Raw genomic sequence first — 114,834 nt, forward strand, 5'->3', positions numbered from 1 at the left:
CCTGTTACCGCAATTTGACGACAGCGCCGCCAGCCCGACTCAGAACAGCTCGAATCGAGCCAAGTAGCCGAAGTGGTCCGACACCGTGGGATAAAATTCGTCGTTGAAGATGGGTGTCATCTCGCGGATGCGCAACGGATGCCCGTTACGTTTGAAGATGTAATCGATACGCCGGGGCGGACTATGCCGCCAGCCGTCGATCTGCCCGCGAAAGGTCGGTTCGTGAAACCGGTGCGGATGCAACTCGTAATATTGATCGACGTATTCGCCATTGCCGACGATATGGCAATAGGCGTGGTCGCCGGCCGGCGCATTGAAATCGCCGACGATCAAATCACCTCTGACGCCGAAATGCCGGCGGGAAGCGATCAACTGTTTCAAGCGGGCGTATTCCTCGTGGAAGCCATGATGCGCCCAACTCAGATGCACGTTGGCAACGTGCAGCAAGCCAAACCGAGGCAGGTCGATGCAGCTGACGGTCACATTGCGCGACATATAGTTATCTTTGCCGCGATCGTGAGACACGTAAGCGGCATAGTTATGATGCAACGGGTAGCGGCTCAGGATGGCCGTGCCCTCCCGCCATAGCTGAAAGCCGATATGACTCCAGTCCTGGTGAATGTGAAACCACTGCCCCCATTCCCGCAAACGCCGGCATATTCGAAATGCCATATTCGACGGCGACTCGCCATAGGGATGCGTAATCGGATCGTAGCGGTATTCGCCGACTTCCTGAAAACAGACAGCGTCGATACGCTGCTGGGCGATGGCTTCGGCGATGATTTGCACTTCTCGCTCGTGCAAATGCATGGTTTCGAAGCAATTTTGCCGTGGGTGTTGCTGATAGGTATGCAGATTCAGCGTTAACAGTGCGAACGCCATGGTTCTGGTCGGCGGCCGATGCCGATGGCGTTAACCCAATTTGGCGAATTCGGCCTGCAAGGTTACGAGAAAGGTTTCCCGCGCGACCTGGGCGATGCCCAACTGTTGTTGCAGCCGTTGGATTTCGGCGTCGACGATTTGCAGATTGGACAATTGAGTCTTGGCGATGTCGCTAAGGCTGTCGATCGGGTGAGTTTTGTCGCCTATCGTCAAGGTTGGAATGCTGGTGTTTGGATCGGCCATCGAATATTTCCGGAATAGATCAAAGTGAGCGGTTCGGCCCGCACGGCCGACCGTATGCGAGTTTAATCGGCGAATATGACAAATTCGTTTCGACGGCGCCGCCATTCCGGGAGTCAAACCGCCGATCAATGCCCGCCCTCGTCTTCATTTTCCTCAGGCTTGACGATTTCCTGCAACGACAAGGTATCGGCCAGGCTGGGTTTGTCGTCGCCGGTCGCCGAACCCAGGCCTTCGCTGAGATTGATTTTGAGTTTTAGGTTGTTCGGCGAGTCGGAGTTGCGCAATGCTTCGTCCAGCGAAATCACGCCGCTTTTGTAGAGCTTGAGCAAATGGCTGTCGAAGGTTTGCATGCCGATGTTTTCCGATTTTTCCATCGCTTCCTTGATCGCGTGCACGTCGCCTTTCTGAATCAAATCGCTGACCAGTTTGCTACCCAGCAAAATCTCGATCGCCGCCACCCGCTTGCCTTCCACGGTCGGCACCAAGCGTTGCGACACGAAGGCCTGCAAGTTCAGCGACAAATCCATCAACAATTGCGGACGGCGCTCTTCCGGAAAGAAATTGATGATCCGGTCCAAGGCCTGATTAGCGTTATTGGCATGCAAGGTGGACAGACACAGGTGGCCGGTTTCGGCGAAGGCCAGCGCATGCTCCATCGTCTCCTGACTGCGTATCTCGCCGATCAAAATCACGTCGGGCGCTTGGCGCAGCGTGTTTTTCAGCGCGTCTTCATAGCTGAGCGTATCGACGCCGACCTCGCGCTGATTCACCAGCGATTTCTTGTGCGGATGGACGAACTCGATCGGATCTTCGATGGTAATGATGTGGCCGGACGCATGGCTGTTGCGGTAATCGATCAAGGCCGCCAGCGAGGTGGATTTGCCGGAGCCGGTGCCGCCGACGAACAAGATCAGGCCGCGCTTTTCCATGATTTTGTCTTTCAGCACCTGCGGCAAGCCCAGGGTGTCGGCGTTGGGAATATCGACCTTGATGTTGCGGATCACCAGCGCGTAATTGCTGCGTTGCTTGAAAATATTCACCCTAAACCGGCCCACGCCTTCCTCGGCGATGGCTAGATTCATTTCCGGTACCTGTTCGAAGGCCGCGCGCTGATCGGCATCCATGATGGCATGGGCTATCTCTTTAAGTCTTTCGTTGGTCAGTCGAATGTTTTCCAGCGGCCGCAGCGTGCCGTGAAATTTAGCGGCCGGCGGCGCGCCTGCGGTCAGATATAAATCCGAACCGTCTTGTTGAACCAAAATTTTCAGGTAATCTTTAAATTCCATTGCACAGCCTCGCGTCGGGAAATCCGCCCAAGTGTAGGCCAAGCCCTCAACAAGTTGAAGCCCCGCCGCCCCGAACCGGTATAATGCCCGGCTTTTTCTCGATTAGACGTTTGCGGTTATGAGTCAACAACGTAAGGCAGTAGCGTTGATTTCCGGCGGCCTGGATTCCATGCTGGCCACCAAGGCTATCCTCGAGCAAGGCATTCATGTCGAGGGCATCAATTTTTTCACCGGATTTTGCGTCGAAGGCCATACCCACGCCATTCGTAAACAGGACGAAGCCAAAACCAAGCGCAACAATTCGCTGTGGGTCGCCGAGCAACTGGGCATCAAGCTGCATATCATCGACATCATCGAAGAATACAAGCAAGTTCTGCTGAATCCCAAGCACGGCTACGGCGCCAATCTGAACCCCTGTCTGGACTGCAAGATTTTCATGGTCAACAAGGCCAAGCAATGGATGGCGGAAAACGGTTTCGACTTCATCATCACCGGCGAAGTCGTCGGCCAACGGCCGATGTCGCAACGCAAGCAAACCATGCCCATCGTCGCCGCCGAATCCGGCGCCGACGACTTGCTGGTAAGGCCCTTGTCCGCGCAAAACCTGCCGGCGACCTTGCCTGAGCGCGAGGGCTGGATCAGCCGAGAAGCATTGTTCGGCTTCAGCGGCCGCTCGCGCAAACCGCAGATGGCGCTAGCCAAGCAATACGGTTTCAGCGATTACGCCCAACCGGCCGGCGGCTGCTGCTTTTTGACCGACGCCGCCTATTCCCAAAAATTGGCCGACTTATGGCAGGCGCGCGGCAAGCGCGACTACGACTTGGACGACGTGATGCTGTTGAAAGTCGGCCGGCATATTCGGCCCAAGCCGCATTTCAAACTGATCGTGGCCCGCGAGGACGGCGAGGCCCGTTTCATGAGCGGCTATAAAAAAGAATTCGTCAGCATGAACTGCGCGAGCCATCGCGGCCCGTTGGTGCTGATCGACGGCACCCCGGACGAAGACGATCTGCATTTGGCTGCCCGCATCCTGGCCCGTTACGGTCAAGGCCGAGATGCCGAGAACGTGGACGTAACCATCCGCGACCGGCAGGGCAACGAACGCCAAATCAGCGTGGCCCCGTTGGCGGCCGAGCAAATCCCCGAGGCATGGTTTGTATGAACGAATTCACGCTAAACGCCCGCCGCCTGCTCTGCCCGTTGCCGGTGATTCGCACCCAGGATAAAGTCAAAACCCTGCAAAGTGGCGACGTACTGACCGTGGAATGCACCGATCCCGGCGTGATGCAGGACATCCCGGCCTGGTGCCGGATCAACGGGCATCGGGTGTTGGAGACTCGGGCGGAGAATGGCGAGTATGTTATTGTTTTACAAGTGGGCTAAGTTCCACGTCAGAGTTTTCGGACCACAGTGTTAACAGGATAGAAAATGGCAGTAGGTCACACCGAATTTCCGATCATGCACGCCATCCAGGGCGTCAAACTCGGCACCTGCAACGCGGGGATCAAGCAAACCGTGCGCGACGACATTCTGGTCGTCGAAATGGCCGACGGCGGCAGTTGCGCGGCGGTATTCACCCAAAACGCGTTTTGCGCCGCGCCGGTTCAATTAGCCAAATCCCATCTGAGCATGGCGCCGCGCTGGCTGTTGGTGAACTCCGGCAACGCCAATGCCGGCACCGGCAAGCAAGGCCTGCAAGACGCGTTCGCCTGCTGCGCCAGCCTGGCCGGCGAAGTCGAGGGAATCGCCCAGCAAGTGCTGCCGTTTTCGACCGGCGTGATCGGCGAGCCGCTGCCGGTCGCCAAGTTGACCGCCGCGTTGCCCAAGGCCGTCGCCGATCTGGCCGAGACCCACTGGGACCAAGCCGCCCGCGCGATCATGACCACGGATACCTTTCCGAAAGGCGCCTCGACCGTGATCGACATTGACGGCCATCCGATCGCTATCACCGGCATTTCCAAGGGCGCCGGCATGATCCAGCCCAATATGGCGACGATGCTGGGCTTCATCGCCACCGACGCGACCGTCGACCAAACCCTGCTGCAACAATGTCTGGCGGCGGCGGCGGAAGTCTCGTTCAACCGGATTACCGTCGATGGCGACACCTCGACCAACGATGCCTGCGTACTGCTGGCCAGCGGCACCAGCACGGCGCCGGAGATTCTGGCCGACAGCGAGCACTACGCAAAATTCGCCGACGCAGTCACCGCCGTGTGCAAGCGACTGGCCGAACTCATCATCCGGGACGGCGAAGGCGCCACCAAATTGATCCGCATCCGGGTCGAACAAGCTTCGAGCGCAGCCGAAGCGGTACAAGTCGCCAAGACCATCGCCCACTCGCCGCTGGTCAAAACCGCGTTCTTCGCCAGCGACCCCAACTGGGGCCGCATCCTGGCGGCGGTCGGCCGGGCCGGCGTCGTAAACCTGGTACTGGAAAACATCGAAATTTATCTGGGCACCGTCTGCATCGTCGAGAACGGCGGCCGCTCGCCGCTGTACACCGAACAAGACGGCCAACGCGTGATGAACCAGGAAGAGATTCTGGTCACGGTCCGATTGGGCCAGGGCGAAGCGTGCGAGGAAGTGCTGACCTGCGATTTCTCCTACGATTACGTCAAGATCAACGCCGAATACCGAACCTAATATGCTTGGCGCCAGCCGCCTCCTGCATGTCGCAGTCGGCGTGATTCGCGGCGACGACGGCCGCATCCTGATCGCCGAACGCGCCAAGACCGCTCACCAGGGCGGACTCTGGGAGTTTCCGGGCGGTAAGGTCGAAACCGGCGAAACGGTACTGGAAGCCTTGTGCCGTGAGTTGCACGAGGAAATTGGTATTCGCGTCGCGGATGCCGCGCCGCTGATCAAAATCGCTCACGATTACGGCGACCGCCAAGTGTTGCTCGATGTGTGGGATATTCGGCGATTCGAAGGTCAAGCCCACGGCCGCGAAGGCCAGGCCATGCAATGGGTCGCCGCCGAACGACTGAACGAATTCGCCTTCCCGGCCGCTAACCGCCCCATCGTTGCCGCCGCGCGATTACCCAGGGAATACGCCATTCTGGAAGCCGCCACCCAACGACAAGCCTTGGACCGCTACCGCCTGTTGATCGATCAAGGCATCCGGCTGATTCAAATCCGGCTGAAATCGCTGCCGACGGCCGAATTGGCCGCCACTCTGGAAGGCATCGCCTCGGAAAGCGCCGGCGCCGACACCACATTGCTGATCAACGCCGATCTGCCGATAACCGACGCCGGCTACGCTGGTTTGCACCTGAGCAGCCGGGCATTGCGCGCCTGCAAGACTCGGCCGGCCGGCTATCGCTGGGTCGCGGCGTCGTGCCACGATTTGGCCGAGCTGCGCTTGGCGGAAGATCTGGGCTTGGATTTCGCGGTGCTGGCACCGGTCCAACCGACCGCCTCGCATCCGGGTGCTGCTGCGTTGGGTTGGGAACGCTTCGAAGCGTTGGTCGAGCGGGCCGGTTTACCGGTTTACGCACTGGGCGGCTTGCAACGCGAAGACGGCGCCCGTGCCGCCCACGCCGGCGCGCAAGGCATCGCCGGCATCGGCGCATTTTTGAACGCCGCTCAATCGCCGGGATAAGCGTCGTCGTCGGACGGGTCGTCGACTAGCGGTTCGCCTGGAATCTTATGGGCCTCGGTGGCCCAATCGCCCAGGTCGATCAGCTTGCAACGCTCGGAACAGAAGGGCTTGAATGCTTCGGCTGCCACCCAGGCCACCGGTTTTCGACACGTGGGGCAAGCCACTGTCGTCGTGGAACGAGTGCTCATCAGAACATGCAGCGGGTCAATTGGAAATCGATATCGTCGAGAATTTGGTTGGGGCGGTTTTCGTCGGTGGACGGCTTCATGAAGCGGATGCTGAAACGGTGTTTGCCGCCACTGATTTCGGCGAAACACGGCAAGGCGGCCGCAATGCCGACCCGCAGCAATTGCACCGGATGGCTTTTATCCAACGCCAGTTGAAAGAATCCAGCCTTGGCGACTTCCTGAGTCGGCACGTGGCTTTGACGAATGAAACCCAGGATCAGGTCTATCGCTATCCGGATCGCCACGAAAGGCTGGGTCCAGCGTTCCAAGTCCTTTTGTTGCTCGGCCTCGTCCTGCTCCAACCAATAATGAAACGCCGGCAAATCGAACGAACAACTGCCGCCCGGTATCGAGTTGCGCTGGGAAATGCTTTGAAACAAATCGCTTTCCATGACACTGATGCCGATCTTGCCGTTGGCGCTGTATAGGCTGCGGCTGGCCTGACTGACCTCGGCCAAAATCTCCTGGAGCTTTTCGCCGTCGACACCCTGGCTATTAGCCAGCTGATTCAAAACCTTGGTATGCCTGTCCAGCTCCTTAAGCAATTCGGATTTCAAATCGCTACGGCTGAAGATGGTCAATATATCCAACAGGACGGAGATCGCGGCGCGTTTGTCGAACACCGAGGCGCCCAACATGAAGTGACTAAGTTGTTGAAAGAGCTGCTCCAAGCGCATAAACACACGAATTCGTTCATTCAGAGGGAATTCGTAGATGGTGAGTGTATTCAAGCCGTGGGTGTCCTAACAGAGGCTAATAAATTATAGGAATTGTGCAGGCTTTTAACCTGTTCTGCAAGCCGGTCGGGATCGCCGCCGTTGTCCAAAACGTCGTCGGCCCGCGCCAGGCGCGCCTCTCGGGAAAGCTGACTGGCGATAATCGCCCGCGCCTGATCGATCGCCAATCCGTCCCGAGCCAGCACCCGTTGCAGTTGCTTCTTCGGCGGGCAATCGACCACCAACACCCTATCCACCCGACGATCGCCATCGGTTTCCAGCAATAAGGGCACCGCGACGATGACGTAGGACCCAGTCAAACCCTCGACTTGTCTAGCGATTTCGGTATAGACCAAGGGATGCAATATGGCTTCCAAACGGCATTTTTGCTCCGGATCGGCAAACACCTTGGCCCGCAAAGCGGCTCGGTCCAGCGCGCCGTCGGCATGTAAAACCGCGCTTCCGAACGCCGCGACGATGTCTTGCAAGGCCGGCTGACCGGGTTCGACCAATTGCCGGGCAATCAGATCGGCATCGACGATGGGCACGTCCAGCGCTTCGAACAGCCGGCAAACCGTGGATTTGCCGCAGCCGATGCCGCCGGTCAAGCCGATCGTCAACATCAATTCAATCCGGCAAAATGCAGATACCAGCGGTTGATGTCGTCGCCCCACAGCATGGCGATCCAACCGGCCGCCGCCAGATAAGGCCCGAACGGAATCGGCTTGGACGCTTCGCGCCGCCCGGTCGCGATCATCGTCACGCCGACCAACGCGCCCAACAGCGACGACAGCAACACAATCTGCGGCAGATACTGCCAACCGAACCAGGCGCCAAGTAGGGCCAATAACTTGAAATCGCCGAAGCCCATACCTTCCTTGCCGGTCAGCAATTTAAAGCCCTGGTAAACGCTCCACAGCGCCAAATAGCCGGCCGCCGCGCCGATGATCGCATCGCGCGGTTCGGCATAGACACCGAACAAACTCAGCAACAAACCCAGCCACAACATCGGCAAAGTGATGCTGTCGGGCAACAATTGATGGTCGAAATCAATGAAACTCAACGCAATCAAGCTCCAGGTCAGCAGCAAGCCAAATGCCAACCCCAGCCCGAAGCCCAACTTCCAGGTCACCAGCGCGGAACACAATCCGGTTAACGCCTCGACCAGTGGATAGCGCCAAGCGATCGCGGTGCCACAGTGCGCGCACCGGCCGGCCAACAACAAATAGCTCAGCACCGGAATGTTTTGATAGGCCTTGATCGGCGCGTTACAGGCCGGACAGTGCGAAGCCGGCCACATCAGATTGAAGACCTCGGCGGACTCCGAATACGGCAGTTGCAAAAACTCGTGACAATCGCGCCGCCAATCGCGTTGCAGCATTACCGGCAACCGGTAAATCACCACATTCAAGAAGCTGCCGACCAGCAGACCTAGCAGCAGCGCCACACCCATCAGTAGCGGCGGAAATTGTTCCAACAACGTCAGCATAAAATCTCGCGGAAATCCCGCCCGGCCAAACCGATCAGCGGAGGACGCCTATATCGCGGCGCCGAGCTTGAAGATGGGCAAATACATTGCGACGATCAGGCCGCCGACCAACACGCCCAAGATGGCCATGATAATCGGCTCCATCAGGCTACTGAGATTGTCGACCAGATTGTCCACCTCTTCTTCGAAGAAATCCGCCACCTTATCCAACATCGCGTCGATAGAACCGGATTCCTCGCCGATGGCAACCATTTGCACCACCATATTCGGAAACATGCCGGTTTGTTCCAATGCCACCTTCAACTGCTGACCAGTGGAGACTTCGTCGCGGACGTTCATTACCGCATCATGAAACAGAATGTTGCCGCAAGCGCCCGCGACCGACACCAAGGCCTCTACCAGCGGCACGCCGGCCGCCGACATCGTCGACAGGGTGCGGGCGAAACGGGCGATCGCCGATTTTTCCAAAATCATGCCGACCACCGGAATCTTTAATAACGACTTATCCAGAAAATGATTGAACGCTTTCGAGCGTTTTTTAAAGTAACTGAAGGTGTAACCGCCACCGCCGACCACCAGCAATACCGCCCACCACCATTCCTGTACCCAGGCGGACAAAGCGATCACGAATTGAGTGAAGGCCGGCAGGTCGGCGCCGAAACTTTTAAACAAGTCCTCGAACACCGGCACGACAAAGATCAGCAAAATCGCGGTCACGATGAAGGCAACCACCAACACCGCGACCGGGTAGGTCAGTGCCTTTTTGACCTTTTTCTTGATCGACTCGGTTTTTTCCTTGTAGGTGGCAATCTTGTCCAGCAAGGTTTCCAACACCCCGGCATGCTCACCTGCGGCGACCAAATTGCAGAACAAATCGTCGAAATAGATAGGCCGTTTCGCCAAGGCCTGGGCCATGGTGTCGCCGCCTTCGATGTCGGCCTTGATCGCCAGCAACAGCTCGGCCATGCTGGGATTGTCGTGGCCGCGGCCGATAATGTCGAAGGACTGCACCAGCGGCACGCCGGCTTCCAACATCGTCGCCAACTGTCTGGCAAATATCGCGATATCCGCGCTGGTGATTTTCTGCACCTTGGCGCCGAATAGCGGCTTAGCCTTGCGCTTGATGCCGACGACGCGTATCCCCATCCGCCGCAGCTCGGTTCGGGCAATCACTTCGCTTTTGGCCATGATCGTGCCCCTGGTTTTTTTGTTTTGCTTATCGAAACCGTCCCAATTGAACTCGATTTGCTCGTCTTGCTTTGCCATGTTTATTCCTTGGTGACGCGGTCGATTTCTTCGAGCGACGTAATACCCTGCCGTATTTTTAATAAGCCGGAAGCCCTAAGGTCGTTGATGCCTTCGGTTTTGGACAGCGCGGCCATGTCCATGGCATTTCCGCCACGCAAAATCAACGCGCGCATCGCTTCGCTGATCGGCATCACCTGATAGATACCCACCCGCCCCTTGTAGCCATTGTTGCAATGCTCGCAACCGACCGGTTCGTAAATTTTGAAGGTGCCGATTTCTTCCTTACTAAAGCCGGCCGACAACCAGATGTTTTCCGGAAAGTCGGCCTCCTTCTTGCAATGCTCGCAAAGCCGCCGCGCCAAGCGCTGGGCCATGATCAGATTCACCGCCGACACGATATTGAACGGCTCTATCCCCATCTGCACCAAGCGATTGATGGTTTGCGGCGCGTCGTTGGTGTGCAGGGTCGACAATACCAAGTGACCGGTTTGCGCTGCCTTGACCGCGATGCTCGCGGTTTCCAGGTCGCGGATCTCGCCGACCATGATGATATCCGGGTCTTGCCGCAAAAAAGCCCGCAAGGCTTCGGCGAAGGTCAAGCCGGCTTTGGCATTGACGTTGACCTGATTGATACCTTCGACCGTGATCTCGACCGGATCTTCGGCGGTCGAAATGTTCCGCTCGACGCTGTTCAGGATGTTCAAGCCGGTGTACAGCGACACCGTCTTACCGCTACCGGTTGGCCCGGTCACCAACACCATCCCGTATGGCCGGTGAATGGCGTCCAAAAAGTTTTTTTGTTGAACAGGCTCGAAACCCAATTTTTCGATACCGATCTGGGCGCTGGTGGGATCGAGTATCCGCATCACCACTTTTTCGCCGAACAGCGTCGGACAGGTATTCACCCGGAAATCGATGGCCCGATTCTTGGAAATCTGCATTTTGATCCGGCCGTCCTGGGGCACCCGCCGCTCGGCGATGTCCATTTTCGACATGACCTTGATCCGGGATATGATCCGATTGGCAATGCCGACCGGCGGACTGGCGACTTCGGACAAAATGCCGTCGGCCCGGAACCGGATCCGGAACTTCTTCTCGAACGGCTCCATGTGTATATCCGAGACGCCGCGCTTGATCGAATCGAGCAGGATTTTGTTGACGAAACGGACGATGGGCGCATCGTCGATGTCCGAACCGCCGACTTCCTCGGCCGGCTTGGCTTCGTCGCCGGCCGAAATATCGATGTTATCCAGATCGTCGTCGAGCAAATCCTTCATGGATGTATCGGCCGCTTCCAGCGCGGTATCGATCATCTTCATCAATTTGTCTTCTTCGACCAAAATGTTCTCGGTATTGTGCCGAGTATGGAACTTGATCTCGTCCAGCGCCTGGAAATTGGTCGGATCGGCGGTGGCGACGAACAAGCGGTTACCGCGTTTGAACAGTGGCAGAGCGTGATGTTGGCGGATCAGCTTTTCGCTGACCATTTTGATAGGCAGCGACGCCACGTCTATCGCATCCAAATCGAAAAACGGCACGCCGAACTCGGCGGAAGCGATGGAGGCCACTGTCCGACTATCGAGCACTTTATGCTCGACCAGATAACTGACGAAGGCTTGCTTGCGTTTTTGGGCTTCTTGCAGATAGGCGGCGGCAGTCTCTTCAGTCAACAGGCCTTTTTGGATCAGGCACTTGGCCAAGCCGCTGAAATGAATATTGGAAGGAGCTGTCGCCATGAAATCGAGTCGGGAATGGATTTACTGGAAGTTTAGGCTGCAACTATAGATGATGTAAGGATTTAATCCAAACTCCACGTCGCGCTCAAATCGACTCCGCAGGCATCGGCACCCCCGGCCCGACTGACAGGGGGGTGCCTAAATAGCCTTAAACTTCGTGGTAAATTGCCGCGCCTTCCTTCAGGAATTGCTCGGACTTTTCTTCCATGCCTTTTTTCAGCGCCTCTTCTTCTTCCAGGCCTTTTTGCTCGGCGTAGTTGCGCACGTCCTGGGTGATTTTCATCGAGCAGAAATGCGGGCCGCACATCGAACAGAAGTGAGCAACCTTGGCCGATTCCTTGGGCAGCGTTTCGTCGTGGAAGGAGCGGGCTTTTTCCGGGTCCAGCGCCAGGTTGAACTGGTCTTCCCAGCGGAATTCGAAACGGGCCTTGGACATCGCGTTGTCGCGAATTTGCGCGCCGGGGTGGCCTTTGGCCAAGTCGGCGGCATGCGCGGCGATTTTGTAGGTGACGATGCCTTCGCGGACGTCCTGTTTGTTGGGCAGGCCCAGGTGCTCTTTCTGGGTGACGTAGCACAGCATCGCGCAGCCGTACCAGCCGATGTTGGCGGCGCCGATTGCCGAGGTGATGTGGTCGTAGCCGGGAGCGATGTCGGTGGTCAAAGGTCCTAGGGTGTAGAACGGTGCCTCGAAGCAGTCTTCCAGCTGTTTGTCCATGTTGACTTTGATCATTTGCAGCGGCACGTGACCGGGACCTTCGATCATGGTTTGCACGTCGTGTTTCCAGGCGATCTGGGTCAGTTCGCCCAGGGTTTCCAGCTCGCCGAACTGGGCAGCGTCGTTGGCGTCGTAGATCGAGCCCGGACGCAAGCCGTCGCCCAAGGAGAACGACACGTCGTAGGCCTTCATGATTTCGCAGATTTCTTCGAAATGGGTGTAAAGGAAGCTCTCGGTGTGGTGAGCCAGACACCATTTGGCCATGATCGAGCCGCCGCGCGAAACAATGCCGGTCAAACGCTTGGCGGTCAACGGTACGTGCTGCAGGCGCACACCAGCGTGTATCGTGAAGTAATCCACGCCTTGTTCGGCCTGCTCGATCAGTGTGTCGCGGAAGATTTCCCAGGTCAGTTCCTCGGCCTTGCCGTCGACTTTTTCCAGCGCCTGGTAAATCGGCACGGTGCCGATAGGCACCGGCGAGTTACGCAAGATCCATTCGCGGGTTTCGTGGATGTTCTTGCCGGTCGACAAGTCCATGATGGTATCCGCACCCCAGCGGATGCCCCACAGCATTTTCTCGACTTCTTCCTCGATCGAAGACGTGATCGCCGAGTTGCCCAAGTTACCGTTGATCTTGACCAAAAAGTTGCGGCCTATGATCATCGGCTCCAATTCCGGGTGGTTGATGTTGGCCGGAATGATGGCGCGGCCCCTGGCGACTTCGGAACGCACGAATTCGGGCGTGATGAAGGACTGAATATTGGCGCCATAGGAAAAGCCCGGATGCTGGCCTTGGTAACGGTCGCGCATCGCTTCCAGGTTCTGGTTCTCGCGGATCGCGATGTATTCCATTTCCGGCGTGATGATGCCTTTGCGGGCATAATGCATCTGTGAAACGTTGTGGCCGGCTTTGGCGCGGCGCGGATTGCGGGTTAGCTCGAAACGCAGGTGCGCGGTTTTGGGGTCGTGCAAACGTTCATAGCCGAATTTGGAGGTCGGGCCGCTCAGCAGCTCGGTATCGCCGCGTTCTGCTATCCATAGTCCGCGTACCGAGTTCAAGCCTTGGTGCAGGTTAATGTCGACGTTGGGATCGGTGTAAGGGCCGGAAGTGTCGTAGACGAAGATCGGCGGATTTTTCTCGGCGCCGAAATGCGCCGGGGTATCCGACAGGTTGATCTGGCGCATCGGTACTTGCATATCGGGTCGGCTGCCGGCGATATAGACTTTTTCCGAAGCCGGGTAGGAATCGATCCGGATGCTACTGCCGGTATCGGTCGTAATTTCGTTGCGGACAGCGCTCATGCTTATCTCCAAAAATCAGAATAAATCGCGAGCGCAGGGAAAAGATTTGGGCTTTCCTACGCCGGCATTAACCGGTTCAGGTTCGAAGGGTTTTTCTCAGCTTTCCGGATTAAAGTTTCGACGGAAAGCACCCCTAGCCTTTCAGGTGGCCGCTTACGGTATATGATTATGCTTGGAAATGCAAGTCCGCCAAGGACCAATCCCAACACAAAAAGCTTATAAAACAATGGGTTTTAGCCTTTTGCACCCAACAAGCCAGCTAAATTTAACCGCCTCGATGACTTCGCCCGAAACGCCTCACGACAAGCTGGCCAGCCACTTCGCCGACTTCCTGACCTCGCGCAGCGTTGTCTCAAGCGCCGACAACACCCGCCTTTACGCGCTGGCGAAAACGCTGGCCGAACAACAAGCCGCCGGCCATAGCTGTATCGAGCTGGACCCGGCCGACGCCGATTTGCTGCTGGCGTCCGGCCTAGCCTCGAATAACGCATTGACGCCGTTGATCGTTGAATCCCAGCGTCTCTACCTGCGCCGATATTGGCAGTACGAATCCCGACTGGCCACGCAACTGGCAACGCTCGCCGCCATTCAATTCGACATACTCGATCCGGAACCCGCGCTGGCGCGGCATTTCCCGACGGACCGACAGGAGTCCAACGCGCAGCAACAGGCGGCGCGCGCGGCGTTAACCCAAGCATTGACGGTCGTCACCGGCGGACCCGGCACCGGCAAGACCACCACGGTTTTGAAAATCCTCGCCTTATTGCTGGAACTGAACCCAAACCCGCCATTCATCGCCTTGGCGGCGCCGACCGGCAAGGCGGCGATGCGTCTGCAACAAACAATCGTTGCCAATAAAGCCCATCTGAATTGCCCGGAAACGATCAAACAAGCCGTACCGGAAAGCGCCTGCACACTACACCGCCTACTCGGCGCCCAACCGCCATCCCCGTACTTCCGTCACAATGCCGACTTCCCGCTACCCTACGACGTGGTCGTAGTCGACGAAACGTCGATGGTCGACCTCGCCTTAATGAGCAAACTGGTCGACGCGCTAAAACCGGGCGCGCGCCTGATTCTGCTCGGCGACAAGGACCAACTCGCGTCGGTCGAAGCCGGCGCGGTGTTGGCGGACATTGCTCGCGGACTACCGGAGCAAACCGTCGAGCTACGCCACTCGCACCGTTTTCAAGGGCAAATCAAGGCGCTGGCCGAGGCCGTCCATCGCGGCGACGCCGAACAAGCCTGGCAATTGCTGCTGACCGGCGACGACGCGATCCACCGACTAAAACACGACCCGATCAGCTATATCGGCGAGCGCTATCGCCGCTATTTCGAACTGATAGCGGCCGGGGCCGGGCTGAACGAAATATTCACCGAGTTCCAGCGATTCCAGGTGCTATGCGCCAATCAACAAGGTCCGTACGGGGCAGAAGACATCAACCGCCGCGTGGAACGCGCCGCCGCCCAAGCATGGCCGCAGAGCATCGGCCATACCTGGTACTCCGGCAGGCCAGTGATGATTTCCCGCAACCACGCGGCTACCCAACTATACAACGGCGATATTGGCATTTGCCTGCCGGACCCCGCCGACGGCCAACCGCGCGTCTATTTTCCGGACCGCGACGGATTTCGCGGTCTGCGCCCTGCTTGGCTGCCGGCGTGCGAAACGGTTTACGCAATGACCATTCATAAAAGCCAGGGCTCCGAGTTCGACGAGGCAATGCTGGTACTGCCGGAACGCGTCAATCCGGTGCTCAGCAGGGAATTGCTGTACACCGGCATCACCCGGGCGAAACGCCGCGTAAGCGTGTTCGCCGAGCGCGACATCTTCGAAACCTGCGTCGCCCGCCCTATCGTCAGACACAGCGGCTTGGGCGAAAAGCTAATCGCGACCGGGAGCCAAGCATGAAAACGACCAAAAAACGCGGCAAACAACTATTGAGAGACATTGAGGGACAAGCCGGCGAATTGGCGATGCTGACCGACGGGCTGAGCTTGCTGAGCGAACTCCACACTCTGGCGCAGAGGGTTTTGGAATTGGCGAACACACTGACCTTGCAAACCGAAGATCTGAAGAAGAAACACTACCTAAGCGCGCTAATCTCGTCCGAGGCCTTAGGCGAACTGGCCGAAATCGCCGACACCGACGCCGCCAGCCAACTCGAAGACCGGCTGTTTGCGGCAAACGCGGACTCGCCGGTGGCAAGCGACCGATTTTTTCAGGAGTTATTGGAGAAAATCGACGCGCGTTTCGCGCGTCTGACCGATACGATACAGGATTTACTACATCTGGCCGAGCCGGATCCAGACCGGGACGACGATTAGAAGGCTATCCCGGTCCGGAATAGCCGTACGGCCTGACTGGGACAGCCCGCCCTCAAACCCAGGCAAACAACCGAAAAACTAGCAGCCGGAAAGATTCATCGCCGCGCGACCTTAATGACTGCGCTGCACCGAGAAATGAGCCAAGGTTTCCAAGGCGCGCTTGTAAGCCGAGTCCGGCAAGCATTGCAGTGCCTCAATGGCGGCCGCGGCGGCTCGATCCGCGCAACGCTCGGTGTATTCGATCGCGTTCGTAGCCTTGACGACTTCGTAAACTTCATTGAAAGCGTCCCGAGAGCCCTGCCGAATCGCATCTACCACCACTTTGGCCTGACGCTCGTCGCCATGTTGAATTGCGTAGATCAGCGGCAAGGTCGGTTTACCCTCGGCCAAATCATCGCCCAGGTTTTTACCCAGTTCCTCACTGTTAGCCTTGTAGTCCAGTGCATCGTCGATCAATTGAAATGCCACGCCCAATTGTTGCCCATAGACCGCCAAGCCATTTTCGACGACAGCGTCGGCGGCCGAAACCACCGCCGCCAACCGAGTCGCCGTGCTGAACAGGATCGCGGTTTTGCGGGCAATCACTTCGAGATATTTAGCTTCGCTGGTTTCGGGATTGTTGCAATTCAACAGTTGCAACACTTCGCCCTCGGCGATGGCCGTGGTAGTTTTGGACATGATGTCCATCACCCGCATGTTGTTGGTGCGGACCATCATTTCGAACGCACTCGAATACAGATAATCCCCGACCAAAACGCTGGCGGCATTACCCCAGACCGCGTTGGCGGACTCCTTGCCGCGTCGCATCGCCGATTCGTCGACAACGTCGTCATGCAATAGCGTCGCGGTATGGATAAATTCGATGACCGCCGCCAGTGTCAAGTGATGATCGCCAACCTCGCCCAACGCCTTCGCGGCCAACAACAACAACATAGGCCGCAAACGCTTACCGCCGTTACCTATGATGTAATGCCCGATTTGATTGATCAGGACGACATCCGAACTTAATTCTTGCAAAATTAAGCGGTCGACAGCTTGAGACTCCTCGCTGGTCAAATTTTTGATCGAATCAAAATCTATGGCACCGCTAGTCGGCGCTGAATCTGTGGCTATCATGGAAAGAGTCTGAACGCTGATCACTACGGCAAATTTTGTCTGGTTAGCCGGTCATGCTATGAATAATACCGAATAGTGTCAATAGTACCAGTCCGAACATGGCTTTAAACCGTTAGTGCTAAAAGCATTTTTTGTTTGACGTAACTTGCCGCCAAACATATAATCCGCTGTTCACTATTAACAGTTTATGCTTGATGGAGCTTACGCCGATGTATGCGGTAATTCAAACAGGTGGCAAACAGTACCGTGTCGCAGAAGGTACTACCTTAAAAATCGAAAAACTGGAACTAGGCGCGGGCGACAGCGTGGAGTTCGACAAGGTATTGATGGTTCAATCAGGCGACTCTGTAAAAGTTGGTCAGCCTTACGTTGAAGGCGGAAAGGTCACCGCAACCGTGGTTTCTCAAGGCCGCCACAAAAAAGTCCGTATCATCAAATTCAGAAGACGCAAGCACCACATGAAAAAACAGGGGCATCGTCAATATTACACGGAAGTCCAGATCACTGGTATTTCCGCATAACATTCACAGAGGTTAGATCATGGCTCACAAGAAGGCAGGCGGTAGTACCCGCAACGGTCGCGATTCCAATGCACAACGCCTGGGCGTCAAACGTTTTGGCGGCCAAGTGGTTAAAGCGGGCAATATTCTGGTTCGCCAACGCGGCACTCAATTTCACCCTGGCACCAATGTCGGCATCGGTAAAGACCACACCTTGTTCGCGACTGCGGACGGCAAAGTGGTTTTTGAAGAAAAAGGCCCGAAAAACCGCAAATACGTTAGCATCGCAGCAGCGTAACATCGCCAGCAGTGCTGCAAGGCACCACTGAAAGGAAAAGCCTCGTTGTTTAGCGGGGCTTTTTTGTTTATACCGGTACATTATGAGATTTGTTGACGAAGCGGAAATCCGCGTGGAAGCAGGCGACGGCGGCAACGGCAAGGCGTCGTTCCGCCGAGAAAAATATATTCCGTTGGGCGGCCCCGACGGCGGCGACGGCGGCGACGGCGGCAGCGTTTATCTGGTGGCCACGGAGAACGTTAACACCCTGGTGGACTTTCGCTATCACTCGGTGCACCGCGCCCAACGCGGCCAAAACGGCGGCAGCCGCGACTGCACGGGTAAAAAAGGCGATGATTGCTTCGTCCCGGTACCGCCCGGCACGATCGTTTACGAAGCCGACACCGGCGAGAAAATCGGCGACCTAACCAAGCCCGGCCAACAACTGCTGGTCGCCAAGGGCGGCTTTCACGGCTTGGGGAACACCCGCTTCAAAAGCAGCATCAACCGCGCGCCTCAGCAAACCAGTAAGGGGACGCCGGGCGAACACCGCATGCTGCGTCTGGAATTGATGGTGATTGCCGACGTGGGCCTGCTCGGCATGCCCAATGCCGGCAAATCCAGCCTGATTCGGGCCGTCTCGTCGGCGCGCCCGAAAGTAGCCGACTATCCGTTCACGACGCTACATCCCAATTTGGGCGTCGTTCGGGTCGACGACATGCGCAGCTTCGTGATCGCCGATATTCCGGGCGTCATCGAAGGCGCGGCCGAGGGCGCCGGGCTAGGCCTGCAGTTTCTAAAGCACTTGTCGCGCACTGGCTTGCTGCTGCACATCCTCGACATCGCCCCCTACCAGAGCGACGAAACGCCGGTTTCCGCCGCCCGGAAAATCATTGCCGAAGTCGAAAAATGGAGCGACGAACTGGCCGAAAAGCCGCGCTGGCTGGTATTGAACAAAATCGACAACGTCCCGGACGACGAGCTCGACGCCCACTGTCAAGCTATCCTCGACGAACTGGACTGGGATGGCCCGGTATACAAGATTTCCGCGCTGAAAAACCAGGGCACCCAAGAACTGATGTACGCGATCATGGATTTTCTGGAAGCGCAACGCAATTCGCTGGAGCCCATCCCCGATGAGCCGGTCTGATTTCTCTAAAGCTAAACGCGTCGTCGTCAAAATCGGCAGCTCACTGCTGACCGACGGCGGCCGCGGCCTAAACAAGCCCGCGATCGCCGGCTGGGTCGAGCAAATGGCGGCGCTACGCCAGTTGGGCGTCGACGTGGTATTGGTCTCGTCGGGATCGGTGGCGGAAGGCATGAGCCGCCTGAAATTAAAAACCCGTCCGAAAACGCTGCACGAACTGCAAGCCGCTGCCTCGGTCGGCCAGATGGGCCTGGTGCGCCGCTTCGAAGACGAATTCCAGACTCACGGCCTGCTGGCGGCCCAGGTCTTGCTGACCCACGACGACCTATCCGACCGGCAACGTTACCTCAATGCCCGCAGCACCTTGCTAACCCTGTTGGATTTCGGCGTTGTTCCGGTCATCAACGAAAACGACGCGGTGGCCACCGAAGAGATCCGTTTCGGCGACAACGACACCCTGGGCGCGCTGGTCGCCAATCTGGTCGAAGCCGATTTGCTATTGCTATTGACCGACCAGCTTGGTCTGTTCGACGCCAATCCCAGCCTGAATCCCGCCGCCCAATTGATTTCCGAAATCAGCGTCAACGAAAGCCTGCTCGACGAAGTGGCCGGCGGCAGCATTAGCGGCCTAGGACGCGGCGGCATGTTCACCAAGGTTCGCGCCGCCCGGTTGGCGGCCAGATCCGGCGCCGCCACCGTCATCGTCTCCGGCAAGCTGGACCAAGTCGTCAACCGAGTGTTCGCCGGCGAAGCGCTCGGCACCTATATGATCCCGAACATCGCCCCGCTGGCGGCCCGCAAGCAATGGCTAGCCGGACAACTGCAGCTTAAAGGCAGCGTTACGCTGGACGACGGCGCCGTCAAAATCCTCAAGGCCGCCGGCAAAAGCTTGCTGGCCGTCGGCGTCAAGACGGTGAGTGGCTCATTCCAACGCGGCGACTTGGTATCTTGCCTGGACGCCCACGGCCAGGAAATCGCCCGCGGCCTGATCAACTACGGTGCCGACGATGCCGCCAAAATCGCCGGCAAACCCAGCAGCGAGTTCGAAGCCTTGCTGGGCTATGCCGATGACGACGAACTCATCCACCGGGACAATCTAGTTCTGGTCTAGCCGGCCCGAGCTCCGGATCAAGTATTCTGAATCACGATATTCGGGAATCGGCCGCTGAAATCCTTGGCTCTCATCGCCAGTTTCGCGGCCATTTTGCGGGCGATGGCCTTGTAAATTTGCGCCGGCCGCCCGTCCGGATCGGCAACCACCGTCGGTCGGCCACTGTCGGCAAACTCCCGGATTTTAATATCCAACGGTAACGCACCCAACAGATCCACCCCGTTTTTGGCGGCCATCGCCACGCCGCCGCCTTGGCCGAAAATAGCCTCTTCGTGACCGCAGTTGCTGCAAATATGCAGGCTCATGTTTTCGACCAAACCCAGAATCGGCACATTGACCTTCTCAAACATGCCCAAACCGCGCTGGGCATCGATCAGTGCAATATCCTGGGGAGTGGTGACGATAACCGCGCCGCTGACCGGAATCTGCTGAGCCAGCGTCAACTGGATGTCGCCGGTACCCGGCGGCAAATCGATGATCAAATAATCGACGTCATGCCATTGGGTTTGACCCAACAATTGTTGCAATGCACCGGTTACCATCGGGCCGCGCCAAATCATCGGTTGATCGGGATCGACCAGATAACCAATCGACATGGTCTGGACGCCGAAAGACAACTTGGGTTGCAACATCTTGCCGTCCTCACTGTCCGGCTGACCGGACAAACCCAGCATGGTAGGAATGCTGGGGCCGTATATATCAGCATCCAAAATACCGACCTGAGCGCCCTCCGCTGCCAGCGCCAGCGCCAGATTCACCGAAGTCGTCGATTTACCGACGCCCCCCTTGCCCGACGCCACCGCGATAATATTTTTCACATTCGGCAAGGGCTTCAAGGTCTTTTGCACGGCGTGCGACACAATCTTGAAGGACACTTCGACCTCCAGCTTCCCAAGCCCCGGCAACGCGCGCAAGCGTTGCTCCAACTCGGCGCGCAGCTCGCCAACGTAACTCTTGGCCGGATAGCCCACTTCGACGACGACGCTGACCGCGTCGCCGTCCACCGTAATCTTTTTGACGGCCTTAGCCGACACCAAATCGGTCTCGACATTCGGGTCAATGAAATTTTTCAATATATTTTCGACAGCCGCTTTTTCAATAGCCATTCACAACTCCTACAATAAGCCAATAACCAAGCAAAATAGTGGGGGAAGATACCATCTTCCGGGAAGCCAAGAAACCCGGACAACCAAATCCACGGGCTTTCTTGCCAGGCCGCGCCAAACGCGCTACTCTCCGGGCGGAAACAACCATCCGACGCCCCAGTCCCGTCACCGTCATGATCGCCTTAACCCGTCCGCCTATCCGCCGTTCCCCGGCCCACTCTCCGTTGCTTATACCATTCGCGCTTATACTGGCGTCGTTGCTAAGCGGCTGCCAAACCTTAGCCTTCTTTTCCGAACCGCAATCGGAAAAAGTTACCTGGACGGTCAAACCCAACGAAGTCGTCGAGACTCACCAATTCAGCCTCTCCGCCGACTTGAACATCGTCGGAGGCCTGGCCACGCTCTCCAGCCGGGAAAACGATACGCTCTCGGACATTGCTCGCCATTACGGCCTGGGATACAACGACATTACCCTCGCCAATCCCGGCCTGGATCCCTGGAGCTTACAGAACGACAGCACGGTATTGCTGCCCTTGCAATTCATAATCCCCGACGCGCCGCGCCAAGGCATCGTATTGAACCTGGCCAACATGCGCATGTTTTACTTTCCGAACACCCGATCGGTCTTGACCTATCCGGTCGGCATCGGACGAGAAGGCTGGAATACGCCGCTGGGTCAAACTGCAATCGTCGCCAAGAAAGCCAATCCGGCCTGGACCGTGCCGGAATCGATCCAACGCGAACACCAGGCGCTGGGCGACCCTCTCCCCAAAGTCATCCGCTCCGGCCCGGACAATCCTCTCGGCTATTACGCAATGCCGCTGGGCTTTAAGGGCTATTTGATACACGGAACCAACAAGCCCTACGGGATCGGCATGCAAGTCAGCCACGGCTGCGTACAGCTCTACCCGGAGGACGTGGAAAACCTGTTCAAGCAAGTCGACATAGGCACGCCGGTACGCATCGTCCACCAACCCTTCTTAGCCGCCTGGGCGGGCGACGCGCTGTATCTGGAAGCCCACCAACCATTGGATAAATGGGAAAAGCAACGCAAGCAACTGGAAAAAGACCTGCGCGGCAAATTGAAGCAGCTCGCCGCGGAACGGCAAGCTACACTGGATTGGCCCAAGGTGGAAGCCATCCTCAAGCGCGCCGACGGCGTGCCGACACCGGTACTTGTCAACAGTCCGAACCTTGCCGAACTAAGCGCAGCCGCGCCGCAGATCGAACATCCGGAACGACTGTTCGGCCAACCGGAAATCGGCGAACTGGACGCCGACGCCTGGTCGACGATCATCGCCGATGTGTTCCAGAGCGAAACCGAAGCGCAAAAGCTGGCGGCCATGCTCAATCACCAAGGCCCGCCGATCCCGGCCCGCAAGATTGCCAGCAACGGCAATTACCGAGTCTTGGCCGGGCCTTTCAAAACCAAATCCGAAGCCAGAGCGGCGGCGAAACGCATCAAACAGAATTTCGATATCGACGCGATGCCGCAAGCACCGTCGGCAAACTAAGCCGCCGTCATTCCGACAAGGCCCCCGGCTTCAGCAACGCGGTGGCTTGCTCCACCGGCACCGGCTTGCTGAAGTAATAGCCTTGGCCGTAATTGCAACGCTGTCCGGACAGGAAGACCAACTGCTCCAAGTCCTCTATGCCCTCCGCGACCAACTCCAATTTCAACTGGCCGGCCATCGCGGTAATCGCGGCCACGATCGCCCGGTCGCTGTCGTCGGTGGAAACGTCCTTTACAAAGGCCTTGTCGATTTTCAACGTGTCGAGCGGAAAACGCTTTAAATAGCTCAGCGACGAATAACCAGTGCCGAAATCGTCCACCGAAATACGCACGCCCAGGCTCTTTAAGCCTTGCAGAGTGGCTAGCGTGGTATCCACATCGCGCATCATGATGCTTTCGGTGATTTCCAACTCCAATAATTCCGCCGGCAAGCCGGTTTCGGCCAACACGGTCGCAACCACGTCCAACAAGCCGCGTTGATGTTGAAAATCCTGGAACTGCCGACCGGATAGATTGACGGCGACGCGCACCGGCGTACCTGTCTCGCGCCAGCACTGGGCCTGTTCGCAAGCGGTCCGCAACACCCATTCGCCTATCGGCACGATCAACCCGGTTTCCTCGGCCAAACCGATAAACTGATCCGGCATCACCATGCCCAAGGTCGGACTATGCCAGCGCAACAGCGCCTCCATGCCGATTACCGCCCGGCTATCGATTTGCACTTGCGGCTGGTAGTACAGCGACAGCTCGCCCTGACCGAGCGCGCAACGCAAATGATGCTCAAGCTGCAGATACCGCTGCGCGGTACTGTTCATTTCCGACGTAAAAAACTGATAGTTGTTCTTGCCGAGCTTTTTGGCGTGGTACAGCGCGGAATCGGCCTGCGCCAGCAGTTCGTCCAGATTGCCCGAGTTCTCCGGAAACACGCTGATGCCGATGCTGGCCCGCGAATAAATCTGGTGTTGGTTAATGACAAAGGGTTCATTCAGTAGCCCCAAAATCTTGACCGCCACCTTGGCGGCATCCAGGCTGTCCTTGATGCCGGGCAACATGATAATGAATTCGTCGCCCCCCATGCGTGCCGGCGTGTCGCCTTCACGCAAGCACGAGGCGATGCGCTTGGCCACCTCTCTGAGCAATTCGTCGCCAACGGTATGGCCGAACGAATCGTTGATAGTCTTGAAATTGTCCAGATCGAGAAACAAAAAAGCCACCACCTCGCGTTTGCGCTGCGCCCGCGCGATGAATTGCAAGGCGCGGTCGGTCAGCAGCGTGCGATTGGGTAGATCGGTCAGCGCATCGAAATGCGCCATGTAATCCAGGCGCTGGCGAGCCCGCTTGACCTCTTCCATCTCCCTGGCGTTGTCGATCACCAACGATAACGAATGCGCGAAACTGGCCGCCAACTCCTCGTCGTTGGCGCTAAACGCCTCGCCGCCGACTTTGTCGCACAAATAGATCCGCCCGTACACCCGACCGTGCCGGGAAATCGGCACCGCCAACAGCGATTTCATCGGCGGATGATGCGGCGGAAATCCGATGCTACGCGGATCGGTGCGCATATCGCTCAGGCGTAGCGAAATATCCTCTTCGATCACGACGCCCAACAAACCCTTGCCTTGCGGCAGCTCGCCGATTTGCTTGGCCTGAGCATCGCTGATTCCGGAATAAATGAATTCAGCCATCCCGCCGTGCTCATCGACGATACCAATCGCCCCAAAATCGGCGTCCAACAGCTTACGCAAGGCATCGAGCCCGGCTTGCAGCAATTCGGTTTCTATCGACGTCCGGGCCAACACCCCCAACAAGCTTCTGGCGGCCTCGTTGAGGGCGGCCAAGCGCTCGACCCAAATCACGGTCTGGCGATGGTTTTCCTCGGCAATGTCCCGCAAACGCACGCTTTCGAGTAACAACTGCCGATCGCGTTCCAGCAAGGCCTGCAAAATGCTTTCCCGGGTCACGACGCCGACAAATTCGTCGCGGCTCATCACGGCCAACACTTCCATGCCATGCTTCCGCATGGTTTTCAACGCGGTACGGATACCGGCACCGACCGGCACGGCCGCGAGCTTGCGATGCTCGACCAAGTCGGCAAAAATCCAGCCAGGGTGCAGGGAAATGTCATGGTGGGTAGCCACGCCGCAAAAATCGGCACTAAGTTCGCCATCGCGAAATACCGCGTACACGGTACTGCCATTCGCCCGCCCCTTTGGCCGGTCTTCTTCCCGGACCCTAACCACATCGGGCCAAAGACAGGCCTTTACCGTCAATTCCTTCATACCTTGGCGCTCAAGCGCACCGAGACGTCCAAATCGGCGTGCAAAATCTCGTCGATGCTCATCAGCGGCTTAACCTGACCTATCACAAACTCGATCAATGCCTCGCGCGAAGCCCGGTTCAACAGGCTTTTTCGGACCAAGATATCGCTGATGATTTCGTCGTCGCACTCGATATGCTCGAACGGCGCTTTCACCAATAATTCAATGGCGCGGCGCATCGCGATACAGCCGATTGGCGAATCGCGCCCCAAAATCAACATGTCTTTCAGTGGAGGAATGGTGTATTCGCCAAGCACGGCGGAGATATTGACCTGATTTTGAGTTTGCTTGAACATGCCGGTAACCTTATTTCCCTAAGTTTGACCGGTAATTTAGCAGAAATTAAGCACTCTCAGGACTGGGCCCAAGGACGGAACTCACCGGAGCGGGTTAATCATTACGGAACAACGGAAAGCCGAACCGCCGGGCAGACGGCTTGCAAGAACGAAAGACAGCAACGCCAATCCAGATCGGCGAAAGTGAAAATTGAGAGTTGGAACACAAAAAACCGGACGGTAAGGCTACCGCCCGGCTGGCAGAGAAAACGCCGGCAGAGAAATTAGTTTCCGCCCTTGAAGCTGATTTGCAAAGCGTGCAGCGAATTCACGCAATCCGCGCTGGCTTGAAGGTTAGGATTATCGTGGCAGGTTTGGTTTTGCGCCTTAGCTTCCTTGATATTGGCCACATACCAAGCAACGGATTTACCCTCGGTAGCCGCCTTGTCTTCGTTAACCTCGGAACTAGCATTGGTTACATTCAGGATCGCGGCTCCCCCGAGTACCGCAATCGCGGCGGCAGCTATAAATTTGTTGGCGTTTTTCATAAAGACTCCTTCGCTATCTGTTACCGGAAATTTGGAATCCCGTATTGGCGGGACACCGGTAATCTAACAAAAAAGTCTAGCGTTAAAAATGTGGCGGATTGACGCGCGACAATCTGTCCGAATATAGCGGCAAATAACATAATTCAATTAAAGCATCGGATCAGTCAGCATAGCAAAGACCCTAGCCGACTGTCTTAAGATTAGCCCGCGAGTAGCGGCGCACGGACTTTGCCGATCGCGCCGCGAAGCGGACTGGCTTATTTGATTTTCAACAACTCCTTGCCGTCGCTAGCGAATTTACAAATCCCGGCCGCAAAATAAGTACATTCTTCGGATTGCTCCAGCTTGGCGCCGTTTGGGGTCAAATGCACTTTTACCGAGCACGAACGCGCCTCGCCCTCGATATGCTTTTTCAAAACCAACTCGTTTTCGGCAATGACTTTAGCTTCGCCAGAAATTAGAGCAGAACATGCGTGCTTGCCGGCCTCGTCGGGATTCGGTTCGAAATCCACATCCACGGTGACATTGGTATCGTTGCCGACCGTATTAATCTTCAAATGCTGAACGTGGTTACCGTCGCGCAACAGATAGTGATCGGTCGCCGCCATTACGGAACCGGACATTAGCGCGATGGCCAAGAACAAGGTTTTTTTCATGATGTAGCCTCTTTTATTGTGATTTGAAATCGGGCAAGCCCCACGCGGAAAAATCCCGATCGGCACCCCGGCGTCGCCGAAGCGTCGAGCTTGGCGGCGATTGTACCCTACTGCCCGACGTTGCCCAAGAACCCTTGCCCGCCGCCGGCTTGTCGCGCCTTGCAATGAAAGCCCAGGCGATTTATGCCATAATCGCCGGCTCCTTTTTCCGGCCGTTTTACCGCCATGTCGAAACGAAAAATCCTTGTCACCAGCGCCTTGCCCTACGCCAACGGCCCGATCCACCTCGGCCATCTGGTCGAATACCTTCAGACCGACATTTGGGTGCGTTTTCAAAAACAACGCGGCCACGAATGCTACTACGTCTGCGCCGACGACACCCACGGCACACCGATCATGCTGCGCGCCGACAAGGAAGGCATTACGCCGGAACAACTGATCGCCGGCGTCGAGCAAGAACACCGCGCCGACTTCGACGCCTTCGGCGTGGCGTTCGACCAGTACCACAGCACCCATTCGCCCGAAAACAAGGCCTGCGCCGAACTGATTTACCTCAGGCTACGCGAGGGCGGCCATATCAGCAGCCGCAGCATCACTCAAGCTTACGACCCGGTCAAAAACATGTTTCTGCCGGACCGCTTCATCAAGGGAGAATGCCCCAAATGCGGCGCGCCCGACCAATACGGCGACAACTGCGAAGCTTGCGGCGCCACCTACTCGCCAACCGAATTGAAAAACGCGGTGTCGGTCGTGTCCGGCGAACAACCGATCGAAAAAGACTCGGAGCACTATTTCTTCGAACTCGGCCACTTCGCCGAAATGCTGAAAGACTGGACCACCGCCGGCCACTTGCAAGCGGAAGTCAGCAACAAAATGGCCGAATGGCTGCAAAACGGCTTGCAACAATGGGACATTTCCCGCGACGCACCGTATTTCGGTTTCGAAATCCCGGACGCGCCCGGCAAATATTTTTACGTCTGGCTGGATGCGCCGATCGGTTACATGGCCAGTTGCCGGCGCTTATGCGAGCGTACCGGTTTAATTTACGATGACTTTTGGAGCCCGGACAGCGACGCCGAGTTGTACCACTTCATCGGCAAGGACATCATTTATTTCCATGCGCTATTCTGGCCGGCCATGCTGCACGGCGCCGGCTTCCGCACGCCGAGCGCGATCTTCGCCCACGGCTTTTTAACGGTCAACGGTGAGAAAATGTCCAAATCGCGCGGCACCTTCATCAAGGCCCGTACCTATCTGGACCATCTGAACCCGGAATACTTGCGCTATTACTTCGCCGCCAAACTCAGCGCCGGCGTCGACGACATCGACTTGAACTTCGACGATTTCACGCTCCGGGTCAATGCCGACCTGGTCGGCAAAGTGGTCAACATCGCCAGCCGCTGCGCCGGATTTATCGCCAAACGCTTTGAAAACCGGCTATCCGCCGCCTGCGCCGAACCGGAATTGTTCGGCCAATTCGTCGCCGCCCATCAAGCCATTGCCGACCTTTACGAAAGCCGCGAATTCGGCAAGGCGATGCGCGAAATCATGGCCCTGGCCGACAAGGCCAACCAATACATCGACGAGAAAAAGCCCTGGCTGATCGCCAAGGAAGAAGGCCGCGACACCGAGTTGCACGACGTTTGCAGCATGGGCCTGAACTTGTTCCGCTTGTTGGTGGTTTATCTGCGCCCGGTAATACCGACGCTGGCCGCCAACGCCGAAGCCTTCTTGAACATCCCGCCGCAAGGCTGGCCGGCCGACGCCCAGCCGCTGACCGACCACGCCATCAACGCGTTCACGCCATTAATGACTCGAGTCGAGGCCGACAAAATCGCCGCGATCGTCGAAGCCTCCAAGGACAACCTGGAGAAGACTCCGTCGGTCAAGGCCAAGCCCGCCAAGACCGTCGGCGAAGCCGCCAAACCCGCCGAAAGCCAAAAGCTGGAGCCGATCGCCGAAGCCATCGAAATCGAGGACTTCGCCAAAATCGACTTGCGCATCGCCCGTATCGTCAAGGCCGAAGCGGTGGAAGGCGCCGAAAAACTGCTGCAGTTGACCGTCGATCTCGGCGACCACACCCGCAACATCTTTGCCGGCGTGAAGTCGGCCTACGCGCCGGACGATTTGGAAGGCAAGCTGACCGTCGTCGTCGCCAATCTGAAACCCCGCAAAATGCGCTTCGGTACCTCGGAAGGCATGATGCTGGCGGCCGGCCCAGGCGGCAAGGACATTTTCGTACTGTCGCCGGATGCCGGCGCCCAACCCGGCATGCGCGTCAAATAAAACGGAACCGAGCATGCTGGCCGACAGTATCGACGCCCTGCTGCCGCAGACTCAGTGCCGAAAATGCGGTTTTAACGGCTGTCGGCCTTACGCCGAAGCGATCGCTCGCGGCGAAGCCGACATCGACCGCTGTCCGCCCGGCGGCGATGCCGGTATCGCCAAATTGGCCGAGTTGCTGGGCATCGCGGCCAAGCCGCTGAATCCCGGCTACGGCATTGAACGGCCGCGCCTACTTGCGATCATCGACGAAGACGCGTGCATCGGCTGCACCAAATGCCTGCCGCCTTGTCCGACCGACGCCATTCTAGGCGCCTCCAAGCACATGCATACCGTCATTGCCGATCTGTGTACCGGCTGCGAATTGTGCGTCGCGCCGTGTCCGGTCGCCTGCATTGCCATGGTTCCCTCACTCAACCTCACTTGGACCGAGACCGACGCCGACCGCGCCAGGCTGCGCCATCTCGCCAAACAACAACGCCTGACCAAACTGGAAGCCGAAAAGGCCGAGCGCTTGCAACGCCAGAAGCAACTATTGTCAAAAGCCAAATCCGCGAAAAACCAAGATTAACGCGATCGGCCATGACTTTAGCCGCAATTGCTTTTATAATAAGCAGCTCTGCAATACACGCCCGTAGCTCAGATGGATAGAGCCCAGCCCTCCGGAGGAAACAGTCAGCCGGATTTAGGGTTCTAGGGAAACGGTCAAAACCGTTTGACCGAACAGACTGTATCGTAAGACCGCAAATCCCATTGCGCCCGTAGCTCAGCTGGATAGAGCGCAGCCCTCCGGAGGCTGAGGCCAGAGGTTCGAATCCTCTCGGGCGCGCCATTTTGACATCTTCCCCAAACTGCCATTTTCCCCTGGTTTGGCATAGGCGGCCATTCAGTGGCCAGCTAAAATTGATGTTATTTGTCGTCACCCAAATTTGACATTTGCCCTCAATGACCAAACATCCTTAATCTTTAGGGTTTAGAAACCTCATTTTTGAACAGTCTTGGCGGGCAATGGGGAGAAATCCGCCCTTGGGCCTAACGCTCATGCAACGGCTGCGTTGCCCCTGCAAATGAAAGCCAATGGTGTGGGAGCGGCTTTAGCCGCGATTGACAGCGCTCCGACACCGAATTGGGTAACCGCGTCCGGTGACTTTCATAGTAAAGATCTATCCGCCACGCGACGGCGGCGGCATTTTTTCCCGCAGTTTCAAGAAACGCCGGTAGCGCGCCAGCGGGATTTCGCCGGCTTCCGCGGCGGCGCGGACCGCGCAGTCCTTGTCGGTGACGTGCTTGCAATCGTTGAAGCGGCATTGGCCGATGTAGGGTTGAAATTCTCGATAGCCCCAGGCCAGTTGCGCCTCGGTCAAACCGGCCAGACCGAAGATCGCGACGCCGGGGCTGTCGATCAAATCGCCGCCGCCGGGCAAGTGGTAGAGCGTGGCGGCGGTGGTCGTGTGGCGGCCGTGTTTGCTGATCGCCGAAATGGTATTGGTGCGTAGCGTCTTGTCCGGCAGCAGCGCGTTGGTCAACGACGACTTGCCGACCCCGGATTGACCTGCAAACAGACTGGCGCGGTTTTGCAGCGTATGAGCCAGTTCGGCGATGCCGATTTGGCGGTTGGCGCTGACCGGGTGTAGCCGGTAGCCCAGCGTTGGGTAATAGTGCAACTCGGCGTCGATATCGGCCGGCAACGGCAGGTCGATCTTGTTCAGGATCAGGTCGGCGTCGATATTACTGTTCTCGCAGACCGCCAGATACTGATCCAGCAACAGAAAATCGCAGGCCGGCTCGACCGCCAACACCACGTACACGCTGTCCAGATTGGCGGCCACCGGCCGGCTTTCGTTGCCGCGCGCCGGACGAAACAGCGTGGAACGTCGCGGCAGGATCGCTTCGATGCGGCCTTGCTCCGGCGACGACAGCGTTAGTTTGACGCGGTCGCCGACGACGACGGTATCCAGTTTGCGCAGGGTTTGGCACAGGACGGGCGGCGTGGCGTCGTCCAACTCGACAGCGATGCCTTTGCCGAGATGGGCGACGACCAGGCCTTCCCGCTGAGCACTCATCAAGCGGTTTGTATCTTTTCTTCGATATGGGCGATGCGGATCGCGGCGGGCGGATGGCTATAGTGGAAGGCCGAATACAGCGGGTCGGGCGTCAGCGTGCTGGCGTTTTCTTCGTATAGCTTGACCAGGCCGCTGATCAGTTTGCCGGCCTCGGCGTTGCGGGTCGCGAAATCGTCGGCTTCGAACTCGAATTTGCGTTGAAAGAACGCGCTGATCGGTTGCATAAACGTGGTGAATACCGGCGACACCAGCATAAACAACAGTAAGGCCGCCGCATTGGAGTGAGTGCCCACGCCGAGTCCGTCGAAAAACCAGTCTTGGGTAATCAACCAGCCTAGAATCGCGAAGCTGATCAAGGTCATCAGCGACGAGGCGATCAGCATCTTGATCGTGTGTTTGCATTTGAAATGGCCGAGTTCGTGGGCCAATACGGCTTCCAGTTCCGATTCGTCGAGGGACTTGACCAGCGTGTCGAAAAACACGATGCGTTTGTTGTTGCCCAGGCCGGTGAAATAGGCATTGCCGTGGCCGGAACGGCGCGAGCCGTCCATGATGAAAATGCCGTTGCTGTTGAAGCCGCAACGTTCCAGCAAGGTTTGAATGCGTTGCTTCAACGAGCCGTCCTGCATCGGTTCGAACTTGTTGAACAAGGGTGCGATCAGGGTTGGGAACAGCCAGCTCATCAACAGCGAAAAACCCATCATGATGGCCCAGGCATACAGCCACCACAGGTCGCCGATACTGTCCATTACCCATAGAATCAACGCTAAAATCGGCAGACCGATGCCGAGCGTCAGCGCGACCGACAACAATTGATCCTTGACGAATTGCGGCAGGGTGTTTTTGTTGAAGCCGAATTTTTCTTCGATGACGAAGGTTTGATAGAGGCTGAACGGAATTTCGACGACGGTCATTAACAAAAAGACGCTGGCCATCGCCGCCAAGCTGGCTTTCAGCGGCGACAAATCGAAAGTCGCCCAGAAGTCGAATACCAGGCTGATGCCGCCACCCAAAGTCAGCGCCAGCAGAAATACAATGCCGACCACGCTGTCCAAGTCGCCCAGTTTGCTCTTTTCCACCGTATAGTCGGCGGCTTTTTGATGGGCGGCCAGCGATACCCGGTCGCGGAAGGCCGCCGGCACTTGGTCGCGATGTTGCAGCACATGGGCTTTCTGGCGCATTGCCAGCCAGAATTGGACGCCGTAAGACAGGACGAGGGCGACGAGAAATAGGACGGTAAAGGTGTTCATCAAGGCCGTGAGGTTGGGGGTTAACGATTAGCGGTACAGATTAGCTAATGCTACAATTTGCCGCAACTTTATAAATAATCTAGGGAATAGCCAATGGCTCAGGATGCAAACAATCTTATCTGGATAGACCTGGAAATGACAGGGTTGGATCCGGATAACGATTTGATCATCGAAATCGCAACCGTCGTTACCGATCCAAATTTAAACATCCTGGCCGAAGGCCCGGTGATAGCCGTCCATCAATCCGACGCGGCGTTGGCGGCGATGGACGACTGGAATCAACAGCATCACGGCCAATCCGGGCTCATTCAACGGGTCAAGGATTCCCGCATCGATGCCACCGCCGCCGAAGCCGAAACGTTGGAGTTTTTGCGGCAATGGTTGCCGGAACGGTCGTCGCCGATGTGCGGAAACAGCATTTGCCAGGATCGGCGTTTTTTGTACCGTTACATGCCCAAGCTGGAAGCCTTTTTTCATTACCGCAACCTGGACGTATCCACCGTTAAAGAACTGGCGGCGCGTTGGGCGCCCAAGGTCAAGGACGGTTACAACAAGCAAGCCTCGCATAAGGCGCTGGACGACATTCTCGAGTCCATTGAGGAATTGCGGCATTATCGCGAGCACTTTTTTAAATATTAATCCGTCCACTTGGGTTGGCTCGCTGCATTAACGACGGAGTTTGGCCCAGCGATACGGAATCAATAGATCGGCTTGCCAGATGCCTGGCTCGCCCCACGCCCTTTAATTTCAGGTACCACACAGCCATGCTAGACCCCCGTTTATTTAGAAGCGAACTGGAGACGGTTTGCCAGCAATTGCAACGCCGCGGCTTTCAATTCGATGCCGCCGCCTATCAAGCCCTGGAAGACCGCCGCAAGGACATTCAGGTCAAGACTCAGGATTTACAAAACGAACGCAACACCCGCTCGAAGGCCATCGGTCTAGCCAAGGCCAAGGGCGACGACATCCAGCCCTTGCTGGATCAAGTGGCCGATTTGGGCGACCAGCTCAAGGCCGCCGAAGCCGAATTGAACGACGTGCAAAACCAGTTAAACGCATTGATGGCCGGCATACCGAACATCCTCGACGCGGCGGTGCCGGACGGCAAAAGCGATGCCGATAACCTGGAAGTCAGCCGTTGGGGCGAGCCGCGCCAGTTCGATTTTCAACCCAAGGACCACGTCGATCTGGGCGAGCCGTTGGGCATGAACTTCGAATGGGGCGCCAAGATCGCCAGTGCCCGTTTCGTCGTGCTGGCCGGCAAACTGGCGACATTGCAACGGGCCATCATTCAACTGATGTTGAATACCCACATCAACGAGCACGGCTACCAGGAAACCTATGTGCCGTTCTTGGCCAACGCCGACAGCCTGCGCGGCACCGGCCAGTTGCCGAAGTTCGAGGCCGATTTGTTCACGGTGCAAAATGAGCCGACCTTCTACCTGATTCCGACCGCCGAAGTGCCGGTCACCAACATCGTCCGCGACGCCATTGTCGAAGCCAAGCAGATGCCGCTGAAGTTTGTCTGTCATTCGCCCTGCTTCCGCAGCGAGGCTGGCGCTTACGGCAGCGACGTGCGCGGCATGATTCGCCAGCACCAGTTCGAGAAGGTCGAGCTGGTGCAAATCGTGTCCGCCGAAACGTCCGCCCAGGCGCACGAGGAACTGACCGGCCACGCCGAGAAGATTTTGCAACTGCTGAATCTGCCTTACCGCAAAATGCTGCTGTGCGCCGGCGATACCGGCTTTTCGTCGGCCAAGACCTACGATCTGGAGGTCTGGTTGCCGGGGCAACAAAAATACCGGGAAATTTCGTCCTGTAGCAACTTCAAGGATTTCCAGGCCCGGCGCATGCAGGCGCGCTGGCGCAATCCGGACACCGGCAAGCCTGAGTTGGTGCATACCTTGAACGGCTCGGGACTGGCGGCCGGCCGCACCTTGATCGCGGTCATCGAAAACTATCAAAACGCCGACGGCTCGATCACGGTACCGGAAGCCTTGCGGCCTTATATGGGCGGGCTCGCGGAAATTCGCTAAGCAATTAGGGCCGGACACCGCAAGCCGGGGTAGCGATCCAAGCGCTACCCCGGCTTTTTTATGCCCCTACTGGGATTGGCAAAATAGTTTTGAACCAAAACTAACCTGGAGTATCATCGCCGCCGGAGTTGCGGCGGGCTCTTCGGTTCGCTCGGCTCCGACCATAATTTTAATAATTGACTGGGGTTAACATGAGCGAGAACAATCAAGTACAAGAGCCGTCGCTGTACGAACGTCTGGGCGGCGAAGCCGCCGTCAACGCGGCGGTCGATGTGTTTTACGGTAAGGTGTTGGATGATTATCGAATTAACCGCTTCTTCGAAAAAACCGATATGGCTAAACAAGTCGAGCACTTGAAAGCCTTCATGACCGTCGCTTTCGGCGGTCCCAACCAGTATACCGGTCGCTCCTTGCGCGACGGCCATGCCAGATTGGTTCAAAAGGGTTTGAGTGACAGCCACTTCGACGCCGTGATGGAACACCTGGGCGCGACGATGCAGGAACTGAACGTGCCGGCCGAGTTAATCGGCGAAGCGGCCGCCTTGGTCGAAAGCGTTCGCGGCGAAGTCCTCGGCCGTTGATGATCCGTGCCGCCATGCGCGCGGCTCGGCGCGTGGCGGCAATCCTGGGGATGGTTCATCCTCGGCGCTAGCTCGAGCCTGACAAATTTTCCGCCGCCCCCGTCCGGTTTTAGTATCCTAGCCGACCATTCCGTATTCGGTCGTCGTCATGTCGCTACATTCTCTTTACGCCACCGCGCCTAAGGCGCTGGAAGGCATCCTCGCCAACGAAATCCGCGCCCTCGGTGGCCAAAACGTCAAGGAAAAACTGGCCGGCGTGGCCTTCGACGGCGATCTGGCGCTGGCTTACCGGGTGTGCTTGTGGTCGCGAGTGGCCAACCGGGTGTTTCTGCCGCTGAGCGGTTTCGAGGTCAAATCCCAGCAGGACCTGTACGACGGCGTCAAGCGCATTAATTGGTTCGAGCATATCCAGCCCGACGCCAGTCTGGCGGTATCGTTCAACGCCAAGAACAGTCCGGCGATCAACAACACCCACTTTGGCGCGCAAAAGGTCAAGGATGCCATCGTCGACCAGATGCGGGCCAAGTTCAACAAGCGCCCCAGCGTCGATACCGAACGGCCGTCGCTTCGCGTCAATGTTTATCTACACAACGACTTGGCGCAACTCAGCCTGGACCTGTCCGGCGAGAGTTTGCACAAACGCGGCTTCCGCGACGTCAGCATCGCCGCGCCGATCAAGGAAAACCTGGCGGCGGCGATTTTGTTGCGCGCCGGCTGGCCCAAGATCGCCGAGCAAGGCGGCAGTTTGCTCGATCCGATGTGCGGTTCGGGGACGATGTTGTTGGAAGGCGCTCTGATCGCCGCCGACATCGCGCCGGGATTGCAGCGCGATTACTTTGGTTTTCTGGGCTGGAAAAAACACGATGCCGGTTTGTGGCAAAGCTTGCTCGACGAGGCCCGCCAACGCCGCGAAGCCGGAATAAACAAAATGCCGACCATCGTCGGCTTCGACCAGGACCGGCGTACCGTCGCCACTGCGGTTCAGCATGTCGAAAACGCCGGACTGTCCGGCAAGATTCATATCGAAAAACGCGACATCGGCGATGCGGCTGCGGCGGAAAGCTGGCCCAAGGGCTTGATCGCCTGCAACCCGCCCTACGGCGAACGGTTGGGCGACGAAGCAGAAACCGCCGCGCTGTACCGTCGCTTCGGCGAGGTGCTGAAACAGCGCTTCGCCGGCTGGCAGGCGGCGATGATCATTAGCGACCCCGAATTGGGTTTTAGGCTGGGCATTCGTTCGCAAAAGCCGATCACCTTGTTCAACGGCGCGCTCGAATGCAAATTGCTGCGTTTTAACATCGAGGAAAAAGCCTTCTTCGAGCCCAAGGCCAAGTCGCAACAGGAGCGGGCCGAATCGATCTGGCGCCGCGCCCAAGTCGAACAAGTCGACCCGCAAGCCGAGATGTTCGGCAACCGCTTGCGCAAGAATCTGAAGAAACTAGCCAAGTGGGCCAAGCAAAACCAGGTGCATTGCTACCGGCTGTACGACGCCGACCTGCCGGAATACGCGGTCGCGGTGGACCTTTACCACGGCGAAAAGCTTTGGGTCAATGTGCAGGAATACGAATCGCCGAAAACCATCGATCCGGCCAAGGCCAATCAACGCCTGGCCGGGGCAATGGCGGAGATTCCGAAAGTGCTGGAAATTCCGGCCAACCAGGTGTTTCTGAAAATCCGCCGCAAGCAAAAAGCCAGCGACCAATACGAAAAGCTCGGCGAACAAGGCCATTTTCACGTGGTCGAGGAAGGCGGTTGCAAGCTCTGGGTTAACTTCGAAGATTATCTGGATACCGGTCTGTTTCTGGATCACCGGCCGATGCGCTTGCGGATTCAGCGGGAGGCCAACGGAAAACGGTTTTTGAATTTGTTTGCTTACACCGGCACGGCCACTGTGCATGCGGCGGTCGGCGGCGCGGCCTCGTCGGTCACGGTCGATATGTCCAATACCTATCTGGACTGGGCCAAGCGTAATTTCGAACTCAACGGCATCCGCGGCGACCACAAGCTGGTGCGCGCCGATTGCCCAAAATGGCTGGCCGAGCAGGCGGCGTTAAAAAGCAAGCCGCAATTCGACTTGATCTTTCTCGATCCGCCGACTTTTTCCAATTCCAAGAAAATGGACGACGCCTTCGACATTCAAAGCGACCATGTGGTTTTGTTGAAAAACGCGTCCGCGTTGCTGGCGCAGGGCGGAGTGTTGTATTTTTCGACCAACTTCCGCCGCTTTAAACTCGACCTAGAGGCCTTGGCCGACCTGAACATCGAAGACATTACCGCGGCGACGATTCCCGAGGACTTCGCCCGCGACCAAAAAATTCATTATTGCTGGAGAATCACGCGATGAAGGATTGCCTGCACATCATCGTCAAGGGGCGGGTACAGGGCGTGTATTTTCGCGCCTACACCCAAAAGCAAGCGGTCAAACTGAATCTGTCCGGTTTCGTCCGAAATCTGCCAGACGGCAGCGTCGAAATCGTCGCTTCCGGACACCCGGACGATTTGCAAAAGTTGGTGGCCTGGTGTCACAAAGGGCCGCTATTGGCCAAGGTTGCCGAGCTTGTCGTCAATGCCCATCAGCCCGACGAACATTGGCAAGCATTCGAGATTCGTTGATATTGAGCTGAATCAACCTCGAACGTCTAACGTTGATGACAGCACTCAGGCTACATTTGTCGGATCAGGCGCGATTTGTCGCACAAATCCTGCGCCAATTTCAGGCGGGCTATCATCTCTCAGGGTTTTACGAATTCGGTTGGCAAGGCTTGGTCGGCTAACGATTCAGCGAGAATCTGCGCTATGCTCGATATCTGTATGTGGATGATCTGGTCGTCAAGGGTAAACGGCAAAATCCGGAATCAGGGTATAGGCAAACGTCTCATTGAATATGTCAAACAGGCAGCCCAATTTGCAAACTGCAATAATCTGGTTCTGGATACCCGCTTATACATGCCGCTAGCACAACGACGCTATTACCGACAAGGCTTGTCGGCGAAGGGTATGCATTTTGTTGAACACCTAAATGGCGGATTTGTTGCCTAACCCCGCTGCGCCATAATCTATGTGTCTGTAAACTGAGTGCCGTATCGCTTCGCGAGGTGGGCTTCAAGCTGCATCGTTCTCGGCGTACTTTGGTTTCGTTTTGTGACGGCGGTTGGGTTGGGTAAGCGTGGATGGAATTCGGACGACCGGACGAACTCCAATGAATTTAAGTACCCTTTTGTCGGGTGATCACCGCTTGCTGAACGGCCGTTGCAATTTCATTGGCGATTTTTTCGTCGGTAACCGCGCGCGCTAACGTTACGCCGCCAATCAGCATTGCAAAGTTAGCCCACGCATTATCAATAGCCGCCTGATCGGTTGTTTTGGATGTACCCTCTGCCGCAAGTTTGACTATCTTTAGCAACTCCGACTCAAATGCAGCTCGTATCGCTTCTTCGGAACGACAGACTTCCGGAGTTACACTTTGAAGTATGCAACTGTCGCCCAGATCGCAGGTGCGTTTTGGACCCATGTAAAACGTTGCAAATTCTTCCCACCAGTTTTCGCCATATTTCTGCTGAAAAGTGCCGATCCCGGATTTCAAGTCCTCCATTCCGGCAATGATCGCCGCTTTAAACGCCTCGGCTTTGGAGCTGAAGTGTCCGTAGAACGCCCCTGACGTCAGGCCGGCTTCCTTTGCCAAGCCATCGACGCCGATGCCACTGTAGCCGCCTTTTCGAAAGCAACGCCCGGCCGCCTCAATAATGCGCTGGCAGGTTTGTTGTTTTTGGTCTGCTGTATATCTCACGCGGGTATATCTAATGCTATTTGGGATTGACATTGTATCAAATGGCCAGCATCGGCATCTTTGACAAGATAACGATCGTTATATAATATTGTATAGCGATCGTTATTTAATGTTCGTCGCGTAGCTTCCGCTACGCGTAACCCCAAACAACAGGAAACCGACATGCCGCTTACTCTTACGCTAACAGAAGGTGTCTTACCCGCGGGAACCGAAAAGCTCGCTTTTCGCAGAATTTGCGATTCAATGTTGAAATGGCACGGGCTATCCGGCAATAAGGTGATGACGCCCAATGTCGTTGGCGCTATCCATCTGCTGCCCAAACATCAAACCTATTCAGGATTGCAAGAAACCGATGTCGTATTTATCGAATGGAAGGTGCCGTCATTTGCGTTTAACACACCAGAAATTCAGCAGGGACATATCGAAGAAGCCACCAACATTATTCATGAACTATCGGGCGGCAGCCTGCCTAAACACCAAATCTGGGCTAATGTCGTCCATGCTGTTGATGGCGCCTGGGGAATCGCTGGTCAGGCGTTGACCAATAAACAGTTAGGCGAGGCACTTTCCACAGGTTAAATTTAGATCCCTTCGCGGGTCGATTTCTCATCGCCCGCGAGTAGCTGTGTTTATTCACTCGGCAGGCGGCCCATGCCCAAAAGCCGCCCGCAAAGCTGCGACAACATCACGTTAGCGTCTAGTAAACGCACATTGATAAAAGGAAGAGATATGTCAAACGGTTATATCTCGAAAGCTGTCGAAGTCATGACACCTAACATCGAATGCGATATCAAACGACGGCTGTTGCTGGCTGGGATGGTCGGTGCGGTAGGCGCATTCACCGCGACGCCGTTGTTCGCACAAATCACATCGCAGGGCAATACGACAGTCTCCAGCGACGGTATCGTTCGAACTATCCTGCAAAGTCATGAAGATAATGAAGGCAACGAATTTCGTTTGGTCATGACCACCTATCCTCCAGGAGTGGGCTTGCCAGTTCACCATCATCCCTCAGTCGGTTTCAATTACATTCTTGAGGGGATAGCGGAATCGCAGTACGTTGACGAGCCAATACTAACCTTCAGAGCAGGGGATAGCTACCAAGACAAGGCCAACGCTCAACACCTGATTTTTCGCAATGCCGACAGGATTAATCCGCTGAAATATTTAATCACTTATACCACCCAAAAAGGCCAACCATTTTTGATGGTTCCTTAATGCCAAAGCGCTTATTGGGCATTTGGGACATCACGTCACCGGAAATACGCTATGAATAAACAACGAAAAGGTTTGCAGGTCATTTCGATACTTTTGTTATTGCAAGCCAATGCGCATGCTGCGGGAAATAGTTATACGCTTCCGCTTACTTTAGCGGTCGAAGCTGCCAGCGAAACGGTACGCTCCTGCGAAGCTTTGGGATATAACGTTTCGGTGGCTTTTGTCGATATGTTCGGTCAGCCCAAAGTTCAGCTAAAAAGCGACAAGAGTACGCCGCATACCTTCGAGACAGCCTATCGAAAAGCCTACACTATCGTGACGTTTGGCCCCAACTATCATTTAGAAACCAGCGGTCAAGTGGCCGAGCTAATGAGCAAAAACCTGGCATTTTATAATGCCGTACTCACTATCCCCAATGTCACGCTATTGCCCGGCGCATTAGCGATAAAAGTGCAAGGGAACCTCTGAAAAACTGCCGTTTTGAGTAACAGTCATTTCGAAAGCAGCTCAAAAAATTCAATAATCGCCCGTTTTTTCCATCAAAACAGTCGTTATTTGTCGAAAACAAGCCCTTTTCCGGGCCTATTTTCAAATTCCAGACGCAATCAGGCTGCGCCGCTCATACGCATCGCCGCGCAGTACATTGGCAATCGCGGTCAAAAAGGTCAGACGGGCGGCGTTTTTAGCCAAGCCGCGATAGCGGTTCTTGGCATAACCAAACCGAATTTTAATGTCCCGAAAGACGTGTTCGACCTTGGCGCGGCGACTGGCCAGTTCCCGCGCGGCTTGGCGAAGGCGCTGGGCCTGTTCGCTCTCGTCTTTCGCGAGCTTGGTCAGCTTGCCTGGACGCATCGCGATCACGCAGTCTGGCGGGTTGTCGCTGGACATCTCGGGGCGTTTATCCAAACCTTGATAACCGGCATCGCCGTGGACGAACTGTTCTTCGCCGTGTAGCAAAGAGGCGGCTTCTACTATGTCGCTGACGTTGCCCGAGGTGACTTTGAGGCTATGCACTAAGCCGGTTTCGCTATCGACGCCGATGTGGAATTTGCTGCCGAAAAACCATTGATTGCCTTTCTTGCTGGCATGCATCTCGGGATCGCGCGCTTTGTCTTGGTTTTTGGTCGAGGTCGGTGCGGCAATCAGGCTGGCATCGACGAGGGTGCCGGCTTTTAGAAACAGCCCTCGCTCTCCCAAGGTTTGGTTGATCGCCTGAAAGATCTGCTCGGTGAGCCCGTGTGCTTCCAACAGGTGCCGGAACTGCAAAATCGTACTTTCATCTGGCACGCCTTCCAGGCGGACACCGCAAAAACGTCGCAGCGATTCAATCTCGTAGAGCGCATCTTCCATTCCAGGATCGGAATAGTTGTAGACAATCTGTGCGACATGCACGTGTAGCATGGCATTCAAGGGAAACGGCTTGCGCCCGCGTCCTTTACCAGACGCATAATGCGGCTCGATCACCGCCACCATCAGCGACCACGGCAATAAGCCCTCGAGCTGGTCGAGAAACTTCTCGCGCCGGGTGACTTTGCCTTTGTTAGCGTATTCGGCATCGGCAAAACTGAGTTGTTGGGGCTGGTCCATGGGTGTCGTCTCTACCGCGATTTCGTTGAAATATTATACCGCTTGCTGTTTTTGGGAATTAATCAGAGGTTGCCTAACGCACAGAACATGAAAAAAGGAGATAGGATGTGAACTAGCGTGCTTAGTGCCGGCGCTACATAACTTAAAAACAATGAAAAAGTCGCGGCACACCCGGTGAGCCATCCCATCGCGACTACCTCTGCTTTTCGAAGTTCTGTGAAGTAGCTCATTGCAACAATGAATTAGATGGCTTGTATATGTCGAAACAATCTCGTCTACAAGATTATTTATTGGTCCGAATATTAAGCGCTTAACAACAAATCACCATGCATTAAAATAGCGGGATTTCAGGTGTGGTGGTAGCGACAGAATGCGGGCAAGAGCAATAGAATTGAACGAAAGCGAACGAGAGCAGCTCCAGCAAATTATCAAAAAAGGGAGCGATTGGCGAGAACGGGAGCGGGCACAGACCATTTTGATGTTAGCCAATGGCCAGACAGTCATTGCGATTGCAGAACAGCAAGGCGTGAAACCGGAAGCTATACGGGAGCGGCGGCGGAAGTGGTGGAGAAATGGGCTGAACAGTTTACCGGATCAACCCCGCAGTGGTGCACCAAGTAAATTGACTGACGCGCATCGATGCCGGCTCAAAGAATGGATCGATGCGGAACCTTTAAACTGCCGGGCATTGGTCAGTCGTCTAACGACGGAATGCGACGTGACGATTAGCGCCAGCACCTTGCGGAACGAGTTAAAACGGATGGGCTATGTATGGAAGCGCACCCGTTACAGTTTAAAAAAAAGCGTGATCCCGAGCGCTTCGAGCGGGCCCAACACGACATTGCCGCACTGATTCAGCAAGCGCAAGCCGGCGAAATCGAATTGGCCTATGTGGATGAGGCCGGATTTGCACCACAACCACCGAATCGTTCGGCTTGGACCAAAAGCGGAGAAGTTCATGCCATTACCGCTAAACGCGCGCAGCGGATGAACGTCATTGGCGCTTTGCTTTCATCGGGTCGATTAATGCTGACTAAGCTGTGGCAAAGCGTCAATGGTCTGTGGTTTTTTGGCTTTCTGATGGCATTGGTCCAACGCGTCAGCAAGCCATTGGTGGTGATTTTAGATAATGCGTCCATTCATACGGCCAAAAAACTGAAGCCGTATTGGGATTTGCTCGAAGAGAAAGGTATTCGATTTTATTTCCTGCCGCCCTATAGCCCTGAGTTGAATCGGATTGAATTGCTGTGGCATAAAATGAAATATGAATGGCTGCCATTCAAAACATTTATGCCGGATGAGCTTGAGCAGGCTATTGACGAAATTGGCCGAGGGTTTGGCTCACAATACACGCTAACTTTTTGCTAAGAGCTTATTTTACTTTCCGTATATCTTCGGTGATATACAGCAAAGGCCTAAATTGATCATATTTCTGCCATTGAATCCAATTAAGTGATAGACCGCAAAGGGTCGTTAGAGCCGTAGGGTGGATAAGCGAAGCGCCACCCACCTATTTGCGTTCCTATGGTGGATGGCGCTTCGCTTATCCACCCTACAACTTTTATTATTTGAATGGCTGATTTAAATTTTTAACCGACATTCAAGATAAATACACGAACTTCCGCCTTGGGTCGATTTCGGCAATTGGCGACTTCCAGAAAAACCTCATTCCCTACTGGCGCAATCATATCGAAATTGATGGCGGTTTTTCGACCGGAATCGGTGGTCGACCTTGTATTGGAACAGATGGCCGATTTCAATTGGAATGGCTGGCTGATTTGGGTCGGAATATCCAATAGCCGGCCTCTTGATGCTCCCTCACGCCACCTTGAATTGCGCGATCAGGTTTTGTAGGTTTTGATTGACATCGGAAATCGCCGAAGCGCTGAGTTTGTTGGTCTGGGCTTCTTGCGTGGTTTGTTTGGCCAGTTCGGCGGTATGCGAGAAATTGTTGGCGATTCGTTCGGCGACTTGCGATTGTTGCAACGAGGTCGCCGCGATCACCCGGCTTTGGCTCAATACCTCGCCTATCGACGACTTGATCCCGGCGAATACCTGATGGACATGATCGACCGCCTCGGCCGTGGTTTTCGCCGCCGCTTGTTGTTGATTCATTAGTTTGACCGTGGTTTCGGTGGCCCGATTAAGCCTCTCGATCAAGCCGCGAATCTGCTCGGCGGAGTCCGCTGTGTTCGACGCCAGTTTACGAACCTCGTCGGCGACCACCGCGAAGCCTCGCCCGTATTGTCCGGCCCTGGCGGCTTCGATCGCGGCATTCAAAGCCAGCAAATTAATCTGGTCGTTGAAGCCCTGAATCACGCCGAGCACGGTTTCGATGCCGGCGGCGTCGCGGCGCAGATGTTCCAACGACGCGGCGGTTTCGTCGGTGGCCTTGGCCAGTTCGGCGACTTGGACCTGAGTATGTCGCATATAGGCCACACCACTGTCGATCAGGCCGTGCGCCGAAGTGGTCGCATGTTGGCTGTCGGCCGCGCTGTTGGCGACATTCACGAAAGAACTGTGTAACTCGGTCATTTGTTGGGCGCCGGCTTCGGTGGCCTGGCGTTGGTCGGCGGTAATCGATTCCAGGCTTGCCGCGACCAGCAATATGTCTCGTCCGTATTGGTTCAAGGCCGAGGATTCCTGATTGATGTGGCGTATTAGCGACTCGAAATAATCATGCAATTTGTGTAGAGATTCCTTGACCAAATTGATTTCGGCGATTCGGCTGCGCAACGAAACCGAGCCGCGCAAATCGCCGCGCGCCAGCAGATCTACATGGTTGCTGATATGGGCGATGACATCGGCAAGATGGCGTTTGATATAAATCATCAGCATACAGATAGCGATCAAGATCGCGGTGCAGATCGCGACGATCGTGTACAGGATATGTTCGTAATACTGATATTCGCCGGCGATTTCGGTTTGCAGATCGGCGAACCGTTGTTGCAGCGTTTGCAGTTGCACGGCGGCTTGCGTCCGGCTGGCGGCTTTTTGGCGCGCGAACTGTTCGGCGCTACCCAGATCGATGTCGTAACGCCGAATCAGCGCGCCGATCTCGCTGATGGGTTCCTCGGCGAGGTCGCGCGCCTCGGCCACTCGCTCGGTCAACCCCAGACCGAAGTCCGGCTCCGCGTTGGCGGAGTCACGCATCACGCCCAGCAACGGCAACTGTTTATAACGATCGGCTAGCGCCAGCAGTTGGCGCTGATAACGCTGAATGTTCTCGGCCGAAACCGCTTCGCGGGCCGCGAAAAAGCTTTGTCTCGCTCGAGACAAATTCAACACTGCCGCTTGGGTTTGGCCTATCAATTCCCAGTAGGGTTGTTTGGTCTTGGCATCCACCGGCGCGCGAGACGCGTAGTCGATTAAGCCTTGCAAATGCCCGGACATTTGCTGTTCGTTGTTAATCAGCAGGATTTGCGGATCGGCCAATTTCCCGGCCGAGGTCAACTCGACGACGATGGATTGTTGAACGGTCCGCAACAAATCCAGGAACGGCGCTTTCAGCCGTTCGTCCACCTCGCGATTCGCTTCGATGTCGCGCACAGCCCGACCGACATTGGTATCGATGTCGGTTAACAAGGTGGCATCGCCGCTGGCCAGGTAATTGAAAACCGGCTGACTGATCCGGGTGTAAAACTGGTTCTGCTGTTGACCGACGAATTCGACGGCCTTGAAAGCGTGGTTAAGGTGTTGCAAGGAGCGAACCACCGCAACCGTGAAGCCGGTCAGGGTGAGGACCAACAAGAGACTGACAATTTTGGAGATACGGCTGATTTTCATGATGTCTGGCTTGGAACCCAAGAGGAATATGTACGGTTTAGCGTTCCGACGGATGACTAGGCTTTGAACTGCGATGCCATCGCGCGCATATCGCCGGCCAGCGTATCCATCCGGCCGGCCGCGTCTTTCAGGCGCGCCAGCGAATCGTTGTTTTTGTTACTCATCAGTTCGATGGCGGCCACTTTGCTGGCGATGCTCTCGCTAACCACCGACTGTTCGGCCAACGCCGTCGCGATCGTGTTGGTGGCGTCCACGACGCGGATGCTGCCTTCGCGAATGCCGCCTATGGCCTCGCCCGCCTGATGGGCCAACGCGACGTTTTGATCGACGCCCTGCACCACCTTACCGATATTGACGACGGCATCCTGCGCGCTGGCCTGGATGCGATCGACCAACTGCGTGATGTTTTCAGTCATCCGGGTGGTTTTTTCGGCCAGCGTGCGGACCTCGTCGGCGACCACCGCGAAACCGCGGCCTTGCTCGCCGGCACGGGCCGCTTCGATCGCGGCATTGAGTGCCAGCAGATTGGTCTGATCGGCGACATCCTTGATGGTTTGAACGATGCCGGAGATTTCTTGGGATTGCTGGCCGACCCGCTCCACGACTTTGGCGGTTTCCATCACGCCGTTCGAGGTGTTTTGCATCGCCGAGACGGTTTTTTCGATCACCGAGCTCCCGTCGGCGGATTGGCGGGACGAGGTGCTGGAAATGGTGTTGGCGTTTTGCGACGAATCGGAAATATGCGCAATGCTGGCGGTCATTTCTTCGATAGCGGCGGCCATTTCCGTGGTCGCCGCTTTCTGCGCGCCGACGCTGTAAGACAACTCGGCAACCGACGCCGTCATGTCGCGCGCATAGCTGGCGACCGAATCGGCGCTACGCTTTATTTGGCCGATCGCATTCTGCCAAACCTGCAACAAGTCGTTGAAGCTTTTGCCGATCGCCGATATTTCGTCGTCGCCGGCGGCCGGCATCCGCAAGGTCAGATTGCGATTGGCGCTAATGCCGGAGATGACTTGCTGAAAGTCCGCGACCTGCCGCGCGATATGCAGCGCGGTGAACAATACCAGGCTGCCGCAGATCACCAACAGCGCGGCGAAGATCGCCAACTGAGTATTGCGGATTTGCCGAAACTCGTCTTGAGAGCTTTGGATTTGCCGGTTCAGGCGATCATGCTGGCCGGTTTCGAACGCTTCCACCAACTTGTTAATGCTGTCGGTGGTGCTTCTATCCATGCCCTTGACCAGCGCATCGGTTTTCTTGCCGGCTTCCGGGTCGGCCTGATCGAATTGCGCCAAGGCCGATCGGTATTTCTTGCCCATCTCCCGATGCTCGCTCAGCAGATTTTCGATATCGCGCGCAAACGGCGACCCCACCGCGCGTAGCGCCTCCAATGCCTGAGTCAGTTTGGTGCCGACCAAGCTTTCCGAAGCGGAAAAACCCTGGGAATATTTTTCGAAATTGGCCGCATCGTTACCGCGCAGCAAGATGTTTTTCCATTCCTGCACCTGGGTCTTGAACGCGATGTTAGCGCTCTGAATCAGCACCAGCGTATGCATGCCGCTTTCGAAACTGCTGTAGTCTTCCTTAACCTTGCCGTGGATTTGTTCGATCTGATACAGGCTTCCCAGCCCCAGAAGCATAAATCCGCTGACTGCCGCGGCCAGGATGACGTAGAGTCGAGCTTTAATCGTTAGATTAGCCATAAGCCTATACTCCTGTGAGAATTGCCGACGTCGGATCGCCGGAATATTAAACGGTGTTTATGACAGTTTTGTTACAAGCGGGCCGGCAATCCGCCGCGTTATTTGCAGTTGCGTCAAGCTGTAACCCAGCTAGAACAATTGGCGCGGTTCATCAGAGTTGACTGCATGACGCATCGCTAGTATTGCAACTTAGCCGATCAAGATTTTAGTGTAGAGCGTTTTGCAAAAACGGGCGCTTAATTTCCAAGCTTGCCGCTCAGGTATCGCGACGACTGGAAAATACGGCGATATCGCGCTGAATCAAGAGCTAAAATCGACCGGATTTTGGCCGGTCGAACGGTAATACCGAAAGCGGCTCCGGCTAGTGCCAGCCGCCGTACTGCGTGGTGGGATCGCCGCGAAAACCGGCGGTAGTTTTGTTGGCGTCCGGAACGTGAGCGGTATTTTCGGCGGCGCGTACCAGATTGTTGTGGTTGTATCCGCCCATCGCCTTCGCGCTCTTGGCGATCGCGGTCGTGGTTGGGTTGATGTCGTATTTGCTGATTTCCGGATAAATCACCACGCTGGTCATCGTGTCGCCGGATTTTCCGGGTGGCGGGGCGTAGGTCAGTAATACCGGTAGCGGCGTTCCGGCCGGCGCGTCGATTTCGTAACGCTGGCTGTCTTGCAATTCAAGGCTGGTCAGCACCTTGCCGGCCTCGGTCGACAGCGTAACCGTACCGGCCTTAACCGGCCCGGTATTGTCGCTGACCGTGCCGCGCAATGTCGTGGCCCGCGGAAAGGTTTTGAGCGGCGCGTTCGCCGCGATGGCGGTTTGGGCTTGCTCCTGGCCGCAACCGGCCAGCAGGATGCCGGCCAGGATTGGGCCGCTTAGGTAAACAATAGCTCTCATAGTGGTTTTCCCCCGTTGCAATGCGCCGGCTCCGTTCGACGAATGGCCGGCTTAGCCACAAGATAACGGCTTCTCCGCCGGCGGACAAGTCCGCCGCGACACCCGCCACAGTTGAATAATGGTCGCGACGCCGTTATAGTGGCGCGACTTTTATACTTGCAAATCAACGCCATGCCATCTTTCGACATCGTTTCAGAACTCGACGCCCACGAAGTGACCAATGCCGTGGACCAAGCCAACAAGGAAGTCTCGACCCGCTTCGATTTCAAGGGCTCCAACGCCAATTTCGAACAATCCGACGACGGCATTCAGATGAAGGCCGAATCGACGTTTCAATTGCAACAAATGTTGCCGATTTTATACGCCAAGATGGGCAAGCGCGGCATCGACATTTCCGCGCTGGAAAGCGGCAAAATCACCGACACCGGCAAGACCGCGACTCAAACCATTACGTTGAAGCAGGGTATCGGCAGCGACGCGGCGAAAAAAATCGTCAAATTGATCAAGGACAAGAAGATGAAAGTGCAGGCGGCGATTAACGGCGACAAGGTGCGGGTTACCGGCAAGAAACGCGACGATTTGCAGGAAGTGATTCAGATGCTGCGCGCCGAGGACTTGGAACAGCCGTTGCAATTCAACAATTTTCGCGATTGAAGCCGGTTTGGACACCGCGATCAACGAAGCCCGCATCGGCCTAACCGCACCGCCTCTGGCGGTCGACGCCTGGCTGCAAGGCGATCCCACCTCGCTAAGCGATCTGGTCGACCGCGTCGTGCTGGTCGCGGTATTTCAAGTCAATTGCCCCGGCTGTTTTTTGCACTGTCTGCCGCGCGTCGAAGGCCTGCATCGGCGTTACCGGGAACAAGGCTTGACGGTGTTGGGCCTAGCGACCGCCTTCGAGGATTTCGAAAAAAATACCGTCGCCAATCTGCGCCTGTTGTTGGAAGAAGGCCGGGTCATCGGCGAAACCGAAAAACTGTTGAGCCAATACGGCTTGCTGGAGCGCGGCACCTGGCCTTATCGCTTGAGTTTTCCGGTAGCGATGGACCATTTGACGCCGCGCGAAACGGACGGGACAGCCGCCGAAGTCGAGCGCTTCATCGAACAACGGATCGACGATTTTCAGGCGCGGGCGCCCGCCGAGCAGCACGCACTGCGCGCCCATTTGCGCGACTATTTTTCCAGGCAACCCTTCCGGCCGGAAAGCTTCGAGCGTTACCAGTTACAAGGCACGCCATCCTACCTGCTCATCGACCGGAACGGCCATCTGGTCGCCAGCCGCTTCGGCGCCTACGAGACGCTGGAAGCGGACTTAATCGCGTTGCTGTAAACCTTCTCGGGTCAGCCTCCGGGCTGATCCGACCTTTTTTCTCCAGGACTCGCCATGACCACACCCTTGCTGATCGCCAAAGCCGGCACCGCCGAATTGAACCTGCTACCGGCGATGGCCAATCGCCACGGTCTGATTGCCGGAGCCACCGGTACCGGCAAAACCATCACGCTGCAAACGCTGGCCGAGGCCTTTTCGGAAATCGGCGTGCCGGTATTCGTGGCCGACGTCAAGGGCGATCTGGCCGGCCTGAGCCGGGCCGGCGGCGGCAATCCCAAGGTGGAAACCCGCTTGGCGGACCTGGCTATCCAGGATAGCCGGCCGGCCGCGGCGCCGGTGCTGTTCTGGGACGTGTTCGGCATGAAGGGCCATCCGCTGCGCGCCACGATCTCGGACATGGGGCCACTGCTGCTGGCGCGGATGTTGAACCTGAACGACGTGCAGAGCGGCGTATTGACCGCCGCGTTCAAGATCGCCGACGACCAGGGCTGGCTGTTGCTGGATCTGAAAGACCTGAAGGCGATGCTGCAGTACGTTGCCGAGCACGGCGCCGAACTGGCCGACGACTACGGCAAACTCTCGGCGGCCAGCGTCGGCGCGATTCAACGCGGCTTGCTGCAACTGGAGCACGAGGGCGGCGAACACTTGTTCGGCGAGCCGGCCCTGGATTTCAACGATCTGCTGCAAACCGACGGCTCGCGAGGGGTGATCAACATCCTAGCCGCCGAAACCTTGTACCAATCGCCGCGCGTTTACGCGACGCTGCTGCTGTGGCTGTTGTCGGAATTGTTCGAAAACCTGCCGGAAGCCGGCGACTTGGACCAGCCCAAATTGGTATTTTTCTTCGACGAGGCTCACCTGTTATTCAACGACGCCCCGGCGGCCTTGTTGCAGAAAATCGAACACGTCGTGCGCTTGATTCGTTCCAAGGGCGTCGGCGTGTATTTCGTCAGCCAAAATCCCCAAGATATTCCGGACATCGTTCTCGGCCAGCTCGGCAATCGCATGCAGCACGCGTTACGCGCCTTTACGCCCCGCGATCAAAAAGCCGTCAGGGCCGCCGCCGAAACCTTTCGCGCCAATCCCGGACTGGACGTGGCCGCCGCGATCGGCGAGCTGGGCGTCGGCGAAGCCTTGGTGTCGTTGTTGGACGAACAGGGGACGCCGCTGCCGGTCGAACGCGCCTTGATAAAGCCGCCGCGCTCGCGAATCGGCCCGGTCAGCGACGCCGAGCGGCGCGAGACGCTGGCCGCATCGATCATCGCCGGCCATTACGAAAAACAGATCGATCGCGAATCGGCCTACGAAATCTTGAAACAACGGGCCGGAAAGGCAGAAGCCTCGACGTCCGGCGGCGGATTCGATTGGGGCCAAGTGCTGCCGGGCGGCGGCCAATCCGGATCGCGGCGGCGCGGCGGCCAAAGCGTCCTGGAAGCCGCCGCGAAAAGCGCCGCGCGCAGCATCGGCCAGGAACTTGGCCGCCAAATCATCCGCGGCGTACTGGGCTCGTTGCTCGGCGGTCGGCGCTAGCGCTAAAACACTGCTGACACCACGCTGTCAGTAGCGCTGGTTTAGCATGACCGCTCTTTTAACTGCAACGAGGAGAGCATCATGAACAACAATCTAGCTACTTGGTTCGAACTACCCGCCGCCGATCTTGGCCGCGCCCAGGACTTTTACCGTCACGTGTTGAATTCGACGTTCAAGCTGGAAGAGATGAATGACATGAACTTGGCGATTTTCGAAGCCGAGGAAGGCGCGGTCAGCGGCATGTTGGTGCAGGGCGAGTGCTATCAACCCTCCGAGACCGGCGCGGTGGTGTATTTCAACGGCGGCGCCGATTTAAACGAGCCGCTGGCGAAGGTCGAAGCCGGCGGCGGCCGGGTGCTGGTGCCGAAAACGCCGATTCACGACGGCGACTGCGGTTACTTCGCGCTGTTCATCGACAGCGAAGGCAACCGGGTCGGCTTGTATTCGCCGGCTTAGCGAGGCCATCGACCGCACATGCGCCGAGCGGACCGCCTATTTCAGATCGTCCAGATTCTGCGCAACCGACGTTTGGTGACCGCCAAGGCGCTGGCCGAGCGGCTGGAAGTCTCGGAGCGCACGATTTACCGCGACATCCAGGTGCTCAGCCTGTCCGGCATTCCGATCGAAGGCGAAGCCGGCGTCGGCTACGCGTTACGGCACGGCCTGGATATTCCGCCGATCATGTTCAGCGCCGCCGAACTGGAGGCGCTGGTGGTCGGCGCCAGGATGGTCAAGACTTGGGGCGGCACCGAACTGGGCCGCTCCGCGCAGTCGGTGCTGGACAAGGTCGCGGCGGTCGTGCCGGCCGAATTGCGCGACCGCCTGGATCGCTCAAAACTGTTCGCGCTACGCTTCTCGCGGCGCGACGATTTGGATGTGACCTTGGACATTTGCCGCAAGGCCTTGGACGAGAAACACGTATTACAGATCGATTACCGGCGCGGCGACGGCGAATTCAGTCAACGCCGGATTCGGCCGCTGGGCTTGTATTTTTGGGGCAACGTCTGGACCCTGGTCGGCTGGTGCGAACTGCGCGGCGACTTCCGCAACTTTCGCTTGGACCGCATCGAGCTAGCGCGGGTACTTGAGGAGACCTTCAGCGAAGACCCCGGCCAAACCTTGCAGGATTTCATCCGCCGGATGCATAGCCAGCCGCAGTGACACTTACCAATCAAACCCGCATAAGCAGTTGAGGCTGAGTGCAGTTTTTCTGCAGATAAATTGACAAGTGGCTATATTACTCAGCAAATAACGCCGTCTAGTTGCGAGTTTTCTGCATGTTAATTGAATTTTCCGTCACTAACTTTCGATCCTTCCGCGAGAAGCAGACCTTTTCGATGGTTGCTGCGCCTAGATTGCGGAAGCGTGAAAATGTGTTCAAACCTGCCGTCAAGGGCGAAAAACTGCCGGATTTACTGAAAGTTGCGGCGATTTATGGCCCCAATGCCTCTGGCAAGAGCAACTTGGTTAAAGCTTTTAGGTTGGTGAGCCAAATAGCCAATAAGCAACCGACTGCGCAATCCGTATCGCTTCCGGTGAGTCCATTTCGTTTTGACCCAGAGCTCAGCGACAAACCCAGCCGATTCGAACTGAATTTTGTGTGTGCAGGACAGCGCTATCAGTTTGAGTTAGGTTTAACGTGTGAAAGGATTGTTGAAGAACGATTGCATGTGTTTCTGGCTGGAAAAGAGATTTTGTTATATGAGCGATTGCATCATTCTTCTGGTGATGCGTTCTCCTTTGGGGAAGCTTTGGAAGGGGGGAATGAGTTGCATCAGATTTGGCAAAACTTGACAGGGCCTCAAGTTTTGTTCATCGCACAGGCAGTCGCCAACAGCAGCGAGCAATTGGGTCAATTGAGGCAGCCGTTCCATTGGTTAAAAAGGGGGCTTTTGGTTGTTTCGGGTAGTATGGAAACATGGGCAAGCAGTAGTCAGAAACTGGCTGAAGAGCATCCGATTTTAGCAAAAGAAATTTCCTCATTTTTGCAAAATGTGGATGTGCCGGTGACTAAAATTCGTTTTGATCGGAAGGAAGCTACCCCTGTGTTATTAGGTTCATTGTCAAAGCCTGAGCTAGAAAGCAAAATGGTTTTAGTTCATGAAACCGCACTCGGGGAAGTTGAGTTCGATTTCAATGACGAATCAGACGGTACCAAAAATTTAATCGGGTTTTGGTTGCCATGGAAAGTTCATAGTAGCTATGGTGAAATCAGCGATAGCACTGCTTTAGTGATCGATGAATTTGACAGTAGTCTGCATCCAGAAATTGTTAGATCCTTGGTGGCCAAACACTTGGAATCTGACTTGCTCTCCCAGTTGATCTTCACCACCCACGACACCCATTTAATGGACACGAAGCTATTACGCCGCGACCAATTCTGGCTAACAGAGCGCGACGCCAACGGTGCAACTCAACTCCGTTCCATCCACGATTTCGAGGGCCGGGAAGGCGAGGATTTGGAAAAACGCTATTACGAAGGCCGCTACCGTGCTTTGCCGATAATCCGCCGGAGTTAAGATGGCTCGCAACGCCGCGTCGTTTAATCGAGCCAAGCCGCGTTTCAAACCGCAACCGACGGTATTGGTGATTTGTGAAGACAGCAAATCCGGTAAGCGCTATTTGGAAGATGCCTGTGGGTATTTTCGGATAAAGGTGCAAGTCGAAATCCGTCACTGCGGCAAAACCGATCCGACGAGTATCGTCAACGAAGCGATTGGCAGAAAAGGCAAATTCGACAGGGTGTTCTGCACGATAGACCGCGATGCCCATGCCAACTTCGAAAATGCTTTGGACGCAGCGAAAAGCCAGCCTAAGATTGATGTGGTGGTTTCCTATCCCTGTTTCGAGTTTTGGTTGTTGCTGCATTTCGGATATAGCCGAAAGCCGCATTCGCCTGACTCTTTGCTCAAGGACTTACGCGCTTATCCTGAATTCGCGGACTACGATAAAGGCAATGAACGAAATATCTTCCGGAGCCTGGAAAACCGCCTTCCTGAAGCCAGACGTTTAGCGCCAAAAGTCTTAACCGAAGCAATCGACAGCGGCGAGATGAATCCGAGTACTCGTTTGCATGAGTTGCTGGCGTATTTTGAAGAATTATCTCAACCGCAAAAAATCCGTTAATTCAACCTATCTCAATATCCCATGACAACAATCAACATCCAACAAATGATGGCCGACAGCGGCGTGGCGTTCGGCACCAGCGGCGCGCGCGGCTTGGTTAGCCAAATGAGCGGCGAAGTCTGCGCCGCGTATACGCTGGCGTTTATCCACGGCTTGCAGCTGACCAAGCCCGGCCAAAAAATCGCGCTGGGCATGGATTTAAGGCCGTCCAGCCCGGCAATCGCCCAAGCGTGCGTGGCCGGCATTCGCCAAGCTGGCTGCGAAGTGGATTTTTGCGGGGTATTGCCAACGCCGGCGCTGGCTTTGTATGCGCTGGCGCAAGGCTTGCCGGCCATCATGGTCACCGGCAGCCACATTCCGTTCGACCGTAATGGCATCAAGTTCTACCGGGCCGACGGTGAAATCAGCAAAGCCGATGAGACGGCGATGACCGGCGCGACCGTGGAAGTCGTAGTGGTGGACGCTGAATTGCCGGCCGTCAATCCGGCCGCGCTGGCGCAATTTCAGCAGCGCTATACCCGTTTGTTCGCCAACAATTTGTTGGTCGGCTGGCGAGTCGGCGTTTACGAGCATTCCAGCGCGGCCCGCGACGTGTTGAAGGAAGTCTTGGCCGAATTGGGCGCCGAAGTCGTCGGATTGGAGCGCACCGACACCTTCGTGCCTATCGATACCGAAGCGGTCGGCGAGGCGGATCGCCAGCGCGGCCGCGACTGGGCGGCACAATACCAGTTGGACGCGGTCATTTCGACCGACGGCGACGGCGACCGGCCGCTGATCGGGGACGAGACCGGCGAGTGGCTGCGCGGCGACATCGTCGGCCTGCTGTGCGCGAAATTTTTGGGCGCCGATACCGTCGTCACGCCGGTCAGTTGCAATACCGCGATCGAAGCGTCTGGCTGGTTCAAGCAGGTGATTAGAACCCGAATCGGTTCGCCCTACGTAATCGCCGGCATGGAGCAGGTCGCGACGGGCGGCGTGGCGGGTTTCGAGGCCAACGGCGGCTTTTTGGCCGGCAACGGTTTATCGGTAAACGGCAAGCCCCTGGCGGCCCTGCCGACTCGGGATTCGCTGTTGCCCGCGTTGGCGTTGCTGGCAATGGCGCGCGGCCAAGGCGTCAAGCTGTCCGGCTTGCTACAAGGCTTGCCGCAACGCTTCACCGCCAGCGACCGGATTCAGGAATTCCCGACCGCCAACAGTCGCGCCTTGCTGGATCGCTTGCAGGCCGACGCCAGCGCCTATCGCAGCCTATGGGGCGATAGCCTGGGCGCGCCGGTCGATAGCGATACTACCGATGGCCTGCGGCTGACCTTCGCCAGCGGCGACATCGTCCACCTGCGGCCGTCCGGCAATGCCCCGGAATTACGCTGCTATGCCGAATCCGACTCGGTGGACCGGGCGGGCCAGTTGGTCACGGAAACCTTGCGCCGCATTGCCGGACGTTAATCGTCGGTTAAGTTGGGACGGCTAATCTGCAAGCTCCTAATAATGAACGACCAGGATAAATCCATGAAAACCAGCATCGTTGTATTGAGTTCCTTCGTATTGGCTTCTTCAGCCGCCGTGGCCGACACCGGCTTGTTGGAAGCGGTCGGCAAGCAGGCGGTCCAAAACAGCGCGAACGCCGTCGCGCCCGACGCGGTCAAGGGCGTCGAGGCGGCCGGCGCGGCGGTCGATAGTGCGAAAGCGGTCAAAGCCGGCGTCGAAAACGCCCCGGCCGCCGCGAAACAGCAAGCCGAAGACGCCGCCAAACAAGCGGTCAAACAAAAAATCGAGCAAGCCACGCCGGAAGAATTGAAACAAGGCGCGCAACTCTTGAAAGAGAAAAAACAAGCCGTTAAACAATTGAAAAGCCAGGTAGAGCAAGCGCCAAACGCCGAACAAGCGATCAAGGCCGGCAAAGCCAAGGCCAAGCAAAAAGCGGCCGAGAAGGCGTTGGATTTGTTGCAATAACCGGCCAACGCCTCGGCTACGCGTAGCCTCGGTGCTTAACCACCGGGGCTTTTTTGTGTTGGATCGACCGCGCCGCTCGCCACACAGCCCCCTACCCGAGGCATAAATCCCCGCCGAAACTCGCGCGCCGAGCGCAGCCAAGAGCAACAAAGAATGTGCGGACTTGATCGATCGCGGCATCGGTCATCGTTCTGACACAATCGCCAGGCACACTTATCTGAATTACTAGACTAAGGAGATAGTTATGCGCTTGAACGGCTTATTCGTGGGACTCTTGGTTTTGTCGACGTCCACCGCCTATGCGTCGGCAACGTCCGAAGTGGAAGACGTTCAACGCTTGGACCTGCGGTCCTCAAGCAGTCGAGCGATCAACCTCGGCCCCAGTACCTCGTTGACCAGCGTCTTTACCAGGGTAATCTTTCCTTATCAGTTGACTAAGACTGATCTAAGTCAAGCAGCGCCCGTAGAAATCAATCCCGCGCCGGCCGCGACCATTCTCACGGGCGGAAGTATCGATTTGACTACCGTGACGCTGACGGGCGCCAGGTCATCGGCCGGCTGGAACATCTCCGCGAGAAACGATATAGATTTGACGGCAAGGCTTGCGCCCTCGATCACGATATTCACGCCAATCTATGTCCCGGTGGGCGGCAATGTAAACCTATCACCGGAGCGGGCGATAGACTCCATCAAGATTACCCAACTCTATCCTGAAGTTCGCTTTCAAATAACCGGCTCCCCAATCACACCGACCAATATTCCGCTCCCAGCTTCGTTTTTACTGTTTTTAAGCGGGTTGACGCTGCTGAGGTCAAATTCCGGTCAGCCAATTCGCGGCGCATAACAAACGGCCTTTCGCGTTCCCATGCGACGCATGGGAACAGCCGCGCGGCTTAGTGAACCACGCTACGATTCTTCAATGCGTCGTAGATTTCGTCGATGGTTTGCCGGTCGGCATCGAAGGCCAAATCCGCATGCTCGGCAGCCAAGCCCGCACACAGGCAGATTAGGCCGGCATGCTTGATCGCCGCGGCCAGATATGCGTCGCCGTGTTCCAACACCGTTGCGGCGTGGCCGGTATCGAACAAGCGACGCTCCAAATGATAAGCCATGGTTTTAGCGTCGGCACCAATTAAAGCGACGATGTTGGCGGATTGGCCGAAACGGCTGGCGCGTTCCTCGGCGCTAACCGGCGTCCAATCCTCATCATTCGCTTCGCCGACAATCATACCGGCGCCGACCGTGACGTTGGTCAAGCGGTCTATGACAATGAACGAACCGGTGGTTTTATTACGCTTGTAAGGTTCGAAGACCACCGGCGCATTAACGGCTACCGTGCACAGGCCGATTTCGTTCAGCTTCAATTCGTCGGCGTCGTGATGTTCCAGCGTGTTGACGTCGATGCGGTGGTGTATCGTCGCCACCGAACCGGACACGCCGCGGGTCGCCAGTTTGATCACGTATTGACGGCCGGGCAGCATGGCTTGTTCGGTCATCCAGACGATGTTGGCCTTGAATTTGTCGGCGACGCTAGGCGCGGTTTGCTGTCCGCCGAGCACCACGTCGCCGCGGCTGATGTCGATTTCGTCGTTCAGGGTCAAGGTCACGGCCATCCCGGCGAAAGCTTGCGGCAAGTCGCCGTCGAAGGTGACGATGGATTTAATCGTGCTGGTCTTGCCGGACGGCAACACGGTAATCGGGTCGCCTTGCCGAAACAGGCCGGACGCGACGGTGCCGCAAAAGCCGCGAAAATCCAGGTTTGGACGGTTGACGTATTGCACCGGAAAGCGCGCGTCGGCGAAATTGTGGTCGCTGGCGATTTCGATGCTATTCAGCAACTCCATCATTGGCAAGCCGGTAAACCAGGGCATGTTGGCGCTGGGGTTGACCACGTTATCGCCGTCCAGCGCCGACATCGGAATGAAATGAATGTCGTGCAGATCCAGGGTTTTGACGAAGGCCATGTAATCGTCGCGAATCTTTTCAAAAGTTTCCTGACTATAGCCGACCAAGTCCATTTTGTTGACCGCGACGATGATGTGCTTGATGCCCAATAGCGAAGCGATGAAGCTGTGCCGCTTGGTCTGGGTTTGCACGCCGTAGCGGGCGTCGATCAAAATCACCGCCAAATCGCAGGTCGAGGCGCCGGTAGCCATGTTGCGAGTGTACTGCTCGTGGCCTGGGGTGTCGGCGATGATGAATTTGCGGGTCGAGGTCGAGAAATAACGGTAGGCCACGTCGATCGTAATGCCTTGCTCGCGCTCGGCTTGCAGACCGTCGACCAGCAAGGCCAAGTCGATCTTGCCGGCGCCGGTGGTGCCGGATTTGACGCTGTCGGCCTGCACGGCGGCCAACTGGTCTTCATAGATCATTTTCGAGTCGTGCAACAAACGGCCGATCAAGGTGCTTTTGCCGTCGTCGACGTTGCCGCAGGTCAAAAACCGCAGCAATTCCTTACGTTCATGTTGCGCCAAGTAGGCGTTGATGTCAGTGGCGATGAGGTCTGATTGGTGAGACATGGGTTTCCTGAATGCCTAAATTTGTTCGAAAGTTGTGTTAAGCGACATGCTGTTTTAAAAAGTCGGCCAAGTCTTCGCGACTGAGTTGCCGGGCTACAGTATTAATGACCCATTCGTAAAGCCGGGCGTTATCCATTGTTGGTTGTTTTTGGTTAGCGACCAGAAACACCAACATACAGGCGGCTGCTACCCGTTTGTTGCCGTTCAGAAACGGATGGTTATTGGCTGGCGAATAGCAATATTGGGCGGCAGTGTAAGAAACATCGCCGCTGTAATCCCAAGTTTGCCGGACCGCACCGAGTACCGACTCCAAAAGCGCTAGGTCTCGGATGCCTAAAGTGCCGCCGAAGCGCGCTATCTGCAGACTATGTATCTGCAATGCCAGTGATTTCGAGATGAAAAACAACTCGGCCATTCACTATTGAGCCAGTTTGGCGAAGGTGTCGGTGTAGCGGTCCATCAATTGTTGATGAATTCGCAGGGCTTCTTCTTCGTTTACTGTCTGATCTGGCTGTCGCTTCTTTTGTTTTTCTTCCAGGAACAGCACGAAATCGAGTACCTCGGCTTGCAGGCCGGGTTCAAGATTCACGATGTGTTGCTGGATTTCTTCGTGTAATTGCATGGTTAGAACCTGCCAAAATTTTGCTAGCTTATATCAGCCGGCGAACTGATACTTTTGCCGAGCATCATTCATTATGCAAGAGTGCTCTTGCCGTCGTCGACATTGCTGCGGGTTAATAACCGCAGTAATTCCTTGCGTTCGTGTTGCGCCAGATAGGTGCTGATGAGGTCTGATTAGTGGGACATGGGGAGTTCCGAAAATTCAAAGTTTATTTATAATTCAGTTATAGCGTTACAGTTTGGTAGTATTAATCAACCCATACTTTTTCGCGCCCTCTAAATCAACAACAATTACTGAATTAATGTCTATATTCCAAATATTCATTGTTTTTTGCATTTTATGTTTAAGCTTTTCTTGCAAAGACTGTATCCATGATAGTTCAATCTTCTGAATAGCCAAAATGAATCTAAACTCAATGGCAGCAAGTTTTAACTCACTAAACTTAGTTGGCAATAGGGTCTCTCTGTTCCGGCCAACATGGATGGATATAAATAGAGCCAAGCTGTTGACAAATTTCTCTGTCACATCACTGACAAGCTTTTCATCGATTGGAGGATCAATTTTAGCTTCTATAACTTGCACGGTTTGATTTATTGAGTTTTCGGAAAGAAGTAAAAATTCTGCAATTTTTACACCTTCATTCTTCTTGGCTTTTTTATTGATTCTTAGTAACGTTTGACAGGCCTCAATTTCAAAACAACTTCCGTCTGAGTACGGGCCAAACATTTTTTCAAAATCATTTCTTGGCGTGCTAATCATTTGAAAGCCAATTCCACTTCTTGCTCATAAAGCCGGATTGACTCATCAATAATCGGATTGTCGGGGAAATCGTCCAATAAATCCGATTGCACCCAATCATCGCCTTCTTTCGATAGAACAGAAATGGAAACTTGCTGTTGCTGGGCGATTAAGTATAGTTTTTTGACCACAGCATAAGAATGGCTGGCTAGGAAAAACTGGAGACCTTGTTGAGCAAGTAAAGCAATAATATCTAAAAAATCAGAAATTGCTTTTGGGTGTAAATTTGACTCAGGTTCATCAATAAAGACAATAGAGTCTTTATCTAATTGCCCATTACCCAGTAATGTATCAAGAATGGCAATTTTTTTTATACCTTCCGCAGTTATGCCTATAGAGAATCGTTGCCTGCCTTTTTTGAAATACCAGCGACTTGAGGTTTTGTCGTATTCAATTTTACCATCGAGCAAGAGTTCTAATTTATTGCGTGACTCCTCGAATTCTTTCGAACCATATCCTTTTGCAGGGCTTTGATGCTCACTAATAGTCACGCCTGTTTTTTCAAAATTGTTTATAAATCCTTCAAGTTCAGTAATTGTTAAAGCTTTTGCTAGATCAAAGTAAGTATCATCGAATCCAAAACGCTTGCCGCGCTCCCTTGTCTCTAAAATAATTTGATGTATCGATATAACTTCTTTGGCGGGCAAAAATATAGAGTTGCTTTCACGGGGCGTAACATTGTTTTCTACTGAATTAATTGCTTTAGACGTGTCTTTTCCAAACGAATAATTAAATGCTAGCTTGTCGATCATTAAGCCAAAATATAGGGATGCGTCGCTTTGCTTCGAAACAAGGTCGCCTATTTTTTCTGTCTGAAAAGTCCAATACAATTTATTGAATAAAATATCCGAAGCATCTTCGGGATTATCTCCTCGTTTATAATCCTCTAATGTCCGCACAGCGCTATATATCGCCTTCAACAAAAACGATTTCCCGCAGCCGTTATTGCCGATCACCAAATTGATCGGGCCTAAGTCTTGCCAATCAATTTCGGTGAGAGGGCCAAAGTTTTTTAGCTGGACGCTGTTAATCATCAGTGGTTTTAGTCATTTTGATAAAAACTATTATTAGGCATGCGATTCGGTGTCTTTCTGCACAATATCCTTTATATACTCATTCAGGGACTTGCCGATTTCGCCGGCTCTTTTGCTGGCTTTTTCGTGAAGTTCCTGACCGATTCTGACATTGAAGGAGCCTTTGAACGGTTTTTTAGGCGGTTTATTTTGCTGTTTGCAGTGCTCCAGATAATCGTCTACCGAGGCTTTAAAATTTTGCTCCAGTTCATCTACGGTGTTGCCTTCGTAGAGAATTAGATCGGTAATGTTAAGCAATTTGCCGTAGAGGCATTTATCCTGAATGCTGGTTTCAACCGAGCCTTGATAGCCCTTGTAGCTAAAGCAATTCATCTTTTAACCTCGCTAAAATTTCTTTTCGAACATAGTGCTTGATCGATTTGTCGGGATGGGGTTTGTGGATGCTGATGGTTAATTCCGGTTTGTAGAATTTAACCCGCGACCCGTCGCCTTCCTGTTTTTCAAAGCCCAGTAGCAGCATCATTCTTTCCAATTCCTGCCAAGTGAATTCGGAATCAGATTTGAATTTCTCAATCAGCTTTTGCTTTTGCTCATGCCGCTTTATTCTATGGCAACTAAAAAACAGTCGCAATGCTGATCCGGTTCTAAAAATAACCTTCCCGCTTCTTCTGCTCCATCGACCCCGCTTGATCATGGTCGATCAAACGGCCTTGGCGCTCGGAAGTCGTGGTCAGCAGCATTTCCTGGATGATTTCCGGCAGTGTGGTGGCGGTCGACTCGACGGCGCCGGTCAAGGGGTAACAACCTAGCGTGCGGAAGCGCACCATCTTCATTTCGACTTTGTCTTCCGGGCCGATCGGCATGCGCTCGTCGTCGACCATGATCAGCATGCCGTCTTTTTCGACGACCGGGCGCTCTTTGGCAAAATACAAAGGTACGATGGGGATGTTCTCTAAATGGATGTATTGCCAAATGTCCAGTTCGGTCCAGTTGGATAGTGGGAAGACGCGGATGGACTCGCCTTTATCGACTTTGCCGTTGTAAATGTTCCAGAGTTCGGGGCGTTGGTTTTTCGGGTCCCAGCGGTGATTTTTATCGCGGAACGAATACACCCGTTCCTTGGCGCGGGATTTTTCCTCGTCGCGGCGGGCGCCGCCGAAGGCCGCGTCGAACTGGTATTTGTTCAAGGCTTGTTTCAAGCCGTCGGTTTTCATCACGTCGGTATGTTTTTTACTGCCATGGGTGAACGGGCCGATGCCTTGGGCAACACCTTCTTCGTTGATATGTACGATCAAATCCCAGCCCAGATCTTTCGCCATGTCGTTACGAAACTCGATCATTTCCCGGAATTTCCAGGTGGTATCCACGTGCAACAGCGGAAACGGCGGCTTGCCGGGGAAGAAGGCCTTGCGGGTCAAGTGCAGCATCACGGCGGAATCCTTGCCTATCGAATACAGCATCACCGGTTTTTCGAATTCGGCGGCCACTTCGCGGATGATGTGGATACTTTCAGCTTCGAGCTGTTTGAGATGGGTCAGTTTATAATCAGTCATCAAATCTCGGGGCGCGGGGCCAATAGAAGTCAGGTGTCGGCGGGTATTTTACGGACAAACCCCTAGCGACGCCATCGACAAAGCTTATGAGACACTACCACGGCTTGGAAACCCTTCTGGAGCAACTCCCCGGTCGGCCGACCACCGCGCGGCTGGCCGAAGCCTTACTAGCGGATTTGCAAACCTGCCGCTGCACGATTTACGGCTGTATCGGCGACGACGACCGCATTCTTCTGGCGGAACTAACATTGGTGACCGATAGCTTGGCTTACGATTCATTCGACCGGCGTATCGATCTAAGCGTGGCCGGCCCCATTCTGCGCGCCGATTGCGTACCGTTGACCTTCCGGCTGGTCGGTCGGCACTTCGCGATCACCGGTCGTTGTTCGGCCTTGCCGCACGTCTGCGGCCGGGATTTGTATCTGAGCGCTTACAGCGGCCGAATCGGCGACGTGGTTCGGCAACGCTTCGCGATACCGCTGAAATCCTTAATGAACTGATCGCCGCCGCAAGCGCCGGATTTCCTCGGTATTCCGGCTAAAGTGGGGTACGATGGCGCCATGCCCCCGGACTAGACGTCGGGCCTTCCCTGGCGGTTTGCGCCAACGATGGAGTGGAACCCCGATGAAACACTACGACCGCAGCCGCAAATTATGCGAATGGGAGCGTCTGGACGAATGGCGGAACAAGGTACGGGCCAGTTTGGCCGCCAATGAAAGCAGCCGGATTTCGCCTTTCCATTTGTTGTCCTTACCCGGCATCAGTGCCGCCGAACAGCGACAATGCGCCGATTTGTGGTTGCTGGCCCGGCTCGCCGCCAGTCAAGCCGAGCGGGACGACTTGGCGTTCCAATTCGTCGGCCCGGCCAGACCGAAAATTCGGCTGGGCTATTTATCCTGCGATTTCCACGATCACGCCACTGCGTATTTGTTGGTGGAAATGCTGGAAGCCCACGACAAGGACCGGTTCGAAATCTACGCCTACTCCTACGGCGCCGACGACGGCGGCGACATGCGCCAACGCCTGCTGCGTTGCTTCGACCGTTTCGTCGATTTGAGCGAGTTATCGATCGCCGATAGCGCCAAAGCCATTCATGCCGACCAAATCGACATTCTGATCGATTTAAAGGGCTATACCCGCGGCACCCGCACCGAAATCCTCACCTACCGGCCGGCCCCGATTCAGGTCAATTACCTGGGTTACCCCAGTACGCTGGGCGGCGATTTTTGCGATTACATCGTCACCGATCCCTACCTGACGCCGCCCGGCAGCGCCGCCGACTACAGCGAGGCCTTCGCCTACCTGCCGGACAGCTACCAGCCGCACGGTCGGCACGCCGAAATCGGCAAGCTATCCAGCCGCGTCGAGCAGGGCCTGCCGGAACACGGCTTTGTGTTTTGCTGCTTCAATCAGGCTTACAAGATCATGCCGGAAATTTTCGACGTCTGGTGCCGGCTGCTCTACAACACGCCGGGCAGCGTACTGTGGTTGTTGAAAAACGCCTCCGCCAAGGGCCGGCTCAGAAACGAAGCCTACCAGCGCGGCATTGTGCCCGACCGACTCATCTTCGCCGACGAGCTACCGCAAATCGAGCATCTGGGACGCTTGGGCCTGGCGGATTTGGTGTTGGATACCGCGCCCTACAACGCCCACACCACCGCCAGCGACGCACTGTGGGTCGGCGTGCCGATGATTACCTGCGCCGGCGACACTTTCCCATCACGGGTAGCCGGCAGTCTGTTGCGGGCGATAGGCTTGGACGAGTTGATCGCGACCGATCTGGATACCTATTACACGCTGGCTCACGATCTAGCCAACTGTCCCGAGCAGTTGGCCGACGTCAACCGCAAGCTGGCCGCCAATCGCCTGAACACCCCGCTATTCGATACGCTAGCCTATACGCTGCATCTGGAGGCGCTGTTTCAAGCCATGTGGCGGCGTCATCAGGACGGCCTGCAACCGATCACGATCGAAAGCCATTGATGCGCTGGACTTAGACCGGCAAGCAATGCCGGTGTGTTCCTCGAGCCGGATGTTCGACTACCCGCGTAGGCTGAGCGTAGCCGAAGCCAGCCCGACCAGCGGCGCCAACCGTCAAACCAAATGACTTCTCGTCCAGCGCAGGATGTCCTGTAGCGACATCGCGCCGGCTTCGCGCGCAATTTCTCGACCATTCTTGAACAAAATCAGCGTCGGAATGCTACGAATGCCGAAATCCTCGCTTAGATAGCGGTGACGGTCGGTGTCCACCTTACCCAAGAGCACCGCCGGCTCCAGCATTTGGGCGGCTTGGGCGAAAGCCGGCGCCATCATCTTGCACGGCCCGCACCAGGCGGCCCAAAAGTCCACCAGCAACGGAATTTGGCTTTGGCCCAGATACTTGGGGAAATTGGCTTCGGTCAACTCCAACGGATGGCCGGTAAACAAGGCTTGATGGCATTGGCCGCACTTGGGCTGTTGGTTCAGACGTTCCGTTGGAACGCGGTTGACGGCCGAACAGTGCGGGCAAACCAGATGTAAAGCGTCGCTCATGATGTCCTCGAAAAATGAAGCTTAATGCCAAAGGCCGCCGATCCGCCAACGTGGCAGGCGCGCGACCGGTTGCAGCGGATAGGCGAATATCGGGGCGTGAATTTGCCACGGCGCGGCTGGCGCCAGGGCTTGCAACCGGCGAATCCGTTCATCGGTCGGCGGATGGGTGCGCAGCCAGGACGGCTCCGGGTTGCCCCAGCCCGGAAACAGCACCGACAACCAGCCCCGGCTGGCTTGCTCGATATGGGCCAAGGCTTGCGCCAAACCCAGCGGATCGCCGGTCAGCGTCGCCGCCCGCAGGTCGGCATCGTATTCGCGGGTTCTGGACAACCCCAACTGTATCAACACAGCCAGATGCGGCGAAAACAACAACAATATCACTCCCGGCCAATTGACCGTAAACGCCACGTCGCCGAAAAACAGGGCCGGCAGGCTCAGCAACAAGAATAATTGGCCGGCGCTGGCGAACAGCGCGGTAATCCGGCTGACCGCATCGGCCAAGCCCATCACCCGCAGGTCGTTATTGGCGATATGCGCCATCTCGTGGGCCAACACCCCGGCCAACTCGCGGGTAGACAATCGTTGCAGCAAACCGTCGCTGAGCGCGATCGCCGCCTGCTGCCGATTGCCAACCGCGAAGGCGTTGATGATCGGACTGGGCACGTAGTAGGGTTGCGGCACGGTCGGCAATTCGGCGCGTTCAGCCAGCGTTTCCAAAAGTTGCCACAACACCGGCGCCTGGCGCGGCGAGATCGGCCGGGCCCGGTAAAAACTCAAGGTCAGGCGCCAAGCGGCAGCCGGCGTGATGACCAAGCCCAACCCGGCGGCGATCAACGCCATCCAGATGCCGTCTTCACCGAGCAGCAATTGGCCGGCGAACGCGCAAATGCCCAGCAATGCCGCGATCAACAGAACGGTTTGCAGCCGATTGGCCCAGCGGTGATTGTGGACGATGGTGTTTTGCATGCTCACTCCAAACCGGCTCGACGCAAACGGCGGCGTAGTCCGTCGATTTCTTCCTGCATGTCGGCCACGAGCGCCGCCAGTTCCGGAACCGCCTCGAAATCGCGCTCCAGCGCGGCGATGCGCCGAACCCGTAGCAGCATCGCGCTGGAAAACCGCCATTCGCCGCCATGCCGCTGCGGCGCGAGTTGGCCTTCGGCAATATGCCGGCTGACCCATTCCAGATCGACTTCGCCAAGCGAAGTTAGTTGTTGCAAGGTCAGGCCGTGTTCTTCGAGAACCGCATCGAGTGGGGACAGGGCTTGAGACATAGCTTAACTCCTGTGGCTTGCGCGCGGGTCGAAGGCCAGTTCGCGCGCCATGGTTTCGTAAAGTTGCTTGGCCTTGTCAGAGTTGGCGGGCGGCAGCACGATTTGAATATCCAGCAACAAATCGCCGGGTGTGGCGCAGGGAATACCCTTGCCTCGCAGGCGCAATTGTTGGCCGCTTTGCAGGCCTTGCGGAATCCTAACCTTCAATTCGCTATCGAATAGATTAATCGTTACGACGCCACCCAGCGCGGCTTCCCAGGGCGCGACCGGCAAACTCATGTGCAGATTGCTGCCGTCCACCCGGAAGCGCGGATGCGGATTGAAATGGACTTCCAGCAACAAATCGCCAGCCTTGCCGCCACCCAGGCCCGGTGCGCCCTGGCCGGCAAGGCGAATGATTTGGCCTTCGTAAACGCCTTTCGGGATTTTGACGTTCAACGTGCGATTGTTCAAAACCACCCGGCCGTCGGCATCCATCGTCGGCACCCGCAGGCTGATTTGCCGGGAGGCGCCGCGAAAGGCGTCTTCGACATCCAGCAACACCTTGGCGTGATGGTCGTCGCCCTGCGCCCGAAAACCACCGGCTTGCGCCTCGAACGGCCCACCGCGCCGGCCGGCGCCCATCCGGCCGAACAATTGGCTGAAAAAGTCACCGAAATCGCCGGCATCGCCGCTGGAAAATTCGAAGCCGGCATCCCAATTCGGCGGCGGATGAAATTCCTGGCCGGACCGGTAACCGCGGCCCAGTTGATCGTAGGCTGCGCGCTTTTCGGTGTCGGACAACACCGCATAAGCCTCGTTGACGTCCTTCATCCGGGCTTCGGCGTCCGGCTCCTTGGAAATGTCCGGGTGGTATTTGCGCGCCAGCTTGCGATAGGCCTTCTTGATTTCCGGCAAGGCCGCTTCGCGTTCCACGCCTAGAATCTGGTAGTAATCTTTGTATTGCACGCTGCTCTCCGTCGGCGCACAAGGCCGGCAAGGATGGATAGCTGTTCTTAATCCGAATTACTTCTACTTTGTCGGATTTGTTCAGACCGTCATGTCCGCCGGGAAGCGGGCATCCAGTGCCATGGATGGTATGGCTTAAATCCGTCCATAGCGTCTGGATTCGCTCCGCGCTCTAACGGGTCCGGCCATCCGTGCCGGAATGACGATGCTTATTTGTAATCTGACAAAGTAGAATTACGCAAGACATGAAATGGGCGCGTCAATCCAAAATTGTAAGCCCCAATGAGCTGCCTGCCTTACCGGGCGGCACGCTAGCCGATTTATAGCGAATCGTACCGGTGAGAACAACTACAATTTCGCCGAGCGAAATTCGCGATTGCCACGACCGGCGGGGACTTGAATTTGCCGGACCCGCATCCATATTGTTAGCAACTGTCCCGCCGCTTTGATAGAATGACCGCTCTTGGGGGTGACATGGCTTCGACGTGGGTAGCAAAACCTCAGGTGCATGCCGAGCACAGTACCGCTCGTAAAACCTACTGAAAAAAAGTATTCGCAAACGACGAAAACTACTCAGTGGCTATCGCAGCTTAAAACCTGCACCACTTCTCTGACCAGATGTACTTATGCGTCTGGAGTTCCTCTCGGGGAGCGCTCAGGGATCATATTACATAAGATCGCGCCAGGGCTTAGTTCGGAGCCTAAAGCGCTAAATCCAATCGAAATCGCTGTTGATCCTCTTGGCCCGACGGGTAGTCAACAGTTAAATTAAAAGCGCGGGATAAGCATGTAGAGCTTGTGGCGGAGTGCTTGCGGACGCGGGTTCAATTCCCGCCACCTCCACCAAACACCAAACCCCAGTCGGGTGACCGGCTGGGGTTTTTTATCGCCTGTCGCCAGCCGAATCAAATACTGTAGACTCCAACCTCACCGGCGGGATTTGCAAATGATATATTGCCTCGGTTTGTTGAACGGTTAACTGAACCGCGGCCGGCAAAGAATCTGCTTGAGAGTTCCGCATATGAAAACATCTTTCCGTGAGCGTTACTTGAAACCAACGCTTGCTCTGGGACGGATCGAAATGACCGTTCCCGACAAACCTAACAGCCGCTCGCAACCATATCGTTTGACCGACTCTAGCTGGACATTTGCCGCCACGAAACTCGGTCAATAAATCTCGGCACGGCAACGATTGATCGACAAGGTAAACGCCGTTGGTGGTTTGGCCGGGGATAATCGGCTTTGAATATTTATAACGCACCGATATTGGCCGGTATTTATAGCGCGTGGAGAACTCGTTGAAACCCTCTTTTTACGATCTAACGTATACCGACTTAGAGACGATAGTCGAACGGCAGGGCTTTAATAACTCGGTGACGCCGACGCTATTTAATTGGTATTACAAGAAAAAGCAGAACTCGCCTTGTCATAATCTAATATCCAAGCCGGCCTTGGCGTTTTTTGAACGGTATTACGACTTTTCCTTGCCTGAAATCGATACGGTTTACGAATCCGAAAAAGACCGGACCGTGAAGTTTCTGTTTAAGTTGAACGATGACCAAAAAGTCGAGACGGTGCTGATTCCGTTCAATAACAAATATTCGATTTGTCTGTCGTCGCAAGTCGGCTGCGCGATGAATTGCGCTTTTTGCTTTACCGGAGAACAAGGCCTTAAACGCAATTTGACCACCGGCGAAATGATCGGACAATTCTTGAAAGCCTGGCAGTGGCTAGCCGAAAACCGGCCTGGAGAAGAACGCATATTAAATATCGTGTTTATGGGCCAGGGCGAGCCCTTGCATAATTTCGATGCGGTTAAACAAGCTTGCGAAATATTTTTATCGCAATTCGGATTTTCAGTCGGCGTTCAGAAAATCACGATTTCGACGGCGGGTTATCTTCCGGGACTCAAACGTTGGAACCGGGAAATGCCTGGCGTCAATCTGGCTCTGTCGCTGCATTCGCCGTTCTCGGAAAAACGCGACGAGTTGATTCCGATCAATAGAAAATATCCGCTGGACGAAGTGTTGGCTTATATCGACCGCATAGCATTAAACAAAAAGCAATTCGTGACTTACGAATATATTTTGATCAAGGATTTCAACGATGCTCTGCTCGATGCGGAGAAACTGGGCACCTTGCTGGCGGGAAAAAGCGCTTATATCAGTTTGATTCCGTTCAACCCCTTCCCCGGATCGCGTTACCGACGACCGGATATGCAAACCGTGGAAAGGTTTAAGGCGGTATTGGATACCTTCAGGATTCCAACCTTGATTCGCGGGGTTAAAGGCGACGACGTGCTAGCGGCGTGCGGGCAACTCAATTCCAATGGGTGATCGGATTCAGCGCCGGCACGGCGGAGGCCGTTTTATCCTGGCCGATTGCGCGAGGTAAAGACCGTCATCGGCGCGACCGTATGGGCGCTAAAATTCGCCGCGACGTCACTTTATAACGACCGATTTTTTCGAGCGACGATGCCTAAGCAGCTTTTCGGCCACCCGCCGGGTTTGTATGTCTTGTTTCTGACCGAGATGTGGGAGCGGTTTTCCTATTACGGCATGCGGACCTTGCTGGTGTTGTACATGATCCAGTATTTGATTCCGGCGGTGAACGACGGTGCCGATATATTCGGCTTCGCGAGCTTGCGGGCCGGGCTGGAATGGCTTTACGGCGGCTTGGACATACAGCCGCTGGCTTCGCAAATCTACGGCTTGTACACCGGCCTGGTCTATTTGACTCCACTGTTGGGCGGCTACTTGGCCGACCGTTGGTTGGGGCCGCGCAACACGGTTGCACTCGGCGCGGTGTTGATGACCGCCGGGCATTTTCTGATGGCACGGGAAGCCTGGTTCTTGCCGGCGCTGGCCTTGCTGATCGCGGGTAACGGTTGCTTCAAACCCAATATTTCGACCCAGGTCGGCAGCTTGTATCCTCCCGGCGACCCGCGCCGCGACGGCGCGTTCACGATTTTTTACCTGGGCATCAATATCGGCGGTTTTTTCGCGCCGTTGGTCTGCGGCACGCTGGGCCAGCGCTACGGTTGGCATTACGGTTTCGCGGCGGCCGGTGTCGGCATGACGATAGGCTTGTCGATTTATTTGGCCGGCCAACGCTTTCTGGGCGGCGATGCCGCCTGGCGCGGGACTCGGACGCCGATACCGGAAACGCCGATCAGCGGCGAGGAATGGCGGGCGATTTTAAGCTTGGCGGTGTTGGCGACGATCAACGTGGTGTTTTGGGCGGTCTACGAGCAGCAAGGCAATACCTTGCAATTGTTTGCCGAGCAGCGGGCCGATTGGCGGGTGTTGGGTTGGGATATGCCGTCCACCTGGTTTCAATCCTTGAATCCGGCCTTCATCTTTTTGTTGACGCCGCTGATGGGCGGCATGCTCGGCAAGCCCTCCAAGCCGCGTTCCAGCGTCGTGAAAATGGCTTGGGGTTGCGCTTGGCTGGCGGCCTCGTTTCTGGTGTTGATCGTCGCGGTGTCGCTACACGGCCCGGACCAAAAAATCAGCGGCCTGTGGCTGGCCTTGTGTACCCTGATTTACACGGTCGGCGAGCTATATCTGTCGCCGGTCGGCTTGTCGCTGGTCAGCAAGGTCGCGCCGGCCAAGGCGGTCGGCTCGGTGATGGGACTGTGGTTTTTGTCGGTGTTCTTAGGCAATTATTTGGCCGGCTATATCGGTAGCTTTTACTCGACGATGTCCCATGCCGGCTTCTTTCTGTTGTTGGCTGGGCTGGCCTGCGGCGCCGGTTTGGCGATATTTGGATTAAGAACGTTTTTGGAAAGCCGACTGGCCGGCAAGGACTGTTGATCCGGCCGGCATGGCATTGTGGCGGAATTGGCTTTATAGTCTGAACCGAAGACCCGCTGCCCGCGCGAAAAACCGCTGGACGCGCATCTATATATCAAACGTTTGGCGATGACAGGAGATTCCCGTGGCGACCACAAAACCCCAAACTTGGCATAGGATCGCCCTGACCCGACACGAATACGAGTCCGGGGAGATAGGTGTTTTGTTCGGCTCGTTTCGGGCCGCGTATATCGCCAAGAACGGGCCGGCCGGCATGGCGATGTTCGGGCATTGGACGGAAGACGGCGAGCGCTATTTCGTCTATCTCTCGCCGGCGGCGGGCCGCTATATCGTCCCGTTACTGATGGCCTATTCGGCCCATCCGACCGACGCGCCCGACCCCGCCGGCCTGACCCTGCTCTACGGCGACGAAACCAGCCGGTCGGCGTTCATGGCGGGCTTCGAAGCTTAAAGGCCTTGACTGCCGATGCCGGCGGATCGGCCGACTGACTCGTCGGAGCAAACCGGCTCCGACATTTTCGAGGCATTCAATTCGAGGCGATGCGCTGACCATAGCCGCGATTTTCACTTTTCCATACTCACTCAACATGCGCGAATTTACCGATAAAGAACTTTACTTGGGCTTGGAATATGCCAAAAGCCTGGATCAAAACGCCGGGCATACCATCCTGACCCGGTTTCAGAACGAGCAACCGGTATTGGCGCAAACGCTGTTTGGGGTGTTTCCTTCGCTAATTGCCGAGCAGGATCAAAACGTCGCCCATCTGTTCATGGATCTGGTGTTCGACGTTATTTGCGTGTTCGAAAAAACCTCCGGCACCCTGCCCAGCCAACAAACCCTGGGCATGGCCTGGCTACAGGAAAAAGCCGCGTTGGTGGACGCCGAAATGACCGCGATGATGTCCGGCAAACCGCATTCGGAAAGCGTATTCGAAACCGACGAGCAACAGGGCCTGGTGCAATTTCTCCACGACTGCATCGATGAATATCTGGCCGAACATCCGGCACCCGGCGACGCGGTGCGGATGATCAAGACCTTGATATTCGTCACCGTGCAATTGTTTTGCAGCCTGCACGACGCCGCCGGCGCCTCCAAGACGCTGCATTGAGCGGCGGGACGGCAACCGACATGACCAATCGATCAGCGCTCTCGCACCGCGCCCGCCTGCGGAATATCTTCAGCGGCTCGATCGGCAATCTGGTGGAATATTTCGACTGGGCCATTTACGCCGCTTTCGCCCTGTACTTTGCGCCGGCTTTCTTTTCGGAAACCGACCAAACCGCCCAATTGCTAAACAACGCCGCGATCTTCGCGGTCGGCTTTGTGTTTCGGCCGCTGGGCGGCTGGTGGCTGGGCGGTTTGGCGGATCGCAAGGGCCGCAAGAGCGCACTGCTCTTGTCGGTCGGCCTGATGTGCCTGGGCTCGTTAATCATCGCCTGCACGCCGGGCTATGCGGTGATCGGCGCCTGGGCGCCGGCCTTGCTATTGCTCGCCCGGATGTTGCAGGGTTTCAGTATCGGCGGCGAATACGGCAGCTCCGCCACCTACCTCAGCGAAATGGCCAGCGCCGACCGGCGCGGCTACTACTCCAGCTTTCAATACGTCACTATCGTCTTGGGCCAAATCCTGGCGCTGGGATTGCTGATGCTGTTGCAGCGCTGTTTCTTGAGCGACGCGCAACTGCACAATTGGGGATGGCGGATCGGCTTCGTGGTCGGAGGCTTGCTCGCTGTTGTCGCGGTCCGGTTGCGCGGCAATATGGCGGAAACCAGCGCTTTCGTCGAGCAACACACCGAATCGGCCAAGCAAGCCAATCCGCGCGAGTTGCTCAACTATCCCAAGCAAATCTTCACCGTCGTGGCCTTGACCGCCGGCGGCACCTTGTCGTATTACACGTTTACCGTCTACATGCAGAAGTTTTTGGTGAACACCACCGGCTTTGCAAAGGACGACGCCACGCTGATCTGCGCCATCGCGCTGTCGGTATTCATGCTGGTACAGCCGCTGTTCGGCCTGCTGTCCGACTTCGTCGGCCGCCGCTGCATGTTGATCGGCTTCGGCGTCCTTGCAACGCTGTTCACGGCACCGATCCTGAACCTTTTGTCGCAGCCGCAAAGCCTGACTTCGGCGTTGTTCTGGTACATCTGCGCGCTGCTGATCGTTTCCGGCTACTCGTCGGTCAACGCCATCGTCAAAGCCGAACTGTTCCCGGTACACATTCGGGCGCTGGGCGTGGGATTTCCGTATGCCGTGACGGTGGCCTTATTCGGCGGCAGCGCCGAATACCTGGCGCTATCGATGAAAAGCCACGGCCATCCGGAATGGTTTGGCTACTACGTCAGCGCCTGCGCCGCCTTTTCGCTGATCGTCGCGATCGCGATGAAAGAACCGATGCGGGTCTCAAGCTTGAATCGGTAAATCGCGCCGGCCGCCGACCAGGTAGGGCTTGCGAAAGCGGCGTTCTAACCCGGCGGCCAATGCATTGCTCGGCCGGCCAGCAGGTGCAGGTGCAGGTGGAAAACGGTTTGGCCCCCGTCGGCGTTGCAGTTCAACACGGTGCGATAACCGCTGTCGGCATAGCCCAGGTCCTTGGCGATTTTCGCGGCGGTTTGCAGCAGGTGTCCGCCCAACTCGGCATCGTCCAGATCGTTTAAGTTAGCAATGTGACGTTTCGGAATCACCAACACATGCAGCGGCGCTTGCGGGTGCAAATCGCGGAACGCCAACACCTTATCGTCTTCGTAAACCACGTCCGGCTTGATCTCGCCGGCGACCATCTTGCAGAACAAACAATCGCTCATCTTGCCTCCTAAAGTTCTCTACGCCCGTTAAAAGCCGCCGACAGCGTGCCGCTGTCGATGAATTCCAGCTCGCCGCCCATCGGTACGCCGTGGGCGATGCGGGTGGCTTGTATCCCATGTTTGGCGGCAACTTCGCCGATAAAATGCGCGGTGGCCTGGCCTTCCACCGTGGAATTGGTTGCCAGGATGATTTCCTTTAGCGTGCCGGAGGCCATGCGCTGCTCGAGCAAGTCGAAACCGAGCTGGTCGGGCCCGATGCCGTCCAGCGGCGACAAGCGGCCGTGCAACACAAAGTATTTGCCCTTGAACGTGGTGGCCTGATCGACGACCCAAACGTCGGCGGCGCTTTCGACGATACACAGCGTATCGTTCTCCCGGAGCGGATTGGCGCAGACTTCGCAAATCTCGGCTTCGGTCAGGGTGCGGCAGTCGCGGCAATAACCGATTTCGGCGACAGCTTTTTCCAGCAACTGACCGAGCTGGCGGGCACCGTCGCGGTTGCGCAGCAGCAAATGAAACGCCATCCGCTGCGCCGACTTGGGTCCGACGCCGGGCAGACAGCACAGGCTCTGGATCAGTTCCTTCAGCAGCCCCTGATTAGCCATGATTTAGAACGGCATCTGAAAACCGGGCGGAATCGGGATGCCGGCGGTGACATCGGCCATTTTTTCTTTCTTCATTTTGCCAACCTTGTGGACGGCGTCGTTGATTGCCGCCGCCACCAAATCTTCCAGCATATCCTTGTCGTCGCCGACCAGCGACGGATCGATACTGACCTTACGCACTTCGCGCTTGCCGGTCATCAGTATCGTCACCAAGCCGCCGCCGGATTCGCCCAGCACCTCCATGTTTTCGAGTTCTTCCTGGGCCTTTTTCAAGTTTTCCTGCATTTTCTGGGCTTGTTGCATGATGCCCGCGAGTGCGTTTTTCATAGTGTCTCCGAAATCAATTAATAGGCTCTATGCTGCCAGGCAACACCCTGGCGCCGAAGGTATCTTTTAAGGCCTGCACGGTAGGATCGGTCTGGATGCTGTCCACCGCCGCCTGTTGGCGATCTTCCTTGGCTTTTTGCATTTGCAGCGCCGGCGTCATCAGATCGCTGGCCCTAGCGGCGATCACCAACTTGATCGACCGACCGAAATACTGTTGCAGCGCGGCGCGCAGCGTGTCCTCGGCCCGAGTGCCGACTTGATGAAAACTCGGGTCCAGCAACAACCGGCAAGTGTGATTGTCGATGCCTTCCAGCACGCAGTTGTTGGCCAACTCCCTGGCCCGGCCGCCGATGTTCAATGCGGCGATAATCTCCGGCCATTGTTCCGGTCGGAGCGAGTCCGGAGAAACCGAGCGCATCTCGGGCTTCGGCTCGACGGCGGCCGGTGATTCCGCCGCAACCGGCGCCGCGGCGGGTGTTACGACAGCCGCCACCGAATCGGAAACCGACCCAGGTTCCTTGGCGGGCGTTGACGGCCGGACCGTAGTTATCACCGGACCGGGCGGCGTCTCTTGCCGCTGGTCGAGCGTTTTCGGCCGGAAAGCCAGCATTCTCAGCATCGTCATTTCGAAACCGGTACGCGGATCGGGCGCCAGCGGCAGATCGCGCTGGCCGAGCAAACCGATCTGATAGTACAGTTGCACGTCCTCGGCGGTCAGCGTCCGCGCCAATAGACCAATCAATGCTTGATCGAACTCGGCGTCGACGAAATCGGGAATTTGCTGCAGCAGCGCGACGCGGTGCAGGACCCTGAGCATTTGCTGCAAGATGTCGGCGAAATCCGGCGACAGTTCGGCGATATCGCCGATCTTGACCAGCAAGCCTTTGGCGTCGCCGGCCGCCAGAGCCTGCAACAAATCGTCGACCGGCTGTTGCGCCACCGTACCCAGCATGCCGGTTACCGCCGCATGCACGACGCTGCCGCCGCCATAAACGATGGCCTGGTCCAACAGGCTCAAGCCGTCGCGCAAACTGCCGTCGGCCGCGCGAGCCAAGATTTTCAAAGCCGGGATTTCGAAGCCGATCTGTTCCTGCTCTAAAATGAACTGCATCTGCGCGGCGATTTGATCCGGCAGCAGACGCTTCAGATTGAACTGCAAGCAGCGAGACAATACCGTCACCGGAATTTTGTGGGGATCGGTGGTAGCCAGCAAAAACTTGACGTGAGGCGGCGGCTCTTCCAGCGTCTTCAATAGTGCATTGAAGCTGTGGCCGGACAGCATATGGACTTCGTCGATCAAATAGACCTTGTAGCGCCCCTGATTCGGCGCGTATTGGACGTTGTCGAGTAAGTCGCGAGTGTCTTCGACCTTGGTGCGCGATGCCGCATCCACTTCGATCATGTCCATGAAGCGGCCCTGCTCGAACGCCAGACAAACCGGGCATTCGCCGCAGGGATTGAAATCCTGGAGGTTTTCGCAGTTTATGGCCTTGGCGAGAATTCGAGCCACCGTGGTTTTACCGACGCCGCGGGTACCGGTGAACAAATAAGCGTGATGCAGGCGGTCGTGGCGCAGAGCGTGTATCAGGGATTGGCTGACATGCTCCTGGCCGACAAGCTGGGAGAAGTTGCTGGGACGCCATTTTCTGGCGAGGACCTGATAAGCCATTGGCAGCGCGGGTAGGCTAGGTTTGGGCGGCTACCGTGCCAGCCGCATCCCGGCACACGAATCCGCTGCTACCGTTGCTTCCTTCCGGACCTGGCGGGGTTTACAGCGTATCGTTGCGAGAGGACCGACACAGTAACCATAAAACATCAGCCGTGGGCTGAAGAGCTGCGCATTATCCTTAAAACCTCCGGCCAACGCAACACCCCGAACGATATTTTCCGGCAAGCCGAACCCGGCGACCGTCATTTGCAATTCGGGGACGGACGCGGTAGTGTTGGCCACCTAAACTTCGCGTTACCGCGTTCCGACCGAGGCCTCACGTGATAACACCCGCCAGCGCAGAACCCGCCACGATACTGATCGTCGACGACATGCCAGAGAACCTGCACATCCTCGGCACCTTGTTGCAGGGCGCCGGCTATCGGGTCAAGGCCGCCAATTCCGGCGCCACCGCGCTACGCTATGCCAACCAAACCCCGAGCCCGGACTTGATCCTGCTGGACGTCATGATGCCGGAAGTCGACGGCTACCAAGTATTGACCCGTTTGAAGGCCGCACCCGGCAGCGCCGACATTCCGGTGATCTTCCTGACCGCGCTCGACGACGCCCGCGACGAACAGTACGGTCTGCAACTCGGGGCCGCCGACTACATCGCCAAGCCCATCCAGCCCGCCGTGGTGCTGACCAGGGTCGCGGCCCAGCTCGAAGCCAAACGAGCGCGCGACTGGCTAGCCGATCAAAATGCCTTTCTGGAAAATGAAATCGGCAAGCGCATGGCGGAAAACGAACTGACCCAAAACGTCAGTATTCTGGCCTTGGCGCATCTGGCTGAAACCCGCGACCCGGAAACCGGCCAACATCTATTGCGCACCCAAGGCTATGTCCGAACCTTGGCCGAATGCTTGCGGGATCATCCTCGCTTCAGCCAGACGCTGACCCCGAATTATATTAAATTGTTAACGCGTTCCGCCCCGCTGCACGACATCGGCAAAGTCGGCATTCCCGACTATATTCTTACCAAACCCGGCAAGCTGACCGCCGCCGAGTGGGAAATCATGAAAACCCACGCCAAGCTCGGCAGCGACGCCATCGAACGCGCCGAACGCGACGTTCGCGCCTCTGCGGCGTTTTTGGCGCTGGCCAAGGAAATCGCCCACTGGCATCATGAAAAATGGGACGGCAGCGGCTACCCCGAAGGCCTGCAAGGCGAGGCGATACCGGTGTCGGCCCGCATTATGGCGTTGGCCGACGTCTTCGACGCGCTGATATCCCAACGCAGCTACAAACCGCCGATCGATTTCGGCGAAGCCGCCGACATCATCATGGCCGGCCGGGGTCGGCATTTCGATCCCGATATTGCCGACGGCTTCGCGCACTGTCTGGAGAACTTCAAAATGATCGCAACCGAATTCCGGGACCCGCTTTAGCGCCAACCGGCGGCCCAATCCAACCGGACAGCAGCATGCCTCCCAACGCCGCCAGACCCTTCTCGCAAACCCAACCCGCAGTGTTGAGCCGGGGCCAGATCGGCAAAATCGTCGGTTTATACGCGCTGACTGGGTTCTTATGGATACTGTTCTCGGACGAAGCCATCGTCGCGCTATTTCCGGAGCCAGCGCGATTCGCCTTCGTCAGCACGGTAAAAGGCTGGATTTTCGTGGCCTTGACCACCTTGCTACTCTACCTGCTATTGACCCGTTACGGCCGCCACGCCGACGCTTTAGCCCCCGCGCCAGCCGAGGTTCGCCCTGGAGCGCTTCGCTTAGTACTGGCCGGTTTGTTACCGGCCCTGGCGGCCGGCGTCCAATGGAGCCTATGGAGCATCGTTTCGCCCTATGTCTGGTTTCTGATGTTTCCGGCCGTTTTCTTTTCCGGCTGGCTGGGCGGCTGGCTCAGCGGTTTACTGGCGACGCTGCTCGCGATCGGCCTAGTCTGGTACATCTTCATCCCGCCGCCATTCTCGTTCGAATTGGCCGAGCCGGCCCAATTCGTATCGATGACCTTGTTTCTGACCATGGGTGTTTTATTCAGTTACTTCCACCATCGTCTACACCAGCTGATCGCCACCAACCGCCAATTGTTAAACGCCAGCGAATCCGGCTATCTGACGACCTTGCAAAGCATCGGCGACGCGGTCGTCGCGGTCGATGCGGCCGACCGAGTCGAATTGCTGAACCCCGCCGCCGAAGCCCTAACCGGCTGGCGCGCGGCCGACGCCGTCGGCAAGCCGCTGGCGGCGATCATGACCATCGTCACTGAATCCGGCCGGAGCCCGCTGAATTTGACGCCGGTGTTGACCGGCAGTGGTTTCGTCTCCGACAGCGGCGACTGGCTGCTATTCCGTCCAAACGGCGCGGATCGGCCGGTTCGCCTGTGTTGCGCACCGATTCTCGGCACGAACGGAGAACGGCTGGGCGCGGTGTTGACGTTTTCCGACCAAAGCATTCAACGCGCGGCCGAACGCGAGCGCGAAGCCAAATTACGTTCTCTGCAATTGCTGGACGCGATCGCCAACGGCTCGAGCGACGCCATCTTTGCCAAGGACTCGGACGGCCGTTACCTGCTCTTCAACCGCGCGGCGGAAATCATTACCGGCAAAAGCGCGGCGGAAGTGATCGGCCGCGACGACGCGTCGATTTTTCCCGCCGACCTGGTCGCCGAACTTAAATCCAACGACCGTTTAATTCTCGACGCCGGACAGCGGGTCACGGTTACCGAACACCTACCCACCAATGACGGCGAAGCAATTTTCATGACGACCAAGGGGCCTTTGCTGGCCGACGACGGCCGAATCGTCGGCCTGTTCGGAATTGCCAGGGACATCACCGAACTGAAGCGCAACCAGGACGAACTGCGCCAAGTACACGACCGCAACCAACGTTATTTGGATACGGTGCAAACCTTGATGCTCGCGCTGGATATGGAAGGCCGCGTCAAGATGATTAACCGGGCCGGCTGTGCGCTGCTCGGCCGCGCCGACACCGACATGGCCGGCCGCGATTGGTTTTTGGACTGCGTTCCGCAACCGCGGGGCCAGCGCGATCTTTACCCGCGCTTTCGGAAGGTATTGACCGGCGTGCAAGACGCGCGCTTGGACGACGAATACCCCATTCTGACCAAAACCGGCGAAACCCGAACGATACGCTGGCATCACAAACTATTGACCGACGCGGACGGCCGGGTAACCGGCCTGCTCAGTTCCGGCGAAGACTTAACCGAGCGCTTGCAAACTCAATCGACCCTCGACGAAAAAGAAACCTTGCTGCGCAGGCTCGGCGCGATGGCTAAAATTGGCGGCTGGCGCTATACGCCGGCTTCCGGCGCATTGACCTGGACCGACGAAGTCGCCGACATCCTGGCCTTGGCGGCCGACGCAAAGCCCGAGCTGGATACCCTGTCGAGCCGTCTGGCACCGGCCGAACGGCACATCCTCGATCAAGCGCTGCGCGACGCGGCTCGGCACGATACCGCGTTCGATTTGGAGTTGGCCGCCACCGGCACCCACGGAAACACCCAATGGTTCAGAGTTACCGGCCAAGCGCTCCGCGACGGCACGCAAATCGACGGCACCCTGCAGGACATCACCGAACGCAAACACGCCGAACTACAGCTGCTCAAACTATCGCAAGCCGTCGAACAAAGTCCGGAAAGCATCGTCATCACCGACCTCAACGCCAACATCGAATACGTCAATCAAGCTTTCGTACAGGCCACCGGCTTCGAGCGCGCAGAAGTCCTCGGCAAAAACCCCAGGATTCTGCAATCCGGCAAGACCTCGCCGGCGGTATTTGGCGACCTGTGGCAGGCCCTGCAACAGGGGCAGAGTTGGCAGGGCGAATTCATCAATACCCGCAAGGACGGCAGCGAATACGTCGAGCTCGCCAGCATTAGCCCGATTCGCGACGCCAATGGTCGGATCAGTCATTATCTGGCTATCAAGGAAGATATCAGCGACAAAAAACGCCTGTCGGAGGAATTGTCGCGCCACCGCCGCAACCTGGAAGAATTGGTCGCGGAACGCACCGCCGAACTGCGGCTGACCGGCAATTACCTGCAAGCGCTGATCGACAACATTCCGCAACTGGCTTGGCTGAAAGACATAGACGGTCATCTCCTGGCCGCCAATCGCGCGTTGGCCGACTTCAGCGGCATGTCCATCGTCGACATACTCGGAAAAACCGATGCCGAACTGTACCCTCCCGAGATTGCCGAACGCAATCGCCATATGGAACAGCGGGCCATCGAAACTCGCGCCCGCCAAACGATAGAAGAATATTTACCTTGGCAACCCGGCCGGATCCACGAAACCAGTCGAGCTCCGGTCATCGATGCCGACGGCCGTGTCCTGGGTACAGTCGGATTTTCCCGGGACATCTCGTCCCAAAAAAACCTGGAACGCGAACGCGAGCGAGCACGCCTGGCCGCCGAGGCCGCCAACCGCGCCAAAACTGCGTTCCTGGCCAACATGAGCCATGAAATCCGCACGCCGATGAACGCCATCATCGGCTTGACCCACTTGTTGCAAGCCGCCGAACCGACACCGAGCCAATCGGAACGGTTGACTAAGATCAACGCCGCCGCCGACCATCTGCTGAATATCGTTAACGACATTCTCGATCTGTCCAAGGTCGAATCCGGCCGGATGACGCTGGAACAAACCGAATTTTCGGCACACGCGCTGCTCGACCATGTCTATTCGTTGATTTACGACAAGGCCAAAACCAAGGGTTTGGCCGTTTACATCGAATGCGATCCCGTGCCGGCATCGCTGTCCGGCGACCCGACCCGGTTGCGCCAGGCCTTGCTGAACTACGCCGGCAATGCCGTCAAATTTACCGAGACCGGCCAAATTACCTTGCGTTGCCGGCTGTTGAAAACCGACGCCGACCGGGTTTTATTGCGTTTCGAAGTGGAAGACACCGGAATCGGCATCGATAGCGCCAACCCCGGCAAGCTATTCGATGCATTCGAGCAGGCGGACGCCTCGACCACGCGCCGCTTCGGCGGTACGGGTCTGGGACTGACCATTACCCGCCGCTTGGCCGAACTGATGGGTGGCGAGGTCGGGGTCGATAGCCGGCCGGGCCTGGGCAGCCGATTTTGGTTTACGGCTTGGCTGAACCTGGGGCGCGGCGTTGTTCAGCAGGAGCCCGACCAACTCAATGGCGTTCAAACCCGCCAGAAGCTCAGCCAAGTCAACGCCCGCGTATTACTGGCCGAGGACAACGCCATCAATCGCGAAGTCGCCGAGGACTTGTTGCGCGGCGCCGGACTAAGCGTCGACAGCGCGGAAGATGGCGAAGCGGTTGTCGCGAAATTCGCCGCCGCCGACTACGATTTGATCCTGATGGACATGCAAATGCCGAAAATGAACGGCCTGGAAGCCACCCGCATCATCCGCGCCAGCGACAAGGGCCGCACGGTGCCCATCGTCGCCATGACCGCCAACGCGTTCAATGAAGATCGTCACACCTGTCTCGCCGCCGGTATGAACGATTTCATCGCCAAGCCGGTCGAGCCCGACACGCTGTATGCCACGCTGTCGCGCTGGCTGCGCGCGCCGCTGCCGCTACCCGACGCGACCAACGCGGAAGCGGCAGCCGACTTAGCGGCGCTTACCGACCTTGACTGGCAACGCGGCCTGGCTCTGTTGCACGGAAACCTGGAAAAATATCGGCGACTGCTGCGATTGTTCGCGGACAACCACCGCGCCGATCCAGCGGCTTTACTGGCTTGGCTGGAGGCCGGCGAAGTCGCCAAGATCGCCGATCTTGCCCATCTGTTGAAAGGCAGCGCCGGCTCTCTGGCGCTGATCGGAATCGCCGACCCGGCGGCCGACTTGCTGCGAGCGGCCAGAGCACGCGAACCGGCCGAAGCCCTACTTGCGCGCATCGAAAGTTTGAACGCGGCCCTGCAGCGCTTCGTTGCCGAAGCCGACACTCGGTTACCGCCGCCGGCCATCGAGCCGACGCCAAGCGGTATCTCGGCCGCCGACTTGTTGCCCCGCTTGCGGTCGCTGTTAGCGTCCGGCGACATCCAAGCCAACGAACTGGCTCTGGAGCACCGCGCGGAGTTAAGAACCGCGCTCGGCGATCAGGTCTTACCGCTACTGCGCGCGATTGAAAACTTCGATTACGATGCGGCGTTGACACGGTTGGAAAGTTTCGACCAACCTCCGCGGGACCCGGATTAAATCCCGGCATGACGCTAGATGCCGCGCGATTGTCGCGAACGTATGACTATAAGCTTAGCCGGAGTAGCGTCAAGGCCGACCTCAGGTGCGGCACTTCACTTTATGAGGCGACGACGCGATAATCGATACGCTAAACGCCGGCGAATCCGCGCCATGCCCAGTGGCGCGCCGACACGCCTGAAGCAAACGCCGCGCTGAGATCAGTGATAGTCAGTCGCCATCGCCCGCCCGACGCGCAGCGATCAACGCAGTTGTCCCAACCCCAGACTGGTCGCTATCGAATGGCCGAAATAAGCGCCCATCCGGCCGGCCAAGCGGTCCAGTAAACGCTCCTGCGGCGTGAAGTTCAGCGTGTGCTCGGTATCGAGTTGATCGCGGGCAACCGAATCGACGTTGCCGAAGTCGTCCGCCAAACCCAGTCTGACGCCCTCGGCGCCGGTCCAGACCAGCCCTGAAAACATGTCCGCCGTTTCTTTCAGTCTGTCGCCCCGCCCTTTGCGGACCGCGTCGATAAATTGCTGGTGAACCTGATCCAACATCGATTGCATGTGCTTGGTTTCCTGGCTGTTGGCCGGGGAAAACGGATCGAGCAAGGCTTTGTGCTCGCCGGCGGTCAAGGTCCGCCGTTCTATCCCCAGTCGATCGAGCACATTGGTGAAGCCGAAGTTATTCATGATGACGCCGATCGAACCGATGATACTGGCTTGATTGACAAAAATCTTGTCGGCCGCGGCGGCAATGTAATAGCCGCCCGACGCGCAAACATCGCCGACCACCGCATAAATCGGCAAATCGGGATGTTCGGCCTTGATCCGGCGAATCTCGTCGTAAATGTAACCGGCTTGCACCGGGGTGCCGCCGGGCGAATTGACGTTCAAAATAATGCCCTTGGTGTTTTTGTCTTCGGCCGCATCCTGCAAGCCTTCGATGACTACGCTCGCCGAACTGGCCTCGCCGTCGGCAATCACGCCGACGATATCGACGACCGCCGCGTGCTGGCGATCGGAGCTCATTTTTTCCTCGAAGCTGGGATAGGTCGCGACCAACAATACCGCCGACAAATACACAAAGGTCAAGACCTTGAAAAAGATACCCCAACGCCGCGCGATCTTCTGCTCGTTAATCGCGGCGAACGCCAGTTTCTCCAGCGTCTGCCGTTCCCAACCGCCATCCTGGCCTTCCGGTTCCTGATTTTGATTTTGCGTGTCCAAGGACCTGCCTCCTTAAAGTAGACCGAGCAACTCGGTCGGATAATTCAAACAATACAACGGCGAATAGCGCTTAAGCGTCTCAGCCGGATGCGCGCCGCAAGTCACCGCCACCGACGCGACGCCGGCGTTCAACGCCATTTGCAAATCGTGAACCGAATCGCCGACCATCAAGGTTCTGTCCTTGGCAACGCCCAACTCGGCGACGATTTCGTCGATCATCAGCGGATTCGGCTTGGACGCGGTCTGATCGGCGCTACGGGTCGTGCAAAAGCTGGCGGTCAAACCGGTACCGGCGATCACTTCCCGCAAGCCGGCGCTTTTCTTGCCGGTGGCCACCGCCAAACGGTAACCGGCCTCTCGAAAGCATGCCAACATTTCCGGCACGCCGGGAAACAAGTCGTCCCTGCTCATTTCCCTGGAAAAAAACGTTTGGGCGTAATCGCCGGCCAAGCGCCGGCCCTTTTCTTCGTCGAGTCCTGGAAACAACCGGGCCACGGCGTTTTCAATACTGAGCCCTATGATGTCCTTGACGGCTTGAGGTTCCGGTACCGGACAGCCCTGTCTGGCGGCGGCTTGGCGGATGCAGTGCACGATCCAGTCCACCGAGTCGGCCAAGGTGCCGTCCCAGTCGAAAATAATCAAATCAAAGCGTTTCTTCATGCTCGAGCAAGGTTTGTAAATCGGCCGGCAGCGGCGCATTGAAATGCAGCGGGGCGCCGGTCAGCGGGTGTGCGAAACGCAGTTGCTCCGCGTGCAAGAATAAGCGCTTATAGCCGCGTTGCTTGAAAGCCTTGTTGACGTTGTCCTCGCCGTAGCGGTCGTCGCCGACGATGGGATGCCCGAGCCAGGCGGCATGCACCCGAATTTGATGGGTCCGGCCGGTCTTGGGCGCCGCATGCACCAGTGTCGCTTCCCGAAACGCCTTCAAGCGGGTAAACAAAGTCTCGGCCGGTTTGCCGGCCTGACTGACGACCACCATGCGTTCGCCACCTTGTGCGACGTTCTTCAGCAGCGGCACATCGACACGCTGACTTTTTCGTTTGAATTGACCGGCCAGCAGCGCCAAATAAGTCTTTTGGATGCCGTCACCGCGAAACATTTCGTGCAAAACCCGTAGCGCCGAGCGCTTCTTGGCGATCAATAAACAGCCCGAGGTTTCCTTGTCCAGCCGGTGCACCAGTTCCAGAAACTTCTGTTGCGGACGGATTTGCCGCAGCGCTTCGATGATGCCGCCGCTGACGCCGCTACCGCCGTGCACGGCAAAACCGGACGGTTTGTTAAGAACGATGAAGCCGTCGTCCTCGTACAGAATTTGATTTTCCAGGCTGAACTTCAAGGCCGGCTGCACGATGACCTCGTCGGCGGCTTCGGCCACCCTGACCGGCGGAATCCTGACGATGTCGCCAATGACCAGTTTGTAGCTGACGTCGACACGCCCCTTATTGACCCTGACTTCGCCCTTCCTAACCATCCGGTAGATGCGGGTCTTGGGCACACCCTTGAGAAAACCGATCAGGAAATTGTCCAACCGTTGTTCGCTGTTCGCGTCGGTGACTTCCAGCCATTGCACACTCGGGCGCGGCGTTTCGCTTACTTGATTCATGGCGGAAATAATAGCAACATCCAAGCCGGCCATGTTTAAAATTGCTGCCTCTGGTAAAGATTGCTATATTAGGCTAGTTTATCTATCGATAGACTGGGCGATGGAAATTGATTATCGGGCCACGCGGCCGTTTTCCTCGCTAAATTAATAACAAGAATTTTCGGGTTTTATCGCTCGACCCATGATGAGCGACTTGCATCCTAAAGCATAGAGTTCGGTATAACAGATTCCCCGCACGACAAGCGCCACCCTCGGTCCATCCGATATTCGCTGCTATAACTACTACTATTCATTGCAGTTTTCAGTCAGTCCGGCCGCTCACTTGGTAACGCATCGGGAACCCGCCGCCTTTATCCGCGACAAACCAACCTGTTTAAACTCTAGGTGGGATACACAACAATAAGGATAATTTAATGAAAAGAATGCTTATCAACGCCACGCAACCCGAAGAGTTGCGAGTGGCCTTGGTAGATGGTCAAAAACTCTATGATTTTGACATCGAAGTCCCTTCCAAAGAACAGAAAAAATCCAATATCTATAAAGGCATCATCACCCGGGTAGAGCCCAGCCTGGAAGCCGCTTTCGTCAATTACGGCGCCGAAAAGCACGGCTTTCTGCCGTTTAAGGAAATCGCCCCGGAATACCGCACCGGCGACGACGGCGAAGGCAAGTCTTCGAAGTCGAATATTCGGGAAGGTCAGGAAATCGTCGTCCAGATCGAGAAAGAGGAGCGCGGCAACAAGGGGGCCGCGCTGACCACTTACATCAGTCTGGCCGGCACCTATCTGGTGCTGATGCCGAACAATCCCAAAGCTGGCGGCATCTCCCGACGCATCGAAGGCGATAATCGCAGCGAATTGCGCGAAACCATGGCGGCGCTGGAAATTCCGGACAGCATGGGCCTGATCATTCGTACCGCCGGTTCCGATAAAAACGTCGAAGAGCTGCAATGGGACTTGAATTACCTGATGCAACTTTGGGAAGCGATCGATCGCTCCAGCCAGGAACAAGCCGCCCCCTTCCTAATCTTCCAGGAAAGCAACGTCATCATCCGCGCGTTGCGCGACCACTTGCGCGGAGACATCGACGAAATCCTGATCGATCAGGAAGGCGCCTTTAAACTGGTGCAAAACTTCCTGAAGCAAGTGATGCCGCACAACCTGCATAAGGCCAAGCAATATCAGGACACCGTTCCGCTGTTCAGCCGTTACCAAATCGAAACCCAGATCGAGATGGCCTACAAGCGCGAAGTCTCGTTGCCGTCCGGCGGCTCTATTGTCATCGACCATACCGAGGCGCTGACGTCTATCGACATCAACTCGGCGCGCGCCACCAAAGGTAGCGACATCGAAGAAACCGCGCTGAATACCAACCTGGAAGCCGCCGACGAGATTGCCCGCCAACTGCGGCTGCGCGATTTGGGCGGCCTGTTCGTGATCGACTTCATCGATATGATGTCGAACAAAAACCAACGCGAGGTCGAAAACCGCCTGCGCGATGCGTTGAAAATCGACCGCGCCCGCATCCAGACCGGCCGTATTTCGCGCTTCGGTCTAATGGAAATGTCGCGGCAACGCTTGCGGCCGTCGCTGGGCGATTCCACCCAACTGACCTGCCCCCGCTGCAAGGGCCAAGGCACGATCCGCAACGTGGAATCGGTGACCTTGTCGGTGTTGCGCCTGATCGAGGAAGAAGCGATGAAAAAAGGCACCGAGCGCGTCATCGCTCACCTGCCTATCGACTGCGCCACCTTCCTGCTCAACGAAAAACGCGCGGCGATTCAAGAAATCGAAGCCCGCCTGCATGTCGGCATCATTGTATTGCCGAGCAAACACCTGGAAACGCCGGCCTACGATATCGAGCGGATTAAAACGGTGGAAGGCGACGACAAGGCCAGCCACCTGCAATTGAAGGAAGAGGAAATCGCGGTACCGGAATTCGCCAAACAAGCCGGCCCGAAATCGGAAAAGGCGGCGATCAAGGAATTCCTGCCCGACTCGCCGGCACCGGTACAGAGCAAGAAAAATTCCGCCAGCCTGATCCAGCGCTTCTGGCAACGCTTGATCGGCAAGGACAAAATCGCCGAAACTCCGGAAGCCAGCGGCGAAGGCAAACCCGGCGAAGAAAGAAACCGGCCCAACCGCAACGTCCGCAAGGACCGCCCCGGTGCCGGCCGGAACGGTCGCCGCAACAACAACAATCGCCGCGGCGGCCCTAATCCGCAAGCGACGACGGACAACGCCATCACCCAAACCGCCAGCCCGGCCGCGGAACAACCATTGCCGGCGGCGTCAGGCGAACAGGAAGGCGAAGGCGCACCGCGCCGTAACGGTCAGGAGCGCAGCCGCCGCAACCGTAACCGTCGCCGTAACCCACGTAACTCGGCCGAGCGCAAAACCGAACAGAATTACAACGGCGAATCAGATCAGTCGTCCGCCGAGGCGCCCAGCAACCGCTACGTCAGCAACGACTCGATCGCCCCGGCGAATTCATATGCCAGCGAGTTTGCCGAGCGCAGCAGCAACCGCTCTCAAGAAAGTGCCGAGCCGCAACCTCGCCCGCAAAGCTCGGCCGAGGAATAAAAAAACGGAGGCCCGTCGCTTGCCGGGCCTCCGTTTTCAACAGGCTAGCAGACCGATCCGCCTTAAAAACGGATCGAACCTCGATCAATCGATGTAACGCCTCAAAATATCCCCGTAAGCATCGATGCGCCTATCCCGCAGAAACGGCCAAATCCGCCGCACATCCTCGCTCCGTTTGGGATCGAGTTCGGCGAACAGCAAGCAATCCTCAACGTCGTCGGCGCTCGCCAGCACTTCCCCCTGCGGTCCGGCGATGAAGCTGTTGCCCCAGAACTGAATGCCCGGCACTTGGTCCGGCGCGGCTTCGAAGCCGATCCGGTTGCAGGAAATCACCGGCAAGCCGTTGGCGACGGCGTGACCACGCTGCACAGTGATCCAAGCCTGCAGTTGACGCTGCTTTTCCGCCGCCTCATCTTCCGGGTTCCAGCCTATCGCGGTCGGATAGATCAACAGATCGGCGCCGGCCAGCGCCATCAGTCGCGCCGCTTCCGGATACCACTGGTCCCAGCAGATCAACACGCCCAATTTTCCCAGCGAAGTCTGGACAGGCTTGAAGCCTAGATCGCCGGGCGTGAAATAAAACTTCTCGTAAAAACCCGGATCGTCCGGAATATGCATTTTCCGAAACGTGCCGGCAATGCTGCCATCCTTGTCGAACACGACGGCGGTATTGTGGTAAAGGCCGGGCGCGCGCTTTTCGAATATCGTCGAGACCACGACGACCTGATTGGCTCGCGCGGCATCCGCCAAAGACTCGCAACTCGGGCCGGGGATAGCCTGAGCCAGGTCGAAACACTCGGTGTCCTCGCTTTGGCAGAAATAGTGATCCAGATGCAGTTCCGGCAACACCACCAACTCGGCGCCCTGTTGGGCGGCGGCTTGGATCCGGCTCAACGAATAGGCCAGATTGGTATCCCGGCCACGATTACAGGGCTGCTGAACGGCGCAGGCGATTATCGATTTTTTCATGGCTGGCTAGAGATCTAAGGACTGTGGACAGAGGAATCGCGACAACGGACTTGCCGCGCGGGTCGCCGAGTTTAAAAATTCAGCTTGACGAAAGCCGGCACCTGCATGCTGGCGCAGTGCAGACTGCCGTATTGGTGCACCAAGGGTCGGCAGGGCACCGCGACCGCTTTTCGATCCGGGAAACAGGCCGCCAAACGCTCCAACGCCAACGCGTCCATCGCATCGTCATAGACCGGCACCAACACCGCGCCGTTGATCAACAAGAAATTGGCATAGTTAGCCGGCAAGCGTTGGCCATCCTCGTCGTAAATCGGTTTCGGCAACGGCAACGCCACCAATTTGTAAGGCTGGCCGGCTTCGGTACGGAAAGCCTGCAATTGCATTTCCATATTTTTCAGGCTGGCGTAGTGCGGGTCTTCGCTATCGTCGCAACTGGTGTACGCAATGGTTCCGGCATCGCAAAAACGGGCCAGGGTGTCGATGTGAGCATCGGTATCGTCGCCCGCCAGATTAGTTTGTTCGACCCATAGAATTCGTTTGGCGCCCAGATAATTTTGCACCTGCCCAGCAATCGCCGTTTCGCCTAGATCGGGATTGCGGTTCGGATTGAACAAACAATTCTTGGTGGTCATCACGGTACCCTGCCCGTCCGACTCGACGCTCCCCCCCTCCAGCACCAGATCGACTGTCGCGGTCGGAAAGCCCTTGAAGATCGGGTGAGCAAACAGCGCCAGATTCAACCCGTCGTCGTCAGCATGCGGGTATTTGTTGCCCCAACCGTTAAAGCGGAAATTCACCAATTGCAATGCGGCCTTGGGGTGTTGCCATTCCAACGAGATGAACACGGTATCCCGCACCCAAATGTCGTTGTAAGCCGCTTGGACAAAATGCAAATTAGGATTGGGCGCCGTAAACTGCGCCTGAATGTGCTGCTGATGCTCGCCGTCCTTGCAAATAATCACCAGCGGTTGATAGGCGCTGATCGTCGAAGCGATGAAGTGGTAGCTGTCCTCGACCGAAGACAAATTGCGAAAGTCGCCGCTAGCGTGCGGCCAGGCGATGATAACGGCCGATTGCGGCTCCCATTCGGCTGGAAAGCGAATCATGAAATACTCCCTGGATGTGGTAGCGATTGATAGTATAGGTATGGCTTATTGTATCAATGCTGACCGGATAAGACTTATCCGAGGGAAGATAATCCGGTACCGGCGACCCGGAACTGCCCAGACAGCCGGGCCAGGCCGGCGAACAATACAGGTCGCGGGGATAAGCGGACGCAATGGCTAAACTGGCGGCTTCCGAAAACGACTTCGCGCGCCCCGCTTGCTCGCCAAGCGGCGTTTCATCCCGTTCTATATCAAGTTTCACGAACACCGACTCTTGCATAAGGCCTCCTTCGAATCGACGAAACAGAAATGCCGGACGACCGGCACGGCCAACTCCAGACATATTCTAACCTCTAATCTGACCTTCCTCGTTCGAAAAATTCAAAACTTTTGCTTGTTTTTTCGTTAGTTTTTCAAGAAATATCAACTAACACGCATCAGGGTCGGCGTAATTTTAAAACCGTAACCCAGCCCCCGACAATGGTTCATTTTCTCCTTGCCTTGCTCGTCGAATTCGCGACATTTCCGATGATTTCCGGCTAAAAGATTGATTTTTGGAAATTCTCGTCATACTTGTTGCGTTACGCGAATCTTTAATCAACACATTCGCCAACCGCAATCGCCGAAGCGACCAGCAGCGCTGGTCAGGCCAAAAAATAACAACAACGGAAATGACCATGCCGTCCAATCGCCGGTTTCCTCTAACCGCCCGCCACGTTGTTGGCAACTTGTTCGTCCTGACGGCGCTCGCGCCGTTGCAATCGCCCCAGGCAGCCGAGCCGCCGCCCAATCTGGAAGACTTTTCGATCAACGACTTGATGCAAATGGAAGTTTCGTCGGCATCCCGCAAATCGGAAACGCTGTCCGATACCGCCGCCGCGGCCTTCATTATCAGCCAGGAAGACATACGCCGCTCCGGCGCGACCAGCATTCCCGAAGCGCTGCGGATGGCGCCCGGCATCGACGTGGCTAGAATCGACTCCAGTGCTTGGGCTATTACCGCGCGCGGCTTCAACGGACGATACGCCAACAAGCTGTTGGTCTTGATCGACGGGCGCAGTATTTACACGCCACTGTTTTCCGGCGTGTTTTGGAACCTGCAGGACACCTTGATCGAAGATATCGATCGCATTGAAGTGATCCGCGGCCCCGGCGCGGTGATGTGGGGCGCCAACGCCGTCAACGGCGTCATCAACATCATCACCAAGAAAACCAAGGACACCCAAGGCAATCTATTCGCCGCGGGCGGCGGCAATCAGGAACGCGGTTTCGCCGGTTATCGCCACGGCGGCCAGTTCGGCGACGACGGCAATTACCGGGTCTACGCCAAAACCTTCGAACGGGAAAGCTTCGTCAACTCGGCCGGCGAGCGCATTCACGACGACTGGCGTTCGGTACAAGGCGGCTTTCGGATCGACGGCCGAATCTCCAACGACAACCGCTACACGCTGCAGGGCGACGTATATCGTAAAACCGTCGGCAACACCGTCGAACCGATTACCATCGCGCCGCCCTACAACACGCGGTTTTCCAACGACGACCACGCCAACGGCGCCAATCTGCTGGCGCGCTGGGAAGGTAACTTGGCCGACGGTTCCGAATTCAAATTGCAAACCTATTACGATAGGGTCGAATTCAATGCGGCTGAGCTTTCCGATTCCCAGGACATGTTCGACATCGACTTTCAGCACCGCCTACACCCTGCGGCCGACCACGACCTGATGTGGGGCCTCAACTATCGCTTCATTCATAGCGCCGTCACCAATACCGGCGCGATTTCGTACATCGATAGCGACCTTGGCTATCATAACGGCGGCGTATTCGCCCAAGACGACATCACGCTGATCGACGACACGCTGCGCTTGACCCTAGGCACCAAACTGGAGGAAAGCCACTTCGGCAACACTCAAGTCCAACCGAATGCCCGCCTGCTGTGGACGCCTAGCGCGCATCATTCGGTTTGGGCGTCGGTGTCGCGGGCGGCGCGCACCCCGTCCAGAGGCGAAGCTCAGGCCAATATCGCGCTGGGCACGACGCCGACCGGCTTGCCCGCGCCCTACGACCGCCTCCAGGTTCGCGGCCAGTACAATTCCAACCTACGCGCCGAAAAAGTCGTCGCGGCCGAAATCGGTTACCGCGCCCAATGGACGGCGCATTTCTCCACCGACGTCGCCGCGTTCAGCAACCACTACACCGACTTGATCATGTTTCGCAGAGGCAGCGTCAACCCGCTGGCCCCGCCGCCGCTGATCCTGCCGATGATCTGGTACAACAATAGCCGGGAAGTCACCACCCGCGGCATCGAGTTTTCGGCGGAATGGCAAGCGCTGGACTGGATGCGCTTTACCGGCAATTACAGCCACATCAAAATCGAAATGCCGTTCGACGCCAACAATCCGGACACGGCCGGCCTGTCCCCCCGCCATCACGGTTCGTTGCGCTGGCAGATGGATCTACCGGAAAACCTCAAACTCGATTTGACGCTACGTCATGTCAGCCGGCTAAACTCGGTCAGCCAGGCCATACCGGCCTACACCACCTTCGACGCCCGCTTGGCCTATCAGCCGGTGCCGGACATCGAACTGTCCTTTGTCGCGCAAAACCTGTTTTCGCCGCGCCACCCCGAATACCACGACTCATCGGCGATCTCGCTACCCGGCTCCGCGATGGAAATTCCCCGCTCGCTTTACGGCAAGATCGACTGGCGTTTTTGATTTTTCAAACTTTTCAACCCCCATTGGAGTATCTAAGATGAGTAAACACTGGAAAAAACTGCCCTGGATCATTGCCGGGATCCTGGTGCTGATAGGCCTGCTGAATCCGCCGTTGCTGCCTTGGATATTGTTGATCCTGGTCTCGGCCGCCTACTGGTTTTTGCCGCGCCGAGGCTTGATCGGCCCGGTAACCCTGCCGGCCGACGACGCGTTTTTGCCCAGCCAGCAAGTCCAGTGGTGGTATTGGACCGGTCATTTGTTCACCGACGACGGCCGCCGCTTCGGTTTCGAAGTGGTATTTTTCAGCTTCGACGCCTTCGTCATCATGCGCGACCAACTGGTGCAGGCGGCCATTACCGATGTCAACGGCCAGCGTTTCGAATTCGAGGAGTTTCTGCGCCTGCATCTGCCCAAACGGGTCAAGGACGGCTTCGATCTCAGCTCCGGCGCCGGCAACCAAGTCACCGCGGTCGGCGGCGGCGGCCACGACCGCCTGCACGCGCAAATCGGCAACTACACCTTGGACTTGAAACTGGATTCGACCCAGCAGCCCGCTCTGCACTACGGCGGCGATGCCCATCCCTACCGGTTCGGCGGTTATACCTACTACTATTCGCGGCCGAAAATGGCGACCACCGGCACCTTGACGATAGACGGGCAAACCTTCCAGGTCACCGGTAACAGTTGGTTCGACCGCCAATACGGCGAACTGTTTCAAGCGATTCGCCAAGGTTGGCAGTGGTTTGCGATCGAATTGGAAGACAACCGGCAGATCATGTTATTCGATTTCAAGGGTAACGACTCCTCGGTCGAAAAATCCGGTTCGATCACAGACGCCAACGGCCTGACCACGACGTTGGCCGCCCACGAATTCGAAGTCACCGTCACCGGCGAGTGGACCAGCCCCAATACCGGCTGCACTTACCCGTCCGGCTGGGAAATCGTGGTTAAGGGCGAAAAATTCACGGTCGAACCCTTGGTCAAAGACCAGGAACTGCGAGCCAACCACGATCTGTGGATAGGTCCGGTCTATTGGGAAGGCGCGTGCGGCGTCGGCGGCGCGGTAGCGGGCCAAGCCTACGTAGAACTGAACGGCTATTGCAAATGCCTGGCCGCCAAATTACCCTAGGAAATTCGACAAGAATGGATTTGGTGCCTAGACTACACGCCGACATTCCACATTACTAATCGTTATCACCGCCGCTTGGCCGCGACGGCGCCCGGCCGACACCGGGTCCGGCGCGAGCTGGCGGACTGCGGCTTACGCCGCGTTAAACCTTACGGAACCCGCGGCCCAAACCACTCCCCAATGAAGGATCAAGGACTTAGAACCGCGACTTACCGCGCCGGCCGGCCACGGCCGTGCCGCATTTTCGCCACCGGACCTTCCGCACGCCTCGCCGGCTGCGGCCGGCGTTGCTGGACCGGCCTGAGGACCGGCCTAATCGCGCTGACATTGCTGACATTTCCGGTCGTGCCGACACCGAAGGCCGAAGGCCTATCCGAAGCCCAAATCAAGGCCGCGTATCTCTACAACTTCGCCAAGTTCATCGAATGGCCCGCCGACACCGTGGCGGCCGACGCGACGTTAACGCTGTGCGTGGTCGGCAACAACGTGCTGGAAGGGGCCTTGCAGGCCCTGGACGGACGTAAAGCCGGCGAGCACGATCTGCGCATCGAGGTCCGCGGCTTCGCCGATTTCAATCCGACCGGCTGCCACCTGCTGTTCGTCGGCGCCACCGAACAACCGCGCTTTTTGGTGACGCTGAAAGCCGTCGGCCGCGCCCCGGTATTAACCCTATCCGACATCGCCGATTTCGCCGAAAAAGGCGGCGGCATCGCCCTATTGTTCCGCGACAACAAAGTGGTATTCGAAGTGAATTTGGAATCGATCCGAAACGCCGGTCTGCGCCTGCCGGGCCAGTTGTTGAACATCGCCACTTACGTTTACGGGAGATAAACCGATGCGTGTGTTACCCGACTTCGCGAACTGGTCGCTGCGACGCAAACTGGTCACCATCATCATGTTGAGCTGCGCGGCCTGCCTGCTGGTCAGCCTGTCGGTGATGGCGGTCAGCTCGGCGGTCAGCCGATACCGAAGCGCGTTGCAGCAAGTCTCCGGCCTGGCCGACGTGCTGGCGGAAAACGGCCAGGCCGCGCTGGTTTTTTCGGACCGGACCGAAGCCAAGCGCCTGTTGGCCTCTCTCAAGGATCACACCGAAATACTGTCGGCCTGGATGATCGCCGCCGACGGCACGGTGCTGGCCAACTGGAATCCGCGCGGCGTAATCACCGCGCCACCCGCCGACTACGGCGTCCCGACACAGGAAATGCGTACCAACTTCTGGGAGAGACGCGCCGACCTGTATATTCCCGTCGTGCGCAAAAACGAACAGATCGGCTACCTGCTGCTGCAAGCCGATTTCACCCAGCAATGGAACGAACAACTGACCGATTTGGGCAAGGGCTTGGCCGGCGCCGCCCTGGCCTTGACCGTGGTGTCGCTGTTGGCGCTTCGCCTGCAACGGGTGATTTCCCGACCGATCGAAGAGCTGGCGACCACGGCCCGATTGATCGCCCACGAAAAAAACTACAGCTTGCGCGTGCCGCGACACGGTCGCGACGACATCGGCGAGTTGGTATTGGCTTTCAACAGCATGCTGGAAGAAATCCAGTTACGCGACAAAACGCTGACCGACCATCGCGACCGCCTGGAAGAAGAAGTCGCCCAACGCACCGCCGAATTACTGCTGGCCAAGGATCAGGCGGAAGCCGCTTCGCGCTCCAAGGGACTATTCCTCGCCAATATGAGCCACGAGATCCGCACGCCGATGAACGCGATCATCGGCCTCTCCGATCTGGCCTTGAACAGCAATCCATCGACCAAACTGCGCGACTACCTGCACAAAATCCATACCTCGTCGCTGGCCCTACTCTCGATCACCAACGACATCCTCGATTATTCGAAAATCGAGGCCGGCCGGATGGAACTGGTCGTCGAACCCTTTAATATCGAGGAAGTACTGGAAAACGTCCTGAATCTGTTCATCGTCCGCGCCGAGGAAAAAGAACTGGAAGTGGTGCTGGAACTCGACCCCGCCACGCCGCCTTACCTGAACGGCGACGCGCTGCGGCTCGGCCAAGTGTTAAACAATCTGGTCGGCAACGCGGTCAAGTTCACTCAACGCGGCGAAATACACATCAAGGTCACACTGGTCAGCGCCGAACCCGGCCGGGTCATGTTGAATTTCGCGGTACGCGATACCGGCATCGGCATGACCGAAGATCAGGCCGCCAACCTGTTTCAAGCTTTCACCCAGGCCGACGGCTCGATTACCCGCCGTTTCGGCGGTACCGGTCTGGGCCTGACCATCAGCAAACGCCTGGTCGAAATGATGGGCGGCGATCTGTCGGTACACAGCGAAATCGGCCGCGGCAGCCAATTCGAATTCTCGCTGTGCTTCGACTATCCGCGGGAACCCGGCGCCGCGGTGTTGTCCGGCAACCTGCACAGCATGCGGGTGTTGATCGTCGACGACCTAGACATTTCCCGGCAAATGCTCAGAGAGATTCTGCAAGCCTGGGGTTTCGAGGCCGCCGAAGCCGCCAGCGGCGACGAGGCCTTGTTGTGCCTGCGCAAAGCCAACGACAGCGGCCGCGACTTCGAACTGGTGTTGCTGGACTGGAAAATGCCGGGACTGGACGGCGTTCAAGTCACCCGCGCGATCAAGGACATGGTGAAGCGTTCCGAAATCCGCCACGCGCCGGTGGTCATCATGGTGACCGCCTTCAGCCGCGAAAGCCTGTTGAACGCGGCCGGCGACGCGATACCCGACGACATTCTGGTCAAACCGGTCATGCCTTCAATGTTGTTGGATGCCGTCACCCGCCTGCAAGGCGGCAAAGTCTTTCCGACCGCCGAGCAAGCCCGGCCGCAATTGGCGACGCTGGCCGCGCCGATCCGCGGCGCCAAGCTCCTGTTGGTCGAAGACAACGAAATCAACCAGATCGTGACCTGCGAATATTTGCAAAACGCCGGCCTGGAAGTCGACGTCGCCAACAACGGCCGAGAAGGCGTTGCCGCACTGAGCAACAAGCGCTACGACGCGGTACTGATGGATTTGCAAATGCCGGAGATGAGCGGCATCGAAGCCACCCGGCTGATTCGCCAAAACCCGGCTTACGCCGACCTACCGATCATCGCGATGACGGCCGCGGTCCAGGAGCGCGAGCGCAACGAGTGCTACGCGGCCGGCATGAACGATCACGTCGGCAAGCCGGTACTGCCGCAGACGCTGATCGCCGCGCTATTGCGCAATATCAAGCCATCGGCGGCGTCGGCGCAGCCCGATGCAAAGTCGCCGGACAACTGGCCGGACGACAACCTGGCCGCCGAGTTGCCTGGTTTCGACCCGGAATACCTACACTTGGCCATCGGTAGCGACGCCAAACTGCGCCGCTTGCTGGAGCACTTCGCATCGGCATTCGCCGGTGCGGCCGGCCAGTTCGATCCGCTGTGGCTCGATGACGCGACCGCCGCCGCGAATTGGTTACACCATTTGAAGGGCGCGGCCGGCGCGGTCGGCGCGATCGAATTGAGCCGCGCCGCCGGTCGGCTGGAATCCGATTTACAACAGGAAGTCAAGAGCGCCGCCGCCAAAGCGGAGTTCGAGCAAACCTTGGCCGCCACCTTACAAACCATTGCCGACTATCTCACCGACGAAAGCGATGTATCCAACGCGAACGGCGATTACCCTACCGCCGCCACCCTGGCCGCCCGCTTGCGGGCTTTGTTGGAGGGCAGCGATTACGTGCCGCGCGATTTGATCGAACACCTGCGCTACACGGTGCCTAGCGCCGACGGCCGCAGGCTATTGAAGCAAATCGAGAAACAAATCGAACTGATAGACTACCGGCAAGCGCTCGCCGCGCTGACCGACCTAGAAACCCTGGTCCAGCGCCATTTGACCGGAGAACATCGATGAACGCCGATACGCCCAAACCGCTAATTCTGATCGTCGACGACACCCCCACCAACATCCAAGTGCTGGCCGAAAACCTGATCGGCGATTATCGGATCAAGGTGGCGGCCAGCGGCGCGGCGGCGTTGGAAGCCGTCGCCAGCCAGGGACCGCCGGACTTGATTTTGCTGGATGTCATGATGCCTGACATGGACGGCTACGAAGTCTGCCGCCATCTGAAAGCCAATCCGCAAACCAGCCGAATTCCGGTGATCTTCGTCACGGCCTTGAACGGCGCGAACGACGAGGAACGCGGCCTGAACCTGGGGGCGCTGGATTACATCACCAAGCCGTTTTATCTGCCGGTCGTCAAGGCTAGAATCCGCAACCACATCCGGTTGAAACAAGCCACCGACCTGCTGGAAACGATGGCCTGGATCGACGGCCTGACCGGCATACCCAATCGGCGCCGCTTCGATCAAGCCTTGGAAAGCGAATGGAAACGCGCCCAACGCAACCAGACCCCATTGGCCGCCGTGTTGGTGGATGTGGACTTTTTCAAGGCTTATAACGATCATCACGGCCACGGCGCCGGCGATTTGTGTCTGAAGCGGGTCGCCGGCGAACTGGCCGACGCCACCGGCCGCTCCGCCGATCTGGTCGCTCGCTACGGCGGCGAGGAATTCGTCGCGCTACTGCCGGAAACCGACGCCGACGGTGCTCGCGCCCTGGCCGAGCATTTTCGTCAGCGTATCGAAGCCCTGCACATCCCCCACGCGCAATCGGAAACCTCGCCGTGGATTACGATCAGCGCCGGCAGCGCCGCATTAATACCGCACACCGAGCAAGCCCCGTCCGAACTGTTGGACGAAGCCGACCGCAGGCTCTACCAAGCCAAGGCCGCCGGCCGCAATCGGGCCGAGGGCGGCCCAGCGGCCTGAGTGCGATCAAGCGACCGCAGCCCCACGCCGAGCCAATCCGCCCAACCAGGCTAGACCGACCAAGCACAGCCCGCCGGCCGCCGGCAACGGTACCGCGCCGACGTAGTAATCGCGGTTGTGGTATGAATAGCCATATTGGCCGTTATAGGTTGTGTTTTCTACGTACAACTCCCGCTGCATATCGTCGGCGGCAAATTGCAGCACCCAGTTCGCGCCGTCCCACGCATAATTAACACCAACCAGATGCAAGGCTTGGTAAGTTCCGCATCCCTCGGATATGCAAACCAGAAGCGGCTCGTCGGCCACCAGATCGCCAGCTTCGACGCTACCTTCCGAATTCAGCGCCACGCTGCGATAAGCCCCGCCGGCCGCCAATGCCTGATCGTTCAACTGAAAATTCAGCACATCCGGATAGGTCGTGTCGCCAAGATGCATCAACACGGACTTGTCCACGGGTGTCACGTGCTCAAAGTACAACGCCGCGCTCCCGCCGCCCGCGCCGTAGCGCGAAGCCAGCTTCAGCCAAACCGTCCCGGCCAATGGCGTGCTTTCGTTGATTTGCGCCTGGGCCGCGGCTTCTTGAAGATTCAACACCGGATAATCCGAAATATCGACCGCGGCGGACGGCGCGATCAGCGAATAGCGCAGCAAGTAACCGTCGAAGGTACCGGCCTGATAGCGAAACGCGGCGATCCCGGCCAAATCGAAATCGCTTTGGTCCACGACGCTGCAATCGGCCTCCTGCAGGCAGTCCTGGATAGCCGACGGCAGCGACTGGAGGTCGCCGAGCGTGGCCGCTTGCAGCGGCGCGTGCAGCCAGCAAAATCCGGCGACAATTGATAATTTCTTAAGCATGTTCCACTCCTGTTGATGTCCTTGTTCGAATCGGTATGCCCACCGCTGTGTTCGGCGCCCGCCGATCGCTCTAGCAGGCCAGACCAGTGTAGAGTCATTCCGGGCATTCCGCCAGCGCCCCGCGAACATCCGGTTCCATCAAGAATCGGCCACGATGAAAAACCGGGCAGGGAGGGAGTTTGGCCGGGATTATCGGCGTTCCGGCGCGGGACATCCGCGCCATGTCCGACGCCGTCCATGACAAGGGCTTAGCCGCGATAGGTGGACGCGTGATTAAAGAAGTCGAAGCAGGTTTTCAAGCCGTTAACCGCCGCCGGCGATAGCGATTCCGGGAACTTGACGCCGTAATGATGTTCGTCGTCGACGACTTTATACCAGACGATCCGGCAATCCAATTCCAGCGGCGCCTGGTGCGCGTACTGATCGATGTTGTCGTACGGAATACGCAACTGAACGGCGATGGTTTCATTCTCCCCGCACGGCAGCGGCAGCGGTAAACGCAGACAAGCACCACTCATGCTGAAATCGGCGGTAACCCCGTCCAGACTTCTATTCTTCGCATCGATATGCGCCAGTAGATAATGGCTGGTGCGAGGAAACCGGCGGTGTTCATTGGGGATGGGCGTCGTTTTCCTGTTGGCATCGAAACTGAAATGCTCCAGCATGGCCCGCAATTTTTCGGTAACCACATACAGGTCGTCGCTGACGGTCCGGGTGATATGCACTTTGGATTCGTTTTGACCCAAGGCTTCGAACAAAGCCTCGACACGGGTCTGCAACCGGGACACGTTGTCCAGTTGATTGCGGGTGACGTCGGATATTTGTTGCGCGGTCGACGCGTTTTCCTCGATCTGGCCGACAATCCGGTGTATCACCACGCTGGTCGACTCGGCTTTTTCCATGCCTTGTTGAGTGGCCTGAATGATCGACGTCATCGCCAGCGTGTTTTCTTCGATGATCTGGGTCAACTCGGCTATGATGCCGGCGATTTCGGCGGTCGCGCCGGACGCGTTTTGGGCCAGCTTCCGCACCTCGTCGGCGACGACGGCGAAACCGCGGCCGTACTCTCCGGCCCTGGCCGCTTCGATCGCGGCGTTGAGCGCCAACAGATTGGTTTGCTCGGTGATGTTGCGGATGGTCGTGGTAATGTCCTGAATTTGCCGATTAGCCTGACGCAACGCATTGGTTTTGGCCTCGGCGCTTTCCACTTCGCTGACGACCCGCCGCATCTCGTCGAGATTTTCACTGACCGCCAATAGCCCTTGTTGCGCGGTGTCTTGGGTTTCCAAGGTGCGCTGGCGAATGGTAAGCGTAAAGCGCTCCACTTCCTCGGTGGAAGAGCGCAACGCATCGGTCGCCTGCCGTACTTCGGTCGAACGGGCCTGCTCGGAACGATTGGCGTTGGAAATATCGCCGGAGATGTTGGAAATCTGATAGGACGATTGGCCTATCTGCTTACTGGCCATGCTGATTTCCCGCATGTGACTGGCCAGGGAGGCGCCCATCATCTTCATGACCGCCAACAAACTCGCGCTATCGTGTCGCGCGGTTCGCACCTCGATATCCAACTGGCCGCCGGCAATCGTCCGGGCAATGTCCGTCGCGTAGCTGGGTTCGCCGCCCAGCACCGCGAACAGTCTGCGCATCAGCCAATAATTGGCCAGTACGATCAGCAACAAGGCCAGTCCGGCCACCGTCGCGCTGACGGCGAACATGCGGCTTTGCATGTCCCTTTGCCGTACCGATGCGGCATTGACGCTTTGTTGCAAGCGCTCAGCCAACTGGTCCAGACTCGTGGCCAAACTGGCCGAAGCGGCATCGAAGCCGTCGTTCGGCGCTTTCATGATCAGATTGCCGGCTTCGCGGCCATCGCGAAAATAGGCATTGGCCATGCGTTCGCCGGTGGCATACAGATTTTCGGCCGAGCGATCGGCATCGTCGATCGCCGCGCGCAACTCCGGCAGCATCGTCGATAACTCGGCAAGTTCGACATGCGCGGCGGATTTTTCTTCCCGCGCTACGCCGTAATCGTCTTCACCGACCACCGACGCATCGGTCAGGAATTGTTGTATTTGCACGACGTGGTAACGCACATCCTTGAACGCCAACGACGCACGCATCAAGCGCTGGTTGTCGGTTTCGGCGCTTTGCAGTCCCTCGTGGGTGATCCAGACCACGGCATTCCCAACGATTAGAATCAACGCGACGCCGGCGGTCATCGCCACCAGCAATTTGCGCAACGAAAAAGCTTCGGTCCCGGAATGGCCGTTCCCAGTCATAGTGCAGAGCCCAATTAAAATGCGTCGAGAATATCAGCGAACAAGTGTAGTCCGAGAAAGCCGAGTCGCTAAAGCGACCTGCCGACGCACTAAGGGCTTAGTCCGCCGAACCGGGCTACGCCTAGCCGATCACCGTTAACGCGGCAGCGGTTTAACGATACCGAGCCTTTCCATTCGCGAGCGCAGCGTCGTGGACGGCACGCCGAGAATTTTGGCGGCGCCCTGATTGCCGGCGATCCGCCACGAGGTAGCGTCCAGCGCGCGCAGAATATGGGCGCGCTCGGCGTCGTCCAGCGTCGCGATCGGCGCGTTGGCCTGCACCGCACCGCCGCTAGCGTGCACGCATTCGACGTTGGCCAGTTGCGAACCGTTGGTCAGGATGACCGCACGCTCGATGATGTGTTGCAATTCGCGGATATTGCCGGGCCAAATGTAGCTTTGCATATCCGACATCAAACGCTCCGGAATCGCGGTGATTTTCTTGCCGAACTTGGCCGCGTATTTGTTGATGAAATGCTTGACCAACGGCGGTATGTCTTCCTTGCGTTCGCGCAGCGGCGGCAAATGGATCGGGAACACGTTCATCCGGTAATACAAGTCGGCTCGGAATTTCCCTTCCTGGGAAAACTGGGCCAGATCGCGGTGGGTCGCGGCAATCACCCGCACATCGCACTTCAAGGTTTGAGTGCCGCCGACCCGCTCGAATTCGCCCTCCTGCAACACGCGCAGCAGTTTGGCCTGAATTTCCAGCGGCAATTCGCCGATCTCGTCCAAAAACAAGGTACCGCCGTTGGCCAGTTCGAAACGCCCCAATTTGCGGTTGATCGCGCCGGTAAACGCGCCTTTCTCATGGCCGAACAATTCGCTTTCGGCCAAATTTTCCGGGATCGTCGCGCAATTCAGTTTGACCAGCGTCTTGGATTTGCGACCGCTCAGATTATGAATGGCCCGGGCGATCAACTCCTTGCCGGTACCGGTTTCGCCGGTAATCAACACCGTCGCGTCGGTGGCGGCCACCTGCTTGACCAACGCCATCGCTTGGCGCAAGCCGACCGAATTGCCGATCAACTCCTCGCCGTCACGACTGGCCAGCACTTCTTCCTGCAAGTACAGATTAATGCCGCGCAAGGTGTTGCATTCGGCTTCGGCCTCCTCGCGGGCCTTGCGCTCGTTAATGTCGCGCAGAATCAGGATATACAACTGCTGGCCGGCGGCTTCCACCCGCGATATCGTCGCTTCGATCGGGAAATTGCCGCCATCCGCCCTGACCGCCGCCATCCCTTCGGAAAGCCAGATGGCCTGCTTGTCCGGTACGCCGTTACGAAAATTGGTCAGGGTTTTGTTCAGTTCCGGCGCTAAAAACCGGTCGACCGAGCGGCCTATCGTATCGGCGGCCTGACAGCGAAACATTTGTTCGGCGGCCGCATTGAACAGCGTGATTCGGCCCGCCTGGTCCAGCGTCAGAATCGCATCCATCGCATTTTCGAAGATGCGCGACAAGCGCTCTTCCTTTTCCTGCAACTCCAGTTTCAGCTTTTGCAGCGTCAGATGGGTTCGCACCCTCGCCAGCACTTCTTCGTGCTGAAACGGCTTGGTGATGTAATCGACCGCGCCGACGTGAAAGCCTTTGACCTTGTCGGCGGTATCGGCCAGCGCGGTCATGAACAGCACCGGAATATCCCTGGTCGCCGGAATCGCCTTCAAGTTTTCGCAGGTAGTGAAGCCGTCGATGCCTGGCATCAACACGTCCAGCAGAATCAAATCGGGGCGCTTGGCCACCGCCTGATCGACCGCCGCGTCGCCGGTTTCGGCGCTCAACACTTGGTAGCCGGCGTCCTCCAGCAATGCCGCCAATTCCACCAGATTGATCGGATTGTCGTCCACCAACAGCACGCAAGTGGCGGCCGCTAGATCGTTGTTCATGTCAATCCCCCCTGCGCCCACCGTTTACCCGCCGGGCCGGCGGCTCGCCGAGGAATCGCTCGGCGCGTTTCGATGAACGTATCTTCAAACGTAAACCTCATTGCGGATTTTCGCTCAAGTATTCCCGAATGGCGGGCTCCAAACGCGCGCCGGCCTGTTGCAGCAACGCGAATTGGGCGGCCGCGTCGGCAAACTCCGCCGCCTGACCCTGGAGTTCCAGTTGCTGAGCGATCTTACCGAAACCGAACGCACCGATGCTGTTGGCCGAGCTTTTCAAGGTATGCGCCGACATCCGCAACTTGGCGGCGTCCTGGCTGTGAATCGCGCTTTCAACGTCGGCCAACAATTGCACCGATTGTTCCTGGAACATCGTCATCATTTTGCCCAGCAAGTTCTGGCGACCGCTGACGCGCTGCAGCGCTTCCCGCCATTCCAAGGCCGGTTCGGCCATCGGCTCGGCCACGGCGACCTCGCCCTCTTGATCGGTTTGCGCCAAATCCCAACGCTCGACCGTCGCCAGCAATTCCTGCTCCTGCACCGGCTTGGAAATATAGTCGTCCATGCCGGCGGCCAGACAGCGCTCGCGGTCGCCCTTCAACGCGTGGGCGGTCATCGCCACGATGCGCAGGTGCCGGCCGCTGTCGCGTTCGGATTCGCGAATCGCCGCCGTGGCCTGAAAACCGTCCATCACCGGCATTTGTACGTCCATCAACACCAAATCGAAGGGCTTGCCGGTCGCCAGGATGTCCAGCACTTCACGGCCGTTGTTGGCGACTTCCAACTTATGACCGCGCTCTTCCAGCAGCACCACCGCCATGTATTGATTGACCGGATTGTCCTCGGCCAACAGGATGCGCAGCGGCCGGGGCGGTTGGGCCAGCGCCGGCGGCGCGCTATCGGCGAAACGGGCTTCGGTTTGACTCAGCGCGGACTGGATCGCGTTCCACAGCTCGGAATGCTTGACTGGCTTGCGCACGTATAAATTGACGCCCAAGTCGCGGCAGCGCTCAAAGTCGTCCGGCCGGTCCGCCGACGACAGCATCATGATCGTGACCGGGTCGAAGCGGTGATCCTCGCGGATGCGTTGGGCCACGGTAAAACCGTCCATCATCGGCATCATCGCGTCCAGCAGTACCATCGCGTAGCGTTGACCGCTATCGGTGGCCCGCGAGCAGCGGAGCGCATCGATCGCCGCCTGGCCGTTATCGACGGTAGTCGGCAGCATGCCCCAATGGCTCAGGGTTTCCGAGAACACCCGCAAATTGATCAGGTTGTCATCGACAATCAGCACCGGCAAGCCCTTAACGTCGATTTCCGGCACTTGGACGTCGTCAGCCGCCCGAACGTGGCGCTCGAATACCGCCGTGAAAAAGAAGGTACTGCCGCGATCCAGTTCGCTTTCCAGAGCCAGATGGCCGCCCATCAATTCCACCAGCCGCGACGAAATCGACAGCCCCAAGCCGGTGCCGCCGAATTTGCGGGTCGAGGACGCGTCGATTTGGGCGAAGGCCTCGAAAATCAGGCGCTGCTTGTCGGCCGGAATGCCAATGCCGGTATCCTGCACCGCGAAGTGCAGACAAACCCGCTCGGCGTCGTGGTGTTCGGGCTTGACCTGAACCACGATTTGGCCGTGCTGGGTAAATTTGATCGCGTTGCCGACCAAATTAATGATGACCTGGTTCAAGCGGCCGGTGTCGCCGATCAAATCGTCGGGCACTTCCGGATCGATGCGCAGCATCAACTCCAGGCCTTTTTCGTGGGCGTGGCCGGCCAGCAACTTCAAGGTATCTCCCAGACTTTCGCGCAAGCGGAACGGCGCGTGGTCCAGCTCCAGTTTGCGGGCGTCGATTTTGGAAAAGTCCAGAATGTCGTTGACGATGCGCAGCAAGGCATCGGCGGAACTGTTGGCCATCGCCAAAAACTCGCGCTGGCGGGGCGTCAAGTCGGTCCGCAGCGCCAAGCCTATCATGCCGATGATGCCGTTCATCGGCGTGCGAATTTCGTGGCTCATATTGGCCAAGAACTCGGTCTTGGCGCCGGCGGCCTGCAAGGCCGCGTCGCGGGCCGACAACAGCGCCTGGCGCATTTTTTCCAGATGTTCGGCCAAGGCCGCGACTTCGGTGATCCGGGTGCCGGTGCTGAAACTGCCGGTATGATTGCCTTCGGCGATTTGCTCGGCTTCGTCGCGCAACCGCTCCAGCGGCAGCACCAGCTTGCGGCCGAACAAACCGACCACCAGCAAGGTCAAGCCCATGTAAGCCGCGACAAAATAACCGCTACGCTGGTAAATCGTGTAAATCTCGCGACGAATCTGACTTTCGTCGAAACCCAGCCGCAAGGTCGCCGATTGGCCGCTGTCGGCGCTGACCGGCACCGCGACAAAGTAAATTCCGTCGCCGTGTTCGCCGAAGAAAAAATCCTCCTGAAACGCCTGCCGCGCGTTCAAAGCCACGTCGGCATGGACCTGCCCCTGTTCGGTGGCGATTTCGGCATAGGCCAGCCGGCCGTTCAGCAAAAATTCGCCCAGCAAGCCCTGCAATTCGCCGATGTCGCCGCGCGACAATCGCGGCGACACCAGATTGCCGAACATCAATGCGTCGGAGCGCACCTGGTTGACGAATTGGGCTTCCATGCTGGGCTTGATGACCCGATAAATACCGAACAACAAAATCGGCACCAGCAATAAATGAATGCCGACCACCGCGACGATCATTCGACCGTTAAAACTATTAAAAAAGCGGCCTACTCGAGAGATCCTTGCCATAGTACGTTAACGGATTTGATGCGTTGGTTTGCCTTCACCTGATCTTCCCACAAATAAGTCACGGTGCCGGGGTGTTGTTGCAAAGCCTCGACCAGATGCTGGTAATCGTCGTAGCGCTCCGGCCGTTTGCCGCCCAGGCGGAACACCACCGAGATGGTTTGGTTTTCGTAGGCGGTCGCCGACATGAACGCGACTTTTTGCAGAAAGACTTGATAAATCAAAGGATCGCTGGCATTGACCAGCGGCACCGGATGCTCGCCCTCTTTTTCCAGCGGCACACCCAGAAACAGTTTTCGGGCTTCCTGAACCGTCAGTGACGGTACCGCCGAATCGATGCTGGTCGCCAATACCAGGGACTGCCGGCTGATCGCGCCGGACCGCGCCGCGCCGAACAGCAGAGCCGCCGCCAAACTCGACCAAAATAAAGCGCGCCGGAGTCTCATGGAAATACCGCGCTCCACTGAAACATCACCTGGCCGTAACGGTCGTCGCGGATATGATCCTGCGAAGCTTCCACCTTCAGCGCCATATTGCTGTTGACCCGGTAGCGCAAGCCACCCAGCAGCCTGTCCCGCACGTAGCGCGGAAACAGCGCCAAATAAGGATCGTTTTGACCGCCGCGCGTGCCTTCGATCCGGCCGATCAAGGTCCAATCGTCGGCGAACGCCCATTCGGCTTGCGCGTAGGCGTTAAAGAAACTGCCGCCGTTACGCAAGCCGGCGTCGTGCTCCAGGCGGCTGTTGGCGTAGACCACTTCGCTCAACAGATGCACGCTGTCCTGTTGCCAGTTGGCATAAGCGCCGGCCACGAATTGCTTCACTTCGCGCACGTCGTTGAGGTCGGACGGAATCTCGGTATAGGCACCGGAAATACCGAACTCGTTGACGCCGAAGCTAACCGGCTGGTACCCCAATCGGAAAGTGGCGCCCGGCCGATGCGAACCGCCCGGCTCGATCACGTTGAAGGCCGACAAACCGCGCTTCAGATACGGTCCGGCGCCGGCGCCGACCGAGTAATACAGGCCGGCTTCGTCGAATTGATGCACGCCTTCCCAGAACAAACCGGTCAAATGATTGGGAATCACGCCGCCCTGAGTTTCGAAGGCCATGATACCGGGCCGGCTGGCGGTGTTCTGCAGAAAAGCGCCGTGATGGTACTGCATGTTCCAATAGCCGATCGGGTTGTGAAAGCGGCCCAGCCACAAACTGGACTCGCCCAAGTGCAAACCGAACTGAATCCGCTCCAGGTTGTGAGTCTTGGTCGACACCAGCCACTCGCCCAGAAAGCGAAATTGCTGGTAATCAGCGGTGTAAAAGAAGTTCATCTCCGGGATCACTTCGCTGTTGGCCGGTTTCTTTTTCGGGCCTTGATCGTAGCGGTCGATCACGGTCACGGCCGGGAATAACAGCATCTCGCCCCGGAAATCGCTGGAATCCGGAATCGCCAATTGTTCGGCATGACTGTGCCCGGCGGCACGGGCTGTCTGAGGAAACCCGCTCGGGCCGGCCAACAACAGTAGTCCGGTGTAACACCAGGCTAGGCGGATTCGAGTGATGAACGATCGGTTTCGCATGCGTTTTTGTTATTAGGCGGGTAATCCGGCATTCCATTGCTGGCGTTCTGTACGGCACCTGATTTTAAAGTCAATAGAATTTAGCACAATTCGCTAACAACTCGACGATATTTCGTAGCTCGCCGAGCCAATATCCTAACGAGCACGCTCTCTTTTCGTCCCGAAAAGTCAACCTCAAGGCTGAGGGAATAGTTTTAGCAGCGATAGCCGGCGTTGCGAAATCGAAGTATCGGTACCAAGTCCACCGACTTTCAGCGTAAAGTGGGCGATGGATTTCGCCGAATCGCGTTTGCCGAGGCCGAATCGCATTGGCTGAGCGGAGCTGCGTTGACTGAGCCGAACCGCGTTGGTTCAGCGGAGTCGCGTTGGTTCAGCGGAGTCGCGTTGGCTGAGCGGAGTCGAAGCCCACGCATTCGCTATCGAGCGGTTTCAGCTACCCTCAGCCCAACCCAATCGCCCCCTATTCGAACCCGACGACTTCATCGCCCAGACCAAAGCAGGTCGCCCTCCGGCGAAAATTCGGCGCAATCGGCATCGGCGGGACACGATATTTCGTATGCGTTACGAAATCCGGTAACCCTTTTCTCCGCCGACAAGCGTTTTCATCTAACCCGGCTACCCACACAAACACACAAAATACAAAAATATCAAACAGTTAAAAAATACCCAGCATTTCGGTCAAATTTGGCACTCGTCTTGCGTTAACAGTACCGACAGACTTAACCAGTCTTCCAGACTATCGACAAACTGACATCGAGAGAGAAACCGCCATGAAAACCCAAGCCAAAACCAAATGCTGCCGCCGTTGCGGCACCCGTTTATCCCGCTGCGAACAAATCTACCTGGAAGGCGATCTGTGCGCGCTGTGCGACCAAATTCTCAGCGAAGCCATGGACATCTTCACCGCGCCGCGTCCCAAAACCAAGGGCGTGCCGGTACGCCACCTGTAACGCGCCCTATCCGGCGCTCGCTGCCACCAAACCATTTTCGGAGAACAACCATGCCGCTCGACAAAATAGCCAAGACCGCCGCTCTTGCATTCAAACGCTACGGGATTACCGCCATCATGATCGTGATCGGCGTGTTTCTGGCGACGATGAACGCCCCGGCCGCCACGGCAGACCAACCGACTGGCCAGAAGAATGTGAAAACCAGCACATAAACCGGCAAAATTTAACGAATTCAAGCGAGTAGACCTAACGATTGAAACGGGTCCGGCTAGACTCTAACTCAAACGGCACGTCGCTCCGATTCGCGTCGAAGCGTCACCGGCCCGAAGCAACATCCACCGATTCATCCAAGGACGACAGCCTTAAGGCGACCTCCAAGCGGCGGCCGCCTTTTTTTTGCGCCCGGTTCGCCTGGGCCGACAACCAGCCCCATTGCACGACAGCCATTCGCCACGCGTGGTCGGAGTACAAACCTAGGTTTGTACTCCAGTGCGCCAAACCGGTCGGCGCGTCTAAACCTCGGGGCTCGCTCCGCTGGCCCAACCCGGCGATCCCGCCGGGACACTCGCTGCCTCACCGGGCCGGATGGACATCAGGCATAGCCGAAAGCCTTGATTGCTCCTAACATAGGCGGGGTGAACACCACGGAGGCCGCCTTTTTTAACGCCCGGTTTGCCTGGGCCGGTCGCCATCCCACAGCGCACGACAGCCATTCGCCACGCGTGGTCGGAGTACAAACCTAGGTTTGTACTCCAGTGTTCCAAACCGGTCGGCGCGTCTAAACCTCGGGGCTCGCTCCGCTGGCCCGGCCCGGCGATCCCGCCGGGCCACCCGCAGCCGAACCGGGCCGGATGGACCTCAGGCAAAGCCGAAAGCCGAGGTGGCTGCTGGCGCTGCCGGGCTGGAGCGCGTTGCGGATGGCCGAGCGCGACCCCCAGGCGATGCCGCCCCAGGAGCCGCCGCGAATCACACGGGATTGATCTTGGCCTGTCGGCCCGAGCGGGTCGGTTTGCGCCTGCGCGCTGTATTCGCGCCGACCATCCTTACACCATTCGTAGACATTGCCATGCATTTCGTACAAGCCCCACGGATTGGCCGGCAGGGTTTTGACCGGTACGGTCCGTTTCCGGTACTCGCCTGGCTCGCCGCCGGCATACGGATAATGGCCGGCGTAGTTGACTTGCGACGGGGTGATGTTGGCGCCGAAGCTGAACGGCGTGGCGGTGCCGGCTCGGCAGGCGTATTCCCATTCCGCTTCGCTGGGTAGATCGACTTGGCAATCGGGCAGCAAGGCTTGCAGCTTTTCCAGAAACGTTTGCACGTCCAGCCAACTGACCCGCTCCACCGGCCGGTTAGGATCATCGTTGAACGCACTGGGGTTATTGCCCATCACCGCCAGCCACAAGGCTTGGGTACAAGCCGTGTCTGCAAGCCAGAAACCCTGGCTAATCGTCACTGGGTGTTGCGGGCCCTCGTCGCTAGACCGCTCCAGCTCGCCGTCCGGCGAGCCCATCAAAAACGTGCCAGGTTCTATCCAGCGGAACATTTGCGTCACGATACCCACATCTCCGCCATCAACCTCGATAGCCGCCCAAAGTCCAAAGCGATCATCCCCCCAGGCACTGGCAAACGGCGGCGGAAACGGGTCGGGGAAGCGGGCGGGGTCTGTCATCGCGGATTACCGGGCTGGAAAATTGGTCGGTGACCCATGCAAACTGGACAATGCATCAGTCGCCGCTAAAGCGCCTCCTACGGGGGCCGACGGCACTCGCAACGCGGAAGAGGCGCCTGCTAAAGTCGGCGGCGGCCGTTGCGGTTTGCCGGCCGGCAGGGGATAGGCAAAAACCGGGAGTGCTTCGGTGGCGGCTACGCGGCGGTTAAACTCGTGTTGCGGCTGCAGGGCAGGTATCGCGAAAAAGTGCAGGGTCATGATCGGCGTTTCGGTTTGGGGTCCGGTTGGAAAATCGCGTCCAGTTTGGCGGCAAGCCCACTCCGGCCAGTCTCACCAACCCGAGGCGCGCGGGGGCTCGCTCCGCTCGCCCGGCCCGGCGATCCCGCCGGGCCGCCCGCTGCCTGACCGGGCCGGATGGACCTCAGGCAAAGCCGAAAGCCCAGGAAGTCGTAGGCGTAGACGGGATGGTACGCGCTGCGGAGGGCCGAGCGCGCCCTCCAGGCGTAGCTGTGCCAGGAGCCGCCGCGAATCGCACGGGATTGATCTTTGCCTGTCGGCCCGAGCGGGTCGGTTTGCGCCTGCGCGCTGTATTCGCGCCGACCATCCTTACACCATTCGTAGACATTGCCATGCATTTCGTACAAGCCCCACGGATTGGCCGGCAGGCTTTTGACCGGCACGGTCCGTTTCCGGTACTCGCCTTCCTCGCCGCCGGCATACGGATAATGGCCGGCGTAGTTGACTTGCGCCGGCGTGATGTTGGCGCCAAAGCTGAACGGTGTGGTGGTGCCGGCCCGGCAGGCGTATTCCCATTCGGCTTCGCTGGGTAGATCGGCCTGGCAGCCCGGCAACAAAACTTGCAGCTTTTCCAGAAACTGTGGCACGCCCCACCAACTGACCTGTTCCACCGGATTGTTCGGGTCGCTTTTGAAATGACTGGGGTTATTACCCATCACCGCCAGCCATAAAGCTTGGCTGCAGGCAGTGTCGGCCAGCCAGTAGCCCTGGCTGATTGTCGCCCAGTGTTGCGGACCTTCATCTTTACGTCTTCCGATTTCATCCTCCGGCGACCCCATCAAAAAAGTCCCCGGCTCTATCCAGCGGAACGATTGCGCGGCGGTGCCGTGCGGGGTGACCACCAGCAACTCGGCCAATACGCCGTATTCGTCCAGATAGTAGGTTACGCCGGAGGCGTGTTGGCCTTCCTGAAAGATGCGTCCCTGGTCCTTAACATGCGGGGCCAGCGATTTGCGGAGTTGCTTTTCGACCAGCACGTTTTGGCCGCTGCTATTTTTTGCCACCTTCAATTCGTCATCCCGCCATCGCCATTCCTTGCCGCAAAAGTCCGGCGCGACGACGGTCAGACAACTGGATTCCACCAACCAAGCCGCCGCCCCTCGCGGCCTGCCGACCCGCACCAGTTTCAAGCTCTCGCTGCTGGTGGTCAACGTGATTTCGTTGTCGTCGTTCAGGCTGCAAATCCGCGCGGACACCGCAGGCAACGGTAACCAGGCGCTACGGCCGGCGCAATCAATCCGCACGCCGCCGCCATCCACGCTGAGCGGATCGCCGAATGCGGTTTGCCTGGGCGGATTCGCCAGCACGGGCTTAAGCGTGATCGCCTGTTGCCGGGCGTCGCGGACCAATCGGCAGGGCACCGACCCCACGCCGCGCAAACCGGCCAGCACGGCCGGATCGAGCCAATCCGGCGCACTCGACAGGTCGCCAGTCGCCTCGGCGATCGCCGAAACCAACGGCGTCAGCAGTTGCGGGTAGGTTTCGGCCATGCGCCGGTCGGCGCGCTTGACGATGTCTTGCGCAACCTGCCACCAGACCCCGGCGGTTTCGAGCGCATTCGGCTGAGCCAGGGTTTTCGCCAGTTGCCGCATGAAGGTTTCGGCGGCTTGGGTTCTAAGGCGGGTTTGCTCCGGCAATGCCGCGTCGTCGCACGCCGCATGCGCCCGCCACAACAAGGTTTCTTCGTGATTCAACACCGCCCGTAAATGGGCGTGGTGCTTAAAACGCAAGGCTTCCAGGTCCAAATGGACTTTTTCAAGACTTTCGGAAAAGTGCGCCAGGTGGCGGGCCTGAGCCTCGCTGCGGATATGGGCGGCCGCGCCGGCCTCGACGTCGGCGTGGCACCAGAACGCGCCTTCCAAGCCGGCGTTCAGCGGCGCATGCGGGTTGAGTCGGCGCATCGCCCGCAGCAAGGGCGGATCGACTCGGCGAGTGACGGCGGCCATCGCCAGCAGCTCGGCCAAGCCGGCCGGCTCGGCCGGGCCGCCGCCGAAGGCGCGTTCCGGGTGCATCCGCGCATCCGGACTCCAGCGCAACAGCGACAGTGCCTTGGGCAAATCGCGGTCGAGCTGGTCCGCGCCCAGCGGCAGCAAGGCCCAGGGCCGAGTTTGCGCTTGGCTCAATTGGCCGATGAAGCGCAGCCAGGCGTGATGGGTGGCCGACTGCGCGCCTTCCAGTAGTCCCAAGTCGCTGACCAGCAACACCGGCGTGCCGGCGGCCGGCATCCGCCAAAGCCGTTTGGCCGGCAGCGGGCCGTGGCTGCGCTGTTCTTCCAGCCAGTTGCTCCAGGGATTCAGCGGCCCGTGGTTGACGATGCGTAGCGAGATGCCGCTCTCGCCGCACTGGCGAAGCAAACGCTCGGCCAGCCGGTGCATGTCTTGCCGGTAAGGCCACAGCCGCTGGCAAAAATCCAGTACCACCACCCATTGCGGATGCCAAGTTTGCAGGCGCCGGCGCGGCAGTTGCCGAGGCAATCGCTGCCCGGCGATTTGCCGGACCAGCGTCGAAACATCCAAACCGCCCAATTGGTCGTGGGCCAGATGGCGTTTCAAGGCCGGCAGCAGGCGAGCCTTGGGCACCAGGTCTTCATAATCGACCAGTCGGCGTTCGGCCAAGGGTTTAGCATCGTCCTCGCTAATCGGCTCGACCGCCGGTGTCGCCGGTGGGTCGGACTCGGCGGCCAGCGGTTCGCGACGCTTCCGTTCGGCTATCACGTGAGCAAAAGGCATTTGCAGCGGGACTTTATACGGGCTGGCGGCGATCGGGTCCGCCGGATCGCGCTCCGGCACGGCCAGGGTTTCGGCCGCGAGCGCCGGTTCGGCCGCCGCTTGTTCGCGGTAAGCCAAGCCGTGCTCGCCGGCGTCATCCAACACCAACAGCGGGCGCGGCGCGCTGGCCAGTAAGCGCAGCAGATCGGCGCGGGCCACCGCGCCTTGGGCAGGCGCAAAGCCGGCAGGTTTCACTCAGCGTCCGCCGCCGGCTGGCTGGCGGCGCGCGGCGCGCGGCCTTGGTCCTGCTCCGCATGTTTGACCAGCGCGTAGGCGCCCAGGCGTTGCAGCCAGTCGATCTGGCTTTGCCGGCGCTCTTGCGGGTCCGCGATGGCTTCAGTCAGTTCGTGCAACGCGGTCAGCAAGTCGATGTACTCAGCCAGACCGACTTTCGGATAGCCGGCCGATTCGGCCACTTGCCGGTCGGCCAGCACTTGCTCGGCGGCCTGCAAGCGGGCCGCGTCGGTTATCGCCAGATGGCGATGCACCCGGCCGCGCTCGATCAGCCAATCTTTAAACGCGTGATCATCCTTCGGCGGATTCAGGTTCAGCACCGCGCAGCGGCGGATGAAGGCCGGCGGCAGTTCGCGTTCTTCGTTGGTGGTGATGACGATCAGCGGCCAGCGCCGGTCGGGCGCGCGCACCGTCAGATCGGCCAGCGGCGGCACCTCGAAGCTGCGGTTGCCGAGCACATCCAGCAAGGCGTTGGGCAGGTCGGCATCGGCCTTGTCGATTTCGTCGATCAGTAGTACCGGAATCGCATCGGCGTGGTCTTGCAGGCATTGCACCGCTTGCCACAATCGGCCGGGTTTGACGTATTTTTTGTTGGTCTTGTCCAACTGTTGGATTTGCGCGTCGGCCAGGCGCTCGACCACATCGACCCGGTACAGCAAGTCCAAGGCCTCGAAGCGCGGATGTATCACTTCGACCCAGGGTTCGCCGCCGTTCAAATGCCGGGCCGCCGCCCGCGCGATCTGGCTCTTGCCGCTACCGGCCTCGCCGCGCACCAACAACGGCCGCCGCGCCGCGAACGCGAATATCAACGCATCGATTTCCGGCTGGCTCCAGTAGTGGCCGGCGGCGGGGAAGCGGTCGGTTTGTTTCAAATCGACTGGCGTTTGAGCGTCGAGATTGACGAAGGGATTGACGGTGGTCATGACGACATTTTTTCCACGATTAAGTAAGGGTTTCGCCCCGGCAAATCAAATGCCTTGCCGTAGGAGCGGCTTCAGCCGCGATTGAAGGCATTCCGATCACAAAATATCCGTTCCGCGTTCAACGGTTTTCAGAGTGATTTAAAAGAGAGCAGGCAAGGATGCCAGTAACGGCCACGCCTTTGTACACAGCTCAACAATCTTTTCGCCGCCCTCTATCGAGTCGCCAACTGCCTTGATTGACTCCAACGAATTACGGATTACATTTTTATCCGGCTTGGCTTTTTCCAATTCCGATTCCGCCAATTCAAGCTGATTTCTCAGGCCGACCCGCGACTCTTCGGAAGGATGATTAT

The 114,834-nt window shown here is 57.4% G+C and carries 107 protein-coding genes, 1 tRNA gene, 2 other RNA genes and 1 riboswitch (1 of these 111 running past the window's edge); of the genes, 54 read left to right on the plus strand and 56 right to left on the minus strand.

What is annotated here, in order from left to right:
- Positions 1–39: 39 nt before the first annotated feature.
- The 3 genes from ACQE3E_RS20660 to ACQE3E_RS20670 form a co-directional block, all read right to left on the minus strand.
- A complete protein-coding gene (locus tag ACQE3E_RS20660; RefSeq protein WP_313730452.1) occupies positions 40–882 on the minus strand; it encodes an endonuclease/exonuclease/phosphatase family protein in 843 nt (280 codons plus the stop codon).
- Between the two features lie 30 nt (positions 883–912).
- Positions 913–1,125 (minus strand): DUF6447 family protein, encoded by a 213-nt coding sequence (locus ACQE3E_RS20665; protein WP_313730451.1) that lies wholly within the window; start codon positions 1,123–1,125, stop codon positions 913–915.
- A 125-nt stretch (positions 1,126–1,250) separates the two neighbouring features.
- Complete coding sequence (locus ACQE3E_RS20670; protein ID WP_426992208.1) at positions 1,251–2,411, minus strand: PilT/PilU family type 4a pilus ATPase; 1,161 nt, start codon at positions 2,409–2,411, stop codon at positions 1,251–1,253.
- A 118-nt stretch (positions 2,412–2,529) separates the two neighbouring features.
- Between ACQE3E_RS20670 and ACQE3E_RS20675 the strand changes: the two genes are divergently transcribed.
- From ACQE3E_RS20675 to ACQE3E_RS20690, 4 genes are read left to right on the plus strand one after another with little or no spacing between them, the layout of a single operon-like run.
- Positions 2,530–3,573: a tRNA (5-methylaminomethyl-2-thiouridylate)-methyltransferase gene (locus ACQE3E_RS20675; RefSeq protein ID WP_313730449.1), complete on the plus strand. Its 1,044-nt coding sequence runs from the start codon at positions 2,530–2,532 to the stop codon at positions 3,571–3,573.
- Complete coding sequence (locus ACQE3E_RS20680) at positions 3,570–3,794, plus strand: sulfurtransferase TusA family protein (RefSeq protein WP_281021539.1); 225 nt, start codon at positions 3,570–3,572, stop codon at positions 3,792–3,794. The genes ACQE3E_RS20675 and ACQE3E_RS20680 overlap by 4 nt, the downstream gene beginning before the upstream one ends.
- A gap of 45 nt (positions 3,795–3,839) precedes the next feature.
- On the plus strand, positions 3,840–5,054 hold the full coding sequence (gene argJ / locus ACQE3E_RS20685; protein ID WP_427501010.1) for a bifunctional glutamate N-acetyltransferase/amino-acid acetyltransferase ArgJ: 1,215 nt from the start codon (positions 3,840–3,842) through the stop codon (positions 5,052–5,054).
- A gap of 1 nt (position 5,055) precedes the next feature.
- Complete coding sequence (locus ACQE3E_RS20690; RefSeq protein ID WP_427501011.1) at positions 5,056–6,012, plus strand: Nudix family hydrolase; 957 nt, start codon at positions 5,056–5,058, stop codon at positions 6,010–6,012.
- On the opposite strand, the gene yacG is transcribed toward ACQE3E_RS20690, so the two are convergent.
- From yacG to thiC, 7 genes are all read right to left on the minus strand, one after another.
- The gene (gene yacG, locus ACQE3E_RS20695) at positions 5,997–6,200 is read right to left on the minus strand and encodes a DNA gyrase inhibitor YacG (RefSeq protein WP_064030930.1); all 204 of its coding nucleotides are present in this window, start codon (positions 6,198–6,200) and stop codon (positions 5,997–5,999) included. The two genes, ACQE3E_RS20690 and yacG, sit on opposite strands and share 16 nt — an antisense overlap.
- Positions 6,200–6,970 (minus strand): cell division protein ZapD, encoded by a 771-nt coding sequence (gene zapD, locus ACQE3E_RS20700; RefSeq protein WP_082885650.1) that lies wholly within the window; start codon positions 6,968–6,970, stop codon positions 6,200–6,202. The genes yacG and zapD overlap by 1 nt, the downstream gene beginning before the upstream one ends.
- Complete coding sequence (coaE, locus tag ACQE3E_RS20705; protein WP_313730446.1) at positions 6,967–7,578, minus strand: dephospho-CoA kinase; 612 nt, start codon at positions 7,576–7,578, stop codon at positions 6,967–6,969. The genes zapD and coaE overlap by 4 nt, the downstream gene beginning before the upstream one ends.
- The gene (locus ACQE3E_RS20710) at positions 7,578–8,444 is read right to left on the minus strand and encodes a prepilin peptidase (protein WP_427501012.1); all 867 of its coding nucleotides are present in this window, start codon (positions 8,442–8,444) and stop codon (positions 7,578–7,580) included. Before ACQE3E_RS20710 ends, coaE begins: the two co-directional genes overlap by 1 nt.
- A gap of 48 nt (positions 8,445–8,492) precedes the next feature.
- Complete coding sequence (locus ACQE3E_RS20715) at positions 8,493–9,710, minus strand: type II secretion system F family protein (protein ID WP_313730444.1); 1,218 nt, start codon at positions 9,708–9,710, stop codon at positions 8,493–8,495.
- Positions 9,711–9,712: 2 nt separating this feature from the next.
- Positions 9,713–11,428, minus strand: coding sequence for a type IV-A pilus assembly ATPase PilB (pilB, locus tag ACQE3E_RS20720; protein WP_064030935.1), 1,716 nt, complete (start codon positions 11,426–11,428; stop codon positions 9,713–9,715).
- Between the two features lie 148 nt (positions 11,429–11,576).
- Positions 11,577–13,445, minus strand: coding sequence for a phosphomethylpyrimidine synthase ThiC (gene thiC / locus ACQE3E_RS20725; protein WP_427501013.1), 1,869 nt, complete (start codon positions 13,443–13,445; stop codon positions 11,577–11,579).
- 36 nt (positions 13,446–13,481) lie between these two features.
- Positions 13,482–13,590, minus strand: a riboswitch (TPP riboswitch).
- A 132-nt stretch (positions 13,591–13,722) separates the two neighbouring features.
- Between thiC and recD the strand changes: the two genes are divergently transcribed.
- The gene (gene recD, locus ACQE3E_RS20730; RefSeq protein WP_427501014.1) at positions 13,723–15,357 is read left to right on the plus strand and encodes an exodeoxyribonuclease V subunit alpha; all 1,635 of its coding nucleotides are present in this window, start codon (positions 13,723–13,725) and stop codon (positions 15,355–15,357) included.
- A complete protein-coding gene (locus tag ACQE3E_RS20735) occupies positions 15,354–15,773 on the plus strand; it encodes a hypothetical protein (protein ID WP_427501015.1) in 420 nt (139 codons plus the stop codon). Before recD ends, ACQE3E_RS20735 begins: the two co-directional genes overlap by 4 nt.
- A gap of 111 nt (positions 15,774–15,884) precedes the next feature.
- Here the strand turns inward: ACQE3E_RS20735 and ispB are convergent, their stop codons facing one another.
- Entirely contained in the window at positions 15,885–16,889 is a 1,005-nt protein-coding gene (ispB, locus tag ACQE3E_RS20740) for an octaprenyl diphosphate synthase (RefSeq protein ID WP_071158868.1), read from the minus strand.
- A 209-nt stretch (positions 16,890–17,098) separates the two neighbouring features.
- Here ispB and rplU point away from each other — a divergent pair, with 209 nt between their 5' ends.
- The 4 genes from rplU (at position 17,099) to proB (ending at position 19,924) form a co-directional block, all read left to right on the plus strand.
- Positions 17,099–17,410, plus strand: a complete 312-nt coding sequence (gene rplU, locus ACQE3E_RS20745) for a 50S ribosomal protein L21 (RefSeq protein WP_064030963.1) — start codon at positions 17,099–17,101, stop codon at positions 17,408–17,410.
- 19 nt (positions 17,411–17,429) lie between these two features.
- Positions 17,430–17,687, plus strand: coding sequence for a 50S ribosomal protein L27 (rpmA, locus tag ACQE3E_RS20750; RefSeq protein WP_064030940.1), 258 nt, complete (start codon positions 17,430–17,432; stop codon positions 17,685–17,687).
- Between the two features lie 82 nt (positions 17,688–17,769).
- On the plus strand, positions 17,770–18,816 hold the full coding sequence (cgtA, locus tag ACQE3E_RS20755; protein WP_313730439.1) for an Obg family GTPase CgtA: 1,047 nt from the start codon (positions 17,770–17,772) through the stop codon (positions 18,814–18,816).
- Positions 18,803–19,924, plus strand: coding sequence for a glutamate 5-kinase (proB, locus tag ACQE3E_RS20760; RefSeq protein ID WP_427501016.1), 1,122 nt, complete (start codon positions 18,803–18,805; stop codon positions 19,922–19,924). The genes cgtA and proB overlap by 14 nt, the downstream gene beginning before the upstream one ends.
- Before the next feature lie 17 nt (positions 19,925–19,941).
- Here the strand turns inward: proB and apbC are convergent, their stop codons facing one another.
- The gene (gene apbC / locus ACQE3E_RS20765) at positions 19,942–21,030 is read right to left on the minus strand and encodes an iron-sulfur cluster carrier protein ApbC (protein ID WP_313730437.1); all 1,089 of its coding nucleotides are present in this window, start codon (positions 21,028–21,030) and stop codon (positions 19,942–19,944) included.
- Between the two features lie 224 nt (positions 21,031–21,254).
- Here apbC and ACQE3E_RS20770 point away from each other — a divergent pair, with 224 nt between their 5' ends.
- Entirely contained in the window at positions 21,255–22,544 is a 1,290-nt protein-coding gene (locus tag ACQE3E_RS20770; protein WP_427501017.1) for a L,D-transpeptidase family protein, read from the plus strand.
- Positions 22,545–22,551: 7 nt separating this feature from the next.
- Here the strand turns inward: ACQE3E_RS20770 and ACQE3E_RS20775 are convergent, their stop codons facing one another.
- From ACQE3E_RS20775 to ACQE3E_RS20790, 4 genes are all read right to left on the minus strand, one after another.
- A complete protein-coding gene (locus ACQE3E_RS20775; protein WP_427501018.1) occupies positions 22,552–24,822 on the minus strand; it encodes an EAL domain-containing protein in 2,271 nt (756 codons plus the stop codon).
- Positions 24,819–25,157 carry a hypothetical protein gene (locus ACQE3E_RS20780; RefSeq protein WP_064030946.1) on the minus strand — a complete coding sequence of 113 codons (339 nt, stop codon included), beginning with the start codon at positions 25,155–25,157 and terminating at the stop codon, positions 24,819–24,821. The genes ACQE3E_RS20775 and ACQE3E_RS20780 overlap by 4 nt, the downstream gene beginning before the upstream one ends.
- Before the next feature lie 263 nt (positions 25,158–25,420).
- Positions 25,421–25,684: a hypothetical protein gene (locus tag ACQE3E_RS20785; protein WP_064030947.1), complete on the minus strand. Its 264-nt coding sequence runs from the start codon at positions 25,682–25,684 to the stop codon at positions 25,421–25,423.
- A gap of 257 nt (positions 25,685–25,941) precedes the next feature.
- The gene (locus ACQE3E_RS20790) at positions 25,942–26,340 is read right to left on the minus strand and encodes a hypothetical protein (RefSeq protein WP_064030948.1); all 399 of its coding nucleotides are present in this window, start codon (positions 26,338–26,340) and stop codon (positions 25,942–25,944) included.
- Between the two features lie 225 nt (positions 26,341–26,565).
- Here ACQE3E_RS20790 and metG point away from each other — a divergent pair, with 225 nt between their 5' ends.
- The 3 genes from metG to ACQE3E_RS20805 all read left to right on the plus strand — a co-directional run bounded on the left by metG (position 26,566) and on the right by ACQE3E_RS20805 (position 29,455).
- A complete protein-coding gene (metG, locus tag ACQE3E_RS20795) occupies positions 26,566–28,626 on the plus strand; it encodes a methionine--tRNA ligase (protein ID WP_426992181.1) in 2,061 nt (686 codons plus the stop codon).
- Entirely contained in the window at positions 28,592–29,194 is a 603-nt protein-coding gene (locus ACQE3E_RS20800; protein ID WP_426992180.1) for an RnfABCDGE type electron transport complex subunit B, read from the plus strand. The genes metG and ACQE3E_RS20800 overlap by 35 nt, the downstream gene beginning before the upstream one ends.
- Before the next feature lie 184 nt (positions 29,195–29,378).
- Positions 29,379–29,455: transfer RNA gene (locus ACQE3E_RS20805), tRNA-Arg, on the plus strand.
- A gap of 331 nt (positions 29,456–29,786) precedes the next feature.
- Here ACQE3E_RS20805 and rsgA read toward each other — a convergent pair.
- Positions 29,787–30,686: a ribosome small subunit-dependent GTPase A gene (rsgA, locus tag ACQE3E_RS20810; protein WP_313730433.1), complete on the minus strand. Its 900-nt coding sequence runs from the start codon at positions 30,684–30,686 to the stop codon at positions 29,787–29,789.
- A complete protein-coding gene (locus ACQE3E_RS20815) occupies positions 30,686–31,936 on the minus strand; it encodes a M48 family metallopeptidase (protein WP_281021561.1) in 1,251 nt (416 codons plus the stop codon). The genes rsgA and ACQE3E_RS20815 overlap by 1 nt, the downstream gene beginning before the upstream one ends.
- Before the next feature lie 93 nt (positions 31,937–32,029).
- Here ACQE3E_RS20815 and orn point away from each other — a divergent pair, with 93 nt between their 5' ends.
- The 6 genes from orn to ACQE3E_RS20845 all read left to right on the plus strand — a co-directional run bounded on the left by orn (position 32,030) and on the right by ACQE3E_RS20845 (position 37,592).
- Complete coding sequence (orn, locus tag ACQE3E_RS20820; protein WP_313730432.1) at positions 32,030–32,575, plus strand: oligoribonuclease; 546 nt, start codon at positions 32,030–32,032, stop codon at positions 32,573–32,575.
- A 125-nt stretch (positions 32,576–32,700) separates the two neighbouring features.
- Positions 32,701–33,972 (plus strand): serine--tRNA ligase, encoded by a 1,272-nt coding sequence (serS, locus tag ACQE3E_RS20825; protein ID WP_313730431.1) that lies wholly within the window; start codon positions 32,701–32,703, stop codon positions 33,970–33,972.
- Between the two features lie 191 nt (positions 33,973–34,163).
- Complete coding sequence (locus tag ACQE3E_RS20830) at positions 34,164–34,553, plus strand: group I truncated hemoglobin (protein ID WP_064030956.1); 390 nt, start codon at positions 34,164–34,166, stop codon at positions 34,551–34,553.
- Positions 34,554–34,701: 148 nt separating this feature from the next.
- Entirely contained in the window at positions 34,702–36,897 is a 2,196-nt protein-coding gene (gene rlmKL / locus ACQE3E_RS20835; RefSeq protein WP_427501019.1) for a bifunctional 23S rRNA (guanine(2069)-N(7))-methyltransferase RlmK/23S rRNA (guanine(2445)-N(2))-methyltransferase RlmL, read from the plus strand.
- Positions 36,894–37,166 (plus strand): acylphosphatase, encoded by a 273-nt coding sequence (gene yccX, locus ACQE3E_RS20840; RefSeq protein WP_064030954.1) that lies wholly within the window; start codon positions 36,894–36,896, stop codon positions 37,164–37,166. The genes rlmKL and yccX overlap by 4 nt, the downstream gene beginning before the upstream one ends.
- A 204-nt stretch (positions 37,167–37,370) precedes the next feature.
- Positions 37,371–37,592 (plus strand): GNAT family N-acetyltransferase, encoded by a 222-nt coding sequence (locus ACQE3E_RS20845; protein ID WP_427501660.1) that lies wholly within the window; start codon positions 37,371–37,373, stop codon positions 37,590–37,592.
- 166 nt (positions 37,593–37,758) lie between these two features.
- On the opposite strand, the gene ACQE3E_RS20850 is transcribed toward ACQE3E_RS20845, so the two are convergent.
- Positions 37,759–38,340 carry a TetR/AcrR family transcriptional regulator gene (locus ACQE3E_RS20850; RefSeq protein WP_313730429.1) on the minus strand — a complete coding sequence of 194 codons (582 nt, stop codon included), beginning with the start codon at positions 38,338–38,340 and terminating at the stop codon, positions 37,759–37,761.
- A 162-nt stretch (positions 38,341–38,502) separates the two neighbouring features.
- Here ACQE3E_RS20850 and ACQE3E_RS20855 point away from each other — a divergent pair, with 162 nt between their 5' ends.
- From ACQE3E_RS20855 to ACQE3E_RS20865, 3 genes are all read left to right on the plus strand, one after another.
- On the plus strand, positions 38,503–38,919 hold the full coding sequence (locus ACQE3E_RS20855) for a 4-oxalocrotonate tautomerase (RefSeq protein WP_313730428.1): 417 nt from the start codon (positions 38,503–38,505) through the stop codon (positions 38,917–38,919).
- A gap of 150 nt (positions 38,920–39,069) precedes the next feature.
- Positions 39,070–39,558, plus strand: a complete 489-nt coding sequence (locus ACQE3E_RS20860; RefSeq protein ID WP_313730427.1) for a cupin domain-containing protein — start codon at positions 39,070–39,072, stop codon at positions 39,556–39,558.
- 51 nt (positions 39,559–39,609) lie between these two features.
- Complete coding sequence (locus tag ACQE3E_RS20865) at positions 39,610–40,026, plus strand: GlcG/HbpS family heme-binding protein (protein WP_313730426.1); 417 nt, start codon at positions 39,610–39,612, stop codon at positions 40,024–40,026.
- A gap of 120 nt (positions 40,027–40,146) precedes the next feature.
- Here the strand turns inward: ACQE3E_RS20865 and ACQE3E_RS20870 are convergent, their stop codons facing one another.
- Positions 40,147–41,145, minus strand: coding sequence for an IS5 family transposase (locus ACQE3E_RS20870; protein ID WP_427501020.1), 999 nt, complete (start codon positions 41,143–41,145; stop codon positions 40,147–40,149).
- 370 nt (positions 41,146–41,515) lie between these two features.
- On the opposite strand from ACQE3E_RS20870, the gene ACQE3E_RS20875 reads away from it, so the two are divergent.
- Positions 41,516–41,998 carry a helix-turn-helix domain-containing protein gene (locus ACQE3E_RS20875; RefSeq protein ID WP_313728406.1) on the plus strand — a complete coding sequence of 161 codons (483 nt, stop codon included), beginning with the start codon at positions 41,516–41,518 and terminating at the stop codon, positions 41,996–41,998.
- Positions 41,917–42,513, plus strand: coding sequence for an IS630 family transposase (locus ACQE3E_RS20880; protein ID WP_313728407.1), 597 nt, complete (start codon positions 41,917–41,919; stop codon positions 42,511–42,513). The genes ACQE3E_RS20875 and ACQE3E_RS20880 overlap by 82 nt, the downstream gene beginning before the upstream one ends.
- A gap of 450 nt (positions 42,514–42,963) precedes the next feature.
- Here ACQE3E_RS20880 and ACQE3E_RS20885 read toward each other — a convergent pair whose 3' ends face one another.
- The 3 genes from ACQE3E_RS20885 to ACQE3E_RS20895 all read right to left on the minus strand — a co-directional run bounded on the left by ACQE3E_RS20885 (position 42,964) and on the right by ACQE3E_RS20895 (position 47,529).
- Complete coding sequence (locus ACQE3E_RS20885; protein WP_313730424.1) at positions 42,964–44,931, minus strand: methyl-accepting chemotaxis protein; 1,968 nt, start codon at positions 44,929–44,931, stop codon at positions 42,964–42,966.
- A gap of 56 nt (positions 44,932–44,987) precedes the next feature.
- Positions 44,988–46,637 (minus strand): methyl-accepting chemotaxis protein, encoded by a 1,650-nt coding sequence (locus ACQE3E_RS20890; protein WP_281021567.1) that lies wholly within the window; start codon positions 46,635–46,637, stop codon positions 44,988–44,990.
- Positions 46,638–46,998: 361 nt separating this feature from the next.
- Positions 46,999–47,529, minus strand: a complete 531-nt coding sequence (locus ACQE3E_RS20895; protein ID WP_313730423.1) for a hypothetical protein — start codon at positions 47,527–47,529, stop codon at positions 46,999–47,001.
- Between the two features lie 171 nt (positions 47,530–47,700).
- On the opposite strand from ACQE3E_RS20895, the gene ACQE3E_RS20900 reads away from it, so the two are divergent.
- The 10 genes from ACQE3E_RS20900 (at position 47,701) to ACQE3E_RS20945 (ending at position 56,309) form a co-directional block, all read left to right on the plus strand.
- Entirely contained in the window at positions 47,701–48,183 is a 483-nt protein-coding gene (locus ACQE3E_RS20900) for a YajQ family cyclic di-GMP-binding protein (RefSeq protein WP_064030771.1), read from the plus strand.
- Between the two features lie 7 nt (positions 48,184–48,190).
- Positions 48,191–48,859: a TlpA family protein disulfide reductase gene (locus ACQE3E_RS20905; protein WP_427501021.1), complete on the plus strand. Its 669-nt coding sequence runs from the start codon at positions 48,191–48,193 to the stop codon at positions 48,857–48,859.
- Positions 48,860–48,913: 54 nt separating this feature from the next.
- Complete coding sequence (locus tag ACQE3E_RS20910) at positions 48,914–50,389, plus strand: helicase HerA-like domain-containing protein (protein WP_427501022.1); 1,476 nt, start codon at positions 48,914–48,916, stop codon at positions 50,387–50,389.
- A gap of 81 nt (positions 50,390–50,470) precedes the next feature.
- Positions 50,471–50,845 (plus strand): VOC family protein, encoded by a 375-nt coding sequence (locus ACQE3E_RS20915; RefSeq protein WP_064030748.1) that lies wholly within the window; start codon positions 50,471–50,473, stop codon positions 50,843–50,845.
- 18 nt (positions 50,846–50,863) lie between these two features.
- On the plus strand, positions 50,864–51,550 hold the full coding sequence (locus tag ACQE3E_RS20920; RefSeq protein WP_313730420.1) for a helix-turn-helix transcriptional regulator: 687 nt from the start codon (positions 50,864–50,866) through the stop codon (positions 51,548–51,550).
- A 116-nt stretch (positions 51,551–51,666) separates the two neighbouring features.
- A complete protein-coding gene (locus ACQE3E_RS20925) occupies positions 51,667–52,908 on the plus strand; it encodes an AAA family ATPase (RefSeq protein ID WP_313730419.1) in 1,242 nt (413 codons plus the stop codon).
- Position 52,909: 1 nt separating this feature from the next.
- Positions 52,910–53,515, plus strand: a complete 606-nt coding sequence (locus ACQE3E_RS20930; RefSeq protein WP_313730418.1) for an RloB family protein — start codon at positions 52,910–52,912, stop codon at positions 53,513–53,515.
- 21 nt (positions 53,516–53,536) lie between these two features.
- Positions 53,537–54,958, plus strand: a complete 1,422-nt coding sequence (locus ACQE3E_RS20935) for a phosphomannomutase (protein ID WP_313730417.1) — start codon at positions 53,537–53,539, stop codon at positions 54,956–54,958.
- A gap of 63 nt (positions 54,959–55,021) precedes the next feature.
- Positions 55,022–55,465 carry a hypothetical protein gene (locus ACQE3E_RS20940; protein WP_313730416.1) on the plus strand — a complete coding sequence of 148 codons (444 nt, stop codon included), beginning with the start codon at positions 55,022–55,024 and terminating at the stop codon, positions 55,463–55,465.
- Between the two features lie 244 nt (positions 55,466–55,709).
- On the plus strand, positions 55,710–56,309 hold the full coding sequence (locus tag ACQE3E_RS20945) for a hypothetical protein (RefSeq protein WP_313730415.1): 600 nt from the start codon (positions 55,710–55,712) through the stop codon (positions 56,307–56,309).
- Between the two features lie 49 nt (positions 56,310–56,358).
- On the opposite strand, the gene cysN is transcribed toward ACQE3E_RS20945, so the two are convergent.
- The 8 genes from cysN to cysD all read right to left on the minus strand — a co-directional run bounded on the left by cysN (position 56,359) and on the right by cysD (position 61,991).
- Positions 56,359–57,984, minus strand: coding sequence for a sulfate adenylyltransferase subunit CysN (cysN, locus tag ACQE3E_RS20950; protein WP_313730414.1), 1,626 nt, complete (start codon positions 57,982–57,984; stop codon positions 56,359–56,361).
- 37 nt (positions 57,985–58,021) lie between these two features.
- Positions 58,022–58,399: a type II toxin-antitoxin system death-on-curing family toxin gene (locus tag ACQE3E_RS20955; RefSeq protein ID WP_313730413.1), complete on the minus strand. Its 378-nt coding sequence runs from the start codon at positions 58,397–58,399 to the stop codon at positions 58,022–58,024.
- Positions 58,400–58,402: 3 nt separating this feature from the next.
- On the minus strand, positions 58,403–58,606 hold the full coding sequence (locus ACQE3E_RS20960) for a DUF2281 domain-containing protein (protein ID WP_313730412.1): 204 nt from the start codon (positions 58,604–58,606) through the stop codon (positions 58,403–58,405).
- A 231-nt stretch (positions 58,607–58,837) separates the two neighbouring features.
- A complete protein-coding gene (locus ACQE3E_RS20965) occupies positions 58,838–59,365 on the minus strand; it encodes a hypothetical protein (RefSeq protein WP_313730411.1) in 528 nt (175 codons plus the stop codon).
- Positions 59,362–60,438, minus strand: a complete 1,077-nt coding sequence (locus ACQE3E_RS20970) for an AAA family ATPase (protein ID WP_313730410.1) — start codon at positions 60,436–60,438, stop codon at positions 59,362–59,364. Before ACQE3E_RS20970 ends, ACQE3E_RS20965 begins: the two co-directional genes overlap by 4 nt.
- Positions 60,439–60,471: 33 nt before the next feature.
- The gene (locus ACQE3E_RS20975) at positions 60,472–60,810 is read right to left on the minus strand and encodes a type II toxin-antitoxin system HicB family antitoxin (RefSeq protein WP_313730409.1); all 339 of its coding nucleotides are present in this window, start codon (positions 60,808–60,810) and stop codon (positions 60,472–60,474) included.
- Positions 60,797–61,132, minus strand: coding sequence for a type II toxin-antitoxin system HicA family toxin (locus ACQE3E_RS20980; RefSeq protein ID WP_313730408.1), 336 nt, complete (start codon positions 61,130–61,132; stop codon positions 60,797–60,799). The genes ACQE3E_RS20975 and ACQE3E_RS20980 overlap by 14 nt, the downstream gene beginning before the upstream one ends.
- On the minus strand, positions 61,083–61,991 hold the full coding sequence (gene cysD / locus ACQE3E_RS20985) for a sulfate adenylyltransferase subunit CysD (RefSeq protein WP_313730407.1): 909 nt from the start codon (positions 61,989–61,991) through the stop codon (positions 61,083–61,085). Before cysD ends, ACQE3E_RS20980 begins: the two co-directional genes overlap by 50 nt.
- Positions 61,992–62,077: 86 nt before the next feature.
- On the opposite strand from cysD, the gene ACQE3E_RS20990 reads away from it, so the two are divergent.
- Positions 62,078–62,491 (plus strand): hypothetical protein, encoded by a 414-nt coding sequence (locus ACQE3E_RS20990; RefSeq protein WP_313730406.1) that lies wholly within the window; start codon positions 62,078–62,080, stop codon positions 62,489–62,491.
- 124 nt (positions 62,492–62,615) lie between these two features.
- Entirely contained in the window at positions 62,616–63,974 is a 1,359-nt protein-coding gene (locus ACQE3E_RS20995; protein WP_064030757.1) for a UDP-N-acetylglucosamine-peptide N-acetylglucosaminyltransferase, read from the plus strand.
- Between the two features lie 111 nt (positions 63,975–64,085).
- Here ACQE3E_RS20995 and trxC read toward each other — a convergent pair whose 3' ends face one another.
- From trxC to ACQE3E_RS21015, 4 genes are read right to left on the minus strand one after another with little or no spacing between them, the layout of a single operon-like run.
- Positions 64,086–64,523: a thioredoxin TrxC gene (gene trxC, locus ACQE3E_RS21000; RefSeq protein WP_313730405.1), complete on the minus strand. Its 438-nt coding sequence runs from the start codon at positions 64,521–64,523 to the stop codon at positions 64,086–64,088.
- A gap of 21 nt (positions 64,524–64,544) precedes the next feature.
- Positions 64,545–65,489 carry a zinc metalloprotease HtpX gene (locus ACQE3E_RS21005; protein ID WP_313730404.1) on the minus strand — a complete coding sequence of 315 codons (945 nt, stop codon included), beginning with the start codon at positions 65,487–65,489 and terminating at the stop codon, positions 64,545–64,547.
- A gap of 2 nt (positions 65,490–65,491) precedes the next feature.
- Complete coding sequence (locus tag ACQE3E_RS21010) at positions 65,492–65,797, minus strand: chaperone modulator CbpM (protein ID WP_064030760.1); 306 nt, start codon at positions 65,795–65,797, stop codon at positions 65,492–65,494.
- 3 nt (positions 65,798–65,800) lie between these two features.
- On the minus strand, positions 65,801–66,745 hold the full coding sequence (locus tag ACQE3E_RS21015) for a DnaJ C-terminal domain-containing protein (RefSeq protein WP_064030761.1): 945 nt from the start codon (positions 66,743–66,745) through the stop codon (positions 65,801–65,803).
- Positions 66,746–67,210: 465 nt separating this feature from the next.
- Here ACQE3E_RS21015 and ssrA point away from each other — a divergent pair.
- The 7 genes from ssrA to ACQE3E_RS21050 all read left to right on the plus strand — a co-directional run bounded on the left by ssrA (position 67,211) and on the right by ACQE3E_RS21050 (position 72,979).
- Positions 67,211–67,591: a transfer-messenger RNA gene (gene ssrA, locus ACQE3E_RS21020) on the plus strand.
- Positions 67,592–67,766: 175 nt separating this feature from the next.
- Positions 67,767–67,919: a Fic family protein gene (locus ACQE3E_RS21025; RefSeq protein WP_396642746.1), complete on the plus strand. Its 153-nt coding sequence runs from the start codon at positions 67,767–67,769 to the stop codon at positions 67,917–67,919.
- A gap of 124 nt (positions 67,920–68,043) precedes the next feature.
- On the plus strand, positions 68,044–69,081 hold the full coding sequence (rlmN, locus tag ACQE3E_RS21030) for a 23S rRNA (adenine(2503)-C(2))-methyltransferase RlmN (RefSeq protein WP_168028264.1): 1,038 nt from the start codon (positions 68,044–68,046) through the stop codon (positions 69,079–69,081).
- A gap of 138 nt (positions 69,082–69,219) precedes the next feature.
- On the plus strand, positions 69,220–70,560 hold the full coding sequence (locus tag ACQE3E_RS21035) for a peptide MFS transporter (protein ID WP_313730403.1): 1,341 nt from the start codon (positions 69,220–69,222) through the stop codon (positions 70,558–70,560).
- Between the two features lie 124 nt (positions 70,561–70,684).
- A complete protein-coding gene (locus ACQE3E_RS21040; RefSeq protein WP_313730402.1) occupies positions 70,685–71,011 on the plus strand; it encodes a hypothetical protein in 327 nt (108 codons plus the stop codon).
- 136 nt (positions 71,012–71,147) lie between these two features.
- Positions 71,148–71,669 carry a hypothetical protein gene (locus tag ACQE3E_RS21045; protein WP_313730401.1) on the plus strand — a complete coding sequence of 174 codons (522 nt, stop codon included), beginning with the start codon at positions 71,148–71,150 and terminating at the stop codon, positions 71,667–71,669.
- Positions 71,670–71,689: 20 nt separating this feature from the next.
- A complete protein-coding gene (locus ACQE3E_RS21050; protein WP_313730400.1) occupies positions 71,690–72,979 on the plus strand; it encodes an MFS transporter in 1,290 nt (429 codons plus the stop codon).
- A gap of 44 nt (positions 72,980–73,023) precedes the next feature.
- Here ACQE3E_RS21050 and ACQE3E_RS21055 read toward each other — a convergent pair whose 3' ends face one another.
- The 5 genes from ACQE3E_RS21055 to ffs all read right to left on the minus strand — a co-directional run bounded on the left by ACQE3E_RS21055 (position 73,024) and on the right by ffs (position 76,093).
- Entirely contained in the window at positions 73,024–73,362 is a 339-nt protein-coding gene (locus ACQE3E_RS21055) for a histidine triad nucleotide-binding protein (RefSeq protein WP_064030767.1), read from the minus strand.
- Positions 73,363–73,370: 8 nt separating this feature from the next.
- The gene (gene recR / locus ACQE3E_RS21060) at positions 73,371–73,967 is read right to left on the minus strand and encodes a recombination mediator RecR (RefSeq protein WP_071158944.1); all 597 of its coding nucleotides are present in this window, start codon (positions 73,965–73,967) and stop codon (positions 73,371–73,373) included.
- A 3-nt stretch (positions 73,968–73,970) separates the two neighbouring features.
- Positions 73,971–74,294 carry a YbaB/EbfC family nucleoid-associated protein gene (locus ACQE3E_RS21065; RefSeq protein ID WP_064030769.1) on the minus strand — a complete coding sequence of 108 codons (324 nt, stop codon included), beginning with the start codon at positions 74,292–74,294 and terminating at the stop codon, positions 73,971–73,973.
- A gap of 13 nt (positions 74,295–74,307) precedes the next feature.
- The gene (dnaX, locus tag ACQE3E_RS21070) at positions 74,308–75,963 is read right to left on the minus strand and encodes a DNA polymerase III subunit gamma/tau (protein WP_427501023.1); all 1,656 of its coding nucleotides are present in this window, start codon (positions 75,961–75,963) and stop codon (positions 74,308–74,310) included.
- A gap of 33 nt (positions 75,964–75,996) precedes the next feature.
- An RNA gene (gene ffs / locus ACQE3E_RS21075) (signal recognition particle sRNA small type) lies at positions 75,997–76,093 on the minus strand.
- Positions 76,094–76,283: 190 nt separating this feature from the next.
- Here ffs and ACQE3E_RS21080 point away from each other — a divergent pair.
- Complete coding sequence (locus tag ACQE3E_RS21080) at positions 76,284–77,390, plus strand: two-component system response regulator (RefSeq protein WP_313730398.1); 1,107 nt, start codon at positions 76,284–76,286, stop codon at positions 77,388–77,390.
- A gap of 35 nt (positions 77,391–77,425) precedes the next feature.
- Positions 77,426–82,156 carry a PAS domain S-box protein gene (locus ACQE3E_RS21085; protein WP_313730397.1) on the plus strand — a complete coding sequence of 1,577 codons (4,731 nt, stop codon included), beginning with the start codon at positions 77,426–77,428 and terminating at the stop codon, positions 82,154–82,156.
- 242 nt (positions 82,157–82,398) lie between these two features.
- Here the strand turns inward: ACQE3E_RS21085 and sppA are convergent, their stop codons facing one another.
- The 3 genes from sppA to rluC are packed head-to-tail and all read right to left on the minus strand — an operon-like array spanning position 82,399 to position 84,970.
- Positions 82,399–83,367, minus strand: coding sequence for a signal peptide peptidase SppA (gene sppA / locus ACQE3E_RS21090; protein ID WP_313730396.1), 969 nt, complete (start codon positions 83,365–83,367; stop codon positions 82,399–82,401).
- Between the two features lie 12 nt (positions 83,368–83,379).
- Positions 83,380–84,027, minus strand: a complete 648-nt coding sequence (locus tag ACQE3E_RS21095) for an HAD family hydrolase (RefSeq protein WP_313730395.1) — start codon at positions 84,025–84,027, stop codon at positions 83,380–83,382.
- Positions 84,011–84,970, minus strand: coding sequence for a 23S rRNA pseudouridine(955/2504/2580) synthase RluC (gene rluC, locus ACQE3E_RS21100; protein WP_313730394.1), 960 nt, complete (start codon positions 84,968–84,970; stop codon positions 84,011–84,013). The genes ACQE3E_RS21095 and rluC overlap by 17 nt, the downstream gene beginning before the upstream one ends.
- A gap of 413 nt (positions 84,971–85,383) precedes the next feature.
- Here rluC and ACQE3E_RS21105 point away from each other — a divergent pair, with 413 nt between their 5' ends.
- Positions 85,384–87,552: an Rne/Rng family ribonuclease gene (locus ACQE3E_RS21105; RefSeq protein WP_064024912.1), complete on the plus strand. Its 2,169-nt coding sequence runs from the start codon at positions 85,384–85,386 to the stop codon at positions 87,550–87,552.
- An 84-nt stretch (positions 87,553–87,636) separates the two neighbouring features.
- On the opposite strand, the gene ACQE3E_RS21110 is transcribed toward ACQE3E_RS21105, so the two are convergent.
- Together ACQE3E_RS21110 and ACQE3E_RS21115 are read right to left on the minus strand one after the other, a co-directional pair.
- Positions 87,637–88,521, minus strand: coding sequence for a carbon-nitrogen hydrolase (locus ACQE3E_RS21110; protein ID WP_313730393.1), 885 nt, complete (start codon positions 88,519–88,521; stop codon positions 87,637–87,639).
- Positions 88,522–88,592: 71 nt separating this feature from the next.
- A complete protein-coding gene (locus ACQE3E_RS21115) occupies positions 88,593–89,627 on the minus strand; it encodes an agmatine deiminase family protein (RefSeq protein WP_313730392.1) in 1,035 nt (344 codons plus the stop codon).
- Between the two features lie 677 nt (positions 89,628–90,304).
- On the opposite strand from ACQE3E_RS21115, the gene ACQE3E_RS21120 reads away from it, so the two are divergent.
- From ACQE3E_RS21120 to ACQE3E_RS21140, 5 genes are all read left to right on the plus strand, one after another.
- Positions 90,305–92,341, plus strand: a complete 2,037-nt coding sequence (locus ACQE3E_RS21120) for a TonB-dependent receptor plug domain-containing protein (protein WP_313730391.1) — start codon at positions 90,305–90,307, stop codon at positions 92,339–92,341.
- A 37-nt stretch (positions 92,342–92,378) separates the two neighbouring features.
- Positions 92,379–93,470, plus strand: a complete 1,092-nt coding sequence (locus ACQE3E_RS21125; RefSeq protein WP_427501024.1) for a lipocalin family protein — start codon at positions 92,379–92,381, stop codon at positions 93,468–93,470.
- A 180-nt stretch (positions 93,471–93,650) separates the two neighbouring features.
- The gene (locus tag ACQE3E_RS21130) at positions 93,651–94,301 is read left to right on the plus strand and encodes a YfiR family protein (protein ID WP_082885330.1); all 651 of its coding nucleotides are present in this window, start codon (positions 93,651–93,653) and stop codon (positions 94,299–94,301) included.
- A gap of 4 nt (positions 94,302–94,305) precedes the next feature.
- Positions 94,306–97,326, plus strand: coding sequence for a response regulator (locus tag ACQE3E_RS21135; protein ID WP_427501025.1), 3,021 nt, complete (start codon positions 94,306–94,308; stop codon positions 97,324–97,326).
- On the plus strand, positions 97,323–98,243 hold the full coding sequence (locus ACQE3E_RS21140; protein ID WP_064024921.1) for a diguanylate cyclase domain-containing protein: 921 nt from the start codon (positions 97,323–97,325) through the stop codon (positions 98,241–98,243). Before ACQE3E_RS21135 ends, ACQE3E_RS21140 begins: the two co-directional genes overlap by 4 nt.
- Before the next feature lie 6 nt (positions 98,244–98,249).
- Here the strand turns inward: ACQE3E_RS21140 and ACQE3E_RS21145 are convergent, their stop codons facing one another.
- The 6 genes from ACQE3E_RS21145 to ACQE3E_RS21170 all read right to left on the minus strand — a co-directional run bounded on the left by ACQE3E_RS21145 (position 98,250) and on the right by ACQE3E_RS21170 (position 107,637).
- The gene (locus tag ACQE3E_RS21145) at positions 98,250–99,098 is read right to left on the minus strand and encodes a VPLPA-CTERM sorting domain-containing protein (protein ID WP_313730389.1); all 849 of its coding nucleotides are present in this window, start codon (positions 99,096–99,098) and stop codon (positions 98,250–98,252) included.
- 248 nt (positions 99,099–99,346) lie between these two features.
- Positions 99,347–101,377 carry a methyl-accepting chemotaxis protein gene (locus ACQE3E_RS21150; RefSeq protein WP_427501026.1) on the minus strand — a complete coding sequence of 677 codons (2,031 nt, stop codon included), beginning with the start codon at positions 101,375–101,377 and terminating at the stop codon, positions 99,347–99,349.
- 135 nt (positions 101,378–101,512) lie between these two features.
- Positions 101,513–103,300: a sigma-54-dependent Fis family transcriptional regulator gene (locus tag ACQE3E_RS21155; protein ID WP_313730387.1), complete on the minus strand. Its 1,788-nt coding sequence runs from the start codon at positions 103,298–103,300 to the stop codon at positions 101,513–101,515.
- Positions 103,301–103,397: 97 nt separating this feature from the next.
- The gene (locus ACQE3E_RS21160) at positions 103,398–106,064 is read right to left on the minus strand and encodes a hybrid sensor histidine kinase/response regulator (RefSeq protein WP_313730386.1); all 2,667 of its coding nucleotides are present in this window, start codon (positions 106,062–106,064) and stop codon (positions 103,398–103,400) included.
- Entirely contained in the window at positions 106,043–106,507 is a 465-nt protein-coding gene (locus ACQE3E_RS21165) for a hypothetical protein (RefSeq protein WP_313730385.1), read from the minus strand. Before ACQE3E_RS21165 ends, ACQE3E_RS21160 begins: the two co-directional genes overlap by 22 nt.
- Positions 106,504–107,637, minus strand: coding sequence for a hypothetical protein (locus tag ACQE3E_RS21170; RefSeq protein ID WP_064024933.1), 1,134 nt, complete (start codon positions 107,635–107,637; stop codon positions 106,504–106,506). The genes ACQE3E_RS21165 and ACQE3E_RS21170 overlap by 4 nt, the downstream gene beginning before the upstream one ends.
- Positions 107,638–108,407: 770 nt before the next feature.
- Here ACQE3E_RS21170 and ACQE3E_RS21175 point away from each other — a divergent pair.
- Positions 108,408–108,587 carry a hypothetical protein gene (locus ACQE3E_RS21175; protein WP_168028295.1) on the plus strand — a complete coding sequence of 60 codons (180 nt, stop codon included), beginning with the start codon at positions 108,408–108,410 and terminating at the stop codon, positions 108,585–108,587.
- A gap of 50 nt (positions 108,588–108,637) precedes the next feature.
- Positions 108,638–108,799: a hypothetical protein gene (locus ACQE3E_RS21180; RefSeq protein ID WP_157197825.1), complete on the plus strand. Its 162-nt coding sequence runs from the start codon at positions 108,638–108,640 to the stop codon at positions 108,797–108,799.
- Positions 108,800–108,902: 103 nt separating this feature from the next.
- On the opposite strand, the gene ACQE3E_RS21185 is transcribed toward ACQE3E_RS21180, so the two are convergent.
- The 5 genes from ACQE3E_RS21185 to ACQE3E_RS21205 form a co-directional block, all read right to left on the minus strand.
- Complete coding sequence (locus tag ACQE3E_RS21185; protein WP_313730384.1) at positions 108,903–109,034, minus strand: hypothetical protein; 132 nt, start codon at positions 109,032–109,034, stop codon at positions 108,903–108,905.
- A gap of 331 nt (positions 109,035–109,365) precedes the next feature.
- A complete protein-coding gene (locus ACQE3E_RS21190; RefSeq protein WP_427501027.1) occupies positions 109,366–110,259 on the minus strand; it encodes a formylglycine-generating enzyme family protein in 894 nt (297 codons plus the stop codon).
- A gap of 254 nt (positions 110,260–110,513) precedes the next feature.
- Complete coding sequence (locus ACQE3E_RS21195) at positions 110,514–113,519, minus strand: SUMF1/EgtB/PvdO family nonheme iron enzyme (RefSeq protein ID WP_427501028.1); 3,006 nt, start codon at positions 113,517–113,519, stop codon at positions 110,514–110,516.
- Positions 113,516–114,481: an AAA family ATPase gene (locus ACQE3E_RS21200; protein ID WP_427501029.1), complete on the minus strand. Its 966-nt coding sequence runs from the start codon at positions 114,479–114,481 to the stop codon at positions 113,516–113,518. The genes ACQE3E_RS21195 and ACQE3E_RS21200 overlap by 4 nt, the downstream gene beginning before the upstream one ends.
- 138 nt (positions 114,482–114,619) lie before the next feature.
- Positions 114,620–114,834, minus strand: partial view of a hypothetical protein gene (locus ACQE3E_RS21205; protein WP_427501030.1) — the 3' portion only. 1,030 nt of this gene lie beyond the right edge of the window; only the last 215 of its 1,245 coding nucleotides appear in the window; its start codon lies beyond the right edge, outside the window; it ends in the stop codon at positions 114,620–114,622.

The sequence above is a fragment of the Methylomonas sp. MED-D genome (genome assembly GCF_050276835.1).
GTDB lineage: Bacteria > Pseudomonadota > Gammaproteobacteria > Methylococcales > Methylomonadaceae > Methylomonas > Methylomonas koyamae_A.

Coding starts and splice junctions, on each gene's coding strand:
- ACQE3E_RS20880 (WP_313728407.1), top strand. CDS start 41,917: ATGGAAGCGCACCCGTTACAGTTTAAAAAAAAGCGTGATCCCGAGCGC.
- ACQE3E_RS20920 (WP_313730420.1), top strand. CDS start 50,864: ATGCGCCGAGCGGACCGCCTATTTCAGATCGTCCAGATTCTGCGCAAC.
- ACQE3E_RS20790 (WP_064030948.1), bottom strand. CDS start 26,340: ATGAAAAAAACCTTGTTCTTGGCCATCGCGCTAATGTCCGGTTCCGTA.
- ACQE3E_RS20710 (WP_427501012.1), bottom strand. CDS start 8,444: ATGCTGACGTTGTTGGAACAATTTCCGCCGCTACTGATGGGTGTGGCG.
- ACQE3E_RS21135 (WP_427501025.1), top strand. CDS start 94,306: ATGCGTGTGTTACCCGACTTCGCGAACTGGTCGCTGCGACGCAAACTG.
- ACQE3E_RS20955 (WP_313730413.1), bottom strand. CDS start 58,399: ATGGCCGAGTTGTTTTTCATCTCGAAATCACTGGCATTGCAGATACAT.
- ACQE3E_RS21055 (WP_064030767.1), bottom strand. CDS start 73,362: ATGAGCGATTGTTTGTTCTGCAAGATGGTCGCCGGCGAGATCAAGCCG.
- ACQE3E_RS20965 (WP_313730411.1), bottom strand. CDS start 59,365: ATGATTAGCACGCCAAGAAATGATTTTGAAAAAATGTTTGGCCCGTAC.
- ACQE3E_RS20800 (WP_426992180.1), top strand. CDS start 28,592: ATGCCGGCGCCCAACCCGGCATGCGCGTCAAATAAAACGGAACCGAGC.
- ACQE3E_RS21110 (WP_313730393.1), bottom strand. CDS start 88,521: ATGAAAAAATCGATAATCGCCTGCGCCGTTCAGCAGCCCTGTAATCGT.
- ACQE3E_RS21180 (WP_157197825.1), top strand. CDS start 108,638: ATGCCGCTCGACAAAATAGCCAAGACCGCCGCTCTTGCATTCAAACGC.
- ACQE3E_RS21085 (WP_313730397.1), top strand. CDS start 77,426: ATGCCTCCCAACGCCGCCAGACCCTTCTCGCAAACCCAACCCGCAGTG.
- ACQE3E_RS20660 (WP_313730452.1), bottom strand. CDS start 882: ATGGCGTTCGCACTGTTAACGCTGAATCTGCATACCTATCAGCAACAC.
- pilB (WP_064030935.1), bottom strand. CDS start 11,428: ATGGCGACAGCTCCTTCCAATATTCATTTCAGCGGCTTGGCCAAGTGC.
- rplU (WP_064030963.1), top strand. CDS start 17,099: ATGTATGCGGTAATTCAAACAGGTGGCAAACAGTACCGTGTCGCAGAA.
- ACQE3E_RS20925 (WP_313730419.1), top strand. CDS start 51,667: ATGTTAATTGAATTTTCCGTCACTAACTTTCGATCCTTCCGCGAGAAG.
- serS (WP_313730431.1), top strand. CDS start 32,701: ATGCTAGACCCCCGTTTATTTAGAAGCGAACTGGAGACGGTTTGCCAG.
- ACQE3E_RS20930 (WP_313730418.1), top strand. CDS start 52,910: ATGGCTCGCAACGCCGCGTCGTTTAATCGAGCCAAGCCGCGTTTCAAA.
- ACQE3E_RS21145 (WP_313730389.1), bottom strand. CDS start 99,098: ATGCTTAAGAAATTATCAATTGTCGCCGGATTTTGCTGGCTGCACGCG.
- argJ (WP_427501010.1), top strand. CDS start 3,840: ATGGCAGTAGGTCACACCGAATTTCCGATCATGCACGCCATCCAGGGC.
- ACQE3E_RS21045 (WP_313730401.1), top strand. CDS start 71,148: ATGCGCGAATTTACCGATAAAGAACTTTACTTGGGCTTGGAATATGCC.
- ACQE3E_RS20775 (WP_427501018.1), bottom strand. CDS start 24,822: ATGAAGGAATTGACGGTAAAGGCCTGTCTTTGGCCCGATGTGGTTAGG.
- ACQE3E_RS21035 (WP_313730403.1), top strand. CDS start 69,220: ATGCCTAAGCAGCTTTTCGGCCACCCGCCGGGTTTGTATGTCTTGTTT.
- cysN (WP_313730414.1), bottom strand. CDS start 57,984: ATGTCTCACCAATCAGACCTCATCGCCACTGACATCAACGCCTACTTG.
- ACQE3E_RS21130 (WP_082885330.1), top strand. CDS start 93,651: ATGAAGGATCAAGGACTTAGAACCGCGACTTACCGCGCCGGCCGGCCA.
- ACQE3E_RS21025 (WP_396642746.1), top strand. CDS start 67,767: ATGAAAACATCTTTCCGTGAGCGTTACTTGAAACCAACGCTTGCTCTG.
- ACQE3E_RS21125 (WP_427501024.1), top strand. CDS start 92,379: ATGAGTAAACACTGGAAAAAACTGCCCTGGATCATTGCCGGGATCCTG.
- recD (WP_427501014.1), top strand. CDS start 13,723: ATGACTTCGCCCGAAACGCCTCACGACAAGCTGGCCAGCCACTTCGCC.
- ispB (WP_071158868.1), bottom strand. CDS start 16,889: ATGATAGCCACAGATTCAGCGCCGACTAGCGGTGCCATAGATTTTGAT.
- ACQE3E_RS20785 (WP_064030947.1), bottom strand. CDS start 25,684: ATGAAAAACGCCAACAAATTTATAGCTGCCGCCGCGATTGCGGTACTC.
- ACQE3E_RS20865 (WP_313730426.1), top strand. CDS start 39,610: ATGAATAAACAACGAAAAGGTTTGCAGGTCATTTCGATACTTTTGTTA.
- ACQE3E_RS20885 (WP_313730424.1), bottom strand. CDS start 44,931: ATGAAAATCAGCCGTATCTCCAAAATTGTCAGTCTCTTGTTGGTCCTC.
- ACQE3E_RS20945 (WP_313730415.1), top strand. CDS start 55,710: ATGCGCTTGAACGGCTTATTCGTGGGACTCTTGGTTTTGTCGACGTCC.
- ACQE3E_RS21185 (WP_313730384.1), bottom strand. CDS start 109,034: ATGGCTGTCGTGCAATGGGGCTGGTTGTCGGCCCAGGCGAACCGGGCG.
- rluC (WP_313730394.1), bottom strand. CDS start 84,970: ATGAATCAAGTAAGCGAAACGCCGCGCCCGAGTGTGCAATGGCTGGAA.
- ACQE3E_RS20910 (WP_427501022.1), top strand. CDS start 48,914: ATGACCACACCCTTGCTGATCGCCAAAGCCGGCACCGCCGAATTGAAC.
- ACQE3E_RS20870 (WP_427501020.1), bottom strand. CDS start 41,145: ATGGACCAGCCCCAACAACTCAGTTTTGCCGATGCCGAATACGCTAAC.
- cysD (WP_313730407.1), bottom strand. CDS start 61,991: ATGACTGATTATAAACTGACCCATCTCAAACAGCTCGAAGCTGAAAGT.
- apbC (WP_313730437.1), bottom strand. CDS start 21,030: ATGGCTATTGAAAAAGCGGCTGTCGAAAATATATTGAAAAATTTCATT.
- ACQE3E_RS20680 (WP_281021539.1), top strand. CDS start 3,570: ATGAACGAATTCACGCTAAACGCCCGCCGCCTGCTCTGCCCGTTGCCG.
- dnaX (WP_427501023.1), bottom strand. CDS start 75,963: ATGGCTTATCAGGTCCTCGCCAGAAAATGGCGTCCCAGCAACTTCTCC.
- proB (WP_427501016.1), top strand. CDS start 18,803: ATGAGCCGGTCTGATTTCTCTAAAGCTAAACGCGTCGTCGTCAAAATC.
- ACQE3E_RS20935 (WP_313730417.1), top strand. CDS start 53,537: ATGACAACAATCAACATCCAACAAATGATGGCCGACAGCGGCGTGGCG.
- ACQE3E_RS20915 (WP_064030748.1), top strand. CDS start 50,471: ATGAACAACAATCTAGCTACTTGGTTCGAACTACCCGCCGCCGATCTT.
- cgtA (WP_313730439.1), top strand. CDS start 17,770: ATGAGATTTGTTGACGAAGCGGAAATCCGCGTGGAAGCAGGCGACGGC.
- coaE (WP_313730446.1), bottom strand. CDS start 7,578: ATGTTGACGATCGGCTTGACCGGCGGCATCGGCTGCGGCAAATCCACG.
- ACQE3E_RS20940 (WP_313730416.1), top strand. CDS start 55,022: ATGAAAACCAGCATCGTTGTATTGAGTTCCTTCGTATTGGCTTCTTCA.
- metG (WP_426992181.1), top strand. CDS start 26,566: ATGTCGAAACGAAAAATCCTTGTCACCAGCGCCTTGCCCTACGCCAAC.
- ACQE3E_RS20970 (WP_313730410.1), bottom strand. CDS start 60,438: ATGATTAACAGCGTCCAGCTAAAAAACTTTGGCCCTCTCACCGAAATT.
- ACQE3E_RS21105 (WP_064024912.1), top strand. CDS start 85,384: ATGAAAAGAATGCTTATCAACGCCACGCAACCCGAAGAGTTGCGAGTG.
- ACQE3E_RS20895 (WP_313730423.1), bottom strand. CDS start 47,529: ATGAGAGCTATTGTTTACCTAAGCGGCCCAATCCTGGCCGGCATCCTG.
- ACQE3E_RS21005 (WP_313730404.1), bottom strand. CDS start 65,489: ATGCAAAACACCATCGTCCACAATCACCGCTGGGCCAATCGGCTGCAA.
- ACQE3E_RS20690 (WP_427501011.1), top strand. CDS start 5,056: ATGCTTGGCGCCAGCCGCCTCCTGCATGTCGCAGTCGGCGTGATTCGC.
- ACQE3E_RS21095 (WP_313730395.1), bottom strand. CDS start 84,027: ATGAAGAAACGCTTTGATTTGATTATTTTCGACTGGGACGGCACCTTG.
- ACQE3E_RS20665 (WP_313730451.1), bottom strand. CDS start 1,125: ATGGCCGATCCAAACACCAGCATTCCAACCTTGACGATAGGCGACAAA.
- ACQE3E_RS21010 (WP_064030760.1), bottom strand. CDS start 65,797: ATGTCTCAAGCCCTGTCCCCACTCGATGCGGTTCTCGAAGAACACGGC.
- ACQE3E_RS21150 (WP_427501026.1), bottom strand. CDS start 101,377: ATGACTGGGAACGGCCATTCCGGGACCGAAGCTTTTTCGTTGCGCAAA.
- ACQE3E_RS20960 (WP_313730412.1), bottom strand. CDS start 58,606: ATGCAATTACACGAAGAAATCCAGCAACACATCGTGAATCTTGAACCC.
- ACQE3E_RS20890 (WP_281021567.1), bottom strand. CDS start 46,637: ATGGCTAATCTAACGATTAAAGCTCGACTCTACGTCATCCTGGCCGCG.
- ACQE3E_RS20975 (WP_313730409.1), bottom strand. CDS start 60,810: ATGAATTGCTTTAGCTACAAGGGCTATCAAGGCTCGGTTGAAACCAGC.
- ACQE3E_RS20670 (WP_426992208.1), bottom strand. CDS start 2,411: ATGGAATTTAAAGATTACCTGAAAATTTTGGTTCAACAAGACGGTTCG.
- ACQE3E_RS21175 (WP_168028295.1), top strand. CDS start 108,408: ATGAAAACCCAAGCCAAAACCAAATGCTGCCGCCGTTGCGGCACCCGT.
- ACQE3E_RS21155 (WP_313730387.1), bottom strand. CDS start 103,300: ATGAACAACGATCTAGCGGCCGCCACTTGCGTGCTGTTGGTGGACGAC.
- ACQE3E_RS21115 (WP_313730392.1), bottom strand. CDS start 89,627: ATGATTCGCTTTCCAGCCGAATGGGAGCCGCAATCGGCCGTTATCATC.
- ACQE3E_RS20900 (WP_064030771.1), top strand. CDS start 47,701: ATGCCATCTTTCGACATCGTTTCAGAACTCGACGCCCACGAAGTGACC.
- ACQE3E_RS21065 (WP_064030769.1), bottom strand. CDS start 74,294: ATGAAAAACGCACTCGCGGGCATCATGCAACAAGCCCAGAAAATGCAG.
- rpmA (WP_064030940.1), top strand. CDS start 17,430: ATGGCTCACAAGAAGGCAGGCGGTAGTACCCGCAACGGTCGCGATTCC.
- trxC (WP_313730405.1), bottom strand. CDS start 64,523: ATGAGCGACGCTTTACATCTGGTTTGCCCGCACTGTTCGGCCGTCAAC.
- yacG (WP_064030930.1), bottom strand. CDS start 6,200: ATGAGCACTCGTTCCACGACGACAGTGGCTTGCCCCACGTGTCGAAAA.
- thiC (WP_427501013.1), bottom strand. CDS start 13,445: ATGAGCGCTGTCCGCAACGAAATTACGACCGATACCGGCAGTAGCATC.
- ACQE3E_RS21200 (WP_427501029.1), bottom strand. CDS start 114,481: ATGACCACCGTCAATCCCTTCGTCAATCTCGACGCTCAAACGCCAGTC.
- recR (WP_071158944.1), bottom strand. CDS start 73,967: ATGGCTAATCAGGGGCTGCTGAAGGAACTGATCCAGAGCCTGTGCTGT.
- ACQE3E_RS21160 (WP_313730386.1), bottom strand. CDS start 106,064: ATGGCAAGGATCTCTCGAGTAGGCCGCTTTTTTAATAGTTTTAACGGT.
- ACQE3E_RS20815 (WP_281021561.1), bottom strand. CDS start 31,936: ATGAACACCTTTACCGTCCTATTTCTCGTCGCCCTCGTCCTGTCTTAC.
- ACQE3E_RS20860 (WP_313730427.1), top strand. CDS start 39,070: ATGTCAAACGGTTATATCTCGAAAGCTGTCGAAGTCATGACACCTAAC.
- ACQE3E_RS21165 (WP_313730385.1), bottom strand. CDS start 106,507: ATGAGACTCCGGCGCGCTTTATTTTGGTCGAGTTTGGCGGCGGCTCTG.
- ACQE3E_RS20855 (WP_313730428.1), top strand. CDS start 38,503: ATGCCGCTTACTCTTACGCTAACAGAAGGTGTCTTACCCGCGGGAACC.
- ACQE3E_RS20735 (WP_427501015.1), top strand. CDS start 15,354: ATGAAAACGACCAAAAAACGCGGCAAACAACTATTGAGAGACATTGAG.
- ACQE3E_RS21170 (WP_064024933.1), bottom strand. CDS start 107,637: ATGCGAAACCGATCGTTCATCACTCGAATCCGCCTAGCCTGGTGTTAC.
- orn (WP_313730432.1), top strand. CDS start 32,030: ATGGCTCAGGATGCAAACAATCTTATCTGGATAGACCTGGAAATGACA.
- ACQE3E_RS20990 (WP_313730406.1), top strand. CDS start 62,078: ATGAGACACTACCACGGCTTGGAAACCCTTCTGGAGCAACTCCCCGGT.
- ACQE3E_RS20875 (WP_313728406.1), top strand. CDS start 41,516: ATGCGGGCAAGAGCAATAGAATTGAACGAAAGCGAACGAGAGCAGCTC.
- ACQE3E_RS21120 (WP_313730391.1), top strand. CDS start 90,305: ATGCCGTCCAATCGCCGGTTTCCTCTAACCGCCCGCCACGTTGTTGGC.
- ACQE3E_RS20715 (WP_313730444.1), bottom strand. CDS start 9,710: ATGGCAAAGCAAGACGAGCAAATCGAGTTCAATTGGGACGGTTTCGAT.
- rlmKL (WP_427501019.1), top strand. CDS start 34,702: ATGTCGCTACATTCTCTTTACGCCACCGCGCCTAAGGCGCTGGAAGGC.
- ACQE3E_RS21050 (WP_313730400.1), top strand. CDS start 71,690: ATGACCAATCGATCAGCGCTCTCGCACCGCGCCCGCCTGCGGAATATC.
- ACQE3E_RS21190 (WP_427501027.1), bottom strand. CDS start 110,259: ATGACAGACCCCGCCCGCTTCCCCGACCCGTTTCCGCCGCCGTTTGCC.
- rsgA (WP_313730433.1), bottom strand. CDS start 30,686: ATGAGTGCTCAGCGGGAAGGCCTGGTCGTCGCCCATCTCGGCAAAGGC.
- ACQE3E_RS20995 (WP_064030757.1), top strand. CDS start 62,616: ATGAAACACTACGACCGCAGCCGCAAATTATGCGAATGGGAGCGTCTG.
- ACQE3E_RS20845 (WP_427501660.1), top strand. CDS start 37,371: ATGATCTGGTCGTCAAGGGTAAACGGCAAAATCCGGAATCAGGGTATA.
- ACQE3E_RS20675 (WP_313730449.1), top strand. CDS start 2,530: ATGAGTCAACAACGTAAGGCAGTAGCGTTGATTTCCGGCGGCCTGGAT.
- ACQE3E_RS20830 (WP_064030956.1), top strand. CDS start 34,164: ATGAGCGAGAACAATCAAGTACAAGAGCCGTCGCTGTACGAACGTCTG.
- ACQE3E_RS20780 (WP_064030946.1), bottom strand. CDS start 25,157: ATGTTCAAGCAAACTCAAAATCAGGTCAATATCTCCGCCGTGCTTGGC.
- ACQE3E_RS21140 (WP_064024921.1), top strand. CDS start 97,323: ATGAACGCCGATACGCCCAAACCGCTAATTCTGATCGTCGACGACACC.
- yccX (WP_064030954.1), top strand. CDS start 36,894: ATGAAGGATTGCCTGCACATCATCGTCAAGGGGCGGGTACAGGGCGTG.
- ACQE3E_RS20980 (WP_313730408.1), bottom strand. CDS start 61,132: ATGATCAAGCGGGGTCGATGGAGCAGAAGAAGCGGGAAGGTTATTTTT.